This is a genomic window from Streptacidiphilus sp. MAP12-33 (assembly GCF_041261265.1).
GTDB lineage: Bacteria > Actinomycetota > Actinomycetes > Streptomycetales > Streptomycetaceae > Streptacidiphilus.
In genome coordinates this window covers 1-113,494 of the sequence record NZ_JBGCCA010000023.1, presented here as the reverse complement: position 1 = coordinate 113,494, position 113,494 = coordinate 1, and the positions used below count along the sequence as shown (strand labels likewise).

The following is a 113,494-nucleotide window of genomic DNA, read 5'->3' as shown; positions in this document are numbered from 1 at the left end:
GAGGTGCGCCGGGCCAGCAGCGGCACGAGCTTGCTGGAGGCGACGCTGGCCGCGGAGAACGGCAGCAGCACCAGGCCGGTGACCAGGACCGAGGTCCCGAAGCCGTAGCCGGCGGAAGAGGGTGTCTGGACGAAGCGGGTGACCATCGACATCAGCATGTACATCGCTACACCCGCGATCAGGCCGGACACGTCGGCGGTGAGCACCACCTTGTTCCGAAGTGACCGCAGATCGACCAGGGGGTGCGCGGTGCGCAGCTCGTGGAAGGCCCACCAGGCCAGCACCACCAGGGCCGCGGCGGTCAGGCCGAGCAGCCGGGCCGAGCCCCAGCCCCAGGTCCCGCCCTCGCTCAGCGCGAGCAGCAGTGCGGCCAGCCCGACACCCAGCAGCAGCGCGCCGAGCGCGTCCAGCGGATGCTTTTCCCGGCCTTGCGCCGTCGGCACGACCAGCCCGGCGGCGAGCAGGGCGAGGGCGCTGATGATCGCACCGAACCAGAAGCCGGCGTGCACGCCCCAGGACTCGGCGATCAGCCCGGTGAGCGGGTAGCCCAGGCCGACGCCGGCCACCGTGGTGATGGACAGCAGCGCGACGGCCGGGCGCGACCGATCGGCCGGCAGTGCGTCGCGCGCGGTGACGATGGCCAGCGGGGTGAGGCCCAGGCCGAGGCCCTGCAGCCCCCGTCCGACGATCAGGAACGCGAACCCGAGCGGGAGCGCCGCCAGCACACTGCCCAGCAGCACCACCGTGAGGGCGCCGAGGATCACTCGCCGCCGGTGCGGCCCGTCTCCGAGCCGTCCCATCGTGGGGGTGGCGACGGCGCCGACCAGCAGGGTGACGGTCAGCGACCACTGTGCGTCGGACAGCGAGACATGGTCGACCGAGGCGATGGTGGGCACCAGCGGCGATCCCAGGCTGCTGATGACCGCGACCACCATGCCGAGGAACACCAGGACCGGCACCAGAGCGCGTTCTCGAAGACGGCCGGGCATGGCGTGTCGGGCAGTCATCGACGTTCTCCCAAAGATTGTCATCACATGATGTCTTCGGATGATGACATGAAGCGCCCCGGAGGCCAAGGCAGTCGTCGCCAAAGTGAGCACGGCCACTCCGGTCCGGCCGCGCTGCGGGTCGATGATCAGGGGCGGACAATGCTCGCGGAGGAGCACTGTGACGTTCACCGAGGTGATGGAGCACGGAGCCCAGGCCTTCGAGGCCGTCGGGGCGTGCGTCCTGGTGGCCGGGTTCTTCCTGTCCCTGGCCCTGGCGCTGCGTTCCCGGCGCCGATCGGGGACGTTCTCCGAAAGCCTGCCGATCATGCGGGCCTGCTTCGGGGGCGCCTTGCTCCTCGGGCTGGAGATCCTGGTCGCGGCCGACCTCATCCGGACGGTCGCGGTGGCGCCGACCCTGTCCAACGTCGGCGTGCTTGGCTTGATCGTCTTGATCCGTACGTTCCTGAGCTTCTCGCTCGAGATCGAGATGGAAGGCGTTCCGCCCTGGAGGCGCGCTCTGGTGAGCGGCGCCACCGTCACCCGCCGAGCGGTGAAGCAGACCACGCGCGGCCGCCCCCGAAACCAGCCGGACGGAAGCCCTGCCGAGGCTGAACCCGGAGCTGCCGAACCCTGAGCTGCCAGTCCCGAAACTGCCGAACCCTGAGCTGCCGAACCCTGAGCTGCCAGTCCCGAAACTGCCGAACCCGGAGCTGCAGGGTCCGACGCGCCCGGCGCACGCTGATCCACGCACCGTGGCGCGGTTCAGGAGAGGCCGTTGACCAGGGCGGAGAAGAGAGCCGGGAGACGGGCCGCGGTGGGGACGATGTGCGGTGCCAGCGCCGGTCGGTGGCGGGTCCACAGCAGGGCCTGGGTGAGCAGCCGGTGGCGGCGGGTGGCGCGCAGCCAGGCGCGTTCGTAGTCCTGGGGGCGGTCGGCGCGGACGCAGCCGACGAGGGCGGCGGCGCCGGTGAGAGCCAGCGAGAGTCCCTCCCCGGTGAGCGCGTCGACGTAGCCGGCCGCGTCGCCCACCAGCAGGACCCGTCCGGCCACCCGGGCCCGGGTCCGCTGCCGCATCGGCCCCGCGCCGCGGATCGGCCCGGCGTCGCTCGACCGCAACCGCTCGGCCAGACCGGGAAACCCGGCGAGCTGCTGCGCGAAGGTTCCGCGTTCGGTGGTCAGCAGGGCCACGCCGACCAGGTCGGGGCCGAGCGGGGTGACGTAGGCCTCCGCCCGCGGCGACCAGTTCACCTCGACGCAGTCGGTCCACGGCACGGTCAGGAAGTGCCGCCGCAGTCCGAAGCGGCGAGGGCCGAGGTCCGGCTCGCCGAGGCCGAGCGCGCGCCTCGTCGGCGAGTGCAGGCCGTCCGCGGCGGCGAGGTAGCGGGCGCGGAACCCGGCCGCCCGCACGCCCTCGTCATCCTGCCGGACGCCGTCCACCCGTGCGGGAACCACCCGGACACCCAGCTCCTCGGCCCGGCGCGCGAGCGCGCGGTGCAGCTCGGTCCGCCGCACCCCGAGGCCGGCCGCGCCGTCGAACCGCGCCTCGGCCTGACACCGCGGGTCGAGATAGCGGATGCCGCGCAGCGGCTGCCCGGTGACCCGCACGCCGAGCGCGGCGAGGGCCAGCGCGCCCTGGGGCATCAGCCCTTCGCCGCACGCCTTGTCGATCGGGGCCGGGCGCGGCTCCGCGACGACGACGTGCAGTCCGGCCTGGGCGGCATGGATGGCGGTGGCGAGCCCGGCGGGGCCGCCGCCCGCCACCAGCAGGTCGAGCATCCCGGGGTTCGTCACCCGCCGACCGCCGTGGCAGCCGTGGCCAGCGCGGCGTTCTCGCACCGCACGCGGGTGACCAGCAGGGGCGCGTTGAGCAGGGTGAACCCGAGAGCGGTCAGCCACGCCGTGTGGACCAACGGGAGCGCGGCGCCCTCGAGGATCACCGCGAGGTAGTTCGGGTGCCGCAGCCACCGGTAGGGACCGCCGCTCACCAGGGGCAGGCCGGGCACCACGATCACCCGGGTGTTCCAGCGCGGTCCCAGCGTGGTGATGCACCACCAGCGCAGTGCCTGCGCGAGCAGTGTGACGGCCAGCGCGGGCCAGCCCAGCCATGGCAGGAACGGGCGGTGCAGCCCGCCGACCTCGAGCAGGCACCCGGCTAGCAGCCCGGTGTGCAGGGCGACCATCGCCGGGTAGTGGCCGGCTCCGTGCTCGACGCCGCCCCGGGCCCGGCTCCACCGCGCGTGCCGCTGCGCGGCGACCAGTTCCGCGACGCGTTCGAGCGCCACCAGCAGGATCAGGAGGGTGTAGGGCGTCATCGGTCACCACCGCAGGAGGACGAGTTCGACACAGAATCCGGGCCCCATCGCCAGGAGCAGCCCCGGTGTGCCGGGAGGTGGCGGATCCGCCGCGAGGACGTCCCGCAGGATGTGCAGCACCGAGGCGGAGGAGAGGTTGCCGACCTCGGCCAGCGAGCGTCTGCTCGGCTCCAGGGCGCGGGCGGGCAGATCCAGGGCGTCACGGACGGCGTCGAGGACCCGGGGACCGCCGGGATGACACACCCAGGCGGTGATCTCTCCGCTCTTCAAGTCGTGGTCGGCAAGGAAGTCGCGGACCACCGGGCCGAGCTGACCGCTCACCAGATCCGGCAGGTCGGAGCCGAGCATGATGTGGAAGCCGGTGTCGCCGATCGTCCAGCCGAGCAGGTCCCGGGTTCCGGGGAAGAGGTGGCTGCGGGTGGCGAGGATCTCGGGACCTTCCGCTGTCGTCGGGGCTCCGGCGCGGGCGGAGCCCACGGCCAGCGCTGCCCCGGCGCCGTCGCCGAACAGCGCCCCGGCGACCAGGTTCTGCATCGAGGCGTCCGCCCGCTGGAGGGTGAGCGAGCACAGCTCGACGGAGAGCAGCAGCGCCACCTCGTCAGGGTGCCCGACCAGGTAGTCGTGCAGCCGGGCCAGGCCCGCCGCGCCCGCGACGCAGCCGAGGCCGAAGACCGGGACCCGCTTGACGTCCGGCCGCAGGCCCAGCGACTCGGCCAGCCGCGCCTCCAGCGACGGCGCGGCGATGCCCGTCACCGAGGTGGAGACAACCAGGTCGATCTCCGACGCCTTCAGCTCCGCCCGGTCCAACGCCCCCTGCACCGCGTCACGGCCCAGCTCCGACGCGGCACGGATGAAGGCGTCGTTGCGCGCGCCGAAGCCGTCGAGCCGGGCGTAGTCCTCCAGCGGCAACACCAGATGACGTCCCGTCACCTCGGCTGAGGCGTGGACGTGCTCCAGTACGGCCTGGTCCCCGCGCGGCAGCCGACAGGCCGCGGCAACCATCCGAGTGATCTCGGCCTGCGGATACCGGTGAGGCGGCAGGACACCATGAACCGCAACGATCCGGGTTATTCCGCCATGGTAGGGGTCGGCCGCCCGGATGCCGCGATCTGCCGCCCACCCGCGCGTGGCTGACGCGCCGTCGACTCCAGGGCCCCTAGCATCGGCGTGTGCCCCCCGACGCGGCACCGGCCTCGCCGGACCAGCCCCCTCACCTCGTCGAACCGCTGTCACGGCGTGGTGCCTCACCCCTGGTCCTGCTGCTCGCCGCGCATCCGCTCCCAGCCTTCGCCGTCACCGTCATGGCCACCGCGCTCGCCGCCGCCCTGGGCCGTGACCCGAGGGGATGCGCGCTGGTGGCGGCCGCAGTCCTCAGTGGCCAGCTCTGTATCGGCTGGACCAACGACCTGCTCGACCTGCGGCGCGACATCGCCGCCGGGCGGCGCGACAAACCGCTGGCGGTCGGCACCCTGTCCGCGTCCGGCGTCGCGGTGACGGCGGCCGTCGCGGCGACGGCCTGTGTGCCGCTGTCCCTGGCCTCCGGTGTGTCGGCCGGGGCGGTGCACCTGGTCGCGGTGGCGTCCGGGCTCGCCTACAACGCGGTGCTCAAACGCACCCGCTGGTCCTTCGCCCCCTACGCCCTGTCGTTCGGGCTGCTTCCGGCCTTCGTCACCCTCGGCCTGCCGGGCCACCCCTGGCCCCCCGCGTGGCTGCTCGCCGCAGGAGCGCTGCTCGGCGTCGGCGCCCACCTGACCAACGTGCTGCCCGACATCGAGGCCGACCTCGCCTGCGGCGTGCGCGGCCTGCCGCACCGGCTCGGCCAGGCCCGCAGCAGGGCCCTCGCCGCCTGCCTGCTGCTCGCGGCCTCCGCGGTCCTGATCCTCGGTCCACCGGGCCCGCCGGGCGCTGCCGGCTGGTCCGGCCTGGTCACAGCTAGCCTCCTCGCGGCGGCCGCAGCGTCCCCGTGGCCTGCACGCCCCGCGAGCCGGCTGCCCTTCCTCCTCACGATCGCGCTGGCCGCCCTCGACGTGGCCCTGCTGCTCCTGCGCGGCGGCACCCCGCACTGACAGCCCGAGCCCCCCTTGCAGGACGGGCGGTCTTGAACCGGGGTCCGTCCGGGGGCGTAGTACCGGGCAGGACCCATCGTCGGGCGGATCGACCGCTTCGCAGCAGGTGACGCGGTGGTCCCATCGGAAGAAGATCGTCATGAACCGCCTCCTCGCCGTTCCCGCCATCGCCGTCGCCGTCGCGGCCGTGGCCGTCGGTTGCAGCTCCAGCACCAAGAACGCGGTCACCACGCCGGCCTCCGCCACAGGGTCGGCCTCGGCGTCCACCCCGGCGTCCACCGCGGCGCTGCACACCGCGAACTCGAAGTACGGGCAGATCCTCGTCGACAGCTCCGGCCACACCCTCTACCTGCTGACCGCGGACTCCGGGTCGAAGTCCACCTGCTACGGCACCTGCGCGACCTTCTGGCCGCCGGACCACACCACCGGCATGCCCGGCAACAGCGGCGTGACCGCCTCCATGGTCGGCACGACCAACCGCACGGACCACACCACGCAGGTCACGTACCACGGTCACCCGCTCTACACGTTCGTCAAGGACACCAAGGCAGGCGACGTGAACGGTGAGGGCGTCACGAACTTCGGCGGCACCTGGTACGTGGTCGGGGCCGACGGCAACGCGATCATGACCGCCCCGGCCGCCCCGGCGCCGAGTCCGACGGGCAGCAGCAGTAGCGGTTCGGGCGGCGGTTACGGCTACTGACCCGGCCTCGGCGTCGGCGTCGCGAACACCCGCGCGGCACGGTGCGCGGCTCGGGGCCGCTTGAGTAGACACCGTGTCGCAGGCCGCGAGGTGCGCGCGGGCACCTCGCGGCCTGTCCGAGGGCGACGCGGCACGGGAAACACGGGCTCCCGAGGGCGTGTCCGTGCGCCGGCTCCGGCTCGACCCGGGCACCGGCAAGTGGCAGGCGTCGACCGCGTGGCTGGACCACACCCTGCCGAAGTACCCCTTCACGCTTCGCCGCCGGCGCCGCCGCCGCACGGACGAGCAGGGCCCGGTCGGGTCAGGCGCGGAATCTGGTGAGTGCCCACACCACCAGCAGGTCGAGGGTCATCACCGTGATCGCCCACGCCGGGTAGTACGGCAGGAACATGAACTGCGTGACGAGGCTGACCGCCGCCACGGTGACGCCGAGCCAGCGCGCCCAGCTCCGGCCGGCCAGCACGCCGATGCCGGCGGCGACGAGCGCCACCCCGACGACCAGATGGATCCAGCCCCACGCGGTGAGGTCGAACCGGTAGACGTACCGTGCCGGATTGAAGACGTGATCGCGGTCGATGCCCGTCACGCCCAGCAGGATGCTCAGTGGCCCGCTCAGCAGCAGGACCGTTCCCGCGAACAGGGAGGGGCCGGGGATCGCTCCGGGGCCGTGGGTCTCGCCCTGCTGGGCCTGAGGTGTCGTGGTCATGGCCGCCACTGTCCTTTCGGCGCGCTCGGCTGAAACAAGCAGGAGTGGCCCCTCCTTCAGCCTGGCCTTGATCGACGGCTGTCGCGACTCGACCACGGTGTCGTCCGGACAGCCCAACCCGGCGTGCCGACGGCCCCGGCGGCCCGTCCGTCGCGCCCCGCACCGGGTGCCCGCTGAGGCGACCGGCGCCGGAGCACGGCCGTTCCCGGTCGCCGCCCGGATCCGTCGGGCGGACGATGGGAGGGCGGGCCTGGCACCGGGTCCGGGAAGGAGCGCGGCCATGGACATGGGACCGGTCGAGTACGCGGTGATGGCGTTCCCGGGGAACAGGTTCAAAGGCGACATCGCCCCCGAGCTGAGGCGCCTGACCGCCGCGGGCATCGTGCGCATCATCGACCTGACGTTCATCAAGCGCGACGCGGACGGTGCCGTGGAGGTCCTGGAGCTCGAGGCACTCGAGCCCGACGAGGCGGCGGTCTTCGCCGAGGTCGACGGCGAGATCAACGGGCTGCTCAGCGACGAGGACCTGGCGTCGATCTGCGAGGAGATCCCGCCGGACAGTTCCGCGGCGATCATCGTGTGGGAGAACGCCTGGGCGGCGCCGCTGACGCGGGCGCTGAAGGCGGCGGGCGGGGTGCTGGTCGCACGCGAGCAGGTGCCCGCCAGCGTGGTCGAGGCCGATCTGGCCGCCATCGGCCTGTGAGGCGCCCCGCACCGCCCGGTCCCGTTTCCGCGACCGCTCTTCGGAGGAGAAGATCATGATCGGACGTCGTGTCGCCCGGGGCGGCCGCCCCGGGCTCATCGGCACCGCCGCCCGGACCGCCGTCATCGCGGGCACCGCGACCGCCGTCTCCGGACGCGTGGCGGCCCGGCACCAGCAGGCGGCCGTACAGTCCCAGCCGCCTCCCGCGGCACCCGCGGCACCCGCCGCACCCGTCGCCCCGGAACCCGTGCAGGCCGCGCCCGCGCCGGGCGGGCTGGACGACCAGGCGCTCGCCAACCTGGAGCGCCTCGCGTCCCTGCACCAGCAGGGCATGCTGACGGACGAGGAGTTCGCGCAGGCGAAGCAGCGCATCCTTTCGGCCTGACGACCCGACCTTTCCGGTTCGGGACATCGGCCCCGGCTTCCGTGGGTCACCCGGTCGGCGCACGTAGCGGCGCGCCGATGTGTGGAGCTCCGGTCCTCGTGGGACCACTGGGGCTGGCCCGCCCGGCTCGTGCACCCCGCACGGCGGGGGAGCGCGGGCCCGGGAGGAGCCGGAGATGGTGGCCGTCGACGCCGAAGAGTTCGATCCCCTTCCCTCATGGCGGCGCCCCGCCGCCCTCGCGGTCGTCGCGTCCGCCGACGACGCGGCGGACGGGGTGCTGGGCCTGCCGATGGCCGTGGGTGCCGCGCCGCCGGGGCCGCTCGGGCTCGGCGCGGCCGAGCTTCGTGCGGCGGGGTTCACCGGGAGCGTGGGGGAGACACTCCTGGTGCCCGGGCAGGGCGGCCGACCGGTCGTCCTCTTCGGGACCGGGACCGCCGACGCGCTCGGCGTGACCGCCCTGCGTGACGCCGCCGCCGCCTTCGCCCTCGCCGCCACCGCGGACGCCAGGCTGGTCGTCGCGGTGCCCGAGTCGGACCGCGTCGACGCGGAGGCCGCGGCGCAGGCCCTGGTCGAGGGCGCGCTGATGGCTCGCTACACCTTCGACCCGATCAAGACCGAGCCGGCCGGCGCCGGCGTGACCTCGCTGACCCTGGTGCTGCCCGATGCCTCCCGCGCCGACGGCGAGCGCGGCGCCCGGCGCGGCTGGTGGATGGCGCGCGCGACCCGGCTCTCCCGCGACCTGGCCAACTCGCCCCCGAGCCTGCTCAACGCCGAGCGCATCGCGCGGTGCGCGCGCGAGCTCGGCGCGGAGACCGGCTTCGGCGTCGAGGTCTTCGACCAGGAGACGCTGCGGGCCATGGGCTGCGGCGGTCTGCTCGGCGTGAACGCCGGCAGCGTCGACGAGGCCCGGATGATCAAGCTGACCTACACCCCGCCCGCCGCGGACGGCCCGCCGCAGGGCCGGCTCACCCTGGTCGGCAAGGGGATCATGTACGACTCGGGCGGCATCAGCCTGAAGCCGGCGGACGCGGTCCACGCGACCATGAAGAACGACATGACCGGGGCCGGGAGCATCCTGGCCGCGATGTCCGTGCTGGCCGGGCTCGGCTGTCGCACGGCGGTGACCGGCTATCTGATGTGCACCGACAACATGCCCTCCGGCTCCGCCACCAAGCTCGGTGACGTCCTGTGGATCCGGGGCGGCACGACGGTCGAGGTGATCAACACCGACGCGGAGGGCCGCCTGGTCATGGCGGACGCCCTCGTCCTCGCCACCGAGGAGCCCACCGACGCCATTGTCGACATCGCCACCCTGACGGGCGCCTGCATGCGCGCCCTCGGCACGGAGATCGCGGGGGTCTTCGGCAACGCCCAGGGCCTGGTGGACCAGGTGCTGGACGCCTCCGTCGAGGTCGACGAGCCGGCCTGGCAGCTGCCGCTGTCGCGCCGCTACCGGGCGGAGCTGGACTCGGACGTCGCGGACATCAAGAACCTGGGCGGTCCCAACGGCGGCGCGATCCACGCGGCCCTGTTCCTCGAGGACTTCGTGGCCGGTCGGCCCTGGGCCCACATCGACATCGCGGGCCCGGCCCAGAACGACCGTGCCGCCTCCTGGCGCACCAAGGGCTGCACCGGCTTCGGTGCGCGCCTGCTCGCGCGGCTCGCGCTCGACTTCTCGCCGCCGACGACCGCCGAGAGCGGCAGCGCCGTGCACGGCGTGAGCGAGGTGAGTCGCTGATGAGCGCGCTCGCATCGGTCAACCCGGGTGACGACGAGGGGAGTTCCGCCACCGCGGTCGGCAAGGACGAGACCGGCAAGTCCGGCGGCGGCATGCAGAAGGCCCTCGACCTGATCGAGCGGGTCGGCAACAAGGTCCCGCACCCGGCCGTGATCTTCCTGCTGCTGTGCGTGCTGGTGATCGTGCTGTCCGCGATCCTGTCCGCCTTCAACGTGCACGTCACCTACGAGACCGCGCAGTCCGTCCCCGCCCCCGCCACGCAGGTGCACGAGGGCGGCACGGAGTACCCGGGCACGGCGCTGCCCCCGGACACGCAGTACACCCACAACTACGTGACCGTGATGGAGACCAAGAAGGTCGAGAGTCTGCTCTCCGGCGACGGCGTGCGGTTCCTCTTCACCTCCATGACGCACAACTTCAACGACTTCGGCGTCGTGGCCGTCATCCTGGTGGTCATGGTCGGTGTCGGCCTGGCCGAGGAGTCCGGGCTGATCGCCACGCTGATCCGGAAACTGGTGCACCGCGCGCCCGCCTGGGCGCTCACGGCCATCATCGTCTTCGCCGGCATCGTCTCCAGCATCGCCACCGACGCCGGGTACCTGGTGCTCATCCCGCTCGGCGCGGTCGCCTTCCTCGGCGCCGGACGCCATCCGCTGGCGGGCATCGCGGCGGCGTTCGGCGGGGTCAGCGCCGCGTTCGGCGTCAACATCCTCATCGCGCCCGTCGACGGGATCATCACCGAGATCACCAACCAGTCGATCAAACTGGTCAATCCGGGCGAGTCGCTGAACCTGACGGCCAACTACTACTTCGCGATCGGATCGACGCTCTTCCTCACCGCGGTGATCACCTTCATCACGGAGCGGATCATCGAGCCGCGGCTCGGCCGCTACGAGGGCCCGAGCGCCGCGCTGGAGACGGACGGCCAACTCGATCCCGCGGCCGAGAAGCGCGGCCTGCGGTACGCGGGCCTGGCCCTGGTCGCCGTCGTCATCGCCGTCACGCTGCTCGCGTTCATCCCCGGAGCGCCGCTGCGCAACCCCAAGACCGGCAGCCTCTTCGAGGACTCGCCCTTCATGGACGGCCTGATCGTGATCATCATGATCGCGTTCCTGGTCATGGGCCTCGCCTACGGCGCCGGTGCCAGGACGCTCAAGGGCAGCGCCGCCGCGATGGAGGCGATCACGAAGACCTTCGCCGGACTGGCCGGGCTGATCTTCCTGCTGCTGATCATCGCCCAGTTCATCGCCTACTTCAACTACAGCAACATGGCCACCGTCGCCGCGGTCAAGCTGGCCGACCAGCTCGAGAGCGCCAACATCGGGGCGCTGTGGCTGCTCATCCTCTTCATCCTGGTGACCTACCTGCTGAACCTGATCATCCCCGGCATCATCCCCAAGTGGGCGATCTTCGCGCCGATCTTCGTGCCGCTCTTCATCCGCCTCGGCGTCGCACCGCAGACGGTGCTGGCCGCCTACCGCGTCGGCGACTCGCCGACCAACGTGATCACCCCGCTGATGGTCTACCTGCCCTTCATCGTGCTGGTCTGCGAGAAGTACCGGAAGAAGGCGGGCGTCGGCACCGTCATCTCGCTGATGGTCCCCTACACGGTGGTCGTGGGCGTCGCCTGGCTGGTCTTCTTCGTGATCTGGTACCTGATCGGCATTCCGATGGGCCCCGGCGCACCGGTCAAGATCTGACCTGCGGCGACCGGAGGCGGTGAGGCGGTGACGTCGTGAGCCATGCCGCGATCTGCCTCGTCGTCCTCGGCCTGGTGGTCGTCCTGTTCGTGTGGAACCGGCTGCCGGTGGAGCTGGTGGCGCTGGGTTCGGCCCTGGCGCTGCTGGCCACCGGCATCCTGACGACCGGCCAGGTGTTCGCCGGGTTCGGCGACCCGGTGGTCGCCTTCGTCGCCGCCCTGTTCGTGGTCAGCACGGCGCTGCAGGCCACCGGGGTCACCGCGTGGGCGGGCCGCGCCCTCGCGTCCGTGGTCGGCGCCGGGACGCGGCGGCTGCTGGTCCTCACCATGACGGCGTGCGGGCTGCTCACCGCGCTGATCACGGTGAACGGCGCGGTCGCCGCGCTGCTGCCGATGACGGTGCTGCTCGCCGTGCGGCTGCGGGTGCCGTCCTCGCGGCTGGCCATGCCGCTGGCCTTCGCCGCCCACGCGGGATCCCTGCTGCTGCTCATCGGCTCGCCGATCAACGTGATCGTCTCCGAGGCGGCGAGCGAGGCCGGGGCGCGGCCCTTCGGCTTCTTCGAGTTCGCGCTCGTGGGCGTGCCGGTGCTGGCCGGCACGATCGCCGTCGCCGTGCTGCTCGGACCGCGGCTCCTGCCGGAGCGGACACCCGACGCGATCCCCGCCGACCTGAGCCGCCACGCCCGCACGCTGATCGACCACTACGCGCTGGCCGAGGGTTCGGCGGCGGCGCAGGTGACGAGCGCCTCCGACGGCGTCGGCGCGCCGCTGGACGCACTCGCCGGCCAGGCCCCACCCGGTGTGCTGGTGGTCGGCGCCATGACCGCCGACGGCCACGACCCGCGCGGCACCGCTCCGTTGGAGGCGGGCGACATCGTCGTGCTGCGCGGCGAGGCGGACGAGGTGGCCGCGTTCGGCCGGGCCCACGGCCTCGAACCGCTGCCGCCGCCTCTGCACGAACACCTGGCCGACGTGCTGGTCAACCGGGACGCCGGGCTGGTCGAGCTGGTTGTCAGCCCCCGCTCGGCCCTGGTCGGCACGACCGCGTTCCCCGGCATGGCCAGCGCGACCGGTGACCTCTCGGTCCTCGCGATCCACCGCGAGGGCGCGGAGGTCGGCCCCGAGCCCACCTCGCTGGCCGCCGGTGACGGTCTGCTGCTGCGGGGCCGCTGGGACGAGTTGGACCGGGCCGCACGCCGGCGCGACGTCCTCGTCGTGGACCGGCCGCACGAGGTGCGCGGCCAGGCCGCGCCGCTGGGGCGGCCCGCCCTGGCCGCCCTCGGGGTCCTGGCGGGCATGGTCGTCCTGCTCGGCACGGGCGCCGCGGCCCCGGCCGTCGCCGCCACCCTGGCCGCGCTGCTGCTGGTGGCCCTGCGGACCGTCACCGTCCCGCAGGCCTACGCCGGGATCTCCTGGACCACCCTCGTCATCGTCGGCGGCATGTTCCCGCTCTCCGTCGCGATGAAGCAGTCCGGGGCCGCCGACGACATCGCCGACCTCGTCGTCTCCGCCGCCTCCGGCAACGGACGGCTGCTGCTGCTCGCGGTCTTCCTGCTGACGGCCGTGCTCGGGCAGTTCATCAGCAACATGGCCACCGCGCTGATCGTGACCCCTGTCGCCGTCAGCGCCGCCCAGGACGCCGGTGTCTCCGTGCTCCCGGTCCTGATGTGCGTGGCCGTGCCCGCTGCCGCGGCGCTGCTCACCCCGGTGGCCACGGCGGCCAACATGATGGTCATGGGTCCCGGCGGCTACCGCTTCGGCGACTACTGGAAGTTCGGCCTGCCGATCATGGGCTGGTACCTGGTCGTCGCCATGAGCGTCGTGCCGCTGGTCTGGCCGTTGTGACGCGTCGTGCGGCCCGCGTTGCGGGCCGTCCGGACGGCGCCAAGCATGGAGCCATGACGAGCAGGGACGCCGGAGCCGACCCCCCGGACGTGATCAGTGAGGCGCTGGCGGACCTGCGGGACCGCCTCGCCGCCGACGAGGAGGGTGAGGTCGCGCGCTACATCCCGCCGTTGGCGCTGGCGGATCCGGCCGACTTCGGGCTCGCCCTGGTCAGCCGCGAGGGGCACCGCTACCGGGCCGGTCAGTCCGACACCCGGTTCACCATCCAGTCCGTCTCGAAGCCGTTCGTGTTCGCGCTCGCCCTCACCGACCTCGGCCTGGAGGAGACCACCCGCTGGGTGGGTGCGGAGCCGAGCGGCGAGGCCTTCAACGCCATCAGCCTGGAGCCCGGCACCGGCCGCCCCGCCAATCCGATGATCAACGCCGGCGCGATCGCCACCAGCAGCCTGATCGGGGCCGCCGACAACGAGGAGCGCTTCGCCCGGATCCTGGACGTCCTCGGCCGCTTCGCCGGCCGGACGCTGGACGTCGACGAGAGGGTCCACGAGGCCGAGGCGGCCACCGGTGACCGCAACCGCGCCCTGGCCCACCTGCTGCGCGCCTCCGGCAGACTGCGCCTGGACCCGGTTGAGGCGGCGGACGTCTACTTCCGCCAGTGCGCCGTCCTGGTGGACACCGTCGACCTGGCGGTCATGGCCGCGACCCTGGCCGACGGCGGGCGCAACCCGGTCACCGACGAACAGGTGGTGCCGGAGCCCGTCGCCGTGCAGGTGCTCGCGGTCATGGCCACCTGCGGGATGTACGACGCCTCGGGCGACTGGATGCTGCGCGTGGGCCTGCCCGCCAAGAGCGGCGTGTCCGGCGGGCTGCTCGCGGTCAGCCCCGGACGGTTCGGCATCGCCTGCTACAGCCCGCCGCTGGACCCGGTCGGCAACCCCGTGCGGGCGGTGGCCGCCCTGCGGGAGCTGTCCGCGCGGTTCGGGCTCCACCTCCTGCACAACCCGGCTCCGAGCGCGCCCACGATCACCACCGCCCGCCGGGACCCCCGGACGGGTGCGCTCCTGGTGACGGCTCAGGGATCCCTGGACTTCACCGCCGCCGAACGGCTCGTCCACACCCTGCGGCGCTTCGCGTCCACGTTCACGTCCGCGACTGCGACTGCGACTGCGTCCGGGGCCGGGCCCACGGCCGCGAGCGGCGCCGAGTCGATCGTGCTCGACCTGGAGCGCGTCGCGGCCCTGGACAGCACGGCGCTGGCCCTGGTGTCCGCGACCCTGGCCCGGATCGAGGCGGCAGGCCATGTCGTGCGCGTGGTCGGGGACGCCGGCCGGGCCCTCGGCAGGCAGGGCTCCGGGGACGGGCCGTGAGCCAGGCCGCCGCGGCCCGCTACCACGCGGGTGGCGGCTCCCGGAGTCACTCCGCTGGTGGAACCCACGACGACCACCGCGAGTGACGACGTCAAGCTCAGAGCAGCCGGGCGCGGCTCTCGCCGAGCGGCAGCAGTGGCAGGTCGGTGCGGCCGGTGTGCTGTCCGGACCGGGCCCACTCGGTGAGCCCGTGGCGGGCCAGCAGCAGCCGGGGCGACGCGGGTTCAGGCATCGATCGTCTCCCGGCCCCGGCCCCGGCGCGTCGGGCGCTCGGCGGCCCGCCCGGCCCGGCCGCCCCCCACCTCCCACCCGTGTGGATGCGGGAACCGCCCCGCCGGCCGGAGCAGCGCCCGGGGTTCCGACGTGGCCGCCGGCTCTGTCGAGGGCTTCGGCACTTCGGCCTCCTGACGACGATCAACCGTTGCGGCTCCATCCAACGGGGCCGGGGCCCGCCCCCGCAGGAGGCGGGCCGATCGGCGCACCCGTTCGGCCCACACCCCGGCCCCACACCGGCCCTCGCACACCACCGGTGGAGCGGGTGGTCAGAACTGCGAGTGGGTGAACCAGTGGTCGAGCAGGTCCTGGTCGCCGGAGACCTCGAAGGCGTCGGCGGTGCGGTCGTGGCGGCCGTAGAGGAGGAGCAGCAGGTCGGCCGCGGTGGCCGCGTGGACGGTGGCGTCGGCCGGGCCGTCGGTGTCCGGCTCGAGGCCGAAACCGTCGGGGCGGAGGCGGACCAGCCACCGGCTCTCGGGGCAGCTGAAGCGGACGGCCCGGTGCGCGGCACGCAGTTCGGCGGTCCTGGGGGCGAACATGAAGGCGTTCGGCAGGTTGACCAGGAACTCGTCCACGCCGTCCACCGCGAGCGCGGGTTCGATCTCGACGGGCAGGCCCAGGGCGAGCTCGGCGTCCGCCCGGTGCACGACGGTCTCGAACAGCATCCGCCGCACCCAGAAGCGGGCGTGCTGGTCGACGCCCCAGGCCCACATCGGCTCGTCGAGGTCGCCGGCGTCGATCGCGCCGGTGGCCTCGACCAGGCTGTCGGCGAGCCACTGCGGGTAGCCGGCCGTCTCCTCTGGCAGCTTGAGCTCGACGTCGCGGCTGGTCGGGGGCTGCTGGATGCGCCCGCGCAGCAGCACGGCGAACCAGCGCTGGACGCTGCCGGCGTGCCGGACCAGATCGGTCAGCGTCCAGCCGGGGCAGGTCGGGACGGGGGTCGACAGGTCGGCCCCCGTCGCGACGGTGACGAACCGGGCGGTCTCGGCGGCGACGGCCGACCGGTGGTCAACAGTGCTCATGAACGTCCTTCGGTGAGTGGGGCGGAGTCCCGGGATGGCTTCAGGAGATCGGCTTGTCCGCGCAGCCGGGCCACCACGGTGGCCGGCTCGGTGGCGAGCGCGTCGACCATGGCCCGGGCGACGGCGGCCGAGGACGCCGGGTTCTGCCCGGTGTACAGGCTGCGATCGGCGACGACGTGCGGGGTGAAGGGGGCGGCCGCCACGAAGTCCGCGCCGAGCTCGACCAGCCGGTCCTGCAACAGCCAGGCGGCCCTGTCGGCGAGACCGGCGGCCTGCTCCTCGGCGTTGCTGAAGCCCGTCATCCGGTAGCCGGCGAACGGCCGGCTCCCGTCCGCCCTTCGGGCGGCGAGCAGCGCGGCGGGCGCGTGGCAGACCACACCGAGCGGGGTTCCGGTGTCCAGGGCGCGGGTGAGCAGGCGGCCGGAGGTCTCGTCGACGGCCAGATCCTCCATCGGGCCGTGCCCGCCGGGGTAGAAGACCAGGTCGTAGGCGTCCGGGTCGACGTCCTCCAGGTGGGCGGGGTGGTCCAGTGCGGCTCGGATGCCGTCGAGGTAGCCGGCGTGGCGCCGGTCGCCGTCGGCGGCGGCGCTCAGGCTGGCCGGGTCGACCGGGGCGGGGACGCCGCCCGGCGTGGCGATGGTGATCGCGTAGCCGGCCGCCCGGAAGACGCGGTGCGGCTCGGCGAGCTCCTCCGCCCAGTAGCCGGTGGGGTGCTCGGTGCCGTCCGCCAGGGTCCAGTGGGCGGCGCCGGTGACGACGAAGAGGGCGGAAGGCATGGCAGAGCTCCAGCGAGGGGGTCAGTGAAGAGCATACATGGTTGACATCTTCAAGGAATTGCCACGGTAGGTCGGGATGGTTGGCAATATCAACCATGTGCCGACCTGCTGGCACGGGCTCGGATTGTTCGGATTGTGGCGTGGTCAGCGCGGGTCGGTGACCTGGCCGAGGAAGAGGACGTCGCCGGTGTCCACGTCCCGGATCAGGAAGACGAACGGCCGGTCGAACCGGATCTCGTGAGGCGGAAGCATCTCGGCCGACGCCGCGATGCCGATCCCGGTCGCGGCGGCGGCCGTGGTGCCCTGCTCGTCCACGTCCACCCTGGTGCGCTGGATCACCGTGCTGACGTGGAGTCCGGTTCCGTCGGAGGGGATCCCGCTCAGGTCGGCCGCCGGACTGAACATGGTGCGCACGCCGAGCGCCTGAAGTGTCGCCGACAGCTCCTGGCCGTAGGAGAAATGGAACTTCGGCAGATGCACGACGGCCGATGCGCCGCCGACCGAGGCGAGAGCCGCCGTCAGCTGCGCGCCGGTGGGCAGTTGGAGGCCCGGGCTCGTCGGCAGCAACAGCTCCATCGCCAGATGGCCTCCCCGGTAGGGGAGTTCCGCCGTCTGCCAGTCGGCCGTGACGCCGGTTCGGACGGGGCCCGTCCCGGTCATCGTGGCGACCTGCGCCGTGCGGCCGTCCGCGAGGTGGAACGGTGCCGGCGCGGTCTTCCCCGGGTCGAAGCTCCGGGCCCAGTCGGCGTGGAGATAGAGCGCGTCGGTCAGCGCGAGCCTTGTCGACGGGTCCAGGCTGCCCTGCTGGAAGAGGGTCGGAATCAATCCGTGCGTCTCGCGCGAGACCTGTGCGTTGATCGCCGCGATCGCCCCTGCGGTGTCCTTCTCGAAGTCCACCGTGTGCACGCCCGTGTCGAAGGCGGCGGCGAGGGTGCGCAGGTAGGGGGTACGCAGCGGCAGGCCGTTCTGGACCCACAGGTCGTCCGCGTAGCCGAGGTCGTTGTGGTCGCCGGCGGCCTGTGCCAGCTCCGCTCGGCGCAGTGCGCCGAGGGCGGCGGCGTAGGCGTCGCCGGTCAGCCGGGTGCCCAGCAGGGCGCGGATCTCGTCGGCGGTCGCCCCCTTGGCGCCGGGCAGCAGCAGGGCGAGCGCTCCCTCCAGGCTCGCGGGCGAGACGGCGATGTCCCCCTTGCCGCCCAGCCGGCCCAGCAGCGCCAGGCCCAGCTCCGCACTCGCGTTCGCCGCCGACCGCGTGTCGGCGGCCGGTGCGGCCGCCACCGGCGCGGTGACCCGCACCAGCCCGTTCGCCGCGGGCGCGGGGCCGCCACCCGCACACGCCGTCGTCAGGAGCAGCCCGGCGACTGCCGTCAGCCCCAGCGCGCTCATCCGCTTCGTCATCGTCATGGACCTGGGACGCGGCGTCCCCGGTCCGGGTTCCCCGCGGTGGCCGACGGATTCCGGGCCCTCGGCCGGAGCGGTCGCCGTCCGAGTGCGAGCCGGGCCCGCCCAATCCGTCGACCGATCAGGTCTCCGGCTTCGTGGTCAGCTTCTCCTCCAGGAAGGCGAGGACCCGCTCCACGCCCTCGGGCTGCGGATGCTCGGTCAGGGTCGAGTGCTTGCGGCCGGGGAACTCCACGGCGACGAAGCCGTCGCCCAGTTCGCGGCGCAGGGTGTCGAAACGGGTGCCGACCGCGGGGTCGCGGTCGTAGCGCAGGCCCAGGACCTGGCATCCGGCGGCGACCTTGGCCTTCACCGAGGCCAGGTCGGCCGGACCGAGACCGAGGTCGGCCGCGCGTGCGCGCCCCAGCGGAGCGGGCGACGCGGGCTGGGCCAGCACGGGCGCCGCGATCGGCGCGTCCGCGAGCATCGCCAGCGCGAAGCCGCCGGTGAAGCACATGCCCAGCGCCCCCACGCCGGGGCCGCCGAGCTCGTCGTGCAGGCGCCGTGCCAGAGACCTCAGCCATGGCGCGCATCCGGTCGTCCGCCCCAGCGCGAACAGGCTGAACTCCTGGCTGACGCAGATGCGCGCGATGCTGCGCAGCGCCTCGCCGGCACTGGCCGGGCCCTCCGGGCGCCCGAAGAGCGAGGGCAGCACCACGGTGAACCCGCGGGCGACCACCTGCTCGGCGAACCCGATCACCCCGGGGGTGATGCCGGGGATCTCGTGGATGACGATCACCCCGGGCCCGCTGCCCTTGCGGTACGTCGGATACGTGAGGCCGTCGGCCGTGTGACTGCCCGCGGTCCAAGAGTCAAGCAAGCCCATGGTCTTGACGATACGCCCGCTGAGCCTCCGGCTCCACGGCCCGTCTCCGGCCGATGGCTCCGCTCCGCCCACACCTCGACACCCACACCTCGACAGCTACACCTCGACGTTCGAGCCCATGATGACGGTGCGGTCCTGCGGGAGCTGGAAGTACGGGGCGGCGGCCGAGGTGATGTGCGAGGTCGCGATGAAGAGGCGCTTCTGCCACTTCGGTAGCGTCCGCTCGGGGCCGGGCGTCAGCTCGATCTTGGAGAGGAAGTAGGTGCAGGTGTCCACGTCGATGCGCCCCTCGGTCTGTTCCGCGCTGAGGAGGGCGAGCGCGGCCGGGACGTTGGGCGTCTCGATGTAGCCGAACCTCGCGGTGACCTGGATGATCCCGTCCGTGCCGCTGCCGAGGCTGTCCACGACGATGCGGTCCTCCGGGCGGATCCGGGGGATCGGCTCGGTCCGGATCGCCACCACCGCGAGGTGTTCGTGGCGCACGTGGTTGTGCTCCACATTGGCCCGCAGCGCCAGCGGCACGGTCGTGGACGAGCGGTTGAGGAAGATCGCGGTACCCGGCACCAGCCGCACCTGCCGGTCGGTCTCCAGGTCGTCGACGAAGTCCCGCAGCGGGCCCTCCAGGTGCTCGCGGTTCTCCGTGACGATGTCGCGGCCCCGGCGCCAGGTGGTCATGATCGCGAAGGCGATCAGGCCGATCAGCAGCGGCAGCCAGGCGCCGTGAGTGACCTTGGTCAGGTTGGCGGCCAGGAACATCAGGTCGCCCGAGAGCAGGACGATCCCGCCGACGAGGATCCACCGCAGCCGGACCTTCCACCGTTGCCGGGCGACGTACAGGAAGAGCACGGTGGAGATGGTGATCGTCCCGGTCACCGCCATGCCGTAGGCGTAGGTGAGCCGCGCCGAGGAGCGGAAGGCGAAGATCAGCCCGAGCACCGACACCATCAGCAGCCAGTTGATCCACGGGACGTAGATCTGCCCGATCGTCTTCTCGGACGTGTGGGCGATCCGCAGGCGCGGCAGGTAGCCGAGCTGGGCCGCCTGGGAGGCGACGGAGAAGGCGCCGGAGATGACCGACTGAGAGGCGATGACGGTCGCCACAGTGGCCAGTACGACGAGCCCCACCCGCGCCCAGCCCGGCGCCAGCAGGAAGAACGGGCCGCTGATGGTGGTCGGGTCCTTGAGGATGAGCGCGGCCTGGCCGAAGTAGCTCAGCGTCAGGGCCGGCAGCACCAGGAGGGTCCAGGACCGGCTGATCGAGCGGCGGCCGAAGTGGCCCATGTCCGCGTAGAGGGCCTCCGCGCCCGTGAAGGCGAGGACGACGCCCGCGAGTGCGAAGAAGGCGATGTTGAAGTGGTGGAACACGAAGCCGAGCGCGTACGTGGGCGACAGGGCGCGCAGGATGGCCGGCTCGTCCGTGATGCCGGAGATGCCGAGCGCGCCGATGGCGACGAACCAGATGATCATGACCGGCCCGAACAGCTTCCCCACGGCCTCGGTCCCGCGCTTCTGCGACAGGAAGAGCAGCACCGCGATGACCGTCGTGATCGGGATGACGAGGTCGTGCAGGCCCGGATCGACGATCTTGAGACCCTCGACGGCGGACAGCATGGACATGGCCGGGGTGATCATGCTGTCGCCGAGGAACAGGGCAGCCCCGAACACGCCGAGCGCCGAGAGCCACACCGCGGTGCGCCTGCCCCGACGGGAGATCTTCTGCTGCAGCAGCGTGATCAGGGCCATGATGCCGCCCTCGCCGTCGTTGTCCGCACGCATCGCGAGCGAGACGTACGTGACGGAGACGACCATGACGACGGACCAGAAGACCAGGGAGACGATGCCGTAGACGTTCTCGGTGTTCAGCGGCACCGGATGCGGGTCGCCGGGGTTGAACAGCGTCGCCATCGTGTAGATGGGGCTCGTGCCGATGTCGCCGAAGACGACGCCCAGGGCGCCGACCATCAGCCCGAGGCGCACAGGGTCGCGGCGCACACCCGTGTCGGCTGTCATCGGCGCACGCTCCGCTCTCTGTGCTGCGCTCCCCGGGCCCGGAGAACGGATGGTGACGGCTGCGTCCATACAACCAGCACGGTGGGTGGCTGTCGCGGCGGAGATCCGCGCACAGGGCCGATCGGCTCACAGAGGGGTGAGGACGTCCTGGTGTGCTCCGTCGAGCACGAAGCCGTTGTCCCACCGCACCCGGACCGTCACCCGGGCTCCCTGTTCCCGGTGCGCGGCCCACTCGGGTTCCAGTGCGGCGATCTCCGTCTCCAGCCGCGCGAGGCTCGCCGCCGGCATGGTGTGGCCGTACTGCTCGAAGAGCGCCTTGAGTCGCTGGTACTCGCGAACCCCCTCGCTCTCCGGGAGTTCTCCGTCCACCCGCTCGACGGTGCCCTCGAGCCCGGCGCCCAGCGAGAGGTACCCGACGACGGCTCCGGGATCACCCGCGACCGCCTCACCGATGCCGAGATCCTCCGTCAGCCTGACGCGTCGGCCTTCCTCCAGGGACATCCGTTCTCTTCCTCTCCGTCACCCGGCGCCACCTGGCGCAGCCGGCTTGCCGACCTCGGACATTATCCGCCGCGCGGGTCGACAGCGCCGTTGTGCAGTCATTGTGACGGCCGTCAAAATACCAATAGAGTTGTGTCCTGGCCGTCCTGGCCGTCCTGGCCGCCCGGGCACGGCACCCGCACGGCCCGACTCCCCCCTTGACGACGTGATGAGAGGCGCTGAGCCATGTCCTTCGAAGCACAGACGACCCCCGGCCCGCCCGTGCGGCCCCTGACCGGCGACGACACCGGGGACCACGTCCCGGTGGCACCCCGCAGGGCCGCGGTGATCGCGGGTGTCGCCCTCCTGGCCGCTGGGGCCTCGGTCGGGCTCGCCCTGACGTGGGAGCCGCACGGCTTCGTGCAGTCGATGGACGGCTCCTGGGCGTCGTCGATGACGGGCCGACAGGGCGGCCTGCTCACCCTCGTGGCGGTGATGGTCGAGGGCGGGTTCGGCGGCCCCGCGGGGCTGGTGGCCTGGGGTGTGCTGGTGGGCTGGCTCCTCGCCCTCGGGCGGCGGTGGTCCGCGCTGTGCGCCGTCAGTGGCGCCGTGGCGAGCAACATCGTGCTGCTGCCGATCAAGACGATCGTCGGCAGGGCCCGACCCGACGAGCCGCTGGTCCTGGTGAGCGGGGCGTCCTTCCCCTCCGCCCACGCGTGCAGCGCGGCCGCACTGACCGTGCTGGTGGGCCTGCTGGTCTTCAGTGGCCGAGGGCGCCGCCTCTGGTGGCCGGTCGGTGGCCTCGCCACGGTCCTCGACATGTGGAGCGCCACCTGGTTGCAGGCGAACTGGCTGAGCGACGTGGTGGCCGGTGCGTGCTTCGGCGCGGGTGCGGCGCTGCTGCTGTGGCGGGCCTTCGCCCGGCCGCTGCTGCGGGAGGGGCCGGCGCAGGCGTAGGAAGGGCCGAGGCCCGGGACCTGACGGAGTGTCCGGTCCCGGGCCTGGTGCGGTCCTGGCTCAGCGTGCGGTGGACACGCCGAGGTGGTCGGCCAGGAAGTCGACGCTGCGCCGGACCAGCGCGGGGATGTCCGCGGCGCCGAGGAAGATATGGTCGGCGCCCTCCACGGGGACGAGCTCCACCGGTGAGCCGGACGCGCGCAGGCGGTCGGCCAGGGCGACGCTCTGCTCGAACGGCACGAGGCCGTCCGCCGTGCCGTGGATCAGCAGGAACGGGGGGTTGTCGCCGTCGGCCGTGTAGGAGACCGGGCTGGCGGCCAGGGCCAGGATCGGCTGCTCCTGCGGCGCGGCGCCCAGAAGGGCGGTGTACGGGTCCAGCGAGCCGCCCGCCGGGCCGGCGGCCGCGAGCTGCGCGGGGAACGCCCGGGCGGCCGCGGCGATGTCCGAGACCCCGTACCAGTCGACGACCGCGCACACCGAGGTGTCCTCGCCCGTCACGCCCTCCTCGCCCTCGTGGGGCCCCGTGCCCGACGGCCGGCCGGTGAGCCCGGCCAGCGCCGCCAGATGGCCGCCCGCCGACTCGCCCCACACGGCCACCCGGTCGCCGTCGACGCCGAACGTCCCGGCGTGGTGCCGCACGTAGCGGAGGGCGGCCTTGATGTCGTGGAGCTGGGCCGGGAACGGCGCCTCCAGGCTGTGCCGGTAGTCCACGGTGACCACGGCCAGGCCGGCGGCGAGGGCGGAGCCGAAGAGCAGTTCGGCCGGGACCGTCGGCGGCGGGTAGCGCCGGTCCCCGTCCATCCAGCCGCCGCCGTGGATCCACACCACCACGGGAACCGGACCCTCGTCCGCGGCGGTGGCCGGGACGAGGACGTCGAGCAGCCGCGGCCGGTAGCCGAAGGTCGTCGCGTAGGTGACGCCCTCGAACCGGCGGGTGCCGTCGGCGTCGACCCGCGGCGGGGGCGGCGGCAGGTAGCGCGGCGGGGGCCAGCTCATGTCGATCGGGGGCGCGTCCGGCTGGGTCATGGGAGCTCCAGGCTTGAGTCGATCTCCTTCGGGTGTTACGAAAGATAACACGTGTAACCAGCGCAGGGCAGGGCCCGGGCGGTCTGCCATCTCAAAATATGTCGTTCTCTTGACTGTCGTCACGATGGCGCAATACTTGCCGTACTCCCCGCCGACCCGAACGAGGTGCTACCATGGAGCTCTCCCCGTCCGCCCATGTGGATCCGTTCTGCCGCGACCGCCTCCCACCCTTCGAGCAGTGGCCCGAACTGCTCTTCGACCTGCCCGAGTTGGCCTATCCCGACCGCCTGAACTGCGCCCGTGCGCTGCTCGACGACACGATCGCGAGGCTCGGCCCCGACCGGCGCTGCCTGGTCACCCCCACCGAGCAGTGGTCCTACGGTGAACTGCGGCTCCGGGCCAACCGCGTGGCCCAGGTGCTCACCGAGGACCTCGGGCTCGTGCCCGGCAACCGGGTCCTGCTACGAGGTCCCAACACGCCCTGGCTGGTCGCCTGTTGGCTCGGGGTGCTGAAAGCCGGGGGAGTGGTGGTCACGACCATGCCGCTGCTCCGGGCCGGGGAGCTGACGGCGGTCTGCGAGATCGCGAGGCCCTCGGTCGCACTCTGCGACCACCGGTTCCTCGCCGAGCCGACCGCGGCGCGGCTGCCCGGGCTCACGGTTCTCGCCTACGGCGGGGACGACGAGGGCGATCTGACGGCACGCTGCCTGGACAAGGACGGCCACTTCGAGGGGGTCCCCACGGCCGCCGACGACGTCGCGCTGATCGCCTTCACGTCCGGCACCACGGGCCGGCCCAAGGCGACCCTGCACTTCCACCGCGACGTGCTGGCCAACGCCGACACCTTCTCCCGGCACGTCCTCGCGCCGGAGCCCGACGACCTGTTCACCGGGACACCCCCGCTCGCCTTCACCTTCGGACTCGGCGGCCTGGTCGTCTTCCCGCTGCGCGTCGGCGCAGCCAGCCTGCTGCTGGAGCAGGCCACCCCGGCGGAGCTCGCCCGGCAGGTGAGCGAGCAGCAGGCCACCGTGCTCTTCACCGCCCCCACCGCCTACCGGGCGATTCTCGCGGGCGGACTCGCCGACCACCTCGCCGGGCTGCGACGCTGCGTGTCGGCGGGGGAGTCGCTGCCGGAGGCGCTGTGGCGGGAGTTCCACGCCGCCACCGGGCACCGGCTCATCGACGGGATCGGCGCCACCGAGATGCTGCACGTCTTCATCTCCGCCGCGGACGACGACATCAGACCCGGCGCCACCGGCAGACCGGTGCCCGGCTACCGGGCCGCGGTCGTGGACCGCGACGGGAACCCGGTACCGGACGGACGGCCCGGCCTGCTGGCGGTCAAGGGCCCGACCGGCTGCCGCTACCTGGACGACGGGCGGCAGACGGAGTACGTCCGCAACGGCTGGAACATCACCGGCGACAGCTATGTCCGGGACCAGGACGGCTACTTCTGGTTCCAGGCCCGGAGCGACGACATGATCGTCTCCTCCGGCTACAACATCGCCGCGCCCGAGGTCGAGCACGCCCTGGCCGAGCACCCCGACGTGGCCGACTGCGCGGTCACCGGCGCGCCCGACCCGCGTCGCGGTGCCGTCGTCAAGGCGTACGTGGTCCTGCGCGAGGGCGTGCCGGCCGGACCCGCGACGGCCCGGGCCCTCCAGGACTTCGTCAAGCAGGCCATCGCCCCCTACAAGTACCCGCGCGCGGTGGAGTTCGCGGCCGGACTCCCGCGCAACTCCAGCGGCAAGATCGACCGGGCCCGGCTGCGGCTGATGGCGGCGCAGGAGCCGGCCGACCCGGCCCGGCGCGCCGCCGCCGGCCTGCCGGCCGGCGTGGTGGTCGAGCGCCGGGTCGAGTGGCACGACACGGACGCGGCCGGGCACTACCACTTCTCCTCGATCCAGCGGTGGGCCGAGGCGGCGGAGGCGGTGCTGCTGCGCAGGCTCGGTCTGGCGCAGCTCTTCGGCAGCATCCCCCGCGTGCACTTCGAGGCCGACTACCGCGAGCGCCTGTGGTTCGGCGACCTCGTCCGGGTCGAGTTCCGCGTCGTGCGGGTGGGTGCCTCGTCCCTGCACTACACCTTCGACGTGCACGGACCGCGCGGCCTGTCGGCCTCGGGCGCGATGTCGGTCGTGCACTCCGCCGCCACCGCTCGCGGCACCGAACGCTGGCCCGACCACGTCCGCAGGGCCCTGGCGGAGGCCGGGCCGCAGACGCCCGAGTCCTACGCCTGAGCCGTGCGCCTGAGCGGCCCCGGCCACGAGCGCCTCGTCCCGCCGCCGACGCCCGGAGGCGCCGTCGCTGCGGCGCCGACCGCTCGACCGACCCACCCGCCAGCTCCGCATCGACCAGCACTGCATCGACCAGCACTGCATCGACCAGCACCTCATCGACCACACCCGGCGCCGGACGCCAGGGAGGACCCCATGCGCATCGCAGTCATCGGAGGCGGACCCGGAGGGCTCTACACCGCCGCCCTCGCCAAACAGCTCTCCCCGGACCGGGAGGTCGTCGTCTGGGAGCGCAACGCCCGCGACGCCGCCTACGGCTTCGGCGTGGTCTTCTCCGACGAGACCCTCAGCGGCATCGCCCAGGCCGACCCGACCGTGTTCGCCGCCATGGAAGCGGAGTTCGCCCGCTGGAGCGACATCGACATCCGCTACGCCGGCGAGGTCCGCACCTCCGGCGGGCACGGCTTCGCCGCCCTGGACCGCAACCGGCTGCGGGAGATCCTGCAACAGCGCTGCGCCGAACTCGGCGTGGAGGTGCGCTACGGCACCCCGGCCCCGCACGTGGAGGCGCTGTCCGGGCAGTACGACCTGGTGGTGGCCGCCGACGGGGTCCGCTCCGAGACCCGTGCCGCCTACACCGAGGACTTCGGCGCCCACCTGGACGAGCGCACCTGCCGCTACATGTGGCTGGCCACCGACCGCGCCTTCGAGGCGTTCACCTTCATCGTCGAGGAGTTCGACTTCGGCGTCCTCCAGGTCCACGCGTACCCGTTCGACGAGCACCGCTCCACGTTCATCGTGGAGATGGAGGAGGACGCCTGGCGTCGCGCCGGTTTCGCGGCGCTCGCCGACCGGGAGTTCGCCCGGGGCGAGAGCGACGAGGCGAGCGTGCGTCGTTGCGAGGAACTGCTCGCCGACCACCTCGACGGCCGCCGGCTGATCCCCAACGCCTCGAAGTGGATCACCTTCTCGACCGTGCGCACCGCCTCCTGGAGCCGGGGCAACGTGGTGCTGCTGGGCGACGCCGCCCACACCGCCCACTTCTCCATCGGCTCGGGCACCAAGCTCGCCATGGAGGACGCGCTGGCCCTCGTCGCCAGCCTGCACGAACAGCCCACCGTGCCCGAGGCGCTGGCCGCCTACGAGGCCGAACGCCGCCCCGCCGTCGAGTCGGTCCAGCGCGCCGCCCAGGCGAGCCTCGAGTGGTTCGAGAGCATCGGCCGCCGCACCGGGCAGGACCCGGACCAGTTCGCCTTCAACCTGCTCACCCGCAGCCGCCGCGTCACCTACGGGAACCTGCGCGCCCGCGACGTCGGCTTCGTCGACGCCGTCGACGCGGCGGTCGGTGACGGCTCCGGAGCCCCGCCGATGTTCCAGCCGCTGCGGCTGGCCGGGCTGCGCCTGCGCAACCGCGTCGTGGTCCCGCCGCTGGCGACCTTCACCGCCTCCGGCGGCGTTCCCGACTCCTTCGAGCAGGCCCAGCTGACCGCCCAGGCCCTCGGTGGCGCGGGCCTGGTCTTCGCGGGCATGACGGCGGTCAGTCCCGAGGGGCGCGCGAGCGCCGCCTGCCCGGGACTGTGGAACGACGAGCAGGAGGCCGCCTGGAGCGCGGTCGTCCGGGCCGTGCGCGAGGTCGCGGACACGCCGCTGGGGATCCAGCTCACCCACGCCGGGCGACGTGGTTCCACCGCGGTGCCCGGACCGGACGGGGTCGGCCGGCCACTGGCCGGGGAGGACGGCTGGCCGACCCTCGCCGCCTCGCCACTGGCATGGGACGCGGGCCACCCCGCTCCCCGCGAGGCCACACCGGGCGACATCGCGGCCGTCGTCCGGGACTTCGCCGAGGCGGCCCGGCGCGCCGACCGCGCCGGCTTCGACGCCCTGGAGCTCCAGTTCGGCCACGGCCACCTCGCCTCCGGCTTCCTCTCGCCGCTCACCAACCGGCGGACCGACCGGTACGGCGGCTGCCTGGAGAACCGGCTGCGCCTCCCGCGTGAGGTCCTCGCGGCGGTGCGCGCCGTCTGGCCGGTGGCGAAGCCGCTGGTGGTGCGGATCTCCGCCACCGACTGGGCCGCGAACGGCACCAGCGAGGCCGAGGCCGTCGCGATCAGCCGGGCACTCGCCGACGCCGGCGCGGACGCGATCGACGTGTCCACCGGGGAGGTGGTCGCGCACCAGCGGCCCGCGTACGGACGCACCTACCAGACGCCCTACGCGGACCTGATCCGCAACGCCACCGGGGTGCCGACCATCGCCGTCGGCGCCGTGTCCAGCTACGACGACGTCAACTCGATCCTGCTGGCCGGGCGCGCGGACCTGGTCGCCGTCGGCCGCGGCCACCTGTACGACCCGCAGTGGACCCTGCACGCCGCGGTCGACCAGGGCTACACCGGCCCCGGTGCCCGCTGGCCCGAACCCTGGCAGGCCGGCAGCCGCAAGCCCCCGGGTCCGCGCGCGGACCGCGTGCCGCCGCGCCTGCACCTGCTGCGCGAGGCCGCCGCACCCGTCCACCGCCGCTGGCGGCCCCCGGCCCCGCACCGGCCGGCCGCCGTCACCGCGTCCTGCTGACCACCGGAGGAACGATGGAGAACCTGCCCCGCTTCACCGCCGCCGCCGTCCAGGCCTCGCCCGTCTACCTGGACCCGGACGCCACCGTCGACAAGGCCGTCTCGCTGATCCACGAGGCGGCGGGGAACGGCGCGCGGCTCGTGGTCCTCCCCGAGGTGTTCGTCCCCGGCTACCCCTACTGGAACTGGACGATGAACCCGGTCCAGGGCTCGCCCTGGTTCGAGCGTCTTTGGCGGGCCTCGATCGAGGTGCCCGGCCCGCAGGTGGACGCACTGCGCAGCGCCGCCCGGCAGGCCGGGGCCGTCGTGGTCATCGGCGTCAACGAGCGTGCGCCGCACAGCCTCGGCGTCCTGTACAACACCCTGCTCACCATCGACGCCGACGGCGAACTGCTCGGCGTGCACCGCAAGCTGGTGCCCACCTGGGCGGAGAAGCTCACCTGGACCGGCGGTGACGGCAGCTCACTGCGGGTGCACCGCACCGCCGTCGGTCCGCTGGGATCCCTCGCCTGCGGCGAGAACACCAACACCCTGGCCCGCTTCGCGCTGCTGGCCCAGGGCGAACTGGTGCACACCGCCGGCTACATCGCGCTGCCGGTGGCGCCCGAGGACTACGACATGGCCGACGCCATCGCGGTGCGCACCGCCGCCCACAGCTTCGAGGGCAAGGTCTTCTCGGTCGTCGCCTGCTCCACCCTCTCCCCGGAGATCGTGGACCTGATCGCCGGCGAGGACGACGGCGTCCGCGCCATGCTCGCGCGCAAACGCAGCGCGCTGTCCGGGATCTTCGGTCCGGACGGCCGTCCGGTCACCGAACCGCTCGTCGACGACGAGGGCATCGTCTACGGCGAGATCGACCTCGGCCGCTGCATCCAGCCCAAGCAGATGCACGACATCGTCGGCCACTACAACCGGTTCGACGTCTTCCAGCTGCACGTCGACAACCGTCCCCGGAGTCCGCTCGCCTTCGCCGTCGATCCGGCCACGACGCGCCCGGACCCGTTCGGCACCGACCGCACCGCCTCGAAGGAGGAAGCATGAACGCGTACGACGACGACCGGATCGGCCGGGCCCGCGTCACCGACAGTCCCGAACTGCTGGCGTACTACGACGAGTTGGCCGAGCTCGACGCGGGCGCGCTGTGGACGGTCGCCAACGGGATCGAGCCCTGGTACCCGCAGCCCAGCTCGGTTCCGGTGCTGTGGCGCTACCAGGAGCTGCGCCCGCTCGTCGCCAAGGCCCTCGCCATGGTCAAGGCCGAGGACGCCGGGCGGCGCGTGGTGATGCTGGTCAACCCCGGCCGCAGGGAGCACAGCGCCGTCGTCGGCCTGCTCTACACCGGCCTGCAGATCATGGGCCCTGGGGAGTCCATGAGCGCGCACCGGCACGCCGCCTCGGCCCTGCGCTTCGTCCACGAGGGCACCGGCGCGTGGACGATCGTCGACGGCCAGAAGCTGAAGGTCGGCCCGGGCGACTTCGCGATCACCCCCAACGGCACCTGGCACGAGCACGGCAACGAGTCGCAGGACGCCCCCGTCATCTGGCAGGACGGCCTCGACATCCCGCTGACCAACACCCTCGACGCCAACTTCTACGAGATCCACCCCGAGCTGCACCAGCGGCCCGGACCGGTGGTCAACTCCTCCGTGCTCAGCCACGGCGCCAACCTGCTGCCCTACGGCCTGGCGAAGTGGACCCGCCCCTACTCGCCCGTCTTCGGCTACCCGTGGGAGCCCAGCTACCAGGCCCTGCGCAACCTGGCCCAGGCCACCGAGGGGTCCCCGTACGACGGCGTGATCATGGAGTACACCAACCCGCTGACCGGCGGCTCGGTGATGCCCACCATGGGTGCCCACCTCCAGCTGCTCCGGCCCGGACAGGCCACCAAGGCGCACCGCCACACCGGCTCCGTCGTCTACACCGCCGCCAAGGGCCGGGGCGTCTCGGTGATCGCCGGTCAGCGCTTCGCGTGGCAGCGGGGCGACATCTTCTGCGTCCCCTCCTGGGCCTGGCACGAGCACGCGAACCTCGACCAGTCCGAGGACGCCGTCCTCTTCTCCTTCAACGACTTCCCCGTGATGCGCTCCCTCGGCCTCCTGCGCGAGGAGGCCTGTCCCGAGCAGGACGGTCACCAGCCCGTACCCGCCTGACCCGCCTGACCCGCCTGCCCGCCGAACACCCGCACCGCCCCAACGCCCCAACGCCGCACCGCCCCACCGTAAGGAGACGACCATGCGACTGGTCACCTACACCCTCGGCGCCGACCCTTGCGCGCGCCGCCGCCTCGGCGTCCAGGCCGAGGACCGCGTCCTGGACCTGACCGCTCTCGCGGCGGCCGACGGTGCCGAGCTGCCCGCCGACCTGCTGGGGTTGGTCCAGGCCGGGGGCCCCGCTCTGGAGACGGTTCGCCGGCTGCTGGCGGACCGCCTCGACTCGGGCGTGGGCCTCGGCCCCGACGCGCACGCGCTCGCCGACGTGACGCTGCACGCCCCGCTGCGGCCAGGCAAGATCATCGGAGTCGGCCTCAACTACGTGGAGCACGTGGCCGAGTCGCACCGCACCCTCGACACCGGGCGGGACCGCCCCGACCGGCCGGTGCTCTTCTCCAAGCCCGCCACCGCCGTCACCGGCCCCGGACAGCCGATCCTCCACGACGCCGGGCTGACCGAGCAGCTCGACTGGGAGTGCGAACTCGCTGTCGTGGTCGGCCGCCGCGCCCGCCGGGTCAGCGAGGACGAGGCCATGGACCACGTCTTCGGCTACAGCATCGTCAACGACATCAGCGCCCGCGACCAGCGCCGCTCGGGGCAGTGGTTCTTCTCCAAGGGCCAGGACTCCTACGCCCCCTTCGGCCCCGCCGTCGTCACCGCCGACGAGATCGAGGACCCGCACGACCTGGACCTGCGGCTGAGCGTCAACGGCGAGGTCAAGCAGGACTCCAACACCCGCCACATGCTGTTCCGGATCCCCCGCCTGATCGCCGACATCTCCTCCGGCGTCACCCTCGAGCCCGGCGACGTGATCGCCACCGGCTCGCCCTCCGGGGTGGGCGCCGGCTTCGTGCCGCCGCAGTTCCTGCGGCCCGGTGACCGGGTCGAGGCCACCATCGCCCGCATCGGCACCCTCGCCAACCCGGTCGTCGACGCCCGCTGACGTTCCGTCGAGCCCCGGCTGAGCCCCTGCTGACCCTGTGGCCCCGTGACCCCGTGACCCCGTGACCCCGTGACCCCGTGGGGCCGGATCCCGCCCTGACCCGGCCCCACGGCCCACAGCCGCCCACCACCCTGTCCAAGTCCAAGGAGAGCCCGAACGTGGCCCCACGCACCTACCGAATCGGCCAGATCGTCCCCAGCTCCAACGTCACCATGGAGACCGAGGTCCCGGCCATCCTGCGCGCCCGCGAGAGCATCGCGCCCGAACGCTTCACCTTCCACTCCAGCCGGATGCGGATGACCCACGTCACCGCCGAACAGCTCAAGGCCATGGACGCCGACTCCGACCGCTGCGCCGTCGAGCTCTCCGACGCCCACGTCGACGTGCTCGGCTACGCCTGCCTGGTCGCCATCATGAGCATGGGAGTGGGCTACCACCGGGCCGCGCAGGAGCGCCTGCACCTGCGCACCGCCGAGAACGACGCCCCGGCGCCCGTCGTCACCAGCGCCGGTGCGCTCGTCGACGGGCTCCACACGCTCGGGGCCAAGAAGGTCGTGCTGGTCGCTCCCTACATGCGGCCGCTGACCCGCACCGTGGTCGACTACCTCACCCACGAGGGCGTCGAGGTCCTGGACCACACCTCCCTGGAGATCCCCGGCAACCTCGACGTGGCCGCCCACGACCCGTCCGCCCTGCCCGGCATCGCCCGTCGTCTCGCCCACACCGAGGCCGACGCCGTCGTGCTCTCGGCCTGTGTGCAGATGCCCTCGCTGTCGGCGATCGACGACGCGGAGCAGCTGCTCGGCAAGCCCGTGGTCTCCGCCGCCGTCTGCACCGCGCACCAGATGCTGCGCCGGCTCGCTCTGCCCGCGGTGGCTCCCGGCGCCGGACACCTGCTCTCCGGCGCCTTCGCGGAGGCGCCGCTGCGTCAGCCCTGACCAGCCGCGCCGCCGCCCAGGCCCGGGCCGCCGGGTATGATCACGGGCGGGCGCGCAGGGAGGTAGGGCGAGGATGGCGGAGACCGCGACCCGGCCGAGTTCCATGATCCAGACGATCTACGGGGACTTCGTCCGGCGCCTCGGAGGCTGGATCTCCATCGCCGACCTCATCGCGCTGATGGCCCAGCTCGACGTGGACAGCTCCTCCGTGCGCTCGGCGACCTCGCGCCTGAAGAAGGCCGGCACGCTGGTCCAGGAACGCGGCAAGGGCATCGGCATCGGCTACCGCCTCGCCCCGGCCATGGAACCGATCTTCGACGAGGGCGACCGGCGCATCTTCGACAGCCTGGAACCGGCGGCGCTGGCCGACGGCTGGGTCGTCGCTGTCTTCTCCGTGCCCGAGTCCGAGCGTGCCCAGCGTCACCAGCTGCGCGCCCGGCTGACCTGGCTCGGCTTCGGCAACGCCGCCCCCGGCGTCTGGCTGGCCCCGGCCCGGCTGCTGCCGGACGCGCGCAGCACGCTGGAGCGGGACGGCCTGAGCCCCTACGTCCACCTGTTCACCTCCGCCTACGCCGGCTTCGCGGAGCTGCGGGCGGCGGTGGCCGACTGGTGGGACTTCCCGGCCATCGAGGCGCAGTACGCCGAGTTCACCGACACCTACGAGTTGCTGGCCGGGGACCTGCGCCGGGAGCCCGCGCCCGGTCCGGTGGAGGCGTTCCGTGAGTACGTCCCGCTGCTGACGGAGTGGCGACGACTGCCCTACCTCGACCCCGGCCTGCCGACCGAGCTGCTGCCCGCCGACTGGAACGCCGTCGCGGCCCGGAAGCTCTTCGTCGAGCTGCACGGGTTGCTGGCGGAGCCGGCGCTGCGGCACGTCGAGCAGCAGACCGGGCAGTCCCGCACCTCCTGACGAAGTTCCGGCCGCCTGGGTCTGGCGGTCCGTCATACCGGCTGGTATCTACTTACACGTGTTACTGATTGCACGAGTAACCACATCCTGATCCTTCCCCCCGCCACACAGGGAGACGACGTTGCCCACGCTGCCACGTCCGTTCGGAAGCACCACCGCCGGCCGTCCCCGCCTCTATGCCGGTGCCGCGGCGCTGCTCCTGCTCGGCGCCGGCCTCGGCGCCCATACGGCCGGCGCCGTCACCTCGCACCGGGGCACCGTCGCGAGCGCCATGAGCGGCCGGGCCTACCTGCCACCCGGTCTGGTCAATCACATCCTGGTCATCGACCTGGAGAACGAGGGCTACGCCGACACCTTCGGCGCACAGTCCCCGGCCGTCTACCTCAACACCACGCTGCGCGGCGAGGGGGAACTCATCCCCGGCTACTACGCCACCGGCCACTTCAGCCTGGACAACTACATCGCCCAGGTCTCCGGTCAGGCCCCCACCATGCTGACCAAGGCGGACTGCGCGGACTTCACCACCCGCACCTTCCACTACCTGGACGTCACCCCGGGCACGGACGACCCGAACCCGGCCGTCAACCCCGGCCAGGTCGACGGCAACGGCTGCGTCTACCCCGCGCCGAATCCGGCCGCCGGCGCCCACGGCGCCCCGACCATCGCCGACCAGCTCGACGCCCTCTTCCCGCCCGACCCCACCACCCACCGCGCGGCCTGGCGCGAGTACGCCGAGGACATGGGCGCCGACCCCGCCCGGGACGGCGGCGTCACGGACCCGAGCGGCGGCACCGACTGCGCCCACCCCGCGGTGGGCGGCGCGGACCAGGCCGAGGTGGCCACCGCGACGGACCAGTACGCCACCCGGCACAACCCCTTCCTGTACTTCCACTCCGTCATCGACAAGGCGGCCGAGTGCGACGCCAACGTCGTCCCGCTGGGCACCCTGCGCGCCGACGGCACCCCGGACCCGGCCGGCCATCTGGTCAAGGATCTGGCCGACCCCGCACGCACCCCGCGCTTCGGCTTCATCACCCCCGACCTGTGCGACGACGGACACGACGCCACCTGCACCGGCGTCAACGCCGAGGGCGGCCACACCGGCGGACTCGCCGGGGCCGACCTCTGGCTCAAGCACTGGATGCCGATGATCCTCGGCTCGCCCGCCTACCAGCACGGCGACACCCTGGTGGTGCTCACCTTCGACGAGGCCGACGCCAACCCCGCCGACCCGGGGTACGCCGCCGCCTGCTGCGACGAGCAACCCGGCCCCAACGTGGTCGCCCCCGGGGACAGCACGTTCCAGGCGACCGGCGACACCGCGCCCGGCGGCGGCCAGACCGGAGCGCTGCTCTTCGAGAAGCGCTACATCACGCCCGGCAGCGTGGACACGACGGGCAGCTACAACCACTACTCGGCGCTGCGCAGTTACGAGGACCTGCTGGGCCTGTGGGTCGGCGGTCCGGACGGGCGCGGCCACCTGGGCTTCGCGGCCCGTCCGGGTTTGGTGCCCTTCGGCCCGGACGTCTTCAACGCCCTCTGATCCGGCCCTTTCCGGGCCGGAGCCCGGCGTTCAGGAGGACTGCCGCGGCGCGAGCTCGAACCAGATCCGGGGGAGTGGTTGGGCGGTGCCCTTGTTGATCAGGCTGTCCGCGGCCTCGGCGATCAGTCCGGCGCCGGGCAACCGGTAGCGGACCGAGGTCAGCTGCGGGCGCACGATCTGTGCCAGCAGCAGGTCGTCCGCACCGACCACCGAGATCTGTCCGGGCACCTCGACCCCGTGGTCGTTCAGTGCCGCGCACAACAGGGCCGCGTACTCGTCGTTGTAGCCGAACACCGCGTCCAGGCCGAGCTCGCGGCAGAGCACGGCGAGCGCGGAGGCGGCCTCGCCGCCGTAGGGCATCGGCAGCGGGGTCACCGTCGCGCCGTGCTCCGCGGCGACCCGCTGGACCCCGGCGAGGCGCGGCTCCGCGAAGGCGGACAGGCCGCGCTCGGTGGGCATCAGCACGCCGATCCGGCGGCGGCCGCGGGCGACCAGGTGCTCCGCGGCGACCTGGCCGATCTCGCTCTGGTCCCCGAACAGGGTGAAGACGCCCGGCATCGGTTCGGGCCCCATCGCGAGCACGGCCGTCGTCCCCGCCTGGGCGAGCACCTGGACGGCCTCCGGCGTCAGCCCGGTGGGGGCCATCGCCAGGACGGCGGCGGGCCGCAGTTGGGCCCAGGCGCGCGCGGCCGTCACGGGGTCGGGCGAGCGGTTGCCGTGGAGCACCACGGTGTAGCCGCGTTCGCCCAGGACCGTCTCCAACTCGTCGACCCAGTCGCTGAACAGGCGTCCGGCGGCGGAGACCGCTGCGGGCAGCAGGACCAGGTCGCTGCGGCCGGCCCGCAGGGACCGGGCGGCGGCGTGGGGCACGTAGCCGAGCTCGTCCGCCGCGGCGAGCACCCGGGCCCGGGTCTCCTGGCTGATCCGGGCCGTCGGTTTGCCGTTGAGCACGAACGACACGGTGGCACGGGAGACGCCCGCCGCTCGGGCGACGTCGGCGCTGGTGGTCTGGGCGGCTGGCCCCTTGCTGAATGCCATGGCGCTTGCATCATTCCAGTTCGTCGGGTCTGGTGCAGCCAGTCCGACGGGTGTATACAGGTCGGAACCCAGTTTACACGTGTTACCAAGCACTGTCCGAGGGCGAGCCGTCCGACGGCCCACCTGCCTGACGGCCCAGCTGCCCGATCGGCGCAGCCCCCGACGCGGCCCACGCCCGCGACAGGCCCGGGACGACCTTCCCCGCTCCGCCTGTACGTGCTTCCCGGGGCCGCGTCCCCTCCACCCCGCTTCCCCAGCCCGTTCCCCGCACCCCTGCGACGGGCCTCTGCACCGGAGCCGACCATGTCCGACCAGTTCAGCAGCCAGACTCTCGACCACAGAGCCAGAACCGCGACCGATGAGAGGGCCCCGATCCAACAAGGCGGCCGGGGCGGCCTGATGGCCCTGCTCGCCCTCGCCAACACCTCGATGTTCGCCCTCTACCTCGGTGTCGGCAGCGTCCTGCTGCCGACGCTGGTCTCCCACCTCGACCCCGCGCACAAGGTCGCCGTCCTCGGCCTGATCGGCGGTGTCAGCGCCGTGTTCGCCACCGTCCTCAACCCGGTCGCGGGCGCCCTGTCCGACCGGTCGGGCCGCCGTGGTCCGTGGATCGCGGGCGGCGCCGTCGCGTCCCTGGCCGCGATGGCGTTCCTCGGCAGCGTCGACACGGTGCTGCTGGCCGGCATCGCCTGGTGTCTCGCCCAGGCGACGATGAACGTCTACCAGGCCGCCACCACCGCTGTCGTCCCCGACCGGATCCCCGCCGAGCGGCGCGGCACCGCCTCCGCACTGGTCGGCCTCGGCCTGCCCATCGGCGGCACGGTCGGCGTTCTCGTGGCCTCCGCCACGGTCGGCACGCCCCGGACCGGCTTTCTGGTCCTCGGCGCGATCGTCGCCGTCGCCGGTCTGCTGCTGACCGCCCTCGGCCGCGAGCCGCGCCGCGCGCCCCGGCCGCCGGTGCCGCTGCGGCACCAGGTGGCCACCTTCCTGTCGGCCCTGGCCACGCATGACTTCCGCTGGGCCTTCATCGGCCGCGCGCTGCTCGTCCTCGGCTACTTCTCCGTCATGGGCTACCAGCTCTACATCCTCTCCGACCACGTCAGGCTGCCCGCAGGACTGACCCCGCCCGCCGCCGTCGCGATCCTCACCCCGGTGTCCATGGCGGCGATGACGGTCTCCACAGTGGTGGGCGGCGTCCTGTCGGACCGCTGGAACCGGCGCAAGCTGTTCGTCGGCGCCTCGGCCGCGCTGTCCGGCCTGGTGATGGTGATCCCTGTGGTCAGCCCCACCTGGACGGGCATGCTCGTCTTCAGCGCCCTCAACGGCCTCGCGTTCGGCTGTTTCATGGCCGTCGACACCGCCCTGGTGACCCTCGTCCTGCCCCGCTCCGAGGACGCCGCCCGCGACATGGGCGTGCTCAACATCGCCGGTGCCGGACCGCAGATCGTCGCACCGTTCGTCGCGTCCCAGGTCATCGCCCACCTGGGCGGCTACAGCGGCCTGTTCCTGGTCGGCGGGGCGCTGTCGGTGCTGGGCGCCCTCGCCATCGCCCCCATCCGAACCGTCCGCTGACCTCGCGGCAGCGGCCGGGCCCGTCCCGATCCGCTGCCGCACCCCGACCGTCCCACCGCGCCGGTCCGGGACCACCGAGCCGCCCGCACCGCGCCGGACCCGCGCGTCCGGCCGTGCTGGACGCCGAGAGAGAAGGAGACAGCCCGTGCCTGTGCCGCACCCGCGCCCCTGGAACGACCCACCCCCGCCCGACAGCACCGACGACCGGACGGTCGTGGTGTCCACCTCGTCCGGCCGCCTCCGTGGTGAGCGCGACGGTGACAGCGAGGTCTTCCGTGGCATCCCCTACGCCGCGCCGCCGGTGGGGAACCGCCGCTTCCGGCCGCCCGTGCCCGCACCCAGCTGGCCCGGCGTCAGGGACGCGCGCTCCTACGGCCCGGCCGCGCCGCAGAATCCCGACCTCGTCCTTGAGTAGATGTTCGGGCTCGCGCCGCCCAGGCACGACGAGGCGTCCTGCCTGACGCTCAACGTGTGGACGCCGCAGAGCGGTTCGGGGCGCCGGCCGGTTCTCGTCTGGATCCACGGCGGCGGTTTCCTGACCGGCTCGGGGAGCGATCCGGTCTTCGACGGCGGGCGCCTCGCCCGGCGCCACGACATCGTGGTGGTCACGGTCAACTACCGCCTGGGCGCGCTCGGCTTCCTGCGCCTGGCCGGGACCCTCGGCGAGCGGTACGCGTCCAGTGGCAACACCGGCCTGCTCGACCAGCGGGCCGCGCTGGCCTGGGTGCGCGACAACATCGCGGCCTTCGGCGGCGATCCGGGCAACGTCACCCTCTGCGGCCAGTCCGCCGGGGCGTTCGGCGTGGTCGCCCACCTGGCCGCACCGGGCTCGGCCGGCCTGTTCCACAAGGCGATCGTCCAGAGCGGCAGCGGCGAGGGCGCAGCGAGCGTCGAGCAGGCCGCCGAGGTCTCCCGGGCGTTCCTGGACGAACTGGGGATCGCCCCGGGAGCCGCGGCGGACCTGCTCACCCGCCCGGTGACGGATCTGCTGCGGGCGCAGGAGGCGGTCACCCGGGCCTGGCAGTCCAGGGGAGAGGGCCTCACCCTCGCGTTCCGGCCGGTCGTGGACGGCTCGGTGCTGCCCGCGACGCCGCTGGACGCGATCACGGCCGGGGCTGCCCGTCGGGTGCCGCTGCTGCTCGGCACGAACAGGGACGAAGGCCGGATGTTCACCGTCCTCGGCTCCGGCCCGGTCGGTGACCTCCCCGAGGAGGCCCTCGTCGCCGTCTTCGCGGCGTTCCACGCCGACCCGGGAAGGGCGCTGGACGCCTACCGCTCCGTCGAGTCCGACACCTCGCCGGCGGGCCTGCTTGCCGCGCTCATGGGTGAGCGCACCTTCGGCGCCCCGACGAGGCGGCTCGCCGAGGCCCAGGCCGCCTGCGGGGGTGCGGTCTGGCGCTACCGCTTCGACTGGCCCTCGACGGCGCACGACGGCCGGCTCGGTGCCTGCCACTCCCTCGAACTGCCCTTCGTCTTCGACAATCTGACGGTCCGGGGAGTCGAGCGGTTCACGGGCCCGAAGCCCCCGCAGGAACTGGCCGACGTCATGTCCTGCTGCTGGGCCCGGTTCGCCCGCTCGGGCGACCCGGGGCTGTGGCCCCGGTACGAGAGCGGCAGCCGGCAGGTGATGCTCTTCGACCGGGTCACGTCGGTCGGCAAGGATCCGGACCGCACGCTGCGTCTGCTCGCCCGGTGAGCGGCGTCGCCGGTGGCGGGCATCCTGGGTCAGCGGAGTCGGCGGCGTTCCGCCTCGCGGGCCAGCAGGGGTGCGAAGGCGCACCACAGGAGCAGCGCGGTGGCCGCGCCGGCGAGGGCGCCGGCGACGGTGTCGCTGAGCCAGTGGGCGTGGAGCCAGGTGCGGCTCCACATCATCGTCACCACGAACAGGACGCTGAACAGCCACCACCAGCCGCGCCGGGCGAGGGGCACGAACAGCGCGCCGACGAGCACGACCAGCAGGGCGGCGGCGAAGGCGTGCCCGGACGGGAACGACCCGTGGTCCACCTGGACCAGCGGGTGCGCGGGGCGCGCCCGGTCCACGGCGTGCTTGAGCACCTGGACCACGACCATGCTGCCGCCCAGGTACGCGGTGGCGAAGAAGAGCAGCGACCACCAGCGCCGCAGGCCGGCGAGCAGCACGGCGAGGGCGATCGGCACGACGATGCCGCTCGGGGCGCCGAACCAGTTCAGCGTCATGGCCACGGCGTGCGGGAAACCGGTGTGCGGCCCGCCCATCCACGCCAGCCAGTGGTTGTCCCAGCCCTGGAAGACCGGGTGCGCGGTGTTCAGCGAGACGAGCAGCGCGATCACGCCCGCGGCGGCGGCGAAGGCCAGTCCGGTCAGCAGCCGGACGCGGCCGGGGGCGAACCGGCCCGGGCGCGTGCCCGTGGTGGCGGCGTCGCGCTGTGCAGGGGCGGGGGAGTGGGTGTGTGTCATGAGCTCTCACAAAACGGTGATGCCGATGGGTGGTGGTGTTCGAGCTGGGGCGGTGAGGTTCCCCGGGCGCCAGTGTTACACGTGTAACCGCCCTGCGAGAAGGGCCTGGATCACACGCCGTTCTGATTTATGCAGCAAGCCTGGCGGTCGTCATGGGTGCGCTATATGCTCGCCGCGGTCTGCTGATTGCACGTGTTACCACCGTAGCTGCGCGGCCGGGTGGATGCCCCGAAGCCGTTCGCACGACTCCCTGTCGAAGAGGTGAGCATGGCGATTCTCCGGCTGGTGGGACGACGACTGGTGTCGTCCGTCCCCCTGCTGTTCCTCGTGTCGGCCCTGACCTTCGTGCTGGTCTCGCTTGTTCCCGGAGACCCCGCCCGGACCCTGGTCGGCCAGCACGCCACCGCCGAGCAGTACGCGGCGGTACGGGCCCAACTCGGCCTCGACCGCTCGCTGCCGCTCCAGTACGGACACTGGCTGGCCGGCGCGGTCAAGGGCGATCTGGGGTCCAGCCTGTTCAGCGGGGAGCCCGTCAGCTCCATGCTCGACAGCCGACTGCCCGTCACCCTCTCCCTGATCCTGGCCGGGACGCTCGTGTCCGGTCTGCTCGGCGTGGGCCTCGGAGTGCTGAGCGCCCGGCGCGGCGGCCGGCTGGTGCGGACGGTGGACGCACTCGCCCTGCTCGGCCTCGGCGTTCCCGCGTTCTGGCTCGCGCTGGTGCTGATCCTGCTCTTCGCGGTGCGGCTGCGCTGGTTCCCGGTCACCGGCTACGTCCCCCTGACCGAGGACCCCGGCCAGTGGCTGCGTGCGCTCGTGCTGCCCATCGCCTCCCTGTCGCTGGGCGGGGTCGCGGTCATCGCCAAGCAGACCCGCGACGCCGTCCTGGACACCCTCGGCAGGGACTTCGTGCGGGTGATGACCGCCAACGGGTTCTCCCCCCGGTCGATCACCTACCGGCACGTGCTGCGCAACTCCGCCCTGCCACTGGTCACGGTGCTCGGCGTGGTGCTGGTCAGCCTGTTCGCCGGCACCGTCTTCGTGGAGACGGTCTTCGCCATGCCGGGGCTGGGCGGACTCATCCAGCAGGCCACCGTGGAGCACGACATCCCCGTCATCCAGGGGGCGGTCCTGTACGTCACCGTCTTCGTCGTCCTGGTCAACCTGGCCGTCGACCTCGCCTACAGCCGACTCGACCCCCGGGTGCGTGCCGCATGACCGACGCCCCCGTCTCCGCGAGCCCCACCGGCGGACGCCGCCGCGGCCTGGTCCGTGGTCTGCTCCGGCGCCGCACGGCCGTGCTCGCCCTGGGCTGGCTCCTGCTGCTCACGCTGGCGACCGCCGCCGCGCCGCTGGTCACCGGTCACGGGCCGCTGGACCAGGACCTCAACAGCGTCCTGACCGGACCGACCCGGGCCCACCTGCTGGGTACCGACACCCTGGGGCGGGACCTGCTCAGCAGACTGCTCTTCGGCGGCCGGTCGACGCTGTTCGCCGTGGCCGAGGCGGTCGTGGTCTACCTGGTGATCGGGGTCACCGCGGGGCTGGCCTCCGGTTACCTCGGCGGCTGGGTGGACTGGGTGATCGCGCGCACCGCCGATCTCGTCTTCGCCCTGCCCGGCATCGTCGTCATCCTGGTGGTCCTGGCCGTCTTCCCCGGGAACCTGCACGCCGCGATGGTGACGTTCGGCGTGATCGGCAGCCCGGGACTCATCCGCATCCTGCGCGCGCAGACCCTGCGGGTGCGCGAGGAGCTCTACGTCGCCGCGGCCAGGGTCGCCGGTCTGAGCCGCCCGCAGATCCTGCGCCGCCACATCCTGCCGCGCCTGACCAGCACGGTCGTCGTCCAGGCCGCCCTGTTCGCCGCCATCGTCGTGACCGTCCAGGCCGGGCTCGGGTTCCTCGGCCTGGGCGCGCCGCCTCCCGCCCCGTCCTGGGGCGGCCTGGTGGCCGACGCCTCGCAGGTGATCGACCGCGACCCGTGGATGCTGCTGCCGGCGGGCCTGCCGCTGGTGATCACCGTCGTGGCGCTGGCCCTGCTGGGCGACGCCGTTCGCGACGCCTCCGTCGAGGCGTGGGCCCCGACGGCGCCCGCCGTCGGCGGCCGACGCGCTCCTCACCCGCCGCCCGGGGGGCGACCCCGGCGGCGACGGCCCCGACAGCGGTGACGGCCGCGGCCGAGCCGGACCCGCAGGCCCTGCTCTCGGTCAGGGGACTGACCGTCGAGATCGCCGGGACCCCGGTCGTCCAGGACGTCAGCTTCGACATCCGGCCCGGAGAGACGCTTGGCGTGGTGGGGGAGTCGGGCTGCGGCAAGTCCGTCACCTCGCTCGGCATCCTCGGGCTCGTGCCGGGCCAGGGCCGGATCAGCGCGGGACGCGTCCTCTTCCAGGGAGCTGACCTGGCGGCCTCCCCGAAGGCGCTGGCCCGCGTGCGCGGCTCCGGCATCGCCTACGTCTCCCAGGAGCCCATGGTCGCGCTCGACCCGACCTTCACCGTCGGCCGCCAACTGGCCGAGGGCGTCGCCCGGCACACCGGATGCGGTCGCCGGGCCGCCCGCGCCCGCGCCGTCGAACTGCTCGGCAGGGTCAACATCCCCGACCCGGCCGGCGTGGCCGACCGCCACCCGCACGAGCTGTCCGGCGGGATGGCGCAGCGCGCCGCGATCGCCCTCGCCCTGGCCGGCGAGCCGCGCCTGCTCATCGCCGACGAACCCACCACGGCGCTGGACGTGACGGTGCAGGCGGAGATCCTGGGCCTGCTCCGCACCCTCGCGGCCGAGACCGGTCTGGCTGTGCTGCTGATCACGCACGACTGGGGCGTCGTCGCCGACCTGTGCGACCGGGCCGTGGTCATGTACGCGGGGCAGGTCGTCGAACAGGCGGACGTGGAGGCCCTGTTCACCCACCCGCTGCACCCCTACACCGCGGGCCTGCTCGCAGCCAGCCCGCACGCCGCGCTCCCCGGCCAGCCACTGCCGACCATCCCGGGGACGGTGCCGCCGCCGGGGGCCTGGCCCGACGGCTGCCGCTTCGCCGCCCGCTGCGCGCTGGTCACCGAGGCGTGCGCCGTGCCGGTCGCACTGACCGAGCCCGCGCCCGGCCGCACGACCCGCTGCGTCCACGCCGACCGGCTCGTCCAGGAAGGAACCCGCCGATGACCACGGCTCCACCCGCCGCCGGATCCCCGCCGCTCCTGGAACTCGACGGCCTCACCGTCGAGTTCGGCCAGGGCCGGCGCCGGCCCCCGCTCCGTGCCGTGGACGGGGTCAGCCTCTCCGTGGCGCCCGGTGAGACCCTCGGCCTGGTCGGGGAGTCCGGCTCGGGCAAGTCGACGATCGGCCGGGCCGTGCTCGGGCTGACCCGCGTCCACGCCGGGGCGATCCGGTTCGAGGGCGTGGACATCACCCGCGCGACGCCGCGTGCGCGCCGCGACCTGAGCGCACGGCTCCAGGTGGTCTTCCAGGACCCGTACTCCTCCCTCAACCCCGCGCGCACCATCGGCGGCACCCTGGCTGAACCCCTGTTGGTGCACGAGCGTCCGACGGCCCGCCAGGCGGCCGAGAAGGTCGCCGACATGCTGGAGCGGGTGGGGCTGCCGCCGGAGACCGCGGACCGCTACCCCACGCAGTTCTCCGGCGGGCAACGACAGCGCATCGCCATCGCCCGCGCCCTGATGCCCGGTCCGCGCCTCGTCATCTGTGACGAGCCGGTCAGCGCCCTCGACCTGTCCGTCCAGGCACAGGTGATGAACCTGCTGGCTGAACTGCAGGAGGCGATGGGGCTGAGCTACCTCTTCGTCGCCCACGACCTCCCGGTCGTGCGGCACCTCTCGCACCGGATCGTCGTGCTGTACCGGGGCCGGGTGATGGAGACCGGGCCGGCGGAGGAGTTGTACGCCCGCCCGGTCCACCCCTACACGCGCATGCTGATCGCAGCGGTGCCGGAGCCCGACCCGGGCCGGCAGCGGTCGCGGCGAGCGGTGCCGCAGGGCGGCGCCGTCGCGGCCCGGCCACCCCTGGCCACCGCCACGGGGTGTGCGTTCGCCCCACGCTGCGCCCACGCCCTCGACCTCTGCCACCGCGAGCGGCCGCTGCTGCTGCCGGTCGGCGCGCCCGACCGCTCCGGTCCGGCCGCCCGGAGCGCGGCCTGCCACCGGGCGGCCGACCTGCTGACGCAGCGCTGACCCACGGGGCAGCCCCACCGGCGGGACCGACCAGCGGGACCCACCGGCGGGACCCACCGGCCCGAACCACCGGCCGGACCCACCGGCCGGACCCACCGGCCCGAACCACCGGCCGTACCGACCAGCCCGAACCACCGGCGGGACCGACCAGCCGTACCGACCAGCCCGAACCACCGGCGGGACCGACCAGCGGGACCCACCAGCCCGAACCACCGGCCGGACCGACCGTCCGGACCCACCGGCGGGACCCACCGGCCGGACCCACCGGCCCGAACCACCGTCATCCACCCAGGCACCGCGCCGACCGCACCGGAGGACACACCCATGCCCGGACACAGACCCGCCCTCGCCCTCGCGGCCCTCACCCTGCTCGCCGCGCCGCTGACAGCCTGCGGCGGATCACCCACCGCCGGCGGCGGCGCGAGCGGGGACACGCTCACCCTCGTCTCGGCCGCCGCCCCCGCCAGCCTCGACCCGGCCAAGGCCAACGTCGGGTCGGACAACTGGTTCGTCAACCTCACCTACGACTCGCTGCTGCGCATGGGCCCGGGGGGCATCGTCGGCCCCGACCTTGCCACCTCCTGGGGCTACGTCGGCCCGGGCAACCGGGACTTCTCGCTGACCCTGCGCCAGGGTGTCCGGTTCGCCGACGGCACCCCCCTCACCGCCCGGGCGGTGGCCGCCTCGCTCGACTACACCCGCACCCACGGGCTCAACCTCTCCTGGGACTCCGCGATCGACTCGGTGACCGCGACGGGCCCGCTCACCGTCCGCATCCACTGCTCCTCCCCCCACCCCGACCTGCCGCAACTGCTCACCCAGGTGCTCCTCGTGGGCTCCGTGATCAGCCCCGGCGGCCTCGCCCACCAGGGGGAGCTGGGCACCGCCTCCTACGGGGCCGGGCCGTACGTCCTCGACGCCGCGCACACGGTGTCGGGCGACCACTACACCTACACCCCGAACCCGCACTACTGGGACAAGAGCAAGATCCACTGGAAGCGGGTGGTGATCAAGGTGATCGCCAACCCCAACTCCGCCCTCCAGGCCGTCGAGACCGGGCAGGCCGAGGTCCTCTCGATCAACTCCAGCCAGGTCGCGACCGCCCAGGGCGCCGGCCTCGCGGTCACCAAGGCCCCGGCCGCCTTCGTCGGCGTCAACCTCGTCGACCGGGCCGGTGTCCTCGCCTCGCCGCTCAAGGACCTCCGGGTCCGGCAGGCCCTCAACTACGCGGTCGACCGTGCCGCCATCACGAAGGCCGTGGTCCAGCAGTACGGGCAGCCGACGGACGAGATCAGCCTGCCCGGGTTGGACGGCTACGCGCCCGACGCCGACAACCGCTACCCCTACGACCCCGCCAAGGCCAAGCAGCTGCTGGCCGAGGCCGGGTATCCGAACGGCTTCGCCCTCACCATGGAGACCCAGGGCTTCCTCGGGATCGACCTGGTCAGCCAGGCCGTCGTCGCCGAGTGGCGAAAGATCGGCGTCACGGTGAACGTCACCACCGACACCGGGATCGGGCAGTGGCTGGGCAACGCCACCTCCCGGCACTTCCCCGTCCTCGGTTTCGGCTACGGCGGCGCGAGCACCTACCTGCTCTCGCTGGACTGGATGCTTCCGCACGCCACCGCGTTCAACCCCTTCGCCTCCCAGGACCCGAAGCTCACCGGCATGCTCGCCGCCGCGGCCGCCGCACCGGCCGCGCAGGCGACGGCCCTGGACCAGAACGTCATGCGCTACGTCGTCGACCAGGCGTGGTTCGTCTCCGTGCTGCGGATGGACGGCATCTACGCCTACGACTCCCACCGGATCGGCGGCTTCTCCGCGGCCGTCGACTACATCCCCGATGTGGCGTGGAGCATCGTCCCGGCCGGCTCCTGAGGGCCGGCTGTGGCGCGGGCCGACCGGCCGTTCACCGGCACGGGTGGCCCGCGTCGCGGGGCGGGCCGCGCGGGCGTCTAATCGAAGGCGTCCTGACCGGCCACGATCGTGAGGTCCGACCGATGCGCAGCATTCGCCTGTTCGCTCTGCCCCTGGCGCTGGTGGGTGCCGTGACGCTCGTCAGCGCCTGCAGTTCCTCCTCGACGAGCAACAACTTCTCGGGGACCACGCTCAGCACCCCGACCCCCGGCCCGGCGACCGGTGCCTCCGGGGTGGGTCCCTCCTCGCTCGCGTCCCTCGCGTCGGCGGGAGCGGCCGCGGCCGCCTCCGCCTCGGCCGCGAACGAGGCCCGTGCCTCCGCCTTCGCCTCCTCGGCGGCCGCGCAGTCCACGGCGAACGCTGCCCTGTACCGTGCCGAGGTCGCCAAGGCCTCCGGCCGTGGCAACGCCGTCGCCGAGGTGAGCGCTGCGGGCATCCCCAAGACGCAGACGGGCGGACTGCACGGGGCCCTGGTCACCATCACCAACCGCAGCGGCTCCACGGCCTCCTACGCCGTGCAGATCGACTTCGTGGACTCGGCGGGGCACGTCGTGGACACGGACGTCGTCGGCACCCGGGACCTCGCGGCCGGTGCCACCACCACCCCCGTCGCGTTCAGCACCAAGGACATCTCGCTCACCCTGTCGCCCGTGGTGGCGAAGGCCCAGCGGTTCTGAGGCGGCGACCGTGAGGGACGCCGTACTCGGCGGTCTGCCGGAGATCCGCGAGCAACTGGCCGGGCTCTACCGGCACCTGCACCAGCACCCCGAGCTCTCCCTGCGCGAGACCCGCACGGCCGCGCTGCTCGCCCGGCGCCTGCGCGAGGCCGGATACGAGGAGGTGACCGAGCAGGTGGGGGTGACCGGCGTCGTGGGCGTGCTGCGCAACGGCGAGGGACCGGTGGTGATGCTCCGCGCCGACATCGACGCCCTGCCGGTCGAGGAGCAGACCGGGCTGCCCTACGCGAGCCGGGTCCGCGCCACCGACCAGGACGGCCGGGAGGTGCCCGTGATGCACGCGTGCGGGCACGACATGCACGCGGCCTGTCTCGTCGGCGCCGCGACCCTGCTGGCGCGGTCGCGCGACCGGTGGCGCGGCACGCTGCTGGTCGTCTTCCAGCCCGCAGAGGAACTCGGCGTCGGCGCGCGCGGGATGGTCGACGACGGCATGTTCGAGCGTTTCGCGCGGCCGGACATCGTGCTCGGCCAGCACGTCGCGCCGCTGCCGGCCGGGTTCGTCGGTTACGGCACCGGCCCGGTGATGGCGGCCGCCGACTCCCTCGACATCACCCTGCATGGCCGGGGCGGACACGGATCGCGGCCCGAGTCGACCGTCGACCCCGTGCTGATGGCCGCGCACCTGGTCACCCGCCTCCAGGGGATCGTCGCCCGCGAGGTGCCTCCGGCGGAGTCCGCCGTGGTCACCGTCGGGCGGCTCCAGGCCGGGACGAAGGACAACATCATTCCCGACCGCGCCGAACTCGGCGTCAACATCCGCACCTACACGCCGCAGACGCGTGAGCTGGTCCGCTCCGCGATCGAGCGCCTGGCCCGGGCCGAGTCCGCGGCGTCGGCCGCCGTGGCCGAGCCGGACCTCGTCTGGTCGGGATCGCTGCCCGCGCTGGTGAGCGACCCGGAGGCGACCTCGACCACGATCGCCGCCTTCACCGCTCACTTCGGCGCCGCGCGCGTCCAGACGATGCCCCAGGTGAACGCGAGCGAGGACGTGGGTGTGTTCGGCACCGCGCTCGGCGTGCCGACGGTCTTCTGGTTCTGGGGCGGCCTGGACACCGGGCCCACGCTGGCCGCCCTCCAGGAGGGCCGCCTCGACGAACTGCCCGGCAACCACTCCCCGTTCTTCGCCCCGGTCGTCGAACCCACGTTGACCACCGGCGTCGAGGCCCTCACCGTCGCCGCCCTGACCTGGCTCGGATCCCCCTGACCGACGGGCCCTGACCGCGCGCGTGCCGTCAGCCGTTGGTGAGGACCATGCGGAAGCGGGCCGAGCCGCTGAGCATCTTCTCGTAGGCTTCAGCCGCCCGGTCGAGAGGGAGCGTCTCGACCATGGGGCGGATCGCGTGCAGGGCGCTGAAGGCCATGGTGTCCTCGACGTCCTGCGCGGTGCCGGAGGGGTGGCCGTGCACCGACTTCGCGGACATGACCAGCTGGGTCGGCGCGACGCCCAACGGTGCGGTGTCGACCCCGACGACGACCACCTCGCCGCGCGGACCGAGGCCGTCGACGGCGGCGGTGATGGCCTCGGAGTTCGCGGCCGTGGCCAGCACGACTTTCATGCCGCCCAGGGCCTGCAGGGCCTCGGCGACGGACGTGCCGCCGGTGCTGTCCACGTAGTGGTGGGCGCCGAGCTGCCGGGCGAAGCCCTCCTTGTCGGCGCCGCGGGCGATGGCGACCGTCTCGAAGCCCATGGCCGCGGCGTACTGCACACCCAGATGGCCGAGGCCGCCGAGCCCGAGGACGGCGACGCGGTCGCCGGGCCGCGCGCCGCTGCGGCGGAGCCCGTTGAAGGTGGTGACCCCGGCGCAGCCCAGGGGCGCGGCCTCGGTGGGGGTGAGCGCGTCGGGGATGCGGGCGAGGGCGTCGAAGGGCACGATCGCCTCTTCGGCGAAGCCGCCGTCGTAGGCCCAGCCGGGGACCTCGAGGTTCTGGCAGACGATGAAGTCGCCCTGGCGGCACGGGGTGCAGTAGCCGCAGCTGCCGCCGAACCAGCCCACCGCGACACGGTCGCCCACCGCCCAGACGTTCGGGGTGGCTTCGCCCAGTTCGGTGATCCGGCCGGCGATCTCGTGACCCGGCACCAGCGGGAAGGTGACGCCGGGGAGCCCGGCCTGGACGAAGTACGAGTCGCTGTGGCAGACCCCGCAGGCCTCCACCGCGATCCGCACCCGGCCCGGGCCGGGTGCGGGCACCTCGCGCTCGGCGATCTCGAACCGGCCACCCGGTGCGGTGACCTGCGCGACGCGATACGTGGACATAGCTGAGCCTTTCGCGGTGACATCCCCCGGCCCAGTAGACGGCCCGCGCCGCCGTCGTGCACCTTCAGGTCGTGTCGCCGGGCACCGCCGGATCCGCGGTCGGCGCCGGGCCGTCCCCGCGCAGGCCCTCGGCCTCGGTGAGGCGTCGGCCCACGCGGCGGGCGGTGGACGGGGCGGCGCAGACCAGGACGACGGCGGCCGCCAGCCAGCCGCCCGCGACGATCGGGAACCAGTGGCCCGGGCCCGAGGACGGATAGGGGATGACGTTGCGGTAGACGGTGTAACCGAGCAGGCCCAGCGCGCCGAGCGGGATGAGGACCTGCCACATCGGCACCCGCATCCGGCGTTGGACGAAGACCAGGCGGATCGCGCCCAGTGTGGTCAGCACGTACGCGACCAGCAGGATCAGGGTGCCGATGGTGCCGCCCCAGACGAAGGTGTCCTCCGGGACCGCGGAGAACGCCACCACGCAGACGCCCAGCACGAGTGCCATGGTCAGGGAGACCGCCGTCGCCGCCCAGGCCGGGGTGCCGGCGCGGGAGATCCGCCCCGGCCCCCGGTCGCCGAGGCTGTCGCGGCCCAGGGCGAAGAGCAGGCGGGCCGAGCCGACCGTGCAGGCCAGGCAGCAGCCGAAGGCGCTGACCGTCGCGCCAAGGGTGACCGCGTCGCCCACCCACGGGCTCAGATAGGCCCCGCCGAGGTCGCCGATCAGGGAGGGGGAACCGCCGAACGCGTTCACCCCGGCCGTGTCCGCGCCGAACCCCATCATCTCGATCCCGGTCACGACCACGAAGAACACGCCCCCGAAGAGCGTGGTGCCGAGGATCGCGCGGGGGATGTCGCGGCGTGGCTCGTTCGCCTCCTCGCCGAGGGTGGAGGCGGCCTCGAAGCCGGCGAAGGAGAGGAACCCGAAGACCACGCCCAGGAAGAGCGCGGACGGCGCGGTGCCCGGCGCCACGGTGAAGACGGACAGGGTGAACCGGTGCCCCTCCGGGGCGTTCCCGGCCACCAGCCGGACCAGGACGACGGCGCTGATGGCGAGGATCAGCGCCACGGTCGCGCCCTCGACGGTCAGCAGCACGTTCGTGCCACGCCGGACCGAGGCGACGGTCAGCCACCAGGCCAGGACCAACACGCAGCCGGTGAGGACGAACGGGGCGTCCACGGGCGGATGCGGCCACGCGCCGGTCCGCTGGAGGAAGGAGGTGCCGAAGATGCCGACCACGGAGGAGGTGGTGACCCCGTAGAAGAGGTAGGTGCCGATCAGCCCCCACCCGGCCACGACACCGCAGCGCGGGCCGAGCGTGGCGCCGACGAAGGCGTAGACGGAGCCGGAGTGGTGGTAGTACTGGCACAGCCGGACGAAGACGTAGGCCGCCAGCAGCACGCCGACGGCGGCGATCAGGAAGGCGAGCGGCACGGCCCGTCCGACGCTCGGCTCGGCGGCCTGCGGGTTGATGTTGACCGCCATGCTGGGTGCCATCAACGCCATGGACAGGCCGACCGCCTGCCAGACGTTCAGACTGCGGCGCAGGCGCGGTTCCTGGGGCGCGGCCTCGGCCGCGGTGACGGATGAGCCGGATCTCGAGTGGGGACGTTCACTTGAGTCGGACATGGCTACGAGTGTGACCCTCACCCGGGCCGGACGTAAGACGTCAGGCCGGGGAACGTGAGACCCGGGAACGTCAGCACCGGACCGTCAGGACTGGGTCTCCGGGCGGCCGGGGTCGGCCCAGTGGGTGTGGAAGGTGCCGGGGCGGTCGGTGCGCTGGTAGGTGTGGGCACCGAAGAAGTCGCGTTGGCCCTGGATCAGCGCCGCGGGCAGGCGTGCCGCACGCAGGGTGTCGTAGAAGGCGAGAGCGGCGGAGAAGGCGGGGGCCGGAACGCCGCGCAGCGCCGCCGTGGCGACGACCTGGCGCCAGGAGGACTGCGCCTCGGTGATCTCCGCGGCGAAGCCGGGCTCGGCGAGCAGGCTGACCAGCTCCGGATCGGCCGCGTGGGCGGCGCGGATGCGGTCCAGGAAGGCGGCCCGGATGATGCAGCCGCCCCGCCAGATCCTCGCGACCGCGCCGAGGTCGATGTCCCAGCCGTACTCGGCGGCGCCGTCGCGGATCATGGTCCAGCCCTGGTCGTAGGCGATCACCTTGGAGGCGTACAGGGCCTGCTCCACCTGGCGGGTGAAGGCCTCGGCCTCGGCGGGGGAGAGCGGCTGTCGGGCGTCGCCGCCCGGCAGGGGCCGGTAGGCGGCGCGCAGGGCGGCCCGGCTGGACGCCACCCGGGCGAACGTCGCCTGGGCGATGGCCGTGACGGGGGAGCCGAGGTCGAGGGCGGTCTGCACGGTCCAGCGTCCGGTGCCCTTCTGCTCGGCCGCGTCCTTCACGATGTCCACGAAGGGCAGGCCCGTCGCGGCGTCCACGTGGGCGAGGATCTCGGCCGTGATCTCGATGAGGTAGGAGTCGAGGCGGCCCTCGTTCCAGCGCCGGAAGATCTCCGCGATGTCCGCCGGGGCGTGGCCGGCCACGTCGCGCAGCAGGTGGTAGGCCTCGGCGATGAGCTGCATGTCGGCGTACTCGATGCCGTTGTGGACCATCTTGACGAAGTGCCCGGCGCCGTCGGTGCCGATGTGGGTGCAGCAGGGGTCGCCGTCGACGTGGGCGCTGATCGTCTCCAGGATGGGGCCGAGCACGGCGTAGGACTCGGCCGAGCCGCCGGGCATGACGGAGGGCCCGTGCAGGGCCCCTTCCTCGCCGCCGGAGACCCCGGTGCCGACGAAGTGGATGCCACGCTCGCGCAGCGCCTTCTCCCGGCGGCGGGTGTCGGCGAAGTGGGCGTTGCCGCCGTCGATGATCATGTCGCCCCGCTCGAGCAGCGGGGCGAACTCCTCGATGACGGCGTCGGTGGGCTCCCCCGCCTTCACCATGATCATCAGGCGGCGGGGGCGTTCGAGCGCGCCGACGAACTCCTCCAGGGTCTCCGCCGGGACGAACGCGCCCTCGTGGCCGAACTCCTCCACCAGCGCCCGGGTGCGGGCGGCGGTGCGGTTGTGCACGGCCACGGTGTAGCCGTGGCGGGCGAAGTTGCGCGCCAGGTTGCGGCCCATCACCGCGAGCCCGGTGACCCCGATCTGGGCGGTCCCCTCCATCGTCGACTCCTCCTCGCCGTCGCCCGCCCGGCGGGCGGGGCGCTCACCAGGCGAGGCTACGAGAGGGCCCGCCGGTACGCACTCCGGGCGGCGGCTGCCCCCGGCTCACCCGTGTCGTGCGCACGTCCGAGCACCGAACGCATACGGGAACGATGCCGGTCGCCAACTGCCGTTTTGGGCAAGGGTTGTGGAGGTGACCAGGCTTGGCCGCCCGGTCGCTGGGCAGGATTCGGCGCAGCGGAACCGCAGGGCGGTGGCACGGCAGTACGGCTGAAGGGCAGGTGTCATGACCGACGACCCCTCCAGAGCGGGCCAGGAACGATGGCTCGTGGGACGTTACCTGTTGGGCGAGCGGCTCGGCCGCGGCGGCATGGGTGTCGTCTGGCGGGCCCACGACCAGGTGCTCGACCGGGAGGTCGCGGTCAAGGAGCTCAACGTCGTCGGCGTGGGCGAGGAGGACACGGGCGTCCTCTACGCCCGGATGCAGCAGGAGGCCAGGGCGGCGGCGCGGATCGACCATCCGGGCGTGATCACGATCCACGACGTGGTCGAGCACGAGGGCAGGCCGTGGATCGTGATGGAGCTGGTCGACGGCCGGTCGCTCGCCGAGATCATCACCATGGAGGGGACGCTCCTGCCGCGCGACGCCGCACGGGTGGGTGCGCAGGTCGCGTCCGCGCTCGTGCAGGCGCACCGGTACGGCGTTCTGCACCGTGACGTCAAACCCGCGAACGTGCTGATCGAGCGCCGCGGCCGGGTGGTGCTCACCGACTTCGGCATCGCCCAGTTCGCCGGAGGCGGGGGCCTGACCAGGACCGGGGAGATCGTCGGCTCGCCCGACTACCTCGCCCCCGAGCGGCTCACCGGCCACCGCACCGGCCCCGAGTCGGACCTCTGGGCCCTGGGAGCGACCCTGTACGCCGCGGTCGAGGGGCAGTCGCCCTTTCTGCGCGCGACCACGATCGGCACGCTGCAGGCGGTGATCAGTGACCCGCTGCCGCAGGCCGCCCACGCCGGGCCGCTGGCGCCGATCCTCGACGTCCTGCTGCGCAAGGACCCGGAGCAGCGCGCCACCGGCGACGAGGCCCTGGCACTGCTGGAGGAGGTGGCGCAGGGCCGGACACCGCGCACGCCGACCGTCATCTCCCCGCTGGTCGCGCCGACGCCGCTGACCGTCCCGTTCCCTCAGTCTCCGCCGCCGGGCGCGCCGGGCGCGGCGGGGACGGGCGCCACGGTGCCGTTCGTGCCCGTGTACCCGACGGCGCCCCAGGCACCGCCGCAGGCAGGGCGTTCCGGGCGCGGACGGCGGACCTGGCTGTTCGTCGCCGCGGCGGCCGTCGGCGCCGCGCTGGTGGGCGGCGTGGCCGCGGCCGCCGTGCTGACGGCCGGGCCCCACCCGGGCACCCGGGCCGGTGCTGTCAGCACCGTCGGAGCGGGCACCTCCACGACACCTGCGGGAGGCGGCGGCGCCCCACCGTCGGCGACCCTCACGCCCACCCCGACCCCGACGCCCACCGCGCCCGCGTCGCCGACCGTCACCCCGACCCCGACCCCCACACCGACGCCGCCTGCGGCCACCGATCCCGCGTCCGTGGTCACCGCCTACTACAGCGCGATCAACGCCCACGACTACGGCACCGCATGGAACCTGGGCGGCAAGAACCTCGGCGGCTCCTACGGCTCCTTCGCCTCGGGCTTCTCGGACACGGTCAACGACACCGTCACCATCGACGCCGTCAGCGGCGACACGGTCGACGTCCACCTGCACGCCGTCCACACCGACGGGTCGACGGCGGACTACAGCGGCTCCTACACCGTCCAGTACGGCGAGATCACCCAGGCCTCGCTCCAGCGCATCGCGTAGGGGGCCCGCGATGGCCGTCGAGATCGTCTACGAGACCCACTCGACCACCGTCGACAACGAGGCCGGGATCGCCACGGGTTGGCTGCCGGGACGGCTCTCGCCCCGCGGACGGCGCCAGGCCGCCGAGTTGGGGGAGCGCCGTCGCGGCGACGGCTTCGCGGCCGTGTTCACCTCGGACCTGCACCGTGCCGTGCAGACGGCCCAGATCGCCTTCCCTGACGGCCGGCCCGTGATCCACCGGGACCGCCGTCTGCGCGAGTGCGACTACGGGGAGCTCAACGGCGCGCCGGCCGCCGTGATCGCGGCCCAGCGCGCGCGACGCCTCACGGACCCCTTCCCCGGCGGCCAGCGCTACCGCGAGGTCCTCGATGCCACCGCGTCGTTCCTGCGGGATCTGCTCGCCGAACGGGACGGCTCCCGCGTCCTCCTGATCGCCCACTCCGCCAACCGCTGGTCACTCGACTGCCTGCTGGCCGGCGCCCGTCTGGAGGACGTGCTCGCCTCTCCGCCCCCGTGGCGCGCGGGCTGGCGCTACACCCTGCCCGGTGACTGGTCGTAGCCGGCGCGGACGGCCCGGTGGCTGCGTTCGACGTCGGCGCGGTCGGAGGGTTCGGGGACGGTGGCCTCGCAGGTGCGCAGGACCAGGTCGGCCTGTTCCATGAGCAGCGCGCGGCGCTCGGGGGCGTGGGTCTGGCGCATGATCTTGTCCAGCGCGTCGAGCTGGCGGATCATCACGGCGGGCATGCCCACCGACGCCTGCCGGATCTTCTCGAACGAGCGCCGCACCAGTCGGTCGTAGTCGGGCTGGTGGGCGATGACGCGGACGCGTCCGTGACGGTCCCGGTGGACGTGCTGGGGCTGCCACGTGGTGCTGATCCGGCACAGGCAGTCGCCGAGCCAGTCGATACAGGTGATCGCGGTGAAGGTGTCGTTGATGGCCGCGGACAGGGCGCGCAGCCCGATCTCGACGAGCTGGTCGAAGCCGAACGACACGTCCTGGGTCAGGGTCCGGTAAGGGCCGGTGACGTGGCCCCGGCGCAGCGTCGCGGTGACGTGCGCGGCGGCCTGCGGGGGCCACACGTAGGCGAGGGGGTGGCCCTGGACCAGGAAGTGGCCCGGCCGGAAGGGGATGTGGATCACGGCGTCGGCGTCCTGGGCGATGCGGACCAGCCGGTCGTGGCGCAGGTACTGGAGGTAGCCGCTGGCGGAGGTGGTGATGACGGCACCCTCGGTCCGCAGGCGCTCGAGCAGTTCGGTGGGCGACGGCCCCTGCTCGCTCCCGTCCGGTGCCTCGGTGCCCAGGGCGCTCTGGTCCTCGATGGCGTCCGCCAGGTCGTGCGCGATGGAGGCCACGACCTGCGGCAGCTGGATCGAGCGGGCGATGTGGTTGATGAAGTAGATCAGTGTCGCCAGGTCCACCAGGGTGAGCCCGAGGGTGGTGGTGATGGAGAGGTGCGGCACGAAGTCGCCGTGCGGCCCGGAACTGATGGAGACCAGGACCAGCACGGCGTACAGGAAGGTGGCGACGAAGGTTCCGAGGGTCAGCTGGGTGCCGCGGTCGCGGATGAAGTTGCGCAGCATCCGCGGCCCGAACTGCGTGGACGCCAGGGTGAGCGCCACGATGGTGATCGAGAAGACGAGGCCGACGACGGTGATGACGGCTGCCGCGATCGTGGTCAGCACCTGCCGGGCCCCGTCGGCGCTGCCGCTGAGGACCCAGCTGGGCAGCTGGACGCTGCCGTTGTAGGCGGCCCGGTCCACGGCGAGCGTGAGAGCGAACAGGCCGGCGGCTCCCAGCGACTCCAGGACGGGCACGAGCCAGAGGTTGGTGCGCCGGCTCTCACGCCGCCAGTCGGCCGCGCGGGCCCTGCTGCGGGAGTGGGAGGTGCGCGGCATCGGGATCTCCGGCGGGAACGAGGGCAGCGCCCTCGGGCGCTCCCGGCTCGGCTGCCGGCCGGCCTTCCCGGCGCCCTGACCCCAGGTTAATCCCGCCCCTCCGGCTCGGCGCGGCGTGCGCCGCCATGCCTGTCGCGCATGGGGACGCCGTGCGCGGGTAGGCGCGCGGCATGGCGACTTACATCATCTATCTGCTGATCATCGGGCTGGTCGCCGGGGCGCTGGCCCGGCTGCTGCTGCCCGGACGCGACCCCATCGGCCTGCTCGGGACGGTGGTTCTCGGCGTCGTCGGCTCGTTCGTCGGAGGGTTCCTGGGCGACGAGATCCAGCTGCACCACTGGTCCCACAGCTTCCACACCAGCGGGCTGCTGTGGTCGGTCCTGGGCTCGCTGATCGTCCTGGGCGTCGCCCGCCTGACCACGCACGGCAGGGCCTGACGGCGCTGCCGCGAAGTGATTCGGGATGCACGGCGCACGACACGATCGGATGATGGCCCCACGGGCCGCCGCGACCCGGCACGAAGGGAGCGCGATGAGCACCGGAACCCCGCACTTCGAGGTGTGGCAGGGCGAGGACAACGAGTGGCGCTGGCACCTCAAGGCCGCCGACGGGCGGATCGTCGCCGAGGAGACCGGATTCGACACCGAGGACGACGCCAGACGCGCCTGCGACGCGGTCAAGCGCGCGGCCACCGACGCCCGCATCCTCTCCACCAGGCCGGCGTAGCCGGGAACCGGGGGCGGCCCGCTGCCTGGTACCCGCAGTCCCAGGAAGACGGGTCCTCTCGCTGACCTCGTGGTGTGTCCGCATGGTGGGGACAGGGGAGTCCGCCTCCCCGAGACACGACGAGACGTAACGAGACGAGGAAACCCCTGATGAGCAGCGACAGCCTCGCCCTGGTCACCGGAGCCACCTCCGGCATCGGCCTGGCCTACGCCGAACGCCTGGCCGCCGACGGCCACGACCTGATCGTCGTCGGCCGCACGAAGACGAAGCTGGACGAGTTCGCCGCCGCCCACCCGCACGTCGAGGTCCGCGTCCTGGCCGCCGACCTGTCCACCCCCGAGGGGATCGACGCCGTCGCCGACGCCGTCGCCGCCGAGCCGCTGGACATGCTGGTGAACAACGCCGGGGTCTCCCACTACATGCCGCTGGCCGACCTGCCCGCCGACAAGGCCAGCGAGGTCGTCAACGTCAAGGTGCTGGCCCCCACCCTGCTCATGCGCGCGGCCGTGGGCGGCATGCAGCGGCGCGGGCAGGGCACGATCGTCAACGTCGCCGGGATGATCGCCTTCAGCGGCCCGGCCGACCCGAGCCTCATGCCGCGCCGCGCCGTCTACGCCGGCACCCTGGCCCACCTGGTGGCCATGACCCAGACCCTGGCCGCCGAGCTGGACGGCACCGGCGTGCACGCGCACGTGGTCTGCCCCGGTGTCGTCGCCACCAACTTCCACACCGTCCAGGGGCTGGACCTGAGCGCCGTGCCCCGGATGAGCGCCGACGACGTGGTCACCGCCGCCCTGGCCGGCATCGCGCTCGGCGAGACCGTGATCGCCCCGGGCGTCGAGGACCCGGGCCTGCTGGACGCCGTCTTCCGGGCCGACCTGGCCGCCTTCGGCGGCCAGAGCCCGAAGCTGGCGAGCCGGTACCAGGGCACCGACTGACGGGTCTTCCGGTCCACCGGGTTCACCCCCGCCGGCGAGCACGCGCACCACGACGTCTACGCCGAGCAGTGCCCGTGCCGGGCCCTGCCCGACCTGCTGGCCACCAAGTGGTCCGCGCCGGCCGTCGGCGCGCTGGAGGAGGGTCCGCAGCGCTTCGGTGCGCTCCAGCGCCGGCTGTAGGGGGTCAGTCCGGAGGCGCTGACCCAGACGCTGGGCCGACTGGAGCAGAACCTGGGCGGCGTCCACGCGGCGGGCCACGCGGCGCGGTGAGCGCGCCGGCGCGTCAGTGGGCGGGGACCAGGAAGACCTCGTCCACGTAGCACCAGCCCCAGACCTCGCCCGCCTTGAGCGTCCGGGCCACCGGGTGGCCGGTCCGCTCCGCGTGGCCGTGCGCGTGTCGTCCCGGTGAGCTGTCGCAGCAGCCGACCTCCCCGCACGAGGTGCACAGGAGCAGGTTGACCCAGCTGCCCCCGGAGCGCAGGCACGCCCCACACCCTGCCGTGCGCGCGGCCGGCGCGGGGGCCGGTTCGAGATGCCCGCACGTCCGGGCGCGCGCGGCGCCGAGCGGTTGCTCGACGCGCCACCTCAGGAGTTCCACGTCCTGGTCCACTGTTCCAGCAGACCACAGGTGCGGTCAGGCCGGGCGGAAGGACGCGTGGTCGGTCGCCGACGCCGCGTGCTTGATCATGAAGTGGCGGGTGACCGTGTACTCCAGGATCGCCTCGTGGCTCATGTCCTTGCCGAAGCCGCTCCCCTTGACGCCGCCGTGCGGCGCCTCCGAGGCGATCGGCAGGTGGTCGTTGACCCAGGTCACGCCCACGTCCAGGCGGTGGCCGACGCGCAGGGAGCGCCCGACGTCGTTGGTCCAGACCGACGAGGCGAGGCCGTAGCGGCTGTCGTTGGCCAGGGCGACGGCCTCGTCCTCGTCGTCGAAGGGCAGCACGACGAGGACCGGTCCGAAGACCTCGCCCTGGACGATCTCGCTGTCCTGCCGGGCGTCGACGACGAGCGTCGGGTGGTAGTAGGCGCCGGGCCCGTCCGGGAGTTCGCCGCCGACGACGGTGCGGGCGCCCGCCTTGCGGGCGCGCTCCACGAAGCCGTGGACGCGGTCGCGCTGGTCGAGCGAGACGAGCGGGCCGATGTCGGTCGCCGGGTCGCGCGGCGCGCCGACGCGGATGCCGGCCATGGTCGCGCGCAGTTGGTCCACCATGTCGGCGTAGCGGGAGCGGTGGACGTAGACGCGGGTGGCGGCGGTGCAGTCCTGGCCCGTGTTGTAGGTCGCGCCCATGGCGATCGCGTGCGCGGCGGCCGCGACGTCCGCGTCCGGGAAGACCAGGGCCGGCGCCTTGCCGCCGAGTTCGAGGTGGACGCGCTTGACGCTCTGCGCCGCCGCAGTCATGATCGCGCGGCCGGTGCCGGTGGAGCCGGTCACCGAGACCATGTCGGTGCCGGGGTCGGTGACCAGCGCGCTGCCGACGTCCGCGCCGCCGGTCACGACGTTGAGCGCGCCCGCCGGCAGGCCCGCCTCCAGGGCCAGCCGTGCCAGCCGGACGGTCGAACCCGGCGTCGTCGGCGCGGGCTTGAGGACCACGGTGTTGCCCGCCGCGAGCGCCGGGCCGAGCTTCCAGATCGCCATGACGAGCGGGAAGTTCCACGGTGCGATGCTGCCGACCACGCCGATCGGGCGGCGCACCAGCATCGAGGTGTAGCCCTTGCTGAGCACGCCCGCTCCGGTGCCCTCCAGCGAGCGCGCCGAGCCGGCGAAGAAGCGCAGGTTGTCGGTGGCGAACGGCAGTTCGCCGTCGCGGAAGGTCGCCCACGGCTTGCCGGACTCGCGGACCTCCAGCTCGGTCAGCTCCTCGGCGTGCTCCTCGACCAGGTCGGCGAGGCGCAGCAGCACCCGTGCCCGCTCGCCCGCCGTGCGGTCCGCCCACGACGCGGCGGCCGACCGTGCGGACGTGACGGCGGTGGCGACCTCGGCCGGGGTGGCCTCGGTGATCTCCGCGACGGCCTCGCCGGTCGCGGGGTCCCGCAGCGTCCGCACGCCGCCGCCGCCGGGGCGGCCCTCTCCGTCGATGAACAGCCCGTCGATGTGCAGACCGTCCGTCATGTCTGGTCCTCCCGTGCCGGAAGCGGGTGCCGAGGTGTGGGGAGGAGTTTTGCATTCGGCTTCAGTTCGGACAAGAGCCCGGGGCCGCCAGGATCAGGGAGTATCCGGAGTTTTCCGTGAGCTTTGAATCCGGCTTCAGAACAGACCCTTCCCCGGGCGGCCACCCGCCGGTACGGTGCAGCGACCAGTGAGGAGGCAGGGTGATGGAAGTGTCCCGTTCGAAGCGCCGACGCACCGAGCGGAAGGCCGATCTGGTGGACGCGGCACGCCGCGCCATGCTGGAGCACGGCAGCGCGGTCCGGCTCAACCAGGTGGCCGAAGAAGCGGGATTGACGTCGGGAGCCGTTCTCTACCACTATCCCGACCTGCGGGAGCTGCTGCTGGAGGCCCACCGGGCCGGAATGGAGCGGTTCTACGACCACCGCCAGAAGGCGGCCGAGGGCGTCGCCGACCCGGCTCGCAAGCTGGTCGTCACGGTCATGAGCGGCCTGCCCGTGGACAGCGACGACGAGGACGTCCGCCTGCTGTGCGAGCTCGGCGGAGCCGCGGGCCGGAACACCGTGTACGCGGCGCTGCTCACGGCCCTGTACGACCGTCAGGTCTCGATGTACCAGGTCATCCTGGAGATCGGAGCGGCGCAGGGGGTCTTCACCCTGCACGGCTCCTCGCTCACGATCGGCCGCAACCTGGTCGCCCTCGAGGACGCCTACGGCTACCGCATGATGGCGCGTCACCCCGCCATCGATCACGCCGTCGCCGGCCGCCTGATCCTCGACTACGCACGCCTCGCCACCGGGCACGCCCTGCCGGTCCAGCGCTGACAGCACAGCGCCCTTGACCCTTCCCCTTGACGCTCACCCCTTGGACCCCTTGGAGCGACCATGAACGCTCGTCCGCTCACCGTCCTCTTCATGCCCGAGTCCGCCTACGGGCCGACGAACCAGTGCATAGGCGTCGGGGACGTGCTGCGCCGGCGAGGCCACCGCGTCGTCTTCGCCGCCGAGGCGTCCTGGAGGGGCAAGCTGACGGCGCTCGGCTTCGAGGAGGACCTCGTCGACCTCGCCCCGCCCGCCGAGGAGCAGGCAGGCCAGCAGGCCGAGCAGGACGCGGGCCAGTTCTGGAAGGACTTCATCCGCGAGACCGCTCCGGAGTTCCGCAAGCCGACCGTCGACCAGCTGGCCACCTTCATGCAGCCCACCTGGCAGGCGCTGATCGACGGCGCCCGCTACTGCGAGCCGCAGCTGCGTGCCATCCTCGAGCGCACCCGGCCGGACGTGATCGTCGAGGACAACGTCATCGCCTTCCCCGCGCTGCTGGGCACCGGGGCCCCCTTCGTGCGGATCGTCTCCTGCAACCCGCTGGAGGTCTCCGGCCCCGGCGTGGCGCCCGCCTACTCCGGCCTGCCCGCCGACGACCGCAGTGCCTGGGGGTCGTTCCGCGCGGAGTACGACCGCACCCACCGCGCCACCTGGGAGGAGTTCAACGCCTGGGTCGTCGGGCAGGGCGTGCCGCCGCTGCCCGACCTGGAGTTCATCCACGAGAGCCGGCACGCCAACCTCTACGTCTTCCCGCAGGAGGCCGACTACACCGACGCGCGCCCGCTCGGCCCCACCTGGCATCGGATCGACTCCAGCGTCCGCGAGACCGACGCCGTCTACGAGCTGCCCGCCGAGGTCGCCGACCGCCCCGAGGGCAGCGCGCTGATCTACCTCTCGCTCGGCTCCCTGGGCAGCGCCGACGTCGATCTGATGAAGCACCTCGTGGAGGTGCTCGGCCGGACCCCGCACCGCTACATCGTCAGCAAGGGCCCGCAGCACGCGGAGTACGAACTGGCCGCCAACATGGTCGGCGCCGAGTTCCTGCCGCAGACCACCCTGATCCCGCAGGTCGACGCGGTCATCACGCACGGCGGCAACAACACCACCACCGAGTGCCTGCACTTCGGCAAGCCGATGGTCGTGCTGCCGCTCTTCTGGGACCAGCACGACAACGCCCAGCGCATGCACGAGACCGGCTTCGGCTACCGCCTGTCCACCTACGCCTTCACCGACGAGGACATGGCTGCCGCGCTCGCCCACGTCCTGGACCCGGCGGTGCGCGAGCGAGCCGTCGAGGTCGGCGACGCCGTCCGAGGCCGCGAGGGCCTGCGCCGGGCGGCCGACGTGATCGAGCAGGTGGGCCGCACGCACGCGGACGTCATACACGCCCCGGACGCCTCGGACGTGGAAGCATCGCACGCGTGACGCTCCCGACCTGGTCCGCGCTGGTCGCGGCCGCGGACCCCGCCCTGGTGCTGCCTTCGGGGGAGCGGCGAGCCGAGGTCGACGTGCCCGGCCCGCTCGCCCTGGACGGGCTGCTCGACCTCGGCGAGGGCCACGCGGTGGCCGTCGTCCGCTCGGCCGACACGGCCCGCTGGACCGTCCCGCTGGTCAGGGACGGCGACGCCGGCGCGCGTCTTCGTCGCTCCCGGCCGGGCGACGGCACGGCCGAGCGCCTGGTGAGGGCGTTCGCCCGGGGCGGCATCGACCCCGGTGGGCGGTTCGTGGCCGAGGTCTTCGGTGAACGGGAGCGCCTCGAAGGGGAGCGCGGCATCACCGTCGACCAGACCAACGAGAGCGTCATCGTCGGCGAGCGCGCCGTGGTCAAGTGGGCGGTCCGGCTGCCCGCCGAGGGCGAGCCGGGCAGCCCGGCGGCGCAGCGGATCGCCGCGCTGGCCCGCGCCGGCTTCGCGGACATGCCCGAACCCCGGGGACTGCTCACCCTCGCGAACGACGAGGAGAGGCCGGTGCTGCTGGCGAGCGTCGTCGCGTACCTGCCGGGCGCCGAGGACGGCTGGGAGTGGGCCGTGGACGACGTCCGCCGCCTCGCCCGCGGCGAGCTCTCCCTGGACGGGGCGCTGGCCCCCGCACAGCGGCTCGGCGAACTCACCGCCCGGATGCACGCAGCCCTCGCCACCTGCGGCCGCACCCCCGCGTCCGCGGCGGCGGTCGCCGCCTGGGGCGACCGGATGCGGGCCGAGCTCGACGAGGCGGTGGCCCTCGTCCCCGGTGCCGAAGGCGCGCGCCTCGCGGCGTGGGCGCCGCGGATCGCCGACGCCTACGCGGAGTTGGCCGACGGCGCCCTCGCCGGGACACCGCTGATCGACGTGCACGGTGACTTCCACGTCGGTCAGGTCTTGAGGGTTGGGCACAGTTCGAAGGTCGGACACCACCTGCGGGCCCAGGAGCGCTACGCCGTCGTCGACTTCGACGGCAACCCGGTCCTCCCGGCCGAGCAGCGCGCCGCCCGGCAGCCCGCCGCCCTCGACGTGGTCGGCATGGCGGCGAGCCTCGACCACGTCGGACGCGTCGTCCTCTTCCGCACACCGGAGGTCGACCCGGCGCCGGTCCGGGCGTGGATCGCCGCCGCACAGCGCGCCTTCCTGGACGCCTACCGCGCCACCCTGGCCGCGTCGGGCGCGGGCGACCTCCTCGACGAGCGGCTGGCGGTGCCGCTGCGCCTGGCGCAGGAGGTGCGCGAGTACCTCTACGCCGTGCGTCATCTCCCGCACTGGGTCTACGTGCCCGACCTGTCCCTCGCCGACCTGCTTCCGGAGAACTGATCGTGGACCCCTCCCTCTTCGCCGCCGACCTCGCGTCGAAGTCCATCCACCTGACGGCCCTGGCCGACCACTTGGCGCAGGACGACCCTTGGCGGGTGCTGCCGGGCGACGTCCGCCGCGTCGTGTTCACCGCGATGGGCTCCTCCGCCTACGCCGCCGGGGTCTGCGCGGCGCGGCTCCTGGCGCGCGGACTGGACGCGGTGAGCGTGCCGGCCAGCAGCGGCCTGCCGCCCGCCGTCCGCGAGGGAGACGTGGTCGTGGCGGTCTCCGCCGGCGGCGGTTCGCGGGAGACCCGGGCCGCGATCGAGCACTACCGCGACCGCGCGCCCCTGGTGCTGCTGACCAACAAGCCGCAGTCGCCGCTGGCCGCGTCGATCCCGCTGGTGGTGGACCTGCGCGCGGGAGTCGAGGCGGGCGGCGTGGCCTGCCGGTCCTACCAGCACACGCTGGTGCAACTGCTGGCCCTGGAGCGGCACCTGCTCGGCCTCGACCACGTCTCGAACGGTCGGGGTCTGCCGGCGCTGGTGCACGCGGCCGCCGCCGCGACCCGGGACCTGGCCGAGCGCGCGGACGTCTGGCTGCCGCAGGTGCGCCGACTGCTCGACGGCCCGCAGGGTACGCACGTCGCCGCGCCCGCGCACCGGTTCTCCTCCGCGCAGCAGTCCGCGCTGATGCTGCGCGAGGGCCCGCGTCGCCAGGCCTACGCCTGTGAGACCGGCGACTGGTCCCACGTCGACGTCTACCTCACCAAGACGACCGACTACCGCCTCCTGCTGCTCGCCGGTTCGCCCTGGGAGGACGAGATGATGGACTGGGTCGGGCAGCGTGGCTCGACCGTCGTCGCCGTCGGCGGCGAGGTCCCCGGCGCCGCGTACGCGTTGCGGTACACAGGAGACACGGACGACGACGTCCGCCTGCTGTCGGAGACCCTCGTCGCCGAACTGCTGGCCTCCCGCCTGTGGCTCGACCAGGAGTGACCTAATGCTGAACGCACGCGCCGGCCTGCCGGCCCGCCCGGAGGACCTCGTCGACGTCGCCCGCCTGGTGACGGCCTACTACGCCCTGCACCCCGATCCGGCCGATCCGGCGCAGCGCGTCGCTTTCGGCACCTCGGGCCACCGCGGCTCCTCGCTCGCGGCCGCGTTCAACGAGGACCACATCGCCGCCACCAGTCAGGCCATCTGCGAGTACCGCGAGGCCCAGGGCACGGACGGTCCGCTCTTCCTCGGCGCCGACACCCACGCGCTCTCCGAGCCGGCCAGGGTCACCGCGCTGGAGGTGTTCGCCGCCAACGGCGTGACCGTGCTGCTCGACAGCGAGGACGGCTACACCCCGACCCCGGCGGTCTCCCACGCGATCCTCACCCACAACCGCGGCCGCACCACCGGCCTGGCCGACGGCGTGGTGGTCACCCCCTCCCACAACCCGCCCGCCGACGGCGGGTTCAAGTACAACCCGCCCAGCGGCGGCCCGGCCGGTTCCGACGCCACCGCGTGGATCCAGGACCGCGCCAACGAGATCATCGCGGGCGGCATGAAGGACGTCCGCCGCATCCCCTACGCGCGGGCCCTGACCGCGCCCGGTACCGGTCGCCACGACTTCCTCGGCGCCTACGTCGCCGACCTGCCGAGCGTGCTGGACCTCGACGCGGTCCGCGCGGCCGGGGTGCGTATCGGCGCCGACCCGCTGGGCGGCGCCTCCGTCGCCTACTGGGGCCGCATCGCCGAACAGCACCGGCTCGACCTGACCGTCGTCAACCCGCTCACCGATCCCACCTGGCGCTTCATGACGCTGGACTGGGACGGCAGGATCCGCATGGACTGCTCCTCGCCGCACGCCATGGCCTCGCTGATCGCGCAGCGCGACCGCTTCACCATCGCGACCGGCAACGACGCGGACGCCGACCGGCACGGCGTGGTCACCCCGGACGCCGGGCTGATGAACCCCAACCACTACCTCGCCACCGCCATCGACTACCTCTTCACCCACCGCGCCGACTGGCCCGCGCAGGCGCGCGTCGGCAAGACGCTGGTCTCCTCCGGGATGATCGACCGCGTCGCCGCCGACCTCGGCCGCGAGCTGGTCGAAGTGCCGGTCGGCTTCAAGTGGTTCGTCGACGGGCTGGTCGACGGCGGGCTCGGCTTCGGCGGCGAGGAGTCCGCCGGCGCGTCCTTCCTGCGCCGCGACGGCTCGGTCTGGACGACGGACAAGGACGGCATCCTGCTGGCCCTGCTCGCCGCCGAGATCACCGCCGTCACCGGGCGGACGCCCTCCCAGCGCTACGCGGACCTGACCGCCCGCTTCGGCGACCCCGCCTACGCCCGCGTTGACGCGCCCGCCACCCGCGAGCAGAAGGCGCTGCTGGCGAAACTGTCCCCGGCCCAGGTCACCGCCGACAGCCTGGCGGGGGAGCGGATCACCGCCGTCCTCACCGAGGCGCCCGGCAACGGCGCGCCTGTCGGCGGCATCAAGGTCACCACCGCCCACGCCTGGTTCGCGGCCCGCCCTTCGGGCACCGAGGACGTCTACAAGATCTACGCCGAGTCCTTCCTCGGCCCGGACCACCTCGCCCAGGTCCAGCAGGAGGCGAGGGACGTGGTCACGGCGGCGCTGCGGGCCTGAGCCTCAGACCTGGTCGCCGGCGCCGGCGGCGTCGTCGTCGGCGCTGAGGGGCTCGGCCGGGCCGTGCAGGGCGGCGGCCTCGGCCTTGAGGACGCGCAGCGAGCGGCCGAGGGCGCGGGCGGTGCCGGGCAGGCGCTTGGCGCCGAACAGGAGCAGGACGACGAGGGCGATCAGGGCGATCTCCAGGCCGCGGTTCTCCAGCACGGTGGTTCCTCTCGGTGACGGCGGTGAAGGGTCAGGCGGTGCGGGTTCAGGCGGTGCGGGTTCAGGCGGTGCCGGGTCAGGCGGTTCCGGCGAAGCCGGTGCCGTCCAGGGTCCAGTGGGAGTCCAACTCGATGCCGAGGGAGAGGTAGACCTGGGCGGCCACGTCGACGTGCCGCAGCCCGCGCGGCACGCGGCCCGCCGGGAGGCCGGGGCCGCGGGCGGCGACCCAGGCGGTGCGTTCGAGGTCGCTGTCGCCGCCGTGGCCTCCCTCGTCGCGATGCCCGTGATCGGTCACCACGATGACCGTCCACTGCTCGCCGTGCCGCCCGGGGCGTTCGTCCAGACCCTTGAGGAGGCGGCCCAGGCGCCGGTCGGCGTTCTCGATCGCCGCCCGGTACTCCGCGCCGCAGCCGAGGAAGTGGGCGGTCTCGTCGACGGCCCCGAGGTAGACGAAGGAGGCGTGCAGCTCCTCGCCGGAGCCGAGCACCCGGGCCGCCTCGGCGGCGACCCCCTCGTCGCACTCCTCCCACGCCTGGGGGGTGTCGGCGCGCGGGGCGAGGTAGCCGAGGCGGCTCGGCGCGCGGAAGACCGGTCCGCCCTGCCGGGCGAGGAAGAGCGGCTCCCAGCCGCCGACGGCGTAGGTGCGGCGGCCGCGTTCGGCGGCCAGCCGGGTGGTGAAGTCCGGGAACACCTCGAGCCGGTTGCCGTCGAAGCGGTTGCCCCACACGCCGTGCCTGGCGACGCCGACGCCAGTGACGATCGTGGTCCAGCACGGGCCGGACATGGTGGGCGTGCCGGCGTCGATCTCGATCGGCGCGAGGAACCCGGCGTCGGCGATCGTGTCGAGGTGCGGGGTGTCCACCTGCGGCAGCAGGTCCAGGCGGACGCCGTCGATGCCGACGACGAGGACGTGGCGGTCGGTCATCTCGGTCCTGTCATCTCGGTTCTCAGCTCTCTTCGAGCGGGCGGGCGCCTGCGGCCGCGTCGACGCGACGCAGGCGGATCAGGGTGCTGGCGTAGTCGCCGCGCGGCAGCTCCAGCTCGATGCCGTGGTGCACGAGGACGGCTCCGGCGTGCTCACGTCCGGCGTCGTCCCGGTACGTCGCCGACGCGTCGAGCGCGGGCAGCGGCAGCGGGGCGGCCTCGTGGCCGAAGCGGGTCGTGGGCCGCCAGGCGAGGAGCACGTGCTCGGCGCCGTCCTCGGCCGCGTGGTGGACGGCCGTGACGCCCCCCTGGCCGCTCAGCCGGTGGGCGCGGCCGCGCTGCACCACCGGGCGGATCTCCTTGTAGCGCGCGACCAGCTCGGCGGCCTCCTTCAGCTCCGCCTCCGACCAGTGCGTCAGATCCCCGCCGAGGCCCAGCGCTCCCGCCATGGCGACGTGGAAGCGGAAGCGCAGCGGCGTGGTCCGGACGGTGGCGCCGTTCGGGCTGTCGGTCACCCACGCGGCCATGGCCTGCGCGGGGTAGAGCTGGCTGAAGCCGTGCTGGATGCCGATCCGGTCCACCGGGTCGGTGTTGTCGGAGGTCCAGGCCTGGTCGGTGCGGGCGAGCACGGCCAGGTCGACGCGCCCGCCGCCGCCCGCGCAGGCCTCGATGCGCAGGCCGGGGTGGTCCGCGCGCAGGCGGTCCATGATGCGGTGGACCGCGCGGGTGTGGTCGACCCAGAGCCGGTCCGGATCGGGATGCCCGGGCCGACCGGCCTCGGTGAAGGGGCGGTTGGCGTCCCACTTGAGCCAGTCGACGGCGTTGTCGCGGACCAGCCCGTCCAGGGTGCGCAGCGCCCACGCCTCGACCTCCGGGCGGGCGAGGTCGAGCATGAGCTGGTCGCGCAGTTCGGTGGCGTCGCGGGTGGGGGAGTGCACGACCCAGTCGGGGTGGGCGCGGAACAGGTCGCTGTCGCGGTTGACCATCTCCGGCTCCACCCACAGGCCGAACTCCATGCCGAGCCGGTGGACCTCGTCGGCGAGCGGGCGCAGCCCGCCGGGGAAGGCACCGGGGTAGGGGGTCCAGTCGCCGAGCCCGGCGGTGGCGTCCCGGCGGCCGCCGAACCACCCGTCGTCGAGCACGAACAGTTCGACGCCGAGGCCCGCCGCCAGCCCGGCCAGGCGGAGCTGGCCGTCGAGGTCGACGGCGAAGCCGGTCGCCTCCCAGGAGTTGTAGAGCACCGGACGGTCCTGAGCGGGTGCGGGCAGCACGTGGGCGCGCACGTACGCGTGCCAGGCGCGGCTGGCGCCGCCGAAGCCGCCGTCGGTCCACAGGCCGGTGAAGACGGGCGTGGTGAGGGTCTCGCCGGGGGCGAGGCTCCAGCGCAGGCCCTCGTGGCCGAAGCCGCCGGTCCAGGTGGCGCGGCCGACCGCGTCACGGTGCACGGTGATCCGCCAACTGCCGCTCCAGGCCAGCGCGGTGCTCCAGACCTGCCCACTCTCCTCGGTGGCGGTGCCGTCGTCGAGGGCGAGCCAGGGGTGGGCGTGGTGGCTGGTGAGACCTCGGCGGCTGGTCAGCGTCGTCTCGGCGACGGGCAGCCGGTCGCGCTGGAGCTGGAACTCGCTGTTCCAGCCGCCGACCAGGTGGCTGATCCGGTAGTCGGGCAGTCGGGGCAGCGTCCAGGAGGCCGAGTCGAGTCGGTCCACGGTGATCGGGTCCGCGTCCGCGTCCCGGTCGCCGGTGTGGCTCAGCTCGACCCAGCGTTCGACGACGTCGCTGCCCGGCCGGACGCGATAGCCCAGCACCGCGCCGAGCGGGTAGCGGCGGTCGGCCAGCAGCAGCCGCAGCTCGACGGTGCCGTCCGCGTCGGTGTGCTGCCGCGCGTCCTCGAAGTGCCACTGGGCGCCCACGGTGCCGTCGGCGAACCGGACCTGCAACCCGGCGGGGCCGAAGCGGTCCCCCGTCTGGATCCCGAGCTCGTCGGCGGCTGCGTCGGACTCGAAGCTGCTCCGGGCGGGCGAGACCCGGTCGGGCAACGCGGCCAGGGCGGCGGGGTCGAGCGGCGGGCCCCAGTGGACGTGGCGGGGGCTGCCGTCCGCGCCGATCCGCACCGCGTAGAGGCTGCCCGGGGTGTGGAGCAGGGCGAGACCGAGGTCGGAGTCGTAGCGGGCGGTGACGCTGGGCTGATCTGGCAAGGCTTCAGTTCCTCGGCGAGCGGCGGACGATGGGGTGGCTGCGAGGATCCGGGCAGACTCTCGCAGCCGGGCCGAGGCTAGGTGAGACACGCCCTCGGATTCAATACTTGACGAAGTTATTTATTAACCCCTAGTTTCCAGGCATGTCCTCGACGAGCCGATCGCTGCAACTGCTCGACCAGGCCCCGCCCGCCGCGGCGTCGGTCCTGGCCACGCTGCTGTCCGCCGGCCCGCTCAGCCGGGTCGAGCTGGCCCGGCGGCTGGGGCTGTCCTCGGCCGCCGTCACCAAGGCCGCGCGTCCCTTTCTGGACGACGGCTACCTGCACGAACTCGCCTCCGAGCGCACCGCGCCCGGAGCCGGGCGACCGGTCAGTCCGCTGGCCGTCACCCCGGACCGCGAGTTCTTCGTCGGCATGAAGATCACCGACACCGGCCTCTACGGTGTGCTGTGCGACCTGCACGCACAGGTCCGCTCCTCCCGCCGGACCCGGCTGCCCGACCTGCAGCCGGCCACGGTCCAGCGGGCGCTCGCCGTGATGGTCGACGACCTGCTCGACGGGCCGCTCGACGTGCGCGGCGGCGCGGCGGCGCCGCAGAGCTCCGGGCCGCGCCCGCCGGTCCGGGAGCGGACCCACCAGCTCGGCATCGCGGTCTCCGGGGACGTGGACCGCGGGACCGGGCGGGTGCGCCGCTCGGGACGGCTCGGCTGGCACGGCGTCGACCTCGGCGCCCTGGCGGCCGAGGCCACCGGCCTCACGGTCACCGTCGAAAACGACGTCAAGGCCCTTGCGGTCGCCGAGCACTGGTTCGGGGAGGGCGCGGGCACCGACTACTTCGCGCTGGTCACGGTCGGCGCCGGGATCGGCTCCGCCCTGGTGGTCAACGGCCGCCTGCTGGCCGGCGCCTACGGCGTCGCCGGAGAACTCGGCCACCTGTCCGTCGATCCGGACGGGCCGCGCTGCCACTGCGGTGCGCGCGGCTGCGTCGAGGCGATCGCCTCGACCGGCGCGGTGCTCGCCGGGGCACGTGAGGCGACCGGGCGGGCGGAGCTCACCATCGAGGAGGCGGTCGGACTCGCCCGCGCGGGCGATCCGGTCGTGCGTGAGCTCTTCGCCCGCGCCGGGCGCGCCATCGGGACCGGGGTGGCCTCGCTGGTCAACATCGTCGGGCCGGAGCGGATCGTCATCTCCGGCGAGGGGGTCGAGGTCAACGACCTCTTCGAGGCCGAGCTGCGCGAGGCCTTCGCCGAACACTGCTTCGGTGCCGCCGCCGACTGCCCGCTGACGCTGCGTCCGCTGCCGTTCGAGGCGTGGGCGCGCGGGGCCGCCGCCGTCGGCATCCAGTCGCTCTTCGCCGCCGGTCGCGTCGCCACCCGCCCGCACCCGGTCCTCGCCTGAGCCCGCGTACGACCTTCAGGCCGTAACACCGCTGAGCCGCACCACCGCACGACGCAAGGACGCTCCACCGCAACGCCGCACCGAAGCACGCCAGTTGCCCGAGCCGTCCGGTGTCCCTCGCTGCCTGCCAGCAATCGTCGACGGACACCGGCCGGGCCGACGCACACCCACCCATCGCCCCACCATCACAAGGACGTGAGATGCGCGCACGCACCACCGAGCTTAGCCGACGCAGATTCCTGGGCGGCTCCCTCATGCTCGTGGCCGGCACGGCCGTCGCCGCCTGTAGCACCAACCCCAACGGCGGTTCTGCGTCCACCGGTTCAGGCGCCGCGACCACCCTGAACGTCTGGTTCCACGCGTACGGCGAGGCCGGCACCCAGCAGGCGGCGCTGCGTTACGCCGCCGCGTTCACCAAGGCCAACCCGAGCATCGCGGTCAAGGTCACCTGGGTTCCCGGCGACTACACCACCAAGCTCAACTCCACCCTGCTGACCGCCGACGCGCCCGACGTCTTCGAGTACGGCGACTTCGACGAGGGCTTCGCCACCAGCGGCCAGATAGCCGCGCTGGACGACATCTACGGCGACACCCGCTCCGACTTCAACCAGAACGACATCGACCTGCTCACCGCGGGCGGCAAGATCTACGGTGTCAAGTCGCTCGACGACGTCATGATGCTCTACTACCGCAAGAGCGCGCTCGCCAAGGCGGGTATCACCCCGCCGCGGACCTTCGATGAACTAGTCGCCGCTGCAAAGCAGTTGACCACCAAGGACAACAAGGGCCTGTTCATCGGCAACGACGGGGTCGGCGACATCCCCACCCTGGCGGTGTGGTCCAACGGCGGAGACCTGGTCGACGCGAACGGCAAGGCCGCCTTCGCCTCCCCGAAGGCCGTCGCCGCCATCGCGGGGCTGAAGCGGCTGCACGACGACAAGTCGCTGCTGCTCGGCTTCACCACCGACTGGTGGGACCCCTCCGCGCTGGTCCAGAACGTGGTGCCGATGCAGTGGGGCGGCCTGTGGTCGATGCCCGCCATCAAGACCGCCCTGGGCGACGACTTCGGCGTGCTGCCGTGGCCCTCCTTCACCGCCGGCGGCACCCCGGCGATCCGCGTCGGCGGCTGGACCAGCATGGTCAACGCCAAGGGCAAGAACGTCGACGCGGCCAAGAAGTTCGTGCAGTGGCTCTGGATCCAGCAGACCGACCTGCAGCGCGACTGGTCCGAGAGCTACGGCTTCCACGTGCCGCCGCGCAAGTCCGTCGCCGCCGCGGCCGACAAGCTGAAGCAGGGCGCCGCCAAGGAGACCGTGGACCTGGCCGCCAAGTACGGCCGCACCTACCCCGGCACCTGGGACAACAGCGTCTCCACCGCCTTCACCGCCGCCGCGACGAAGGTGATCACTGGTCAGGGCGGCGACCCGGCCCAGGTGATGGCCGCCGCCGCACAGCAGGCCCAGGCCGAGATCGACAAGCAGCGCGGCTGATGACTGCGACGGACACCCCCTCCTCCCCCCGCGCGGCCTCGGCGCCGCGCGGGGGGAACCCCGGATCCCGCCCGGCCGTGGTCGCCAAGGCCCGCCCGGACTGGCGGGCCCGCGGCGCCTTCATGCTGCTGACCGCGCCGGTGCTGGTGGGGCTCGGGATCTTCAAGTACGTGGCGATCGGCTGGAGCTTCCTGCTCAGCTTCAGCGAGGCCCGCGGCACCATCGCGCTCGGCCACTGGGTGGGCCTCGCCAACTACCGGCAGCTGCTGGGCGATCCCGCGTTCCGCACCTCGCTGTGGCAGATCCTGCTGTTCACGGCGTTCATCGTGCCGGTGACCTTCGTCGTCTCGCTCGGCCTCGCGCTGCTGGTCCACCGCATCCGGCGCGGGCGCGCCCTGTTCCGCACCAGCTTCCTGATCCCGGCGGCCGTCTCCTACGTCGCCGCCTCGCTGCTGTGGAAGATGTGCGTCTTCAACGGCCTTCCGGCGGGCATCGCCAACAGCCTCGGCCGGCTCTTCGGCATGGACTCGGTCGCCTGGCTCCAGACCACCTCGCCGCCGCTGTACTGGGTGGCGCTGGTGACGCTCCGGCTCTGGCTGCAGGTCGGCTTCTTCATGGTGCTGTTCCTGGCGGGCCTCCAGGCCATCCCGAGGGACGTCTACGAGGCCGCCGCCCTGGACGGCGCCACCGGGTTCCGGCTGCTGCGCCGGATCACGCTGCCGATGCTGCGCAACACCTCGGTGGCCGTGCTGATGCTGATGTTCATCGCCGCCTTCCAGGCCTTCGACGAGTTCTACAACCTGTTCAACAGCGGCCTGTCCGGCACCAAGTCCGCCCCGGTGCAGACGCCGCTGGTCTACCTGTACAACATCGCCCTCGGGGACCAGAACTACGGCCTCGGCTCGGCCGGCGCCTTCGTGCTCACGGCGCTGATCGTGGGCGTGACGCTGGTCCAGGGCCGGCTCACCGGCTTCGGCCGGGGCGAGGAGTGAGCGCCGTGGACATCACCCGCACCCTGCGCGGCAGCGGCCGCGGCCTGCTGGTGGGCCTGCTGACGGTGGTCTTCCTGCTGCCGTTCTACCTGATGCTGCGCAACTCGCTGATGGACACCCCGGGTCTCACCTCGCCGCACTGGACCTGGTGGCCCAGCCACATGCACTTCGAGAACTTCACCGCGCTCTTCGACGACCCGACCGTCAACATGAGTCAGGCGCTGGGCAACTCGCTGCTCATCGCGGTGATCACCGCGCCGCTGTCGACGCTCTTCGCCTCCGCGGCCGGCTACGCGTTCGCGCGCATCCCGATGCCGGGCAAGAACGTGCTGCTGGGCCTCGTCATCGCGACGCTGATGATCCCCGGTTCGGTGACCTTCGTGCCGAGCTTCGTCGTCGTCGGCTCGATGGGCGGCGTCAACACACTGTGGGGCATCATCGTGCCGGGGCTGTTCAACCCCTTCGCGGTGCTGCTCTTCCGCAACTTCTACCTGCGCTTCCCGGCCGAGATCGAGGAGGCGGGCCGACTGGACGGGCTGGGCTGGCTCGGCCTCTACCGGCGGGTGGCGCTGCCCAGTTCGGGCGCGATGCTGGCCTCGCTCGGGGCGCTGGCCTTCATCGACAGCTGGAACTCCTTCCTGTGGCCGCTGGTGATCGGCCAGGACCCGTCCGCGTGGACGGCCCAGATCGCGCTGTCGACCTTCCTGACCTCGCAGACCGTCAATCTGCCGGGTCTCTTCGCGGGGGCCGTGGTCACCATCGCGCCCCTGGTGGTGATGTTCCTGGTCGCCCAGCGCTACATCGTCGAGGGGATCGCCACGAGCGGTCTCAAGGGCTGACCCCTCGACCACCCGCACCACACCGCACGCACCTCACCGCACGGTTCGGCACCTCCCTCCACCCTCAACGGGAGCCAACGTGACACGCAGCAGACTGCTCCGACGCGGGATCGCGGCCCTGGCCGCGCTCTCCGCGCTCTTCCTCGGTACCACCGCGCCTGCCCGGGCAGCGGCCGCATCCAGCGGGCCTGGACCACAGGTGCTGACGGGTGCTCAGCTCCCGGCCTCCTGGACGGGGCCGCTCAGCACGCGTGGGCGGTACATCGTCGACGCGAACGGGAACCGCTTCAAGCTCAAGGCCGGCAACTGGGACGGCGCGGAGGGCCACTACCTCGGAAGCGGCTCGACCACCGATCCGGCGGACAACGAGCACGGCGAGGTCTCGTACAACATCCCGATGGGCCTGGACCGGGCGTCGCTGCCGCAGATCATGGCCGACTTCCACGCCCTCGGCCTGAACGCGATCCGGCTCCCGTACGCCAATGCGCTGATCCACGACACCTCCACCGTGCCGGACGTCGCCGTGGCCGCCAACCCGCAGTTGAAGGGCGACACCCCGCTCCAGGTGTACGACGCCGTCGTCGCGGCGCTCACCGCCGACGGGTTCGCCGTCATTCTCAACAACCACACCACCAGCTACCGCTTCTGCTGTGGTCTGGACGGCAACGAGCGCTGGGACAGCGGCCAGACCACGGCGCAGTGGGAGGCCGACTGGCTGTTCATGGTGAACCGCTACAAGGCCAACAAGCGCGTCGTCGGCGCGGACCTGCGCAACGAGGTCCGCCGCGACACCACCGACGATCCCAACTGGGGCTGGTACGACGGCCACGACGAGTACGCGGCGTTCGAGGAGGCCGGCAACCAGATCCTCGCGGCCGACCCCGACATGCTGATCATCATGGAGGGGATCAACTGGTACGGCATCCCCACCGACATCACCCCGCACGGGCGTCCGATGCTGACCCCGGTCGCGAACCTCTCCAACACGCTCATCGACTCCGGCAAGCTCGTCTACTCGGCCCACTTCTACGCCTACACCGGCCCCAACAACTCGGGCGCCGCCAGCGGCCTGGGCGCCACGAGAGACCCGCGCTACGAGGACTTCACCCCCGCGCAGCTCGCCCAGGTCGTGAGCTCCGAGGCGCTGTTCGTCACGCAGTCCGGCCAGCACTTCACCGCACCCGTCTGGGTCAGCGAGTTCGGCGCCGCCGGTATCGGCTCGACCGACACCAAGGAACAGGCCTGGTTCGACAACTTCACCAGCATCCTGGCCGCCAACGACACCGACTTCGCCATCTGGCCCCTCATCGGCTGGACCGACGCGAACGGCAACCTCCAGGACAACTGGTCGCTGCTGTCCTACGCCGCCAACGGCACCCGCACCGGCCTGGAGGACGGCGCCGACTGGCGCGCCACCGACTGGAACAAGCTCGTCAACGCGCCGAGCTACACCGGCCAGGTGCCGCAGGTGAACCACTGGAACATGCTCGACCTCGACCACGCCGACTACGACGTCTCCGCCACCATGCTCGCCCAGCCCGACTGGTCCTCGGGCAACCGCAAGGGCAACTGCCCGGACAGTGAGCGCTTGGTGGGGCTGGGACGCAGCGACAGCCGCGGCCTGTGCACCGACGCCAACGAACCCTCCAAGTCCGGCACGGCCTGGACCACCGTCACCGACGAGCGTTACGTCACCGAAGGCGACTGGGCATCGGGCTACAACAAGCTCCAGTGCCCCGACAACACCTTCGCCGTCGGCTACAGCGTCCACGGCAACGCCATGGCCGCCCTGCTCTGCGCCCCCTCCACCACCGAGCTGCCCACCACCGGCCACGACGTCTGGTTCGACCACGGCGACAACCGCCCCGCCACCGGCGGGTCGGTCGCCAGCGACTGGGCACCGGGCTACTACAAGGGACAGTGCGCCGACAACGAGTACGTCGCCGGCGTCGCCTACACCTGGAACTGGAACGACGGCGGCGTCCCCGACGCCCTGCTCTGCCGACCGCTGAGCTGACCCCACCACTGAGGAGCACCACGGCCATGCCTCGACTGGAGATCGCCGCAGACGGCTTCCGTCTCGACGACCAGCCCTTCCGCATCGTCTCCGGAGCGCTGCACTACTTCCGCGTCCACCCGGAGCAGTGGGCGGACCGGCTGCGCAAGGCACGGCTGCTGGGCCTGAACACGGTCGAGACCTACGTCCCGTGGAACCTGCACGCGCCCCGGCGCGGCGAGTTCCGCTGGGACGCGGGTCTCGACCTGCCCGGATTCCTCGACCTCGCGGCCGCCGAGGGACTGCACGTCCTCCTGCGGCCCGGCCCGTACATCTGCGCCGAGTGGGAGGGCGGCGGCCTGCCGTCCTGGCTGCTCACCGACGACGACATTGCTCTGCGCAGCCGCGACCCCCGCTTCCTCGCCGCCGTCGACGGCTACCTCGCCGCCCTGCTGCCCCCGCTCCTGCCCTACCTCGGCAGCAACGGCGGTCCCGTTGTCGCCGTGCAACTGGAGAACGAGTACGGCGCCTTCGGCGACGACGCCGGCTACCTGACCGAACTTGCCGCCCTGCTGCACCGCCACGGCGTCGACGTGCCGCTGTTCACCTGCGACCAGCCCGGCGACCTGGCCCGCGGCGGTCTCGACGGGGTGCTGGCGACCGCCAACTTCGGCAGCCGGGCCGCCGAGGGCCTGGCCCGGCTGCGCGAGCACCAGCCGAGCGGCCCGCTGATGTGCGCGGAGTTCTGGATCGGCTGGTTCGACCGGTGGGGCGGCATCCACCACCGCCGCGACGTGCGCGCGGCCGCTGCCGAACTCGACACGCTGCTGGCGGCCGGCGCCTCCGTCAACATCTACATGTTCCACGGCGGCACGAACTTCGGCTTCACCAACGGCGCCAACGACAAGGGCACCTATCGGCCGACCGCCACCTCCTACGACTACGACGCCCTCCTCGACGAGGCCGGTGACCCGACCCCGAAGTACGCCGCCTTCCGCGAGGTCCTTGCCCGGCACACACCCGTCCCTGCCGAGCCTGTTCCGGCTCCGGCGCCGAAGGCGGACTACGGGACGGTGGAACTGACGCACGTCGCGGGCCTGCTGGAGCAGGCCGACGCGCTCGGCGCCGCCGTCGGCGCCGAGCGGCCGCTCGGCCTGGAGGAGCTCGGCGAGCCCTTCGGGTTCGTGCTCCACGAGACCGAGCTGACCGCCCCAGGGCCGGTGCTGCTCTGCGCCGAGCAGGTGCGCGACCGGGCCCAGGTCTTCGTCGACGGGCAGCCCGTGGGCGTGCTGGAGCGGGAGAACCACGAGCACGCTCTGGCCTTCATCGCCCCGCGGGCCGGAGCCCGGCTCGCGGTGCTGGTCGAGAACCAGGGCCGGGTCAACTACGGCCAGGGCCTGCACGACCGCAAGGGCCTGCTGGGCCGGGTCACGGTCAACGGCCGCGAGCCCGGCGCCTGGCGCAGCCGTGCGCTGTCGCTGGAGAGCCTCGACGCCCTCGCGTTCGGCCCTGCCGACACTCCCGCGGTCGGGCCCACCTTCCACCGGGGCTGGTTCGAGGTGGACACGCCACGCGACACGTTCCTCGCGCCGGACGGCTGGACCAAGGGCCTGGCCTGGATCAACGGCTTTGCTCTGGGCCGCTACTGGTCCCGCGGCCCGCAGTCCACCCTCTACGTCCCCGGCCCGGTGCTGCGTCCGGGCCGCAACGAGGTCACCGTGCTCGAACTCCACGCCTCCGCGACGGGCGGGGTCCGGCTGCGGGACACCCCCGACCTCGGCGTCACCGAGGAGTGAGCCTCAGTGGAGGAGGCTGGCGCCCGTCGAGACGACGCCGAGCAGTGTCAGGCCCAGCGTGAGCGTGGCGATGGCCACGTTGAAGCGTCGGCGTGTGCGCGATTCCATCATGATGTCCCCCGGTCGCTCTGGTGATCCCCAGCCTCCGTGGTGTCCGGCCCGCGGTCAAGTCGGCGCCCCGCCCGGTGACGCGTTTCGCCCTCGTCCGCCCCGATCGGGGAGACTGCCGGGGTGAACCCCGCCTCTCTCGACCTGCCCGTCCGTAGCGCCGTCCCCGCCCTTCAGCACGCTCTGGAAGAGCGCAGGGTGGCGGTGCTGGCGGCGCCGCCCGGTACGGGCAAGACCACCCTGGTGCCGTTGACGCTGGCCGGGCTGGTCGATGGCGGCCGCGCCCGGCGGGTCCTGGTGGCCGAGCCGCGCCGACTGGCGGTGCGAGCGGCCGCGCGGCGGATGGCGTGGCTGCTGGGGGAGCCGGTCGGGGAGCGCGTCGGCTTCACCGTGCGCGGCGAGCGGCGGGTCGGGCCGCGCACCGTCGTCGAGGTCGTCACCACCGGCGTGCTGCTGCAACGGCTGCAACGCGACCAGGAGCTCGTCGGGGTGGACCTCGTCGTCCTGGACGAGTGCCACGAGCGGCACCTCGACGCGGACACCGCGCTGGCCTTCCTGCTGGACGTGCGGGCCGCGCTGCGCCCGGAACTCCAGCTGGTCTGCGCCTCCGCGACCTCCGACACCGCCGCCTGGGCCCGGCTGCTCCGGGGAGAGGCGGACGGCCCCGCCCCGGTCGTCGAGGCGCACGGCGTCCAGCACCCCGTGGAGGTCGTCTGGTCGCCGCCGCCGCGCCCGGTCCGGCCGCCGCAGGGCCTGCGCACGGATCCGGCGCTGCTGGAGCACGTGGCCACGACGGTCCTGCGGGCGCTGCGCGAGCGTGAGGGCGACGTGCTGTGCTTCCTGCCCGGCGCGGGCGAGATCGCCCGGGTGGCCGGGCTCCTCGGCGGGCCGCGGAACGGCTCCGTCGACGTGCTGCAACTGCACGGCCGCGCCGACCGGGCCGTGCAGGACGCCGCGCTGACCCCCGGCGAGCGCCGTCGCGTCGTGCTCTCGACCTCCGTCGCCGAGTCCTCGCTGACCGTGCCCGGGGTGCGCAGCGTCGTCGACTGCGGGCTGTCCCGTGAGCCGCGCACCGACCACGCGCGCGGACTGGCGGGCCTGGTGACGGTCCGTTCCTCGCTCGCGACCGGCCGCCAGCGCGCGGGCCGCGCGGGCCGCGAGGCGCCCGGCGCCGTCTACCGGTGCTGGGCCGAGGCCGAGGACGCTCTGGCCCGTGCCCTGCCGACGCCGGAGATCATGCAGGCCGACCTCACCTCCTTCGCGCTTCAGGCCGCGTGTTGGGGAGCGCCCGGCGCCCAGGGCCTCGTCCTGCCGGACGCCCCGCCGGCCGGGGCGATGGCTGCCGCCGGGACGACGCTCGCCGCGCTCGGCGCCGTCGACGAGGCGGGCCGGGCCACGGCCCGGGGCGCCCGGATCGCCCGCACCGGCCTCCACCCCCGGCTCGGCCGGGCGCTCCTCGACGGTGCGCCCCTGGTCGGCGAGCGCCAGGCGGCCGAGCTGGTCGCCCTCCTCTCCGAGGAACCCCCGCGCGCCCTGGGCGACGACCTCGCGACCGTCCGCCGCACGGTGCGCACCGCCAACGACCCCTATGCCTCCCGCTGGCGCGACGAGGTCCGCCGCCTCCGGACGACGAGCCGCCCGGACGGCGGCGGCGCGCGATCGCACAGCGGGGAGCCCGAGGAGTCGGTGCGGCTCTCGGGCGGCCGGGGGTCCGAGCCCGGTGGGCCGGGGGCTGTCGGGGAGGCCGAGGCGGCGGGGGTGATGGTCGGGCTGGCCTATCCCGAGCGGCTCGCGCGGGCCCGGAGCGCCAGGCCGCAGCCGGCGCAGGGGGCGCGCGAGCGGGGCGCGGCCTACCTGATGGTGTCCGGGACGGCCGCCGAGACGGCCGTCGGTTCCGGGCTGGCGGGCGCCGAGTGGATCGCCGTGGCCGTCGCCGACCGGCCGGCGGGGTCGCCGTCCGCGCGGGTGCAGCTGGCCGCCAGGACGGACGAGGTCACCGCCCGCCTCTGCGCCGCGCCGCTGCTGACCGACCGTGAGGAGGTGCACTGGGCCGTGCCGCCGGGTTCGCGCCGTGGCGACGTGACGGCCCGGCGGGTGGCGGCGCTCGGCGCGGTCGAGCTCGCCGCCGAGCCGCTGCCGGCGCCGGACCCGGCACTGCTGCGCGCGGCCCTGCTGGAGGGGCTCGCCGCCGAAGGCGTGGGCACGCTGCTGACGTGGTCGGCCGAGGCCTCGGGCCTGCGGGAACGGCTGGCCTTCCTGCACCGGGTGCTGGGGGACCCCTGGCCCGCGGTCGACGACCGCGCCCTGCTCGAACGCGCCGAGGACTGGCTGGAGCCGGAACTCACCAGGGCCCGCCGCCGCGCGGACCTGGAGCGGATCCCCACCGCCTCCGCCCTGGAACGGCTGCTGCCCTGGGCCTCCGGCGCCGCCGGACGCCTCGACGAGCTGGCCCCGGAGCGGATCACCGTGCCCACCGGCTCCCGCATCCGCGTCGACTACTCCGCCGACCAGCCCGTCCTCGCGGTCAAGCTCCAGGAGCTCTTCGGCTGGCGGACGGCGCCCCGACTCGCCGACGGGCGCGTGCCGCTGACGATCCACCTGCTCTCGCCCGCAGGACGCCCGGCAGCCGTCACGGCGGACCTGGCCTCCTTCTGGGGCGAGGGCTACCGCGCGGTCCGCGCCGAGCTGCGCGGCCGCTACCCCCGCCACCCGTGGCCGGAGGACCCGGCCACGGCCGAGCCCACCCGCCGGGCGAACCCGCGCAAGTGAGCCACGAGCAGGGCAGGCTCAGCCGCCGCCGAGCTGCTCGGCCCAGTCCGCGGGCACGCGCCCGGCGGGGCCGGGCACGGGCTGGTCGAGCGGGTGGCTGAGCGGCGCCGCCAGCGCGGGCCCGGTCTCGAAGAACTCCTCGGTCCGGTAGTTCCAGAACCACTCCTCCTCGGGCTCGAAGCTGCGGATGACCGGGTGACCGGTCGCCTTCGCGTGAGCGGTGGCGTGCTTGGCGGGGGAGTCGTCGCAGCACCCGATGTGGCCGCAGAGCGCGCAGCGCCGCAGGTGCACCCACCAGCCGCCCGCTGCGTCGCATTCGACACAGCCGGTGCCGCTGGGCGGAACGGTCGGGTCGACGGCGTTCTCCGGGATCATGGGAGCTCCTTCTCGTGGCTGAGCTTCTCGTGGCTGGACTCGTGGGTGGACGCGGCGGCGGGGCTGTCGGAGTCGAGGGGCAGCCGCACCTGGAACCGGGTGTCGCCGGGGACGGACTCGACCCGCAGGTCCCCGTGGTGGTGGTCGACCACGATGCGCCAGGAGATGTCCAGGCCCAGCCCGGTGCCCTCGCCCACGGGCTTGGTGGTGAAGAACGGGTCGAAGAGCCGCTCGCGGATCTCCGGCGCCACACCGGGGCCGGTGTCGCGGAACTCGACCAGCATCCGGTCGCCCTCGCGGGCGGTGCGGACGGTCAGCGTGCCGCCCGCGCCGGTGCTGTCGATGGCCCAGGCGGCGTTGTCGATCAGGTTCGTCCACACCTGGTTGAGCTCGCCCGGAAGGGCGGAGATCCGCGGCAGCGAGCGGTCGTAGTCCCGCACGACGGTGATTCCCGCGCCCAGGCGCCGCGAGAGCATCTGCAACGTGCTGTCCAGCAGCTCGTGGACGTCCGTCACCTGGTAGGGGGCGCGGTCGAGCTGCGTGTACTGCCGGGCCGCGCCCACCAGGTCGAGGACCCGCCGGGTGGCGTCCTCGATCTCCGCCAGCAGCAGCTCGGTCTCCACGGCGTGGCTCACGCCGAGCACGGCGGCACCGAACTCGTCCTCCGGCGTCGCGGCGGCGAGCCGGTCCAGCCAGTCCGCGTCGAGTCCGGCCTGGACGAGCGCCGGCGCGAGCTCCCAGGCCTCGGCGACGCCGCGGTCGGTCAGCCGATCGGTGATCGCGTCCTCCCGGTCGGCCGCCTCCACGGGACCGGGCGAGATGCCGGTCCGGGCCCGGGCCAGGGCTTCCTCGCGCAGCCGGTCGGCCTCGCTCCCGCCCGTCGCCCCGGGCGTGCGACCGGCCAGCTCGCGCAGCGCCGCGGTGGCCCGGACCGCCGCGGCGGCGGGGTTGCCCAGCTCGTGGGTGAGCCCGGCGGCCAGCGAGCCCAGGGCGAGCAGGCGTTCGCGCTGACCGATGGCCTCCTGCGTGCTCTTGGCTCCGAAGAACAGGCCCTCCAGAAGGTGGACGGCCATCGGGAACCACTCGTGCATGATCGCCGCGAAGGTCCCGGCGGGGAGGGCGAAGAACCGGGAGGGCTCGGTCACCCGCATCGAGTTGTTGTAGACCTGCGGCACCTGGTCACCCAGGTAGGCCTGGAAGGCGCCCGCGTAGACGCCCGGCGCGGAGGCGCGGGTCACCTCGACGTCCTGGCCGCCGACGTGACGGGAGAGCACCACCGTCCCGTCCAGCAGGACGTACAGCTGCGCCGCCGGATCGCCCTCGCGGTAGACCGGCCCGGCCGGGAACCGCTCCACGTGGCCCTCCCGGCAGAGGCGGGCCAGCTGGTCGGGTGTCAGCTTCTCGAACAGGAAGAGCGAGCGCAGCTCCTGCGGGTCGCACCCGCTCGGGGTCCCGCCGTCGCCCGTCATGACTGCTCCAGGTAGCGGTGGACCAGCATGACGGCCATGGCGCCCTCGCCGACGGCGGAGGCGACCCGCTTGGCCGACTCCGAGCGCACGTCGCCGGCCGCGAACACGCCCGGCGCGCTGGTCTCCAGGTGGTAGGGCGGCCGGTCCAGCGCCCATCCCGACGGCGGGCGCCCGTCCGCCGTCAGGTCGGGGCCGGTCAGGACGAAGCCGTGGGCGTCGCGCAGCACGGTGCCGTCGAGCCAGTCGGTCTGCGGCGCCGCGCCGATGAAGACGAACAGCCAGGCGGCGTCGACGGTCTCGGTGCGGCCGCTCGCGGTGTCCAGCAGGGTCAGCCCCTCCAGGTGGTCCTTGCCGTGCAGCTCCCGCACCACGGTGGTGGTGCGCACGGTGATCGTGGGCGCCGCCTCGACGCGTTGGAGCAGGTAGTGCGACATGGACTCCACGGCGGACGGTCCGCGGACCAGCAGGGTGACCGACCGGGCGCCCCGGGAGAGGAAGAGGGCGGCCTGCCCGGCGGAGTTCGCGCCGCCGACGATGTACACGTCCTGGCCCTGGCAGTTCGCGGCCTCCGTCAGGGCCGAGCCGTAGTAGAGACCGCGCCCGGTGAGCTCGGCCGCGCCCGGCACGTCGAGCTGCCGGTAGCTGACCCCCATGGCGAGGATCACGCTGTGCGCGGAGACGGCCGAGCCGTCAGCGAAGCGCAGCGTGTGGGCGCCGCCGCTCGGGTCGAGCGAGGTCACCTGGCGGGCCGTGAGCATTTCGGCGCCGAACTTCGCCGCCTGGCGGCGGGCCCGGTCGGTCAGCTGGGCACCGGAGATCCCGTCCGGGAACCCCAGGTAGTTCTCGATTCGTGAGCTCTGCCCGGCCTGGCCGCCCGTCGCGGAGCGCTCCACCAGGATCGTCCGCAGCCCCTCCGACGCCCCGTACACGGCCGCGCCCAGACCTGCCGGTCCGCCGCCGACGATCACCAGGTCGTAGAAGTCGGCGGCGGGCGTGGTCGACAGCCCGACCAGGTTGGCCAGGGCCCGCTCCGCGGGTTCCACGAGGGCCGTGCCGTCGGGGGTGACGACGAGGGGCAGGTGCAGGCGGTCCGCGCCGGCGGCGGCGAGGAGGCGGTGCCCCTCCGGCTCGTCGCTGGAGTACCAGCGGTACGGCACCTGGTTGCGGGCCAGGAACTCCCGGATCTCCGAGGAGCGGGCCGACCAGCGGTGGCCGACGACCTTGGTGGTGCCGCTCTCCCGCCCGTCGGTGGCCGTCCAGCCCTCCAGCAGGTCGTCCACCACCGGGTAGAGCTTCTCCTCCGGCGGCTCCCAGGGCTTGAGCAGGTAGTGGTCGAGGTCGACGACGTTGATCGCCTCGATCGCTGCGCCGGTGTCGGCGTACGCGGTGAGCAGGACCCGCCGGGCGCCGGGGAACAGGTCCATGGCCTGCTCCAGGAACTCGATCCCGCTCATCCGGGGCATCCGGTGGTCGGCGAGGATCACCGCGACGTGTTCCCCGCGCAGCTTGAGCTCCCGCAGGGCGTCCAGGGCCGACTCGCCCGACTCCGCCCGCATCACCCGGTAGGCGTTGCCGTAGCGTCGCCGCAGGTCCCGGGCGACGGCGCGGGACACGGCGGGATCGTCGTCCACCGTGAGGATGACGGTCTGCGCGGCCATGGGCCTCCTCGTGGACGGTGGACGGTTGTCTCCCATGCACGAGTCTGCGGCCTGGAGCGCCCGCCCGCCAGGAAGGGCACCGACCCGGCGTCAGCGCCGCGCGGCCTCGACCGGCCGTGCCCGTCCCGCCGGGGCGGGTGCGGATACCTCCAGGTCCGCGGCGGCGCCGCGGCGCCGGGAGCCGCGTGACAGGGCCTCGTACGTCAGGCCGCGGACCAGAGCGTGCCGTGGGAGGCCAGCACGGTCACGGCCAGGACGACGAGGTCGGCGACACCCAGGGCGATGCCGAGGCCGGCCCGGACCGGGCGGCCGGTGCGGCGGGCCAGGGAGACGACGGCCAGGACGATGGCGGCAGGGCCGAGCACCAGGTTGAAGACGAGCAGGCCGAGCAGGCCGAGGATGAACGAGGCCACGGCCGTCTGGTCGGCGTCGAGGGACCGTTGGCGGGTGGCGGCAGAGGTGGTGGTGGTCGTGTTCACGGGTGCCTCCGGGAGGGGGTCAGTGCTGCTGGCGGCGGGCGAGGTGCTCGCGCGCGGCGAAGGCCAGGAGCCAGGCGGCGATCGCGGCGGCGCTGGAGAGGAGGACGGGCGAGCTGGTGTGGAACGCCGCGCCCGGGAGCAGGGCGACGGCGGCGAGGGCGAGCAGGAGACTCATGGCGAGGCTCTTCTCCGGTGGAGGTGGCAGGGGTGCGGGCACGTGAACTTTCAGCGAACACTTGTAATGACAACTGTTCGCTGACTTCTGCATCCTAGGCCGGGTGGCGGATTTCGGCAAACAGTTGTTTACTCACTGGCGTGAGTCAGACGACAGGAGCCCGGCAGGCGCAGAAGCAGCTGTCCCGCCGCGCCCTCATGGACGCCGCGCTGCGGCTGCTGGAGCACCAGAGCTTCTCCGGCCTGGGCATGCGCGAGGTCACCCGCGAGGCCGGGATGTCACCCGCCGGCTTCTACCGGCACTTCCGCGACCTGGAGGACCTCGGTGTCGCGCTGGTCGAGGAGGCCGTGGACAGCCTGCACGCGATGATCCGCGCCGCCTTCGCCGAGCAGGGCGAGCCCGAGGGGCTGATCGACCACGCGGTCCAGGTGATCGCCGACCACGTCCGCGAGCACCGCGTCCACGTCCGCTTCATCGCGCGCGAGCGCTTCGGCGGCGTGCGACGCGTGCGTGAGGCGATCGCCGCCGAGCTGGAGCGGTTCACGGCGGAGGTCGCCGAGGCGCTCGCCGCACAGCCCGTCTCCGCGCGCTGGAGCGAGGCGGACCTGCGGATGGTCGCCGAGCTCTACGTCGACCACATGGTCCTCACCGCCGCCGCCCTCCAGGAGGCCGACGCGGAGAGCGAGCAGCGCATCACCGCCACCGCGCGCCGCCAGCTCCGCCTGATCAGCGTCGGGCGGCGTCATTGGGCAGTGGGCTGACGCACCGTCAAAAGGTGGTCGCCGTGTGCGAGGATGCACGCGGCAGGGCGAACGGAGCTGGGCGAACGGGTGAGGGGGCGCGCATGGGCGACGAGCTGGTTTCCGCGGTCCAGCTGCGGGCGACCCTGCTGGAGCTCGCCGACTCGCTCGGTCCGACGTCGCGCCCCGAGGTGGTCCGCGCGTGGACGGACCCCGTCCTCGTCCACGGCCCCGAGCCGGTCGGCCACCGGCAGCTCGCCGTGGTGGCCGTCTGCACGGCCGACGGGTGGGCCACCGCCGCGACGGGTCCGGCCCGTTCGACCCGGGGCGGCTGCGAGGTCGAGGTGCGCCGGGGCGTCGGCTGCGAGCTGGTGACCCTCACCGGCTGGACGCCGGCCGAGTTCGCCGACCCCCGCTACGGGCAGCCGGAGGTCACCCGCAGCACCGCCCCGGGCCTGCTCTGCGACTACTGCCACGGCTGGGGCGTCTGCCTGGAGTGCGAGGGCACCGGACGCAGCCGCACCAAGCGCACTGGCTACGGACGTTGCTCGTGCTTCGGGAGCAACCACGGGGTGGGCAGGTGCCTGGAGTGCGCGGGCCGGGGTCACTACTCCCCTCGCGCGCGGAGCGCGGGAGAGCCGCCGGTCGAGGCCGGGCACGCCACCCTGGTGGCGGCGCTGCGCGACATCGCCCACCGCACCTGTGCCTGCGGTGAGTTCCGATGCCACTGGCGCACGACCGCGAGCCCGGCCGAGGGTGGCCGCGTCGCGCGCTTCGAGGGCCCGTGCCAGGGCTGCGGGGCGGGGCGCTGCTACGCCTTCTCGCTCCCGAACCGGGCGGCCTGACCGGCGGGTTCGCCCCGGATGCCCGGAAAATCCGGTGCGCGGGCCGCACCTGACGGCTCCTACCCGCTGCTGGGTGGCATCGCCGCCGGACTGACCCTGGTCGCCGACGCCGAACTGGCGCGCGCCCACGGCATCGCCATCGCGGCGGTCAACGCCGAGGCGCACCGACGGGGCGTGCGACGTGCTGCGGGTGGCGGGCCGCGAGCACGCCTACCTCGTCCCGCGCTGGGCGACGCTGCCGTTCACCCCGCGCGGCCCGGTCTTCCACCTGGCCTGAGCGCGGGCGAGCACGGCCTCGAGCTGGACGGGCGGCCACCTCCCGTGTCACCGTGGCGCCCTTCGAGCGGGGGGTGGCGCGTGCGAACGTGGGTGGCCGGGCCGCTGCGGGCGGCACGTCTGTGGGCCGGGCACGTGCGGATACGGGCGCGCACCCGCGGCGCAGGGTGGGGGCTGCCGTCGCCCGCCTGGCCGACGAGGCGGGGATCGCCTTCGCGCGATACCTGCTGCCGGCCCTCGTGGGAGAGGGGCCGGACTTCCGCGGGCCGGTCAGTCGGGCCCTGTTCCCCTGGCGCCCGTCGGCCTGGCTGGCCACCCGGCGCTTCCGGCGCCCTCCTCCGCCGGACTCCCCTCAGCCGGGCGCCCGGCAGGCCGCCCGACGCCGGTGACGCCCGGCGCCGGTGACGCCCGGCGCCGGGCGAGGTGCGTGCGGCGCCGTGTGGCCGAGCGACGGCTCCCGGGTGAACACCGCGCCGACGGCAACGCCGAGGGGCGGACGCGGCTGTCGGAGCCGCGCCACGGCCGGGTAGTGTGCGCGCCCGTGAACGAGCACATACGTCCGCGCCTGTCGCGCCGTGCGCTGCTGGCCCTCGGCGGCCTGACCCTGCTCACCGGCTGCTCCTCGCCGGCCGTGGCGCGCGGCGCGGGCGCGCGGGCGTCCGCTACGGGTCGGGGGGCGTCCGCCACGGCGGGGCCCTCGGGCGGTGGCGCGGGCGGCGTCTCGGGCGGTGCATCGGCGGGTGCCTCGGCGGCGCCGTCGGGTTCGCCGGTGACCGGCGCGGGGACGGGCCTGCACTCCGGCTCCGGCACTCCGGCGCCCGGCGCGAGCCCGAGCGGGGACGGCGGTCCTCAGTTCTACGTCCACCAGGGCCCGCACGCGATCGCGCTGACCATCGACGACGGCCCCGACCCCCGCTGGACCCCGCAGGTGCTGGCCCTGCTGGACCGGTACGGGATCACCGCGACCTTCTGCCAGCTCGGCCAGCAGGCGGCGCGCTTCCCGGGCCTGGTCGCCGAGGTCTCCGCACGGGGGCACCTGCTCGCCAACCACACCTGGACCCACGCCGACCTCTCGCGCACCCCCGTACCCGGCATCCGCGACGAACTGGCGCGCACCAGCGAGACGCTGGAGCGGCTGACCGGGGTGGAGCCCACCTTCTTCCGGGCCCCGTACGGCGCCTGGTCGCGGCAGGTCCTCGACGAGTGCCGCCGCCAGGAGCTGACGCCGCTCGACTGGTCCGTGGACCCGCGCGACTGGTCGCGCCCCGGCGTCGACCACATCACCGACACGATCCTGCGCACCACCCGTCCCGGCTCGATCATCCTGGAGCACGACGGCGGCGGCGACCGTTCGCAGACGGTCGCGGCGCTGCGCGTGGTGCTGCCGCGCCTGCTGGACGAGGGCTACACCTTCGTCACGCCGTGATCTGACGGATCATCAGATGTCATCCCCCAGGCCGTTGCCTTGCCGCCGGATCTGATGGATAGTCAGATATTCTTGCGGCGCCGCGCGCAGCACAGCACTCCGTCACAGCCTGGAGGACCCACCGTGGAATTCGGCATCTTCGTCAACGGGTTCATCCCCGGCCCGGCCGCGCACGACCGGGCCTCGGAGCATCTCGCGCTCCGCCGCGAGATGGAGATCGTCATCAAGGCGGACCGGCACAACTGGAAGTTCGCCTGGTTCGGTGAGCACCACTCGCTCACCGAGTACAGCCACATGTCCGCGCCCGAGGTCGCGATGGGCTACGTCGCCGCCCGCACCGAGCGGATCCACCTCGGCACCGGCATCAACTCGCTGTCGCCGCGCAAGGAGCACCCGGTCCGCTTCGCCGAGCGCGCGGCCATGCTGGACCACATCACCGAGGGCCGCTTCGAGTGGGGGACCGGACGCGGCGCGGGCTCGCACGAGCTGAAGTCCTTCAACATCATGGACACCGACTCCACCAAGCCCGAGTGGGACGAGGTCTCCCGCGAGATCGTGCGGATGTGGGAGCAGTACGACTACTCCTTCCAGGGGCAGCACTTCACGGTGCCGACCCCGCACAACATCCTGCCCAAGCCCTACGGGCACTCCCACCCGCCGATCTGGATGGCCTGCGGCAACCCGCCCTCCTTCGCCAAGGCCGGCTCGCTCGGCATCGGTGCGATCGCCTTCAACTTCGAGCCGATCTACAACCTCAAGGGCCGCATCGAGGCCTACAAGGAGGCGGCGGAGAACCCCGTCGAGATCCTCGGCGACTACCAGAACAACAACGTCATGATGACCAACGCCGTCGTCTGTCTCAACGACCGCAAGCGCGCCCGTGAGATCGCGCTCTCGGCGGGCAACGCGTACATCGTGACACTGGTCAACCTGTACCACGACACCATGCCGAAGTCGGCCGACGGCATCACCTGGCCGGAGCCGCCGATCAACATCGGCGCCTTCGGCGGCGAGGAACTGCTCGACGAGCTGATCGCGGGCGGCTACCTGCTGTGCGGCACGCCCGACGAGGTCTGCGAGCAGGTCGAGGCCTACCAGCGGGTCGGCTGCGACCAGCTGGTGTTCGGTCTGGCCGGCGGCATGAGCTTCGAGGAGCACCTGGAGATGGTCGAGCTCTTCGGTGACCGGGTCATCCCCGAGTTCGACCGCAGCCCGGAGATCTCCACCGAGGTCTACCGCCGTGGCGCGGGCGCGCCCAAGTACCCGCCGTTCAACGGGCCGGTCGACCCCGAGCTCAAGCACACCGTGCTGCCGCTCAGCGCGATCCTTCCGGTCCAGGACTGAGCGGGTCGATCGCGTCGAGCAACGCCGGCAGTCCGTCGTCGAGCATCCGGCCACGGACCCGGCGTGCGGACGCCGAGCCGGATGACCCGCGGAGCCGCTTCGCCGCCTCCGCGCCGATCGGCCTGGGGGAGGTCGCCACCGAGACGACCCCGGAGGAACCGCTCGGCCGCGTGACGGCGGATGTCCGCCGCGCGGCCGATGTCCTGACACGGGGCTTCGGTTCGGTCCCGGGCCTGGGCTGAGGCCCAGGCGACCGGCCGGCTCAGCCGGCGTCGTGAGCGGCCTGGGCCGGAGGGAGGCCGGGGCTGCCGCTGAGCGCGGCGCCCTTGCTGGTCGCGGAGTCCGCGTAGTCCGCGGTGTCGGGGTGGGGCGGGCGGGGCGCCGGTTCGGAGAGCCACCAGTGGACGAAGGCAGCGGGGAGCCGGACGGGCTCGTGGCGCGGGATCACGTTCGCTTTCATGGTCACCACCCTGGTGGTGGTTCCGGGGGTGTGGGGGAGTAGCGCGGGGGCGGCGAATCCTGGCGAACCGAGCAGGTGCGCTACGCCGCTCCCGGCTCCCGGCACGCGCCATGCGCGGCGTCACCGTCCTGGGGGCCTCGGGCGACAACGGCGCCACGGACGCGACCTTCGACCCTGGCGGTGGGGGTTCGGCGCGGTCGGTCTGGCCGGGCTGGTCTGGGCGCTGGTGTGGCTGCGGCTGGGCCGCGAGGGGCCGGAGGGACGGGCACCTACCCTTACCCGGTCAACTCCTGGCCGTCGGCCGTACTCAGGCGAACTCGGGCGTGGCCGGGGCGGGCACCGGGCCGTCGAGCGCGCCCCGGTTCTCCGGCATACGCAGGCTCACCATGCGGTACCAGCCGCCCAGCCGCTCCCACGCGTAGACCCCGTGGATGCCCGCGGTGATCACCGCCGCCTTCGCCCTCGGCCAGCGCAGGATCTCCGCCATCCGGCCCATGACCGCGAGACTCACGTCGCGGTAGACGCGGATCTCCGCCGCCGCACTCGCGTCGAGCAGGTCCTTGATCTCCCGGCCCCGGCCGTCCGCCGCCAGGCGCAGCAGTTCCTCGTGGCAGTAGGCGAGGTGGTTGTCCTCGTCGCGGCAGATCATCCGTACCGCCTTGCCGATGCCGGGGTCCTCGCCGAAGTAGTGCCGCAGCATCCGCATCTGCTCGGAGGCCCGCTGCTCGGTGACCCGGCTGTGGGCGAGGTAGGCGACGACGTCGTGCTCGTCCAGGCGGGCGTCGGCCCTGAGCTTGAGGTGGGACAGACCGATGCCCATCCGTTCGAGGATCATCGTGTAGTCGGTCTCCGGCGGCACCGGGACGGGGGTGAGCCCGCGCTTGTGCAGCAGCGCGTGGAAGATCCGGCCGTGCTTGTCCTCGTCGGCGCCGTGCCGGGCCACGCGTGGGGCCAGGTAGTCCAGGCCGGCCGGCAGCAGCGCCGCGATCCGCCCGTTCTCCCAGCCGCCCTGCGCCTCGCCGCTCGCCGCGATCGAGCAGAACAGCCGGAACGCCTCGTCGTCGTCCAGGATCTCCTGGAACACACTCTTCGCCGTCAGCACATCGTCACCCCATCCGGCCGGTCCGTGCGCCTTCGTCCCAGCCTTCGCCAGGCACTGCCCGGTCACAACCGCGGTGAGCCCGGGTGGGTGACACGGCCGGCCTCAGGGAGCGGGGACCGCCCGGGTGCTCCAGGCCTGTTCCAGTGCGGAGGTGAAGGCCGCCGGGGGCTGGGCGCCGGAGACGCCGAGGCGGCGGTCGAACACGTAGAAGGGGACACCGGTCGCACCCAGCGCCGCCGCCGTCGCCTCGTCCTCGCGGACGGCGTCGGCGTAGGCCGCGGGGTCGGCGAGGACCTCGGCGGCGCGGTCGCGGTCGAGTCCGGCCTCCACCGCGAGGGCGAGCAGTCGGCCGGGCGCGAACGGGGAGACGTCCCCGTCGAAGTTCTCCCGGTAGAGCAGGTCGAGCAGGCGCTCCTGCAGGCCCTGCGCCTCGGCGAGGTGCAGCAGGCGGTGCATGTCGAAGCTGCTGGCCACGTCCCGCTCGGCGCCCCGGTAGGCCAGGCCCTCGCCGTGGGCGTGCGAGGCGATCTGCTCCTCGGCCTGCCGGGCCTGCTCGACGCTGATCCCGTACTTCGCGGCGATGGCCGGCAGCACGGGACGCGGCTCGCCGGAGGCCTCGGGGTCGAGCTCGAAGGAGCGGTGGACCACCTCGACCTCGTCGCGGTGCGGGAAGACGGCGAGCGCCTTCTCGAACCGCGCCTTGCCGATGTAGCACCACGGGCAGTTGATGTCGCCCCAGATCTCGACGCGCACGGTCTTGCTCCTTGCTCCGGTGTTCTGTGCTCCAAGCTCTCCCTCCAGATTACATGAGGTGCTCAATAGTTCTCATGCTGAAGCTGGACGACGGCCATCGGCACTTGTTCGTAAGCAGTTGCCGAAACTTGCCGTAAGAATTTCCACGGAGTTATTGACGCGCTCATTCCGGCTGCGGGATGGTCTGCTACGCGGCGGGGTGGCCACGGCGGGCGTGGCCGACGCCGCGTCCCCACCCCCTGGCCCCTGCGGGATCCGGCGCGCCCGGTCGTCCGCGGCCGGGCCGCGCGCAGAGAAGAGCTCCCATGAAGCGCATCACGTCGCAGCGCAGAGCCGGTGCCGGACGTGGCACCCGACCCCGTTGGGCGGCCGTCGGCGCCCTCCTCGCCGGTGCGGTCCTGCCGCTGACCGTGCAGGCCGCACCCGCGCGGGCCGCCACCGCGCCGAACGGCGGCGACGTCATCGCCAACCTCTTCGAGTGGAACTGGACCTCCGTCGCCAACGAGTGCACGACGGTCCTGGGGCCCAAGGGCTACGGCGCCGTCGAGGTGGCCCCGCCGCAGGACTCGATCCGGCTGAACCAGAGCAGCCACCCCTGGTGGGAGGTCTACCAGCCGATCGGCTACGACCTCAACAGCCGCATGGGCACCGCCGCGCAGTTCGCCGCGATGGTGACCACCTGCCACAACGCCGGGGTCAAGGTCTACGCCGACGCCGTGCTCAACCACATGGCCGGCAACAACAACACCAGCACCGACTCCTACGGCGGCGACAGCTTCAACTCCGCCACCGAGAGCTATGCCCAACCGGGCTACACCAGTGCGGACTTCCACACCTCGCCCGCCAACTGTCCCAACTCCGACCTGTCCATCTCGGACTGGAACAACCAGGCCCAGGTGCAGGAGTGCGACCTGTCCAGCCTGGAGGACCTCTACACCGAGACCACGCATGTGCGGCAGACCGAGGCCGGCTACCTCAACAGCCTCGTCGCCGACGGCGTGGACGGCTTCCGGATGGACGCCGCCAAGCACATCAACCAGGCCGACATGGCCGCGATCCTCGCCCAGGTGCACAGCACCACCTGGACCGGCTCGCGTCCCTACGTCTACCAGGAGGTGATCCCGGGCAGCACCAACTCCGCGCTGCAGCCGGCCGCGTTCGAGTCCAATGGCAGCGTCATCGAGTTCACCTACGCCCAGGACCTGAAGGCGCAGTTCACCGGCAGCATCGCGAACCTGAAGACCTTCGGCCAGAGCTGGGGCCTGGAGCCGGCCGCCGCGTCGACCTCGATGGTGACGAACCACGACACCGAGCGCAACGGCAGCACGCTGAACTACAAGTCGGGCGCGAGCTACCTCCTGGCCAACCTCTTCGAGCTGGCCTGGGGTTACGACGTCCCGCAGGTCTACGCGAGCTTCGACTGGACCAACAGCGACGACTCGCCGCCGGCCGACGCAGGCGGCTTCGTCACCAACACCGACTGCAGCAACGGCTGGTACTGCACCGACCGCAACCAGGGCGTCGCCAACATGGTCGGCTGGCACAACGCCACGGCCGGTCAGTCTGTCGCCAACTGGTACGACGACGGCACCAACCTGATCGCCTTCAGTCGGGGCGACCGCGGCTGGATCGCCATCAACAACGAGTCCGCCGCCAAGACGATCACCGTCGAGACCGGCCTGCCCGCCGGCAGCTACTGTGACGTGATCCACGGCGACCTGACCCCCGCGACGGGCGCCTGCACCGGCTCGACGGTCACCGTCGCGACCGGCGGCACGGCCACCGTCACCGTCCCCGCGATGGACGCGGTCGCGCTCTACCTCCCGACGGCCGCCTCCGGCACGTCCGGCGAGAGCTTCGGCGTCAACGAGACGACGAGCTGGGGCCAGAACGTCTACCTGGTCGGCTCGATCCCGGCACTCGGCAGCTGGAACACCGCCCAGGCCGTCCCGCTCTCCTCCTCGGGTTACCCCGTCTGGCGCGGCACCGTCAGCCTCCCGGCGAACACCTACGTCGAGTACAAGTACATCCTCAAGAACTCCGACGGCTCGATCACCTGGGAGCCCGGCAGCAACCACTCCCTGACCACCACCTCCTCCGGCTCCACCGGCACCGTGACCGACACCTGGTAGCGGTTAGCCTCTGGGGTATGGAGCGACTCACCCTGCACGGCACGTCCGTCACCCTGCGGCCCGCGGAGGTGGCGGACGTGCCCGAGCTCGTCGTCATCAGGGAGACGCCGGAGGTCCACCGCTGGTGGCGCGGCGGTGCCGACCTCGCGGCGGAGATCACCGCGGACCTCGCCGACGACACCACGCCCACCCTGGCGATCGAGCACCAGGGCCGCGTCGTCGGGGCGATCCAGTGGCACGCCGAGGACGAGCCGGACTACCGGCACGCGGGCATCGACGTCTTCCTCGACCCCGCCTGCCACGGCCGGGGCCTTGGCGTCGACGCCGTCCGCACCCTGGCCCGCTACCTCGTCGAGGAGCTGGGCCACCACCGCCTCACCATCGACCCCGCCGCCGAAAACACCGCCGCGATCCGCTGCTACGAGAAGGTCGGCTTCCGCCGCGTCGGCGTCCTGCGCGCCTACGAGCGCGGCGAGGACGGCACTTGGCACGACGGCCTGCTGATGGACCTGCTGGCCGAGGAGCTGACCTGATGGAGGCGGTGGAGGTCCTGGCCCTCTACGCCGAACTCGACGTGGCGGGCGCGCCGGTGTGGATCGACGGCGGCTGGTGCGTCGACGCGCTGCTCGGGCGGGAGACCCGCCCGCACGCCGACCTGGACGTGGCCGTCGCCCGCGATCACGTCGCCCGCCTGGTGGACGTCCTGGCCGCCCGCGGCTTCCGGCCGCGCGGCGAGGAGGGGGCGACGCAGTGGAACTTCGTCATGGACGACGGGACGGGCCGCGCGGTCGACGTCCATGTCTTCGCCTTCGACGAGCGCGGCGAGCACGCGTGGGGCATCGCCTACCCGGCCGCGTCCCTGGCCGGGACGGGCGTTCTCGGCGGGCAGGAGGTGCGCTGCATCGCGCCGGAATGGATGTTCCGCTTCAAGACCGCCTATCCGCCGGCCGAGAAGGACCGGCACGACGTGCGCGCCCTCGCGGAGCGCTTCGGCTATCGGGTTCCGCCGACGCATCGGTGAGGTGCGATCAAATGATCTGGATCATTGACACCTGATCAGGTTGCTCCTAGATTCGCTCCGCCGCCCCCGCCAGCGAGGAGCACCGCCATGCCCGAGTCGCCGCTGCCGTGCGAGTCGTCGCTGCCGCCCGAGGACCGCGACCTGAGCCCCTGGACCGGCTGGACCCGGGCCCACTGGGAGGCGGTCGCCGACGGCCTGCTGCTGGCCGCGCTGCGGCACGCCGGCCCCGAGCAGGCCCTGGTCAACCTGCCCGGTCCGCGTCCGAGCCGGTCCGGCACGCGCTCCGACGGGCTGGAGGGCTTCGCCCGTACCTTCCTGCTCGCGGCCTTCCGCGTCGCGGGCGCCGGTGGCGACGACCCGCACGGGCTGCTGCCGCGCTACGCCGCCGGCCTCGCGGCGGGTACCCGCACGCCGACGGCCGATCCCGACGCGACCGCGCAGGACCCCGTCTCCTGGCCCGTCGTCACCGACCGCAGCCAGCCCATCGTCGAGGCCGCCTCCGTCGCGCTCGCCCTGCGGCTGACCCGGCCCTGGCTCTGGGACACCCTCGACCCGGCGGTGCGCGAGCACGTGCGCGTCTGGCTCCGCGAGGTGCTGGTGCGCGCCCCGGTCGAGAACAACTGGTGGTTCTTCCCCGTCACCGTCGGCGGCTTCCTGACCGAGGTCGGCGAGGGGGAGGACGCCGATCTGGCCGTCAGGACCGTCGCGCGCGGCCTGGACCGGATCGAGACCTGGTACCGCGGCGACGGCTGGTACACCGACGGTCGCCCGCGCGCCTTCGACCACTACAACGGCTGGGCCTTCCACCTCTACCCGGTGCTCCACGCCTACCTCGGCGGAGACCGGGCCCTGGCGGACCGCTACGGTGCGCGCCTGGAGTCCTACCTCGCCGGTTACGCCGCCACCTTCGGCGCCGACGGCGTCCCGATGCACCAGGGCCGCTCGCTCACCTACCGCTTCGCCGCGGCCGCCCCGCTGTGGGCGGGTGCGCTCACCGGCCGCACCCCGATCAGCCCCGGCACCACCCGCCGCCTGGCCTCCGGTGCGCTGCGCCACTTCCTCGACCGGGGCGCGCTCGACGCGGACGGCCTGCTGACGCTCGGCTGGCACGGCCCCTATCTGCCCGCCGTCCAGACCTACTCCGGCCCCGCCTCCCCGTACTGGGCGAGCAAGGCGTTCCTGGGCCTGCTGCTCCCCGCCGACCACCCCGTCTGGACCGCGCCCGAGGAGCCGGCACCCGCCGCCCGAGCCGACGCGGTGCTGCCGCTGCCCGCGCCCGGCTGGCTGATCCAGTCGACCGCCGCCGACGGCATTGTGCGGCTGCACAACCACGGCAGCGACGACCAGTTCGCCGACGAAACCCTCCCCGACGACCCGCTCTACGCCCGGCTCGGCCACTCCACCGCGACCGCGCCCGTCCACACCGGCCCCGCCGACCAGCACCTCGCGCTCGTCGTGGACGGAGCGCCGACCGAGCGCGGCCCGATCCGCCCCCTGGGCACCGGCCCCGGCTGGGCCGCCTCGGCACACCGGCCGCACACGGCCGGCACCGAACTCCCTGGTGTGGACGTGGTCTCCGTCGTGCTTGCGCGCGGCGCGCAGGAGCTCCACGCGCACCTCGTCACCGGCGCCGCGCCCGGCACGGAGGCCCGCCACAGCGGCTGGGCCGTGGCGGGGGAACGGACCACCGCCCGGAGCGTGGGCAGGACGGCGAGTGTCCGCGCCACCGGCGAGCGGAGCCTGGTCTCCCTGCTCCACGGCGGACCGGGATTCGACTCCGCTTGGACGGTGGACGTCGCCGAGGGCACGGCCTTCGGCCCCCGGGCAGGGTTCCCGGTGCTGTCGGGCACGGTCGGTGACGGCCCGTCGGTCTTTGTCGCCCACGCCCGACTCGACGGGTCCACCCGGGCGTCGGATGAGCCCGAGGCGTCCGGGCCACTCCCCGAGGTCGAACTCCAGGCCCTTGCAGCGGACTTCCAGCTCCGCGTGGTCTGGCCCGACGGCGGTCGGCAACTGGTGCGGCTGCGGATCGACGGCGGGGCCGAGGTCTGCGAGGGCGAGTTCGGCGAGGGCGGGTTCGGCGGGGGAGCGGCCGCGACCGGCTGACGCCGCCGTGCGGCCGGAGAGCTCGGGACGTCGCCAGGTCGTTGCGCGCCCAGGGCTGAGCCGAGGGCTGAGCCGAGAGGGCTGAGAGGGCACCGGTTCAGCGGCAGGGCGTTCCGGTGCCCCCGCAGGAGGGCCGCACCACCAGGTCCGGCAGCAGCTGGACGTGGTGCACCGGCAGCGCCCCGCGTGCGGCGTGGTGACGCAGCAACAGCTCCATCGCGGCGCGGCCCACCGCGTACTTGGGCGGGGCGACCGCCGTCAGCGGTGGGTCGGCGAGGGCGGCCACCACGTCGTCGTAGGAGACCACCGCCAGGTCCTCGGGCATGCGCACGCCGCGCGAGCGCAGCAGCGGGGCGAGCCGGAGGGCGTCCTGGTCGTTGTGGACGAGGGCCGCGCGGATGCCGGACGCGGCCGCCTCGACCAGGGTGGACGCGACCGCGTCGAGGTCGGGGGTCACGTGGTCCAGCTCGACGACCGGGACGGGCGCGAGCCCCAGGGCGCGGACAGCCTCGGCGTAGCCCGCGCGGACCTCGTGGGCGGTCCAGGAGTCCGTCCGCGCGGCGAGCAGGACACGGTCGTGGCCGAGGGAGACCAGGTGGCGCAACGCCGCGAGGACACCCGCGCGATGGTCGGAGCCGACGGAGTCGAGGCGGGCGAGAGGTCCGGCCGCCGGTGGCCGCCGTTCCACCAGGACGGTCGGGACCGGCAGTTCGCCGATCCAGTCACCCGTCTCCGGCCCCCTCTCGGGAGTCCAGCTGGGCGTCAGCAGCAGCCCGCCGGCGCCGGACCGCAGCAGTTGCGCCACCTGCACCCGGTCGTCGGCCGCCCGGTACGCGGACACCCCGAGCACCAGCCGCGCCCCGACCTGGTCCGCCGCGGCGCGGGCACCCGCGATGACCTCGTCGAAGTAGAGGCCGACGGTCGGGACCAGCATGCCGACCACCAGGCCGCGCCCGTCGGGGCCGACGGCGGGCGCGCCCTGCGGTAGCGCGACCGCGCCGTGGGAGCGGCGCAGCGCGCCCTCCTCGGCCAGCGCCGCGACGTCCCGCCGGACGGTGACCGCCGCGAGCCCGATCTCCGCGGCGAGATCCACGACCCGCACCGTGCCCTGGGCGCGCACCACCTCCAGGATGCGGGTGCGGCGTTGCTCGGGCGTCAGGGTCACGGCTACCTCCCGGTGCAGGCCGGGGCAGGGCTCTGCGGCCCCGGTCCACTGCGGGGATCAGTATGTATCATTCGATCCCGACCCGATCGAGAGCGGGTGCACCCGTGGTGGAGCACCCGGTCAGAAGCCCTCCGGGGCCGGATCCGTCGGGCCGAGATCGGCTGCGTCGCACAGCTCGAGCCACCGGCCGGGGCCGTGCAGCTCCAGGACGGTGATCTCGTTGCGCCCGGCGCGCCAGAGCGGCGCGGGCGCGTAGAGGGTGCGCTGCGGTCCGACCTCCCAGTAGCGGCCCAGCGCGAAGCCGTTGAGCCAGACCATGCCCTTGGTCCAGCCGGGCAGGGCGAGGAACCCGTCGGCGGGCGGCTCCTCGCCCAGGTCCAGCTCGAAGCGGTGAAACGAGGGCCCCGCCGCGTCCGACGCGTCTGCGCTTGCCGCTTCCACCGCGTCCGCGCCCACCGCGTCCACCGCGTCCACCGCGTCCACCGCGTCCGCGCCCGACGTGTCCGACGGCGAGGCAGCGAAGGGCAGTTCGGGCAGCAGGTCCAGCGGCAGCGGGCGGATCTCCCAGCCGAACTGGTACTGCCGCTCCAGCAGCACCCCACCCGTGATCCCCTTGCGATCGGCCGTGTCCGGGCCGTAGTTGACCCGGCCCTGGCTCTCCACCAGCAGGTCGAGCCGGGCTCCCGCGGCCGGCACACCGAGCGGCACCGCGCCCAGCGGCTCGTTGCGGTGCAGCGTGCCGAGCTCCTGGCCGTCGAGGAAGACCTGCGCACGGTCGGCCAGCCCGTCGACGCGCAGCTCCACCTTGTCCAACGGGCCGCGCAGTCGCGTGCGGTAGAGGATCAGTCCGGTGGACTGGCCGAGCGCCTCCATCGGCTCCGGCTCCAGCCGCTCCACCGGCTCACCCAGCAGGTCCAGGCAGTCGAAGAGGGCCGCCCGTCCCGTCCGGCGCCCGATCCGGCGCGGTGCCAGACGCGACGGCGCGGGCGGCACCGGATGGGTCACCGGGCCCGTGTGCCGCTCGATCACCTCGCGGAACGCGTGGAACTTCGGCGACAGCTCGCCGCCCTCGCCCACCGGTGCGTCGTAGTCGTAGCTGGTCGCGATCGGCAGATAGCGGCCGTCGTAGCAGTTGGCGCCGTTCCACCAGCCGAAGTTGGTGCCGCCGTGGCCCATGTACAGGTTCACCGAGGCCCCGGCCGTCAGCAGTTCGTCCAGGACCCGCGCGGACTCCGCCGCCTCCCGGACCCGGTGCGGCTCGCCCCAGCTGTCGAACCAGGCGTGCCAGTACTCCATGCACACCAGCGGGCCGCTCGGCTGGTGCCGGCGCAGGCAGGCGAGCGCCTCCTGCGGGCGGGAGCCGAACGTCCCGGTGGCCAGCACACCCGGAATCCTGCCGCCGAGCTGGAACCAGTCCTCCGCGCCGTCGGCGGTGAACAGCAGGCAGGTGACCCCGCGCCGAAGCAGCCCGTCGTGCAGGTGGCGCAGATAGCCGGCGTCGTTGCCGTAGCTGCCGTACTCGTTCTCCACGGCCATCGCCACGATCGGCCCGCCCGCCTCGGCCAGGAGTGGCGTCAACCGCGGCAGCAGCGCGTCGAACCACGCGTCCACCGCGGCCAGGTAGACCGGCTCGGAGCGCCGCAGCCGCAGGCCCGGCTCGGTGAGCAGCCAGGCGGGCAGCCCGCCCGACTCCCACTCGGCGCAGATGTAGGGGCCCGGCCGGACGATCACGTCCAGCCCCAACTCGCCCGCGAGCGCCACGAACCCGGCCACGTCGTTCCAGCCGGAGAAGTCGAACCGGCCGCGCTCGCGCTCGTGGACGTTCCAGGCGACGTAGGTCTCCACGGTGTTGACGCCCATGGCCCGCAGCCGCTCCAGCCGGTCGCGCCAGAGCTGCGGGTGGACGCGGAAGTAGTGGATCGCCGCCGAGACGATCCGGTGTGGGCGGCCGTCGCGCAGGAAGCCGTCCCCGGTGGTGGTCAGCTTCACGGTGCGGCCTGTTCCGTCAGATGGGTGCGGTGGCGTTCGACGAGTGTGCGCAGGGTCTGCTCGCCCGGGGTGTCCCAGATCTCCTGGTTGAAGATCTCGACCTCGGTCCAGCCGTCGTATCCCGCGTCCGCCACCAGGCGGGCGATGCGCGGGATGTCGATGTGCCCGTCGCCCACGTGGCCGCGGCCGAGCAGCGCGTCGGCCGGCAGCGGCAGCAGCCAGTCGCACACCTGGAACGCGTGGATCAGCCCCGCCGCCCCGGCCCGCCCGATCTGCCGCTCCAACTCCGGGTCCCACCACACGTGGTAGGTGTCGACGACGACGCCGGTGCCGTGTCCGGCCGCCTCGGCCAGGTCGATCGCCTGGCCGAGGGTCGAGACGACGGCGCGGTCGGCGCAGAACATCGGGTGCAGCGGCTCGATCGCCAGCCGCACGCCCTTCGCCTCGGCGTAAGGGCCCAGGGCGGCGATGCCGTCCGCGACCAGACGCCGGGCGGCGGGCAGGTCACGGCTGCCGGCAGGGAGGCCGCCGCAGACGAGCACCAGGGTGTCCGTGCCGAGCGCGGCGGCCTCGTCCACGGCGCGCCGGTTGTCCCGCACCGCTCCGGGCTCGGCGAAGAAGCCGCCCCGGCAGAGGCTGGTCACCGTCAGCCCGGCCTCGCGCACCAGACGGGCCGCCTCGCCGAGACCGGCCTCGGCGACGCGGTCGCGCCACAGACCGATGCCCCCGATCCCGGCGGCGACGCAGCCGGCGACGGCCTCGGCCAGCGTCCAGTGCTTGGTGGTGGCGGTGTTGAGGGAGAGACGGTCCACGCTCACGGCCGGAACCCCCGCTCGGCCAGGACCGCGCGCATCCGGGCGGTGGCGAGCTCGGTGTCGGGCAGCGCGCCCGCCTCCAGTGCCAGCACGAACAGGCGGCTCAGATGAGTCAGTTCACGGTGGTCCTGGGCGCCGCCCACCATGGCGAAGTGGTCCTGGTGCCCGGCCAGATGGGCCAGCAGGACGACGCCGGTCTTGTAGTGCCGCGTGGGCGCCGCGAACAGGTGGCGGGCCAGCGGCAACGTCGGCTCCAGGATGGCGCGGTAGCCGTCGGTGTCGCCGCGGTCCAACGCGGCCAGCGCGGTGGCGGCGTGCCGGGCCAGCGGGTCGAAGACGCCCAACAGGGCGTGGCTGAACCCCTGTTCGTCACCCAGGATCAGCTCGGGGTAGTGGAAGTCGTCTCCGGTGTAGAGGCGGACGCCGTCCGGCAGCGCGCGGCGCAGCGCGATCTCGCGGTCCGCGTCGAGGAGGGAGACCTTGATGCCGTCGACCTTGTCGGCGTGGTCGCGGATCAGCGCCAGGACGTGCGCGGCGGCCTCGTCCAGGTCGGCGGAGCCCCAGTAGCCGGCGAGCTGCGCGTCGAAGTCCGTACCCAGCCAGTGCAGGATCACCGGCTGCGCGGCCTGGGCCAGCAGCCGCCCGTACACCTCGGCGTAGTCCTCCGGGCCGGTCGCGGTCGCGGCCAGGGCACGGCTCGCCATCAGGATCACCTGGGCGCCGGACTGCTCGACGACCTCCAACTGCTCTTCGTAGGCGGCCAGGATCTCCTTGGGGGTGTGCGCCTTCGCCGGGTCGAGCTGGTCCGTGCCCGCCCCGCAGGCGAGCAGGCCGCCGACGGACCGTGCGGCCGCACCGCTGCGGGCGATCAGTTCGCGGGTCGCGGGCCAGTCCAGGCCCATGCCGCGCTGGGCGGTGTCCATCGCGTCGGCGACGCCGAGCCCGAGGGACCACAGGTGGTGGCGGAAGGCGAGGGTGGTGTCCCAGTCGACGGCCGCGGGCAGCCCGGGGCCGTTCGGACGGGCCGGGTCGGCGACGACGTGCGCGGCCGCGAGGACGGTGCGTGAGCGGGCCGGGGCGACCCTCTCCGGGAGGCCGGGGACGGGGACGGCCTCGGGCAGGCGGTAGGAGACCGCGCCTTCGGCGAGCGGGAGCAGGATCGAGGACACGCGGAACTCCTAGAGCGAGAGGTCGGGCACAGCGACTCGGCGGCCCTCGGCGGCGGACTGCAACGCCAGCTCGGCGAGCTGGACGCCGCGCGCGCCGGAGAGCAGATCGTGCGGGAAGGGCTCGTCGGCGACGACGTGGGCGAGGAAGCGCTCCCACTGGATCTTGAAGCCGTTGTCGAACTCGTCGTTGTCCGGCACCTGGTGCCACTGCGCGCGGAACGGCTCGGTGGCCGGCAGGTCGGGGTTCCACACCGGCTTGGGCGTCCCGGCCCGGTGCTGGAACCGGCAGTTGCGCAACCCGGCGACAGCGCTGCCCTCGGTCCCGTCGACCTGGAACTCCACCAGCTCGTCCCGGTCCACGCGCACCGCCCAGGAGGAGTTGATCTGCGCGACCACGCCGCCGTCGAGCTCGAAGACGCCGTAGGCGGCGTCGTCGGCGGTGGCCACGTAACCGCGGTTCCGCTCGTCCCAGCGCTCCGGCAGGTGGGTGGCGGCGTGCGCGTAGACGGACTGGATCGGGGCGAAGAGACGCTCCAGCACGTAGTGCCAGTGCGGGAACATGTCGAGCACGATGCCGCCGCCGTCCTGGGCGCGGTAGTTCCAGGAGGGCCGCTGCGCGGACTGCCAGTCGCCCTCGAAGACCCAGTAGCCGAACTCGCCGCGCACGGACAGGATCCGGCCGAAGAAGCCGCCGTCGATCAGGCGCTTGAGCTTGAGCAGGCCCGGCAGGAAGAGCTTGTCCTGCACCACGCCGTTCTTGACGCCCGCCTCGTTCGCGAGCCGGGCCAGCTCCAGGGCCTCGGTGACGGACTCGGCCGTGGGCTTCTCGGTGTAGACGTGCTTGCCGGCCGCGATCGCGGCGCGCAGGGCCTTGCCGCGCACCTGGGTCAGCTGGGCGTCGAAGTAGATCTCGTTGGCCGGGTCGGCGAGCGCGGCGTCGAGGTCGGTGGTCCAGGCGGTGAGGCCGTGGCGCTCGGCGATGGCGCGCAGCTTGTCCGCGTCGCGGCCGACCAGGACCGGCTCGGGCCACACGACGGTGCCGTCGGGGAGGGTGAGCCCGCCCTGCTCGCGCAGCGCGAGGATCGAGCGGACGAGGTGCTGGCGGTAGCCCATGCGGCCGGTGACACCGTTCATGACGATGCCGATGGACCTGCGGTTCATGGCGGGGTCCTTCGTGCGGAGGAGGTGGAGGCTGCCCGGATCGCTTGGAAAGCGCTTTCCAGGTGTTTCCCGGTACCGTACGGTCATGGCGAATCCACGGTCAAGGACCCGTCCCGCGCACAGTGCCGGCGTGACCCTCCAGCAGGTGGCCCAGCATGCGGGCGTCTCCCTGGCCACGGCCTCACGGGTGCTGCACGGGAGCGGTTCGCGTACCGTCGGCGAGGAGCTGCGGCGCCGGGTCGAGGCGGCGGCCGAGGAACTGCGCTACGTCTCGAACGCGCCCGCCCAGGCGCTGGCGCGCGCCACCAGCTCCGTCGTCGGCCTGATCGTCCACGACGTGGCCGACCCGTACTTCGGTGCCATCGCGGCCGGCGCGATGCGCGCGGCGCGTGAGCAGCGGCTGATGGTGATGATCGCGGCGACGTTCCGCGAGCCCGGCCTGGAGCTGGCGTACTTGCGCGGCCTGCGCGCCCAGCGCGCCCGGGCGGTGATCCTCGCGGGCAGCGGCACCGTCGACGCCGAGGCCACGGCCCAGCTGGCGGAGGAGATCGCGGGCTTCGAGGCCGACGGTGGTCGCGTCGTCTGCGTCGGCGAACGCGGCCCCGACCTGGACACCGTCGCCATGGCCAACCGCACGGGCGGCGGGCTCGCCGTGCGCGGGCTGTGGGAGCTGGGCCACCGCCGGATCGGTGTCGTCTCCGGTCCGCCCGAGCTGCTGACCGTCCGCCACCGCCTCGATGGTGCGCGGCGCGCGCTGCGCGGCCTCGGTGTCCCGGCGGCCGAGGACGCGATCGAGGCCGGCGACTTCACCCGCGAGGGCGGCCGGGCGGCGGCGGTCCGCCTGCTGCGCGCCCACCCGGACCTGACGGCGGTGCTGGTCCTCAACGACGTCATGGCCGCGGGCGCCCTCGGGGGCCTGCGCGACGACCTCGGCCTCGCCGTTCCGGATCAGGTCAGCGTCGTCGGCTACGACGACGTGCCCTTCGCCGCCGACCTGCGCCCGGCGCTCAGCACGGTCCGGCTCCCGCTGGAGGCCGCGGGCGCGGCGGCGGTCGGCCTGCTGCTGGAACCGCGCGGCGACGAACCCCGCCGCGTGGACCTGCCTGCGGAGCTGGTCCTCCGCGCCAGCACAGCCGCGCCGCCGGACTGACGCGCCGGAGGACCGACGCGCCGCCGGTCTGACGCGCCGCAGGACCGACACACCGCCGGACCGACGCACCGCAGGACCGACGCACCGCAGGACCGACACACCGCCAGACCGACGCACCGCAGGACCGACACACCGCCGGACCGACGCACCGCGGACTGACGCACCGCGGACTGACGCGCGCGGCCCTGCGGGGCAGGGCAGGCGGAGAGCGGGCGCCAGGGCAGGGGCGGGCCTCACGTCGGTGGCTTTTGCCCGCTTGCGGTGGAACGGCCCGCGCGCCCGTGGGGTGCGGACGGGAGGTCGGCCGGGGGTCCCGGGCGCGCTGCGCGCAGACTCGCGGGCATGCGAGCCACGGCCCTGTTCGGCGTGGGGCCGCCGAGGAGGACCGACGGGAGAGGCCCGATGCCCGCGAGTGGATGGAGCGTAGGAAGGCCGCCGCTGCCCGGTCAAGTCCCAAGAGGCAGCAGAGCCCCACTCGGTCAGAAAATCCACACAGTCCGCTAGGCTGCGGCACCACCGCTGCCCCCCCCCCCCCCGGGGACGCGGCCGACCAAGCGGGAGAGGGGAGTCGGGCTGATGGCCGATCGGGTCGAGGAGCGCCACGAGCGCATCCTGCGCTTGGTGCGCGAGCACGGCAGTATGCGGGTCACCGAGCTCGCCGAGCAGCTCGGCACGTCGAAGGAGACCATGCGCCGCGATGTCGTCGCCCTGGTCGACGTGGGCCGGTTGCGGCGGGTGCACGGCAAGGTCTGCTGGCCCACGGCCACGTTGAACGCGCGTGACGCGCGGCTCGCCCGCCGCGACGCGGCCGGCTCCCAAGGGCCGCTGCTCGGCATGGTCGTGCCGGTGACCGGCTACTTCTTCCACGGCGTGGTGCGTGGTGCGCGCGCCGCCGCGACCGCCGCCGGAGCGCGGCTGCTGATCGGGGTCACCGAGTACCGCCGCGAACAGGACGCGGCGCAACTGCGCACCATGGCCAAGGCGGGCGTGGACGGCCTGCTGTTCACGCCCAGTTGGGACGTGGGCGGGCCGAGTCCCGAGGATCTCGCGCAGTTGGCGGGGCTGGACGTGCCGACCGTCGTGGTCGAGCGGGACATCCCCGTCGGCAGCTCGGCAGCCCTGCTCGACCGGGTCTGCTCCGACCATGCCAACGGCGCCGCCCAGGCGGTGCGGCACCTCGCGGGGCTGGGGCACGGGCGGGTCGCGCTGCTGTCCCGTCGCTCGCACACCGAACCGCAGGTGCGGGCGGGCTACCGGGCGGCCGTGCGGGCCCTCGGGCTGCCCGACGACGATCTGGGCGCACCCGGTGAGCCGGGGGTGCTCGGTCATTTCGACAGCTTCGAGGAGGAGTTCACCCGCCTGGTCGCGCTGGCGCGCTCCGGGGAGGTGCGCGCGGCACTGGTCCATGCCGACGCCGACGCCGTGAACGTGCAGAACCGGCTCGCGGTCGAGGGCCTGCGTGTCCCCGAGGACTTCGCGCTGGTCGGCTATGACGACGAGCTGCCCGCGGTGTCGGACGTGGCCCTGACGGCGGTCGCGCCGGCCAAGCACGCCCTCGGCGAGGCGGCGGTGACGCTGCTGCTGCGGCGCCTGGCCGACCCCTCGGTGGAGCGCACCCACCTCGCGCTCGTGCCGGAGCTGAAGGTGCGGGACTCGTGCGGATCGGCCCTGGTCGGGCGGGGCGGGCAGGCCACTTCTGTGGATCGGATGACCGAGTGAGGCTTTCCTGTTGACCTGAGGAGGCGGGGCTCCCAGGATGGCGTGGCGAGCGGCCGCCCCGAAGCGGTTCCCGCCTCGCGACTGCGGGGAGCCACGGCAGTTGACCCCGCGCGGCAGAACCGCGCGAGGCCGACGCCCGTCCGGAGCCGAGGCGGGGGCCGCATCCTGCGGCCACCGCCACCGCCACCGTCGGTACGGCCGCTCCCCGCCCTGGCGCTGCCCGGCGCTTGCCTGACGCGTGCCCGGCAGCGCTCCGGCGTCGGACCGGCCCGCGCCCCGGGGCCGCGTTCCGCTCCCCGACCGCCCCGTCCCTCGTCCGAGAGGTTCCCCGTCATGATCGACCAGCGCCCCGCCTCCTGGTGGGACAGTGCCGTCGTCTACCAGATCTACCCGCGCAGCTTCGCCGACGGCAACGGGGACGGGATCGGTGACCTCGCCGGCTTCCGGGCCCGACTGCCGTACCTGGCCGAACTCGGCGTCGACGCCGTGTGGTTCACGCCCTGGTACCCCTCTCCGCTCGCCGACGGCGGCTACGACGTCGCCGACTACCGGGACGTGGATCCGCGCATCGGGACCCTCGCCGAGGCGGAGGCGCTGGTCGCCGAGGCCCACCGGGTCGGGCTGCGGGTGCTGTTGGACCTGGTCCCCAACCACACCTCCATCGATCACCCCGCGTTCCGCGCGGCCCTGGCGGGCGGGCCCGGGGCGCCCGAGCGCGAGTTGTTCCACTTCCGCCCCGGGCGCGGCGCGTCGGGCGAGCTGCCGCCCAACAACTGGAGGTCCTGCTTCCAGGGGTCGGCCTGGACCCGGGTGACCGAGCCGGACGGCACCCCGGGGGAGTGGTACCTGCATCTCTTCGACTCCGGTCAGCCGGACTGGAACTGGGAGCACCCCGCGGTGCGGGCCGACTTCGAGGAGACCCTGCGGTTCTGGTTCGACCGCGGTGTGGACGGCTTCCGGATCGACGTGGCCGACCTCCTGGGCAAGGCCGACGGGCTGCCGGACGCCGACGCCTGGGCGCCGGGTCCCAAGCCGATCGCGGACCAGCCCACGGTGTTCGAGGTGCACCGCGCCTGGCGCCGGATCGCCGACTCCTACCCCGAGCCCAAGGTCCTCGTCGGCGAGCTGTGGAAGGACGACCCCGAGCTGTTCCGGCGCTACGTCAACCCGCACGGGCTCGACGGCGGCTTCTGCTTCGCCCTGTTCACCACCGCGCCCGACGCGTCGGCCCTGCGGGCGGCCGTCGACCGCACGCGCCACGTCCAGGGTCCTGACGGGCACTCGCCCTGGGTCATGGGCAACCACGACGTGACGCGGCCCGTCACCCGGCTCGGGCGCCGCGTCCACTTCGACGCCTGGAACCGTACCGAGGAGCCGAGCGACGTGGAGACCGGAACCCGCAGGGCCCGCGCCCTGGCCCTGCTCACCCTGGCCCTCCCCGGCAACGCCGGGATCTACCAGGGCGAGGAGCTCGGCCTGCCCGAGGTCACCGACCTCCCCGAACACACACTCCAGGACCCCGTGTGGGAGCGTTCCGGGCACACTGACCGGGGCCGCGACGGCTGCCGCGTGCCGCTCCCGTGGGAGGGTGACGCGCCGCCCTTCGGTTTCGGTCCGGCCGACGACACCGCCACCGAGCCGTGGCTGCCCCAGCCGCCCGCCTGGAAGCAGCTGACCGTGGCCGCCCAGGACGGCGACCCGGACTCCACCCTGACCCTGTACCGCGCGGCGCTTCGCCTGCGCCGAGCCCACCCCGGACTGGGCGCCGGTGAGTTGGAGTGGCTCGACCTCGGCACCGGGGTACTGGCCTTCCGCCGGTCCAGCGGCTTCAGCTGCGTGGTCAACCTCTCCGGCGAACCGGTCGAACTGCCCTCGCACGAAAGCCTGCTGCTCACCAGCGGGCCTGTGGCCGCGGGTCGGCTCCCGGTGGATACTGCGGCATGGCTGCAGTCGCCCGTCGTCGAGGAGCGTTGACCTTGCCGCAGATCTCACTTGCCGTTGTCGGCGCGGGCGATCGGGGGACCCGGCACGCCAGGTTCGCGCTTGAACACCCCGACCGGGCACGGGTCGTCGCCGTCGCCGAGCCGCGCGCGGTGCGGCGGGAGCGGTTCGCGGCCGAACACGGCCTCGCGGCCGAGGACGCCGTCGCCGACTGGCGTGAACTCACCTCGCGCGGGCGGCGGATCGCCGACGCCGTCCTGGTCTGCACCCTGGACCGCGACCACCTGGAGCCGGTGCTTGCCTTCGCCGCGCTCGGCTACCACATCATGCTGGAGAAGCCGATGGCGCTCGACGAGGAGTCCTGCCGGGCCGTCGTCGAGGCCGTCGAGAAGGCGGGCGTCATCCTGTCCGTCGGGCACGTGCTGCGGTACACCCCCTACACCCAGGCGCTCAAGGTCCTGCTCGGCGAGGGCCGGATCGGCGACGTGGTGAGCGTGCGGCACCTGGAACCCGTCGGCTTCTGGCACCAGGCGCACTCCTTCGTGCGCGGCAACTGGCGCCGCTCGGACGAGGCCACCACGATGCTGATGGCCAAGTCCTGCCACGACCTGGACTGGCTCCAGTACGTCGTGGGCGCGCCGCCCAAGCGGGTCTCCAGCTTCGGCCGGCTCTCCTACTTCACCGCCGAGCACCGTCCCGAGGGCGCGGCCGACCGCTGTGTCGAGTGCCCGGTGCGTGCGCAGTGCTCCTTCGACGTCGTCCGCTTCTACGGCGACCGACTCGCCGGCGGCGACCACGGCTGGCCGCTCTCGGTCGTCGTGGACGACCTCACCGAGGAGGCGCTGGACACCGCCCTGCGCACCGGCCCCTACGGGCGCTGCGTCTTCGCCTGCGACAACGACGTCGTCGACCACCAGGTCGTCGCGATGGAGTTCGAGGGCGGAGCCACCGCGACCTTCACGATGACCGGCTTCACGCAGATCGGCCACCGCCGCACCGAGATCTTCGGCACGCGCGGCGAGGTCCGCGGGGACGGACAACTGCTCCACGTCCACGACTTCCTCACCGGGACCACCGAGTCGATCGGCACCAGCGCCGTGTCGGCCGTCGGGGCCATGACCGCCGAGGGCGGCCATGGTGGCGGCGACGCCGGACTGATGGACGCCTTCGTCTCCGCCGTCGCGGCGGGTGATCCGTCCCTGGTGCGGTCCGGGCCGCGCGAGTCGCTGCTCAGCCATCTGACGGTGCTGGCCGCCGAGCGCGCGCGACTGGAGCGGCGGGTGGTGGAACTGGAGGCGGCCGCGGGCGACCGCGAGATCGTCCGCACGCCGGAGGCGCTCGGCTGACCGGCCCAGGGCGACCACCACGGGGTCCGGCCCGGCGCACCCGCGCCGGGCCGGACCCCGTCACATCGGGCCGAGCACGACGCCCCGACGGGCGAAGAAGCGGTCCAGGTCCGCCCAGGGCACCCGGGCGTAGTGCTGGCTGCCGGGAAAGCCGGAGGGGTTGTTGACGGAGAGCGCCTCGTCGTCGTGGGCCACGGCGAGCACCAGATGACCGCCACGGGACGGCGGTTCGGGGTCCAGGGTCCGGATGGAGGGGTGCACCGAGAGAATCGGCAGCCGTCCTGCGTCGAGGTGTGCGCGGATCCGCGCGGGATCGAGCGCGGTGTCGACCTCGGCCTCCAAACCCCAGCGTTCGCGCACGTAGACGGCGAACGGCGCGTAGATCAGCCCCTCCACGCGCTCGCCGTCGACGACGTAGGCTCCCGCCGCGACGCACTCGTGCGCGAGCTCGACCGTGCCGGGCGAGGCGCCGCGCCAGTGCACCAGCGCCATCCGCAGGCAGGCCATCCCGCAGACCCGGCGACACCACCACGCGTACTCCTGCGGCGAGGCCGCGCCCGACTCCGCCCAGCGCGGGTCGTCCTGTGCGGCGCGGGTGCGCGCGATGAGCTCGGGAACCAGTTCGGGGGAGCCGAACTGGGAGAAGTAGGGCACGGGGCCGACCGCGGTGATCTCCATAGGTCGATTCTGCACGGGTTCCCGGCGCGTTCTGTCCGTGGCATTGACCGCCGACGGAGCGACTTCTACATTCCTCCATACCGACCGGTAGGTGTGCTCCATTCCAATTCGTTTCGCCGACAACTGGAAATCCGTCCTGGCCGCACGTCCATGTCCCCGTGCGTGCCGGGTACGAGGAGGGCTCCGCATGACCGTGTCCGTGCCCCTGACCGCTCCGTCCCCGCTCGCCCGGCTCTGGCGAAGAGAGCTCGCCCACTACCCTGACACGGCGCGCCGCTATCTCTACCTGGCGATCGTCGTGGTCACCACCGTCGTCCTCTACTACGAGCTCTACGTGCAGTACGCGGTGGCCACCTCGATCATCCAGCACTACGGCATGAGCTTCCGCGACTTCGTCTGGATCAGCGTCATCGGCAACGCCGTCGGTGCGTTCGCCTCCCTCGTGGCGGGGCTGGCCGACCGTTGGGGACGGGCGAACCTTGTCGTCTACGGTCTGCTCGTGGCGGCGCTGCTGTTGGTGTTCGGCCTGCCGGCCGCGTCCAACCGGAGCGTCTACCTGGTGCTGTTCTGCGCCGTCAGCTTCGTCGAGGGCATCGTGCTCGTCGCCACCCCGGCGCTGATCCGCGACTTCTCCCCGCAGCTCGGGCGGGCCACCGCCATGGGCTACTGGACCATGGGTCCGGTCATCGGCAGCCTGGTCGTCACCAGCGTCACCAGTGCGACGCTCAACTCGGCCACCTGGCAGGACGAGCTGCGCTACTCCGGCTACGCGGGCCTGCTGGTCTTCCTCCTCGCCCTGCCTGGGCTGCGCGAGCTCTCGCCCGGGCTGCGGGACCAGATCATGGTCACCCTGCGCGACCGCGCCCTGGTCGAGGCGCGCGCCGCCGGCATCGACCCGGAGCGGCAACTCAAGGGGCACTGGCGGCAGATGCTGCGGCTCGACGTCGTCGGCTCGGCGTTCGCGATCAGCGTCTTCCTGCTCTTCTACTTCGCCGCCGTGGGCAACTTCGTCGTCTACTTCGCCACCACCTTCGGCTACACCGAGCAGCGCGCCAACGCGCTGGCCAACTGGTACTGGGCCCCCAACGCCGTGGCGCTGGTCGTCGTGGGTCTGCTCTCCGACCGGCTGCGGGTCCGCAAGCCGTTCATGATCGTGGGCGCGCTCGGCACCATGGCCGCGACGGCGGTCTTCGCCACCCGCGCGACCCACGCCACCACCGGCTACTACACCTTCGCCGCGCTGTGCGCGTGCGTGGGCGTGCTCAGCGGCGTCGCCTACGCGCCGTGGATGGCGAGCTTCACCGAGACCGTGGAGAAGCACAACCCGGCCGCGACGGCGACCGGCCTCGCCGTCTGGGGCTGGATCATCCGTGTCGTCGTCGCCGTCTCGGCCGCCTTCGTGCCCGTCGTGGTGACGGCCGTGACACCGCTGGTCGAGCACGGAACCCAGGTCGCCACCGCGCAGGCGGAGGCGGGCCCGGCGCTGGCCGTGGTCCAGGCGCACCCCCAGCTCTTCGCCGAGCTCGCCAAGTACCCGCCGAACGCGATCCCGGCCGCGCTCCTGGCCCAGGCCGCCCAGGAGGTCGGCCCGGCCGACCTGCAGCTGGTCTCCAAGGACCAGGCCCAGCTGAAGGTCCTGCAAACCTATGGGCCCGAGGTCCAGAAGGCCGCGGCCCAGGGGCCGGGCCAGTGGGAGACCTGGTGGTGGATCTGCTTCGCCGGCCAGGCTGTCTTCCTGCCGTTCGTCTTCGCCATGACCGGACGCTGGAGCCCCCGCCGCGCCCGGGAGGACGCCGAGGCCCACGCGGCAGCGGTGGAGCGGCAACTGGCTGCGATGAGCGAGTAGCCGTCCACGGGTGGGCGGGCCCGGTCGCCGGGCCCGCCCACCCGTTGCCTGTCCTGGGGTTCAGTCCAGGGTTCAGTCCAGGGCGTCGTACTGCGCGGGCGGCTGCACCAGCTCGGGCTGCTCGACCACGTAGTCCTGCCCGTGTATGGCCAGCATCGCCCAGTGCCACGCCTCGTCATGGAAGACCAGGCCCCGGAAGGTCGCCTCGGCGGGCTCGTAGGCGTACCACTCCACCGCCGCGGCCTGAGCCTCCTCCGGGTCCAAGCCGCCGTAGTGGCGCATGACCCAGGCGTACCGCCGGCGTTCGGCCTGCAGGTAGCCGTCGTACTCCGCCTCGGTCCACGTCATGCCCGGACTCTACGACCCCACTCCCCGCCGCACGGCCACCCGACTCCGGGCACCGATGCGGGCGACGGACAGAATCGGTCCGCCGTGCGCCCGGTGCGGCGGACCGGAGGGCGGACATGCCGGACGAGCAGACAGCGGGGACGGTCGCACTGGCGGTGGCCCTGCGCGACGCGCACTTCCGCCTGAAGCACCTGGCCCGCACCTGGGGCGAGCAGGTTCCGCCCGGAACCCGCGTCGGATACGAAGCGCTGGGTCCGGCCTGGTCCTACGGGGAGTCACCCGACGAGGCCTCCTACCTCGACGGTCACGCCGTCCACTACGGCGCCACGGCGCTCGTCCTCGAGCTCCTCATCCAGTTCCTTGCCGCAGGCACGGACCTCTCGCTCGCCGTCCACACCTCGAACGCCGACGGCGACGGCAGCCAACTCCTCCTCACCGGCCCGCTGGAACACCCTGCGACCGCGCGGGAACTCGCCGCGGAACTGGACCGCTGTCTGCTCCGCGCTGAACGCCTGGATCCCGCACCCACACGTGGGTGACGCCTGGTCGACTCCATGTTCGCCGTGGCCCCACGATCCCCGGCCGGCCGTGCGGCCTGGACGAAGGGCGCGCGCAGCGACGCGCCTCGTCGAGCACGCCGGGCGCTCGGCGGGCTGACGGGCGGGCACGCCGCTCGCCGGGCGCGCCCGACCTGATCGACCGGCTCGGCACTCTCGGAGGTGCACGCCGCCGTCCGTCAGCTGCTCCCTTGCCTCCCCGATGCGAACGCCGCCGCGTCGGCGGCGAGTTCGGCGCGGGTCGCGGAGAGGACACGGACCTCGCCCGAGGCGCGGGCGGCGAGGGCCGCCTGGAGCCGGGAGACGCGGAGCGGGCCCATGAAGGCGGGGAAGTCCGCCGGGGCGACCCACGCCGCGTCCCGGATCTCGTCCGGCTGGAGCCGGAGTGCCGGGTGGGGGAGCGGGACCGTGCCCAGGTCGAGGTAGAACTGGACGCCCGGCATGTTCGGCAGGTCGCTCGCGTCGCCGACCGCCCAGGCGAGGTGCAGCAGCCGCCCGGCGCGCAGCCGCAGACCCGTCTCCTCGGTGAGCTCGCGCTCCGCCGCCTGTTCGGGCGTCTCCCCGGGGTCGATGACGCCGCCGGGGCAGCCCCAGGGCTCTCGGTTGAAGCAGCGCACCAGCAGCACCCGGCCCGCCGGATCGCCGACGACGCAGGAGACGGCCGGGAAGGCGCGGGCGATGCCCGCCAGGTAGGAGGCGGCAGGCGTGGGCGTGGGAGTGGACATGGTCAGGACTCCTGGTGCCTGTAGGGTCCGCGATTTCGTGGACATCGTTGCCTGCAGGAATGTTGGGATTCGTGGGAAGTGGGAACTGGTGTTGTCCGGGCTTCATGGGCAAT

The 113,494-nt window shown here is 73.3% G+C and carries 97 protein-coding genes and 2 pseudogenes (1 of these 99 cut by a window edge); 59 read left to right on the top strand and 40 right to left on the bottom strand.

Annotation, left to right across the window (positions count from 1 at the left end; all coding sequences use genetic code 11):
* A protein-coding gene (locus ABH931_RS22875; RefSeq protein WP_370116225.1) for an MFS transporter crosses the window boundary here: on the bottom strand, positions 1-1,007 show its 5' portion. It extends 496 nt beyond the left edge of the window; the window shows 1,007 of its 1,503 coding nt (coding positions 1-1,007); its start codon is at positions 1,005-1,007; its stop codon lies beyond the left edge, outside the window.
* Between the two features lie 160 nt (positions 1,008-1,167).
* Between ABH931_RS22875 and ABH931_RS22870 the strand changes: the two genes are divergently transcribed.
* Positions 1,168-1,623 carry a DUF1622 domain-containing protein gene (locus ABH931_RS22870; RefSeq protein ID WP_370116223.1) on the top strand — a complete coding sequence of 152 codons (456 nt, stop codon included), beginning with the start codon at positions 1,168-1,170 and terminating at the stop codon, positions 1,621-1,623.
* A gap of 128 nt (positions 1,624-1,751) precedes the next feature.
* Here the strand turns inward: ABH931_RS22870 and ABH931_RS22865 are convergent, their stop codons facing one another.
* Genes ABH931_RS22865 through ABH931_RS22855 form a run of 3 tightly spaced genes read right to left on the bottom strand, consistent with a single transcriptional unit; the run spans position 1,752 to position 4,372 of the window.
* Positions 1,752-2,765, bottom strand: coding sequence for an NAD(P)/FAD-dependent oxidoreductase (locus tag ABH931_RS22865; RefSeq protein WP_370116275.1), 1,014 nt, complete (start codon positions 2,763-2,765; stop codon positions 1,752-1,754).
* 11 nt (positions 2,766-2,776) lie between these two features.
* Entirely contained in the window at positions 2,777-3,301 is a 525-nt protein-coding gene (locus tag ABH931_RS22860) for an isoprenylcysteine carboxyl methyltransferase family protein (RefSeq protein ID WP_370116221.1), read from the bottom strand.
* Between the two features lie 3 nt (positions 3,302-3,304).
* Positions 3,305-4,372: a type III polyketide synthase gene (locus tag ABH931_RS22855; RefSeq protein WP_370116273.1), complete on the bottom strand. Its 1,068-nt coding sequence runs from the start codon at positions 4,370-4,372 to the stop codon at positions 3,305-3,307.
* A 98-nt stretch (positions 4,373-4,470) separates the two neighbouring features.
* On the opposite strand from ABH931_RS22855, the gene ABH931_RS22850 reads away from it, so the two are divergent.
* Both ABH931_RS22850 and ABH931_RS22845 read left to right on the top strand, forming a co-directional pair.
* Positions 4,471-5,367 (top strand): UbiA family prenyltransferase, encoded by an 897-nt coding sequence (locus tag ABH931_RS22850; RefSeq protein ID WP_370116219.1) that lies wholly within the window; start codon positions 4,471-4,473, stop codon positions 5,365-5,367.
* Positions 5,368-5,506: 139 nt separating this feature from the next.
* Positions 5,507-6,070: a hypothetical protein gene (locus ABH931_RS22845; RefSeq protein WP_370116217.1), complete on the top strand. Its 564-nt coding sequence runs from the start codon at positions 5,507-5,509 to the stop codon at positions 6,068-6,070.
* Between the two features lie 301 nt (positions 6,071-6,371).
* On the opposite strand, the gene ABH931_RS22840 is transcribed toward ABH931_RS22845, so the two are convergent.
* Positions 6,372-6,776, bottom strand: a complete 405-nt coding sequence (locus ABH931_RS22840; RefSeq protein ID WP_370116215.1) for a hypothetical protein — start codon at positions 6,774-6,776, stop codon at positions 6,372-6,374.
* 280 nt (positions 6,777-7,056) lie between these two features.
* Here ABH931_RS22840 and ABH931_RS22835 point away from each other — a divergent pair, with 280 nt between their 5' ends.
* The 6 genes from ABH931_RS22835 to glsA all read left to right on the top strand — a co-directional run bounded on the left by ABH931_RS22835 (position 7,057) and on the right by glsA (position 14,513).
* Positions 7,057-7,479, top strand: a complete 423-nt coding sequence (locus ABH931_RS22835) for a DUF6325 family protein (protein ID WP_370116213.1) — start codon at positions 7,057-7,059, stop codon at positions 7,477-7,479.
* A gap of 55 nt (positions 7,480-7,534) precedes the next feature.
* A complete protein-coding gene (locus tag ABH931_RS22830) occupies positions 7,535-7,864 on the top strand; it encodes an SHOCT domain-containing protein (protein ID WP_370116211.1) in 330 nt (109 codons plus the stop codon).
* 175 nt (positions 7,865-8,039) lie between these two features.
* Positions 8,040-9,602 carry a M17 family metallopeptidase gene (locus tag ABH931_RS22825; protein WP_370116209.1) on the top strand — a complete coding sequence of 521 codons (1,563 nt, stop codon included), beginning with the start codon at positions 8,040-8,042 and terminating at the stop codon, positions 9,600-9,602.
* Complete coding sequence (locus ABH931_RS22820; protein WP_370116207.1) at positions 9,602-11,302, top strand: AbgT family transporter; 1,701 nt, start codon at positions 9,602-9,604, stop codon at positions 11,300-11,302. The genes ABH931_RS22825 and ABH931_RS22820 overlap by 1 nt, the downstream gene beginning before the upstream one ends.
* Positions 11,303-11,337: 35 nt before the next feature.
* Positions 11,338-13,146, top strand: coding sequence for an SLC13 family permease (locus ABH931_RS22815; protein WP_370116205.1), 1,809 nt, complete (start codon positions 11,338-11,340; stop codon positions 13,144-13,146).
* 53 nt (positions 13,147-13,199) lie between these two features.
* Positions 13,200-14,513 (top strand): glutaminase A, encoded by a 1,314-nt coding sequence (gene glsA, locus ABH931_RS22810; protein ID WP_370116203.1) that lies wholly within the window; start codon positions 13,200-13,202, stop codon positions 14,511-14,513.
* Positions 14,514-14,610: 97 nt separating this feature from the next.
* Here glsA and ABH931_RS22805 read toward each other — a convergent pair whose 3' ends face one another.
* The 7 genes from ABH931_RS22805 to ABH931_RS22775 form a co-directional block, all read right to left on the bottom strand.
* A complete protein-coding gene (locus ABH931_RS22805) occupies positions 14,611-14,745 on the bottom strand; it encodes a histidine phosphatase family protein (protein ID WP_370116200.1) in 135 nt (44 codons plus the stop codon).
* 310 nt (positions 14,746-15,055) lie between these two features.
* On the bottom strand, positions 15,056-15,808 hold the full coding sequence (locus ABH931_RS22800; RefSeq protein WP_370116198.1) for a maleylpyruvate isomerase family mycothiol-dependent enzyme: 753 nt from the start codon (positions 15,806-15,808) through the stop codon (positions 15,056-15,058).
* On the bottom strand, positions 15,805-16,584 hold the full coding sequence (locus ABH931_RS22795; RefSeq protein WP_370116196.1) for a type 1 glutamine amidotransferase domain-containing protein: 780 nt from the start codon (positions 16,582-16,584) through the stop codon (positions 15,805-15,807). Before ABH931_RS22795 ends, ABH931_RS22800 begins: the two co-directional genes overlap by 4 nt.
* 144 nt (positions 16,585-16,728) lie before the next feature.
* Positions 16,729-17,979, bottom strand: a complete 1,251-nt coding sequence (locus tag ABH931_RS22790) for a serpin family protein (protein WP_370116195.1) — start codon at positions 17,977-17,979, stop codon at positions 16,729-16,731.
* Between the two features lie 124 nt (positions 17,980-18,103).
* On the bottom strand, positions 18,104-18,847 hold the full coding sequence (locus ABH931_RS22785; RefSeq protein ID WP_370116193.1) for a dienelactone hydrolase family protein: 744 nt from the start codon (positions 18,845-18,847) through the stop codon (positions 18,104-18,106).
* 96 nt (positions 18,848-18,943) lie between these two features.
* Positions 18,944-20,857, bottom strand: coding sequence for a potassium transporter Kup (locus ABH931_RS22780; protein WP_370116191.1), 1,914 nt, complete (start codon positions 20,855-20,857; stop codon positions 18,944-18,946).
* 126 nt (positions 20,858-20,983) lie between these two features.
* On the bottom strand, positions 20,984-21,358 hold the full coding sequence (locus ABH931_RS22775) for a hypothetical protein (protein WP_370116189.1): 375 nt from the start codon (positions 21,356-21,358) through the stop codon (positions 20,984-20,986).
* Between the two features lie 225 nt (positions 21,359-21,583).
* Between ABH931_RS22775 and ABH931_RS22770 the strand changes: the two genes are divergently transcribed.
* Complete coding sequence (locus ABH931_RS22770; protein WP_370116187.1) at positions 21,584-22,294, top strand: phosphatase PAP2 family protein; 711 nt, start codon at positions 21,584-21,586, stop codon at positions 22,292-22,294.
* Between the two features lie 60 nt (positions 22,295-22,354).
* Here ABH931_RS22770 and ABH931_RS22765 read toward each other — a convergent pair whose 3' ends face one another.
* Complete coding sequence (locus tag ABH931_RS22765; protein WP_370116185.1) at positions 22,355-23,320, bottom strand: alpha/beta hydrolase fold domain-containing protein; 966 nt, start codon at positions 23,318-23,320, stop codon at positions 22,355-22,357.
* A 173-nt stretch (positions 23,321-23,493) separates the two neighbouring features.
* Between ABH931_RS22765 and ABH931_RS22760 the strand changes: the two are divergent.
* From ABH931_RS22760 to ABH931_RS22720, 9 genes and pseudogenes are all read left to right on the top strand, one after another.
* Positions 23,494-25,092, top strand: a pseudogene (locus ABH931_RS22760) (AMP-binding protein); the annotation flags it as partial.
* Positions 25,093-25,095: 3 nt separating this feature from the next.
* On the top strand, positions 25,096-25,557 hold the full coding sequence (locus ABH931_RS22755; protein ID WP_370116271.1) for an acyl-CoA thioesterase: 462 nt from the start codon (positions 25,096-25,098) through the stop codon (positions 25,555-25,557).
* Positions 25,558-25,749: 192 nt separating this feature from the next.
* Positions 25,750-28,122 carry an FAD-dependent monooxygenase gene (locus ABH931_RS22750; protein WP_370116183.1) on the top strand — a complete coding sequence of 791 codons (2,373 nt, stop codon included), beginning with the start codon at positions 25,750-25,752 and terminating at the stop codon, positions 28,120-28,122.
* A 14-nt stretch (positions 28,123-28,136) separates the two neighbouring features.
* Positions 28,137-29,162: a carbon-nitrogen hydrolase family protein gene (locus tag ABH931_RS22745; RefSeq protein WP_370116181.1), complete on the top strand. Its 1,026-nt coding sequence runs from the start codon at positions 28,137-28,139 to the stop codon at positions 29,160-29,162.
* Positions 29,159-30,271 carry a cupin domain-containing protein gene (locus tag ABH931_RS22740; protein ID WP_370116180.1) on the top strand — a complete coding sequence of 371 codons (1,113 nt, stop codon included), beginning with the start codon at positions 29,159-29,161 and terminating at the stop codon, positions 30,269-30,271. The genes ABH931_RS22745 and ABH931_RS22740 overlap by 4 nt, the downstream gene beginning before the upstream one ends.
* An 82-nt stretch (positions 30,272-30,353) precedes the next feature.
* On the top strand, positions 30,354-31,274 hold the full coding sequence (locus ABH931_RS22735) for a fumarylacetoacetate hydrolase family protein (RefSeq protein WP_370116178.1): 921 nt from the start codon (positions 30,354-30,356) through the stop codon (positions 31,272-31,274).
* Positions 31,275-31,486: 212 nt separating this feature from the next.
* Positions 31,487-32,212, top strand: coding sequence for an Asp/Glu racemase (locus tag ABH931_RS22730; RefSeq protein WP_370116269.1), 726 nt, complete (start codon positions 31,487-31,489; stop codon positions 32,210-32,212).
* Positions 32,213-32,285: 73 nt separating this feature from the next.
* Positions 32,286-33,122 (top strand): PaaX family transcriptional regulator C-terminal domain-containing protein, encoded by an 837-nt coding sequence (locus ABH931_RS22725; RefSeq protein WP_370116176.1) that lies wholly within the window; start codon positions 32,286-32,288, stop codon positions 33,120-33,122.
* A 121-nt stretch (positions 33,123-33,243) separates the two neighbouring features.
* Entirely contained in the window at positions 33,244-34,665 is a 1,422-nt protein-coding gene (locus tag ABH931_RS22720) for a hypothetical protein (protein ID WP_370116174.1), read from the top strand.
* Positions 34,666-34,695: 30 nt separating this feature from the next.
* Here the strand turns inward: ABH931_RS22720 and ABH931_RS22715 are convergent, their stop codons facing one another.
* Positions 34,696-35,703, bottom strand: a complete 1,008-nt coding sequence (locus tag ABH931_RS22715; RefSeq protein ID WP_370116171.1) for a LacI family DNA-binding transcriptional regulator — start codon at positions 35,701-35,703, stop codon at positions 34,696-34,698.
* Between the two features lie 303 nt (positions 35,704-36,006).
* Between ABH931_RS22715 and ABH931_RS22710 the strand changes: the two genes are divergently transcribed.
* Together ABH931_RS22710 and ABH931_RS22705 are read left to right on the top strand one after the other, a co-directional pair.
* Positions 36,007-37,275 carry an MFS transporter gene (locus tag ABH931_RS22710; RefSeq protein ID WP_370116169.1) on the top strand — a complete coding sequence of 423 codons (1,269 nt, stop codon included), beginning with the start codon at positions 36,007-36,009 and terminating at the stop codon, positions 37,273-37,275.
* Positions 37,276-37,420: 145 nt separating this feature from the next.
* Positions 37,421-38,971, top strand: a pseudogene (locus ABH931_RS22705) (carboxylesterase/lipase family protein).
* Positions 38,972-39,000: 29 nt separating this feature from the next.
* On the opposite strand, the gene ABH931_RS22700 reads toward ABH931_RS22705, so the two are convergent.
* Entirely contained in the window at positions 39,001-39,711 is a 711-nt protein-coding gene (locus ABH931_RS22700; protein ID WP_370116167.1) for a phosphatase PAP2 family protein, read from the bottom strand.
* A gap of 267 nt (positions 39,712-39,978) precedes the next feature.
* Between ABH931_RS22700 and ABH931_RS22695 the strand changes: the two genes are divergently transcribed.
* The 7 genes from ABH931_RS22695 (at position 39,979) to ABH931_RS22665 (ending at position 47,751) form a co-directional block, all read left to right on the top strand.
* A complete protein-coding gene (locus tag ABH931_RS22695; RefSeq protein ID WP_370116165.1) occupies positions 39,979-40,926 on the top strand; it encodes an ABC transporter permease in 948 nt (315 codons plus the stop codon).
* Positions 40,923-41,876 (top strand): ABC transporter permease, encoded by a 954-nt coding sequence (locus ABH931_RS22690; RefSeq protein ID WP_370116164.1) that lies wholly within the window; start codon positions 40,923-40,925, stop codon positions 41,874-41,876. The genes ABH931_RS22695 and ABH931_RS22690 overlap by 4 nt, the downstream gene beginning before the upstream one ends.
* On the top strand, positions 41,873-42,868 hold the full coding sequence (locus ABH931_RS22685) for an ABC transporter ATP-binding protein (RefSeq protein ID WP_370116162.1): 996 nt from the start codon (positions 41,873-41,875) through the stop codon (positions 42,866-42,868). The genes ABH931_RS22690 and ABH931_RS22685 overlap by 4 nt, the downstream gene beginning before the upstream one ends.
* Positions 42,865-43,893 carry an ABC transporter ATP-binding protein gene (locus ABH931_RS22680; RefSeq protein ID WP_370116160.1) on the top strand — a complete coding sequence of 343 codons (1,029 nt, stop codon included), beginning with the start codon at positions 42,865-42,867 and terminating at the stop codon, positions 43,891-43,893. The genes ABH931_RS22685 and ABH931_RS22680 overlap by 4 nt, the downstream gene beginning before the upstream one ends.
* A gap of 324 nt (positions 43,894-44,217) precedes the next feature.
* Complete coding sequence (locus ABH931_RS22675) at positions 44,218-45,771, top strand: ABC transporter substrate-binding protein (RefSeq protein WP_370116158.1); 1,554 nt, start codon at positions 44,218-44,220, stop codon at positions 45,769-45,771.
* A gap of 122 nt (positions 45,772-45,893) precedes the next feature.
* Entirely contained in the window at positions 45,894-46,487 is a 594-nt protein-coding gene (locus ABH931_RS22670) for a hypothetical protein (RefSeq protein WP_370116156.1), read from the top strand.
* A gap of 10 nt (positions 46,488-46,497) precedes the next feature.
* On the top strand, positions 46,498-47,751 hold the full coding sequence (locus tag ABH931_RS22665; RefSeq protein WP_370116154.1) for an amidohydrolase: 1,254 nt from the start codon (positions 46,498-46,500) through the stop codon (positions 47,749-47,751).
* Positions 47,752-47,779: 28 nt separating this feature from the next.
* Here the strand turns inward: ABH931_RS22665 and ABH931_RS22660 are convergent, their stop codons facing one another.
* From ABH931_RS22660 to gndA, 3 genes are all read right to left on the bottom strand, one after another.
* Positions 47,780-48,802 carry an alcohol dehydrogenase gene (locus ABH931_RS22660; RefSeq protein ID WP_370116152.1) on the bottom strand — a complete coding sequence of 341 codons (1,023 nt, stop codon included), beginning with the start codon at positions 48,800-48,802 and terminating at the stop codon, positions 47,780-47,782.
* A 64-nt stretch (positions 48,803-48,866) separates the two neighbouring features.
* A complete protein-coding gene (locus tag ABH931_RS22655; protein WP_370116150.1) occupies positions 48,867-50,417 on the bottom strand; it encodes an APC family permease in 1,551 nt (516 codons plus the stop codon).
* Positions 50,418-50,501: 84 nt separating this feature from the next.
* Positions 50,502-51,944 (bottom strand): NADP-dependent phosphogluconate dehydrogenase, encoded by a 1,443-nt coding sequence (gene gndA / locus ABH931_RS22650; protein WP_370116149.1) that lies wholly within the window; start codon positions 51,942-51,944, stop codon positions 50,502-50,504.
* A gap of 328 nt (positions 51,945-52,272) precedes the next feature.
* Between gndA and ABH931_RS22645 the strand changes: the two genes are divergently transcribed.
* Positions 52,273-53,808: a serine/threonine-protein kinase gene (locus tag ABH931_RS22645; protein WP_370116147.1), complete on the top strand. Its 1,536-nt coding sequence runs from the start codon at positions 52,273-52,275 to the stop codon at positions 53,806-53,808.
* A gap of 10 nt (positions 53,809-53,818) precedes the next feature.
* Entirely contained in the window at positions 53,819-54,367 is a 549-nt protein-coding gene (locus ABH931_RS22640; protein WP_370116145.1) for a histidine phosphatase family protein, read from the top strand.
* Here ABH931_RS22640 and ABH931_RS22635 read toward each other — a convergent pair.
* Complete coding sequence (locus tag ABH931_RS22635) at positions 54,340-55,704, bottom strand: DUF2254 domain-containing protein (protein ID WP_370116143.1); 1,365 nt, start codon at positions 55,702-55,704, stop codon at positions 54,340-54,342. The genes ABH931_RS22640 and ABH931_RS22635 overlap by 28 nt on opposite strands.
* 170 nt (positions 55,705-55,874) lie before the next feature.
* Here ABH931_RS22635 and ABH931_RS22630 point away from each other — a divergent pair, with 170 nt between their 5' ends.
* From ABH931_RS22630 to ABH931_RS22620, 3 genes are all read left to right on the top strand, one after another.
* Positions 55,875-56,141: a GlsB/YeaQ/YmgE family stress response membrane protein gene (locus ABH931_RS22630; RefSeq protein WP_370116141.1), complete on the top strand. Its 267-nt coding sequence runs from the start codon at positions 55,875-55,877 to the stop codon at positions 56,139-56,141.
* A 94-nt stretch (positions 56,142-56,235) separates the two neighbouring features.
* Positions 56,236-56,430 (top strand): YegP family protein, encoded by a 195-nt coding sequence (locus tag ABH931_RS22625; protein WP_370116139.1) that lies wholly within the window; start codon positions 56,236-56,238, stop codon positions 56,428-56,430.
* A 149-nt stretch (positions 56,431-56,579) separates the two neighbouring features.
* Entirely contained in the window at positions 56,580-57,368 is a 789-nt protein-coding gene (locus tag ABH931_RS22620) for an SDR family NAD(P)-dependent oxidoreductase (RefSeq protein WP_370116137.1), read from the top strand.
* A 283-nt stretch (positions 57,369-57,651) separates the two neighbouring features.
* On the opposite strand, the gene ABH931_RS22615 is transcribed toward ABH931_RS22620, so the two are convergent.
* Both ABH931_RS22615 and ABH931_RS22610 read right to left on the bottom strand, forming a co-directional pair.
* Positions 57,652-57,966: a UBP-type zinc finger domain-containing protein gene (locus ABH931_RS22615; protein WP_370116135.1), complete on the bottom strand. Its 315-nt coding sequence runs from the start codon at positions 57,964-57,966 to the stop codon at positions 57,652-57,654.
* Between the two features lie 36 nt (positions 57,967-58,002).
* On the bottom strand, positions 58,003-59,478 hold the full coding sequence (locus ABH931_RS22610; RefSeq protein ID WP_370116134.1) for an aminobutyraldehyde dehydrogenase: 1,476 nt from the start codon (positions 59,476-59,478) through the stop codon (positions 58,003-58,005).
* A 203-nt stretch (positions 59,479-59,681) separates the two neighbouring features.
* Here ABH931_RS22610 and ABH931_RS22605 point away from each other — a divergent pair, with 203 nt between their 5' ends.
* The 5 genes from ABH931_RS22605 to pgm are packed head-to-tail and all read left to right on the top strand — an operon-like array spanning position 59,682 to position 65,701.
* The gene (locus ABH931_RS22605) at positions 59,682-60,299 is read left to right on the top strand and encodes a TetR/AcrR family transcriptional regulator (protein WP_370116132.1); all 618 of its coding nucleotides are present in this window, start codon (positions 59,682-59,684) and stop codon (positions 60,297-60,299) included.
* 60 nt (positions 60,300-60,359) lie between these two features.
* On the top strand, positions 60,360-61,721 hold the full coding sequence (locus ABH931_RS22600; RefSeq protein WP_370116130.1) for a glycosyltransferase: 1,362 nt from the start codon (positions 60,360-60,362) through the stop codon (positions 61,719-61,721).
* Positions 61,718-63,079, top strand: coding sequence for a hypothetical protein (locus ABH931_RS22595; RefSeq protein ID WP_370116128.1), 1,362 nt, complete (start codon positions 61,718-61,720; stop codon positions 63,077-63,079). The genes ABH931_RS22600 and ABH931_RS22595 overlap by 4 nt, the downstream gene beginning before the upstream one ends.
* Positions 63,080-63,081: 2 nt before the next feature.
* Entirely contained in the window at positions 63,082-64,056 is a 975-nt protein-coding gene (locus ABH931_RS22590; protein WP_370116127.1) for an SIS domain-containing protein, read from the top strand.
* A 4-nt stretch (positions 64,057-64,060) separates the two neighbouring features.
* Complete coding sequence (gene pgm / locus ABH931_RS22585) at positions 64,061-65,701, top strand: phosphoglucomutase (alpha-D-glucose-1,6-bisphosphate-dependent) (protein ID WP_370116125.1); 1,641 nt, start codon at positions 64,061-64,063, stop codon at positions 65,699-65,701.
* A 3-nt stretch (positions 65,702-65,704) separates the two neighbouring features.
* Here the strand turns inward: pgm and ABH931_RS22580 are convergent, their stop codons facing one another.
* The 3 genes from ABH931_RS22580 to ABH931_RS22570 all read right to left on the bottom strand — a co-directional run bounded on the left by ABH931_RS22580 (position 65,705) and on the right by ABH931_RS22570 (position 69,024).
* Positions 65,705-65,905: a twin-arginine translocase TatA/TatE family subunit gene (locus ABH931_RS22580; RefSeq protein WP_370116123.1), complete on the bottom strand. Its 201-nt coding sequence runs from the start codon at positions 65,903-65,905 to the stop codon at positions 65,705-65,707.
* A 76-nt stretch (positions 65,906-65,981) separates the two neighbouring features.
* Entirely contained in the window at positions 65,982-66,830 is an 849-nt protein-coding gene (locus ABH931_RS22575; RefSeq protein ID WP_370116121.1) for an alkaline phosphatase family protein, read from the bottom strand.
* A 22-nt stretch (positions 66,831-66,852) separates the two neighbouring features.
* A complete protein-coding gene (locus ABH931_RS22570; RefSeq protein ID WP_370116120.1) occupies positions 66,853-69,024 on the bottom strand; it encodes an alpha-galactosidase in 2,172 nt (723 codons plus the stop codon).
* A 143-nt stretch (positions 69,025-69,167) separates the two neighbouring features.
* On the opposite strand from ABH931_RS22570, the gene ABH931_RS22565 reads away from it, so the two are divergent.
* From ABH931_RS22565 to hrpB, 7 genes are all read left to right on the top strand, one after another.
* Positions 69,168-70,421 carry an ROK family protein gene (locus ABH931_RS22565; protein WP_370116118.1) on the top strand — a complete coding sequence of 418 codons (1,254 nt, stop codon included), beginning with the start codon at positions 69,168-69,170 and terminating at the stop codon, positions 70,419-70,421.
* Between the two features lie 260 nt (positions 70,422-70,681).
* Positions 70,682-71,911 (top strand): ABC transporter substrate-binding protein, encoded by a 1,230-nt coding sequence (locus ABH931_RS22560; protein WP_370116117.1) that lies wholly within the window; start codon positions 70,682-70,684, stop codon positions 71,909-71,911.
* Positions 71,911-72,903, top strand: a complete 993-nt coding sequence (locus ABH931_RS22555; RefSeq protein ID WP_370116115.1) for a carbohydrate ABC transporter permease — start codon at positions 71,911-71,913, stop codon at positions 72,901-72,903. The genes ABH931_RS22560 and ABH931_RS22555 overlap by 1 nt, the downstream gene beginning before the upstream one ends.
* Positions 72,904-72,908: 5 nt before the next feature.
* Complete coding sequence (locus ABH931_RS22550; RefSeq protein ID WP_370116113.1) at positions 72,909-73,742, top strand: carbohydrate ABC transporter permease; 834 nt, start codon at positions 72,909-72,911, stop codon at positions 73,740-73,742.
* A 79-nt stretch (positions 73,743-73,821) separates the two neighbouring features.
* Entirely contained in the window at positions 73,822-75,759 is a 1,938-nt protein-coding gene (locus tag ABH931_RS22545) for a glycoside hydrolase family 5 protein (RefSeq protein WP_370116111.1), read from the top strand.
* Between the two features lie 26 nt (positions 75,760-75,785).
* A complete protein-coding gene (locus tag ABH931_RS22540; RefSeq protein WP_370116109.1) occupies positions 75,786-77,534 on the top strand; it encodes a beta-galactosidase family protein in 1,749 nt (582 codons plus the stop codon).
* Between the two features lie 231 nt (positions 77,535-77,765).
* Positions 77,766-80,411 carry an ATP-dependent helicase HrpB gene (gene hrpB, locus ABH931_RS22535; RefSeq protein ID WP_370116107.1) on the top strand — a complete coding sequence of 882 codons (2,646 nt, stop codon included), beginning with the start codon at positions 77,766-77,768 and terminating at the stop codon, positions 80,409-80,411.
* An 18-nt stretch (positions 80,412-80,429) separates the two neighbouring features.
* Here hrpB and ABH931_RS22530 read toward each other — a convergent pair whose 3' ends face one another.
* The 5 genes from ABH931_RS22530 to ABH931_RS22510 form a co-directional block, all read right to left on the bottom strand.
* Entirely contained in the window at positions 80,430-80,786 is a 357-nt protein-coding gene (locus ABH931_RS22530) for a UBP-type zinc finger domain-containing protein (protein WP_370116106.1), read from the bottom strand.
* Positions 80,783-82,255, bottom strand: coding sequence for an ATP-binding protein (locus tag ABH931_RS22525; protein ID WP_370116104.1), 1,473 nt, complete (start codon positions 82,253-82,255; stop codon positions 80,783-80,785). The genes ABH931_RS22530 and ABH931_RS22525 overlap by 4 nt, the downstream gene beginning before the upstream one ends.
* The gene (locus ABH931_RS22520) at positions 82,252-83,913 is read right to left on the bottom strand and encodes an FAD-dependent oxidoreductase (RefSeq protein ID WP_370116102.1); all 1,662 of its coding nucleotides are present in this window, start codon (positions 83,911-83,913) and stop codon (positions 82,252-82,254) included. The genes ABH931_RS22525 and ABH931_RS22520 overlap by 4 nt, the downstream gene beginning before the upstream one ends.
* Positions 83,914-84,116: 203 nt before the next feature.
* Positions 84,117-84,392, bottom strand: a complete 276-nt coding sequence (locus ABH931_RS22515) for a DUF4190 domain-containing protein (protein ID WP_370116100.1) — start codon at positions 84,390-84,392, stop codon at positions 84,117-84,119.
* A 19-nt stretch (positions 84,393-84,411) separates the two neighbouring features.
* Entirely contained in the window at positions 84,412-84,567 is a 156-nt protein-coding gene (locus ABH931_RS22510) for a hypothetical protein (protein WP_370116098.1), read from the bottom strand.
* Positions 84,568-84,707: 140 nt separating this feature from the next.
* Between ABH931_RS22510 and ABH931_RS22505 the strand changes: the two genes are divergently transcribed.
* From ABH931_RS22505 to ABH931_RS22490, 4 genes are all read left to right on the top strand, one after another.
* Positions 84,708-85,328, top strand: coding sequence for a TetR family transcriptional regulator (locus ABH931_RS22505; protein ID WP_370116096.1), 621 nt, complete (start codon positions 84,708-84,710; stop codon positions 85,326-85,328).
* Positions 85,329-85,411: 83 nt separating this feature from the next.
* On the top strand, positions 85,412-86,152 hold the full coding sequence (locus tag ABH931_RS22500) for a hypothetical protein (protein WP_370116094.1): 741 nt from the start codon (positions 85,412-85,414) through the stop codon (positions 86,150-86,152).
* Positions 86,153-86,969: 817 nt separating this feature from the next.
* On the top strand, positions 86,970-87,854 hold the full coding sequence (locus tag ABH931_RS22495; RefSeq protein ID WP_370116092.1) for a polysaccharide deacetylase family protein: 885 nt from the start codon (positions 86,970-86,972) through the stop codon (positions 87,852-87,854).
* 123 nt (positions 87,855-87,977) lie between these two features.
* A complete protein-coding gene (locus tag ABH931_RS22490) occupies positions 87,978-89,198 on the top strand; it encodes an LLM class flavin-dependent oxidoreductase (RefSeq protein WP_370116090.1) in 1,221 nt (406 codons plus the stop codon).
* A 262-nt stretch (positions 89,199-89,460) separates the two neighbouring features.
* Here the strand turns inward: ABH931_RS22490 and ABH931_RS22485 are convergent, their stop codons facing one another.
* The 3 genes from ABH931_RS22485 to ABH931_RS22475 all read right to left on the bottom strand — a co-directional run bounded on the left by ABH931_RS22485 (position 89,461) and on the right by ABH931_RS22475 (position 91,513).
* Complete coding sequence (locus ABH931_RS22485; protein WP_370116088.1) at positions 89,461-89,658, bottom strand: hypothetical protein; 198 nt, start codon at positions 89,656-89,658, stop codon at positions 89,461-89,463.
* A 307-nt stretch (positions 89,659-89,965) separates the two neighbouring features.
* The gene (locus ABH931_RS22480) at positions 89,966-90,760 is read right to left on the bottom strand and encodes a ferritin-like domain-containing protein (RefSeq protein WP_370116086.1); all 795 of its coding nucleotides are present in this window, start codon (positions 90,758-90,760) and stop codon (positions 89,966-89,968) included.
* 102 nt (positions 90,761-90,862) lie between these two features.
* A complete protein-coding gene (locus ABH931_RS22475) occupies positions 90,863-91,513 on the bottom strand; it encodes a DsbA family oxidoreductase (RefSeq protein WP_370116084.1) in 651 nt (216 codons plus the stop codon).
* A 305-nt stretch (positions 91,514-91,818) separates the two neighbouring features.
* Here ABH931_RS22475 and ABH931_RS22470 point away from each other — a divergent pair, with 305 nt between their 5' ends.
* The 4 genes from ABH931_RS22470 to ABH931_RS22455 all read left to right on the top strand — a co-directional run bounded on the left by ABH931_RS22470 (position 91,819) and on the right by ABH931_RS22455 (position 96,772).
* Complete coding sequence (locus tag ABH931_RS22470) at positions 91,819-93,645, top strand: carbohydrate-binding module family 20 domain-containing protein (protein ID WP_370116082.1); 1,827 nt, start codon at positions 91,819-91,821, stop codon at positions 93,643-93,645.
* 17 nt (positions 93,646-93,662) lie between these two features.
* On the top strand, positions 93,663-94,178 hold the full coding sequence (locus ABH931_RS22465; RefSeq protein ID WP_370116080.1) for a GNAT family N-acetyltransferase: 516 nt from the start codon (positions 93,663-93,665) through the stop codon (positions 94,176-94,178).
* Positions 94,178-94,666 (top strand): nucleotidyltransferase domain-containing protein, encoded by a 489-nt coding sequence (locus ABH931_RS22460; protein WP_370116078.1) that lies wholly within the window; start codon positions 94,178-94,180, stop codon positions 94,664-94,666. The genes ABH931_RS22465 and ABH931_RS22460 overlap by 1 nt, the downstream gene beginning before the upstream one ends.
* A gap of 87 nt (positions 94,667-94,753) precedes the next feature.
* Entirely contained in the window at positions 94,754-96,772 is a 2,019-nt protein-coding gene (locus ABH931_RS22455; RefSeq protein ID WP_370116076.1) for a DUF2264 domain-containing protein, read from the top strand.
* 97 nt (positions 96,773-96,869) lie between these two features.
* Here the strand turns inward: ABH931_RS22455 and ABH931_RS22450 are convergent, their stop codons facing one another.
* The 5 genes from ABH931_RS22450 to ABH931_RS22430 all read right to left on the bottom strand — a co-directional run bounded on the left by ABH931_RS22450 (position 96,870) and on the right by ABH931_RS22430 (position 103,071).
* Complete coding sequence (locus ABH931_RS22450; protein ID WP_370116074.1) at positions 96,870-97,937, bottom strand: substrate-binding domain-containing protein; 1,068 nt, start codon at positions 97,935-97,937, stop codon at positions 96,870-96,872.
* A 120-nt stretch (positions 97,938-98,057) separates the two neighbouring features.
* Complete coding sequence (locus ABH931_RS22445; protein ID WP_370116072.1) at positions 98,058-99,926, bottom strand: beta-galactosidase family protein; 1,869 nt, start codon at positions 99,924-99,926, stop codon at positions 98,058-98,060.
* Positions 99,923-100,744, bottom strand: coding sequence for a sugar phosphate isomerase/epimerase family protein (locus tag ABH931_RS22440; protein ID WP_370116070.1), 822 nt, complete (start codon positions 100,742-100,744; stop codon positions 99,923-99,925). The genes ABH931_RS22445 and ABH931_RS22440 overlap by 4 nt, the downstream gene beginning before the upstream one ends.
* A complete protein-coding gene (locus ABH931_RS22435) occupies positions 100,741-101,910 on the bottom strand; it encodes a dihydrodipicolinate synthase family protein (RefSeq protein ID WP_370116068.1) in 1,170 nt (389 codons plus the stop codon). The genes ABH931_RS22440 and ABH931_RS22435 overlap by 4 nt, the downstream gene beginning before the upstream one ends.
* Before the next feature lie 9 nt (positions 101,911-101,919).
* Positions 101,920-103,071 carry a Gfo/Idh/MocA family protein gene (locus ABH931_RS22430; protein WP_370116066.1) on the bottom strand — a complete coding sequence of 384 codons (1,152 nt, stop codon included), beginning with the start codon at positions 103,069-103,071 and terminating at the stop codon, positions 101,920-101,922.
* A 130-nt stretch (positions 103,072-103,201) separates the two neighbouring features.
* Here ABH931_RS22430 and ABH931_RS22425 point away from each other — a divergent pair, with 130 nt between their 5' ends.
* The 4 genes from ABH931_RS22425 (at position 103,202) to ABH931_RS22410 (ending at position 109,227) form a co-directional block, all read left to right on the top strand.
* Positions 103,202-104,221: a LacI family DNA-binding transcriptional regulator gene (locus tag ABH931_RS22425; RefSeq protein WP_370116064.1), complete on the top strand. Its 1,020-nt coding sequence runs from the start codon at positions 103,202-103,204 to the stop codon at positions 104,219-104,221.
* 576 nt (positions 104,222-104,797) lie between these two features.
* Positions 104,798-105,940, top strand: coding sequence for a substrate-binding domain-containing protein (locus tag ABH931_RS22420; protein ID WP_370116063.1), 1,143 nt, complete (start codon positions 104,798-104,800; stop codon positions 105,938-105,940).
* A 333-nt stretch (positions 105,941-106,273) separates the two neighbouring features.
* On the top strand, positions 106,274-107,914 hold the full coding sequence (locus ABH931_RS22415) for a glycoside hydrolase family 13 protein (protein WP_370116061.1): 1,641 nt from the start codon (positions 106,274-106,276) through the stop codon (positions 107,912-107,914).
* A 2-nt stretch (positions 107,915-107,916) separates the two neighbouring features.
* Positions 107,917-109,227 (top strand): Gfo/Idh/MocA family protein, encoded by a 1,311-nt coding sequence (locus ABH931_RS22410; RefSeq protein WP_370116059.1) that lies wholly within the window; start codon positions 107,917-107,919, stop codon positions 109,225-109,227.
* A gap of 60 nt (positions 109,228-109,287) precedes the next feature.
* Here the strand turns inward: ABH931_RS22410 and ABH931_RS22405 are convergent, their stop codons facing one another.
* On the bottom strand, positions 109,288-109,905 hold the full coding sequence (locus ABH931_RS22405) for a C39 family peptidase (protein WP_370116057.1): 618 nt from the start codon (positions 109,903-109,905) through the stop codon (positions 109,288-109,290).
* A gap of 187 nt (positions 109,906-110,092) precedes the next feature.
* Here ABH931_RS22405 and ABH931_RS22400 point away from each other — a divergent pair, with 187 nt between their 5' ends.
* Entirely contained in the window at positions 110,093-111,751 is a 1,659-nt protein-coding gene (locus ABH931_RS22400; protein ID WP_370116055.1) for an MFS transporter, read from the top strand.
* A gap of 72 nt (positions 111,752-111,823) precedes the next feature.
* On the opposite strand, the gene ABH931_RS22395 is transcribed toward ABH931_RS22400, so the two are convergent.
* Positions 111,824-112,099 carry a hypothetical protein gene (locus ABH931_RS22395; protein ID WP_370116053.1) on the bottom strand — a complete coding sequence of 92 codons (276 nt, stop codon included), beginning with the start codon at positions 112,097-112,099 and terminating at the stop codon, positions 111,824-111,826.
* A 116-nt stretch (positions 112,100-112,215) separates the two neighbouring features.
* Between ABH931_RS22395 and ABH931_RS22390 the strand changes: the two genes are divergently transcribed.
* On the top strand, positions 112,216-112,638 hold the full coding sequence (locus tag ABH931_RS22390; protein ID WP_370116052.1) for a hypothetical protein: 423 nt from the start codon (positions 112,216-112,218) through the stop codon (positions 112,636-112,638).
* Between the two features lie 197 nt (positions 112,639-112,835).
* Here ABH931_RS22390 and ABH931_RS22385 read toward each other — a convergent pair whose 3' ends face one another.
* The gene (locus ABH931_RS22385) at positions 112,836-113,381 is read right to left on the bottom strand and encodes an NUDIX domain-containing protein (RefSeq protein WP_370116050.1); all 546 of its coding nucleotides are present in this window, start codon (positions 113,379-113,381) and stop codon (positions 112,836-112,838) included.
* Positions 113,382-113,494: the final 113 nt, after the last annotated feature.

What these genes read in the sequence shown, in the direction of transcription:
- ABH931_RS22865 (WP_370116275.1), bottom strand. Translation starts at nt 2,765, where the DNA reads ATGCTCGACCTGCTGGTGGCGGGCGGCGGCCCCGCCGGGCTCGCCACC.
- ABH931_RS22860 (WP_370116221.1), bottom strand. Translation starts at nt 3,301, where the DNA reads ATGACGCCCTACACCCTCCTGATCCTGCTGGTGGCGCTCGAACGCGTC.
- ABH931_RS22845 (WP_370116217.1), top strand. Translation starts at nt 5,507, where the DNA reads ATGAACCGCCTCCTCGCCGTTCCCGCCATCGCCGTCGCCGTCGCGGCC.
- ABH931_RS22840 (WP_370116215.1), bottom strand. Translation starts at nt 6,776, where the DNA reads ATGACCACGACACCTCAGGCCCAGCAGGGCGAGACCCACGGCCCCGGA.
- ABH931_RS22835 (WP_370116213.1), top strand. Translation starts at nt 7,057, where the DNA reads ATGGACATGGGACCGGTCGAGTACGCGGTGATGGCGTTCCCGGGGAAC.
- ABH931_RS22830 (WP_370116211.1), top strand. Translation starts at nt 7,535, where the DNA reads ATGATCGGACGTCGTGTCGCCCGGGGCGGCCGCCCCGGGCTCATCGGC.
- ABH931_RS22825 (WP_370116209.1), top strand. Translation starts at nt 8,040, where the DNA reads ATGGTGGCCGTCGACGCCGAAGAGTTCGATCCCCTTCCCTCATGGCGG.
- ABH931_RS22820 (WP_370116207.1), top strand. Translation starts at nt 9,602, where the DNA reads ATGAGCGCGCTCGCATCGGTCAACCCGGGTGACGACGAGGGGAGTTCC.
- glsA (WP_370116203.1), top strand. Translation starts at nt 13,200, where the DNA reads ATGACGAGCAGGGACGCCGGAGCCGACCCCCCGGACGTGATCAGTGAG.
- ABH931_RS22805 (WP_370116200.1), bottom strand. Translation starts at nt 14,745, where the DNA reads ATGCCTGAACCCGCGTCGCCCCGGCTGCTGCTGGCCCGCCACGGGCTC.
- ABH931_RS22800 (WP_370116198.1), bottom strand. Translation starts at nt 15,808, where the DNA reads ATGAGCACTGTTGACCACCGGTCGGCCGTCGCCGCCGAGACCGCCCGG.
- ABH931_RS22795 (WP_370116196.1), bottom strand. Translation starts at nt 16,584, where the DNA reads ATGCCTTCCGCCCTCTTCGTCGTCACCGGCGCCGCCCACTGGACCCTG.
- ABH931_RS22790 (WP_370116195.1), bottom strand. Translation starts at nt 17,979, where the DNA reads ATGACGAAGCGGATGAGCGCGCTGGGGCTGACGGCAGTCGCCGGGCTG.
- ABH931_RS22785 (WP_370116193.1), bottom strand. Translation starts at nt 18,847, where the DNA reads ATGGGCTTGCTTGACTCTTGGACCGCGGGCAGTCACACGGCCGACGGC.
- ABH931_RS22780 (WP_370116191.1), bottom strand. Translation starts at nt 20,857, where the DNA reads ATGACAGCCGACACGGGTGTGCGCCGCGACCCTGTGCGCCTCGGGCTG.
- ABH931_RS22775 (WP_370116189.1), bottom strand. Translation starts at nt 21,358, where the DNA reads ATGTCCCTGGAGGAAGGCCGACGCGTCAGGCTGACGGAGGATCTCGGC.
- ABH931_RS22770 (WP_370116187.1), top strand. Translation starts at nt 21,584, where the DNA reads ATGTCCTTCGAAGCACAGACGACCCCCGGCCCGCCCGTGCGGCCCCTG.
- ABH931_RS22765 (WP_370116185.1), bottom strand. Translation starts at nt 23,320, where the DNA reads ATGACCCAGCCGGACGCGCCCCCGATCGACATGAGCTGGCCCCCGCCG.
- ABH931_RS22755 (WP_370116271.1), top strand. Translation starts at nt 25,096, where the DNA reads ATGGCGGCGCAGGAGCCGGCCGACCCGGCCCGGCGCGCCGCCGCCGGC.
- ABH931_RS22750 (WP_370116183.1), top strand. Translation starts at nt 25,750, where the DNA reads ATGCGCATCGCAGTCATCGGAGGCGGACCCGGAGGGCTCTACACCGCC.
- ABH931_RS22745 (WP_370116181.1), top strand. Translation starts at nt 28,137, where the DNA reads ATGGAGAACCTGCCCCGCTTCACCGCCGCCGCCGTCCAGGCCTCGCCC.
- ABH931_RS22740 (WP_370116180.1), top strand. Translation starts at nt 29,159, where the DNA reads ATGAACGCGTACGACGACGACCGGATCGGCCGGGCCCGCGTCACCGAC.
- ABH931_RS22735 (WP_370116178.1), top strand. Translation starts at nt 30,354, where the DNA reads ATGCGACTGGTCACCTACACCCTCGGCGCCGACCCTTGCGCGCGCCGC.
- ABH931_RS22730 (WP_370116269.1), top strand. Translation starts at nt 31,487, where the DNA reads ATGGAGACCGAGGTCCCGGCCATCCTGCGCGCCCGCGAGAGCATCGCG.
- ABH931_RS22725 (WP_370116176.1), top strand. Translation starts at nt 32,286, where the DNA reads ATGGCGGAGACCGCGACCCGGCCGAGTTCCATGATCCAGACGATCTAC.
- ABH931_RS22715 (WP_370116171.1), bottom strand. Translation starts at nt 35,703, where the DNA reads ATGGCATTCAGCAAGGGGCCAGCCGCCCAGACCACCAGCGCCGACGTC.
- ABH931_RS22710 (WP_370116169.1), top strand. Translation starts at nt 36,007, where the DNA reads ATGTCCGACCAGTTCAGCAGCCAGACTCTCGACCACAGAGCCAGAACC.
- ABH931_RS22700 (WP_370116167.1), bottom strand. Translation starts at nt 39,711, where the DNA reads ATGACACACACCCACTCCCCCGCCCCTGCACAGCGCGACGCCGCCACC.
- ABH931_RS22695 (WP_370116165.1), top strand. Translation starts at nt 39,979, where the DNA reads ATGGCGATTCTCCGGCTGGTGGGACGACGACTGGTGTCGTCCGTCCCC.
- ABH931_RS22690 (WP_370116164.1), top strand. Translation starts at nt 40,923, where the DNA reads ATGACCGACGCCCCCGTCTCCGCGAGCCCCACCGGCGGACGCCGCCGC.
- ABH931_RS22680 (WP_370116160.1), top strand. Translation starts at nt 42,865, where the DNA reads ATGACCACGGCTCCACCCGCCGCCGGATCCCCGCCGCTCCTGGAACTC.
- ABH931_RS22675 (WP_370116158.1), top strand. Translation starts at nt 44,218, where the DNA reads ATGCCCGGACACAGACCCGCCCTCGCCCTCGCGGCCCTCACCCTGCTC.
- ABH931_RS22670 (WP_370116156.1), top strand. Translation starts at nt 45,894, where the DNA reads ATGCGCAGCATTCGCCTGTTCGCTCTGCCCCTGGCGCTGGTGGGTGCC.
- ABH931_RS22660 (WP_370116152.1), bottom strand. Translation starts at nt 48,802, where the DNA reads ATGTCCACGTATCGCGTCGCGCAGGTCACCGCACCGGGTGGCCGGTTC.
- ABH931_RS22655 (WP_370116150.1), bottom strand. Translation starts at nt 50,417, where the DNA reads ATGTCCGACTCAAGTGAACGTCCCCACTCGAGATCCGGCTCATCCGTC.
- gndA (WP_370116149.1), bottom strand. Translation starts at nt 51,944, where the DNA reads ATGGAGGGGACCGCCCAGATCGGGGTCACCGGGCTCGCGGTGATGGGC.
- ABH931_RS22640 (WP_370116145.1), top strand. Translation starts at nt 53,819, where the DNA reads ATGGCCGTCGAGATCGTCTACGAGACCCACTCGACCACCGTCGACAAC.
- ABH931_RS22635 (WP_370116143.1), bottom strand. Translation starts at nt 55,704, where the DNA reads ATGCCGCGCACCTCCCACTCCCGCAGCAGGGCCCGCGCGGCCGACTGG.
- ABH931_RS22630 (WP_370116141.1), top strand. Translation starts at nt 55,875, where the DNA reads ATGGCGACTTACATCATCTATCTGCTGATCATCGGGCTGGTCGCCGGG.
- ABH931_RS22625 (WP_370116139.1), top strand. Translation starts at nt 56,236, where the DNA reads ATGAGCACCGGAACCCCGCACTTCGAGGTGTGGCAGGGCGAGGACAAC.
- ABH931_RS22620 (WP_370116137.1), top strand. Translation starts at nt 56,580, where the DNA reads ATGAGCAGCGACAGCCTCGCCCTGGTCACCGGAGCCACCTCCGGCATC.
- ABH931_RS22610 (WP_370116134.1), bottom strand. Translation starts at nt 59,478, where the DNA reads ATGACGGACGGTCTGCACATCGACGGGCTGTTCATCGACGGAGAGGGC.
- ABH931_RS22605 (WP_370116132.1), top strand. Translation starts at nt 59,682, where the DNA reads ATGGAAGTGTCCCGTTCGAAGCGCCGACGCACCGAGCGGAAGGCCGAT.
- ABH931_RS22600 (WP_370116130.1), top strand. Translation starts at nt 60,360, where the DNA reads ATGAACGCTCGTCCGCTCACCGTCCTCTTCATGCCCGAGTCCGCCTAC.
- pgm (WP_370116125.1), top strand. Translation starts at nt 64,061, where the DNA reads ATGCTGAACGCACGCGCCGGCCTGCCGGCCCGCCCGGAGGACCTCGTC.
- ABH931_RS22575 (WP_370116121.1), bottom strand. Translation starts at nt 66,830, where the DNA reads ATGACCGACCGCCACGTCCTCGTCGTCGGCATCGACGGCGTCCGCCTG.
- ABH931_RS22565 (WP_370116118.1), top strand. Translation starts at nt 69,168, where the DNA reads ATGTCCTCGACGAGCCGATCGCTGCAACTGCTCGACCAGGCCCCGCCC.
- ABH931_RS22555 (WP_370116115.1), top strand. Translation starts at nt 71,911, where the DNA reads ATGACTGCGACGGACACCCCCTCCTCCCCCCGCGCGGCCTCGGCGCCG.
- ABH931_RS22540 (WP_370116109.1), top strand. Translation starts at nt 75,786, where the DNA reads ATGCCTCGACTGGAGATCGCCGCAGACGGCTTCCGTCTCGACGACCAG.
- ABH931_RS22530 (WP_370116106.1), bottom strand. Translation starts at nt 80,786, where the DNA reads ATGATCCCGGAGAACGCCGTCGACCCGACCGTTCCGCCCAGCGGCACC.
- ABH931_RS22525 (WP_370116104.1), bottom strand. Translation starts at nt 82,255, where the DNA reads ATGACGGGCGACGGCGGGACCCCGAGCGGGTGCGACCCGCAGGAGCTG.
- ABH931_RS22520 (WP_370116102.1), bottom strand. Translation starts at nt 83,913, where the DNA reads ATGGCCGCGCAGACCGTCATCCTCACGGTGGACGACGATCCCGCCGTG.
- ABH931_RS22510 (WP_370116098.1), bottom strand. Translation starts at nt 84,567, where the DNA reads ATGAGTCTCCTGCTCGCCCTCGCCGCCGTCGCCCTGCTCCCGGGCGCG.
- ABH931_RS22500 (WP_370116094.1), top strand. Translation starts at nt 85,412, where the DNA reads ATGGGCGACGAGCTGGTTTCCGCGGTCCAGCTGCGGGCGACCCTGCTG.
- ABH931_RS22485 (WP_370116088.1), bottom strand. Translation starts at nt 89,658, where the DNA reads ATGAAAGCGAACGTGATCCCGCGCCACGAGCCCGTCCGGCTCCCCGCT.
- ABH931_RS22470 (WP_370116082.1), top strand. Translation starts at nt 91,819, where the DNA reads ATGAAGCGCATCACGTCGCAGCGCAGAGCCGGTGCCGGACGTGGCACC.
- ABH931_RS22465 (WP_370116080.1), top strand. Translation starts at nt 93,663, where the DNA reads ATGGAGCGACTCACCCTGCACGGCACGTCCGTCACCCTGCGGCCCGCG.
- ABH931_RS22460 (WP_370116078.1), top strand. Translation starts at nt 94,178, where the DNA reads ATGGAGGCGGTGGAGGTCCTGGCCCTCTACGCCGAACTCGACGTGGCG.
- ABH931_RS22455 (WP_370116076.1), top strand. Translation starts at nt 94,754, where the DNA reads ATGCCCGAGTCGCCGCTGCCGTGCGAGTCGTCGCTGCCGCCCGAGGAC.
- ABH931_RS22430 (WP_370116066.1), bottom strand. Translation starts at nt 103,071, where the DNA reads ATGAACCGCAGGTCCATCGGCATCGTCATGAACGGTGTCACCGGCCGC.
- ABH931_RS22420 (WP_370116063.1), top strand. Translation starts at nt 104,798, where the DNA reads ATGGCCGATCGGGTCGAGGAGCGCCACGAGCGCATCCTGCGCTTGGTG.
- ABH931_RS22415 (WP_370116061.1), top strand. Translation starts at nt 106,274, where the DNA reads ATGATCGACCAGCGCCCCGCCTCCTGGTGGGACAGTGCCGTCGTCTAC.
- ABH931_RS22405 (WP_370116057.1), bottom strand. Translation starts at nt 109,905, where the DNA reads ATGGAGATCACCGCGGTCGGCCCCGTGCCCTACTTCTCCCAGTTCGGC.
- ABH931_RS22400 (WP_370116055.1), top strand. Translation starts at nt 110,093, where the DNA reads ATGACCGTGTCCGTGCCCCTGACCGCTCCGTCCCCGCTCGCCCGGCTC.
- ABH931_RS22395 (WP_370116053.1), bottom strand. Translation starts at nt 112,099, where the DNA reads ATGACGTGGACCGAGGCGGAGTACGACGGCTACCTGCAGGCCGAACGC.
- ABH931_RS22390 (WP_370116052.1), top strand. Translation starts at nt 112,216, where the DNA reads ATGCCGGACGAGCAGACAGCGGGGACGGTCGCACTGGCGGTGGCCCTG.
- ABH931_RS22385 (WP_370116050.1), bottom strand. Translation starts at nt 113,381, where the DNA reads ATGTCCACTCCCACGCCCACGCCTGCCGCCTCCTACCTGGCGGGCATC.